Origin of the sequence: Mycobacterium sp. 852014-52450_SCH5900713, from assembly GCF_001667075.1 — a bacterium.
Taxonomy (GTDB): Bacteria; Actinomycetota; Actinomycetes; order Mycobacteriales; family Mycobacteriaceae; genus Mycobacterium.
Genome location: NZ_LZIL01000034.1, coordinates 1 through 115,343 on the forward strand (window position 1 = coordinate 1; position 115,343 = coordinate 115,343).

A 115,343-nucleotide genomic window follows, 5' to 3' on the forward strand; every position below is an offset into this window, starting at 1 on the left:
GTTCGCGGTCGTATAACCCCTTGACCGGCCGTCAAAACGGCGGTGGTTCGTCGTCTGGGGGTGCGGGGCCGGTTTGGGTGGCTTGGGTGGTTAAGCGGGTTTGGCGGTTGTGGTGGCGTTCGGTGGCGATGCGCTGGGCCCGGTTGTGGGCGCGGGTGCGGGTGCGCAGCGGCATCATCGCGGTGCGCTCGCCGCAGCGCTGGGGGCCGGCCGCAGGGGCCGGGAGGTCGCCGGTGGGCGCGCACAGGCTGGGGAACAGCAGCGCGCTGCCCGGGGTGGTGACGTAGGTGTGCCCGTCGGGTAGACGCCAGAGGAGGGTGCCATCGGGCAACTGTTCATCGCGCCAGCCCCAGAACGTTTTCAGCAAATGATGCTGGCGGCACAAACATTTCAGGTTCGACGGATGCGTCGGGCCGCCATCGGCGTACGGGATCGTGTGGTCGATATCGCAGTCCACGGCCGGGCGATCACACCCGGGCGCCCGACACGTCAAATCCCGACACCGCACGAAATCGGCCAGCCTGGCCGAGGGCGTGTAGCGCGGTTCGGCTTCGGTCGGGACACTCACCGGCACCAGCGTCGCCGAACCGGCCAACTCGGCCACCACCTCGGCGGGCACCAGCCCCTCCACGCCGGGCACCACCCCGGGGGCCGCGCCGCCCCCGGCGACCGTGGCCGCCTCGGCCACCACATGAATCACCACCGCGCTCGCGGCCGGTGTCCCCGCGGCGCACTCCGACCCCACACACTGACACCCCAACCGATCCGCACCGGCGGCCAGCGCACCCAGCGCATCGGCCCGGCGCTGCCGTGGGGTGCGCGGATCGGCCCCACACACGCTGGCCGCCAACTCATCCAGGCGCCGATCCAGCACCTGCCCGTCGGCGCCGAACACGCTGCCGCTCAGCCACGCCATCCCCGACTCGTTGGCCTGCACATCGACAAACCGATCATCGATGGCCTTTTTGGCCCGGCGCACCGCATCGGCATCCACCACGGCCACAATGCGGTCCACCGCCGCAGCCAGTCCCGCGCGGGTCAGCGACGGGCGCCGTGAGATCAACACCGCCAGCCGCGCATCCACCCGCGCCATCACCTCGGCGTCGGTGATCAAATCGGTGCGAAACACGATCGTCTGAAACGCCCGATAGTCGATACCCCCGGCCTGAAACACCTTGCCCACCTGCGGCAGCCGCTCACGCATCGCCATCGCATACCGCAGATAGCTATGGGCCAACCCCACACTGCAGCCCAACGCCGCACCCACCTGAGCGGCCACCGCATCCCACGCATCAGCCGCCCACTCGGCCCGCTCCCCCGAATCACGGCACCGCAACACCAACAAATCCCCCACCGCCACCAACCGTGTGGCGGCCGCCCGCGCCTCCGCACGCCCCGCCCCGCGCACCCGCGCCAGCAACACCGCCGACTCCGGGGTAGACCGCGACGCCAACGCATACTCGAACATACATTCGATGCTATGCCGGGGGTCCGACAACTTCGGGACGGACGCGAGGCGCCCCGGAGGCAGCCGTCCACCTGGACGGTTTGCGCCGACCCAAACCGGGTACGCACCCCATGCGCTTCGGTCACGACGCGCCGTCGAGACCACCTCGGTTGAAACACACAGCTGGGCGCTTACCAGTTCTCTGGGCAGTCATCGCGAGTCTTCATCGCGCGATGACTGCCTGAGCGTGTTTCGTTTCAGAAGTGAGGTGACGCATGGGCAGGACGGCCCCAGAAGTTTTGTGCGCGCGGCTCCCATGGCCGAAATTCCGACAGTGCTTGCCTCGCAATGCCTCCCGTATGTCCGTGTCGTTCAGTGCGCGGCACCGATCGGCCTGCGCGGGCGAATCAACGAGCTAGGAAGGAAACCCAAATGTTGTTGTTAGGCAACGCAGGACGGCGCGGGGGCGAGGCCCAACAGCTCGCCGAGCGGGCACTGTACGACGTCGCGCACGGTCGCTTCGAGCGCTCGCTGTCCGGGCTGACGGCCATCGCTGCCCTCGTCACGACGGCGGAAATCTATTTCGAGCACTACAAGGCCAGCTTCGGTAACAAGTGGATGTGGAGCCCGATCGTGGTGACACCGCCGGTGGTGGTCGCCGGCATTGGCGGGGTGTTCTCGCGACGCTGGGCCAAGCTCTGGCTGCCGATCACCGCGGGCATCTACACCGCCAACGGCCTGATGGGCGAATACCTGCATGCCCGCGGCGTCGCGCGCAAGCCGGGCGGGTGGAAGAACGCGTCCTACAACGTGCCTATGGGTCCGCCGATCGCGGCGCCCGGGTTGATGTGCATGGTCGGTGGGATGGGGCTGCTGGCCTCGATCCTGCGACGCGAGCGGTTCCGGGGCTGAGCGCGATGGCCGACACCTCGCGCCCCGACCACCTGCCCAACCTGCGCGCGGATCGCAAACCGCCGCACCCGTCCTGGCTGCCCAAGCAACGCCGTGGTGTCACCCCCCAAATGATCGGCCGCTACCCGGATTACGACGTGCTGGAGACGACCGACACCTGGGACGAAGCCACCAGGAAGGTGGTGCTGGCCCGGCTGGAACCGCCCGGCCCGCTGCGGTTCTTCACCGCGGAGGAGGAACCGTGCCTGCGCGCGTTCTGCGACACGGTGCTGGCTCAGGACCGCGAGCCGCGAGTGCCCGTGCCCGAGTCCGTCGATTCCAAGCTCGCCGACGGCCGACTCGACGGCTACCAGTACGCCGACATGCCCGACGACCGCGACACGTGGCGCCTGGTGCTGCTCGGCCTCGACGAGACCGCGTCCAGCCGGTATGGGAAGGCATCGTTCGCCGACGCCGACCCCGACACCCGAGAGGCGATCATCGACCAGTTCTCGCAGGGAGCCTTGGAGGGCGGGACCTGGGAGCGCCTCAACGTCAAACGGGCGTGGTCGGTGTGCATGCGAATGACCTTGTCCGGGTTCTACTCCCACCCGTGGGCGTGGAACGAGATCGGGTTCGGCGGCCCCGCCTACCCGCGCGGGTTCATGCGCCTCGGCGGTGCCACCGGTCCCGCCGCCGCCCGCGAGCCGTTCGAGACCCCGGGCGCCACCGACGAGGACCCGGTCCGCGTAGTCCAACAGGGAGAGTTGTGATGGGCGATCGACTCCGCGGGCTCCTCAGGGGGGCGATCGGACCCAAGGACAACGAATCCCGGTTCCTGCTCGACGTACATTCGCGCGACCTGCCCGGCGAAAAGACCATGCAACGCTACGGCGACGACGACGAGGTCGACCTGGTGGTCGTCGGCGCGGGCGCCGGCGGATCCGTGCTCGCGCAACGGCTGGCCCGGGCCGGCTGGCGGGTGGTGATCCTCGAGGCGGGCCCGTTCTGGCACCCCGACGAGGACTGGGTCTCCGACGAGGCGGGTTCACACTCCCTGTACTGGACGCAGAAGCGCATCATCGGCGGCGACGACCCGATCGAGCTGGGCAAGAACAACTCCGGTCGAGGGGTCGGCGGGTCGATGGTGCACTACGCCGGCTACACCCCGCGGTTCCATCCCAGCGACTTCGACACCTACACCCTCGACGGGGTCGGGGCGGACTGGCCGATCGGCTACGAAGACATCCGCCACCACTACGAGCGGATCGAGCTCGAGTTGCCGGTGGCCGGGCAGAACTGGCCCTGGGGCTACCCGCATCGGTATTCCTTTTCCCCGCACCCGATTTCGGGTGCCGCGGCGAAACTCTGGCGGGGGGCGATGCAGCTCGGCATCGAGATGCGGGTCGGGCCCGTCGGCATCGTCAACGGCACCTTCGGTAACCGCCCGCACTGCATCTACCGCGGCTACTGCCTGCAGGGCTGCAAGGTCAACGCCAAGGCCAGCCCGTACGTGACGCACCTGCCCGACGCTCTGGCCCACGCCGTGGAGATCCGAGCCAACTGCATGGCCGTCCGCGTCGAGCTCGACGAGGCCGGCTCCGCGCGCGGGGTGGTCTACTACGACGAGGCCGGCGGCAGCGAGCGGCTGCAGCGGGCCAAGGTCGTCGCGATCGCCGGGTATTCCATCGAAACGCCGCGCCTACTGCTGAACTCGGCCAGCGAACGCTTTCCGAACGGGCTGGGCAACAACGACGACCAGGTCGGTCGTTACGTGATGGTGCAGGGCGCCACGCAGTCCGCCGGCCGGTGGTCGGAAGAGGTCCGGATGTACAAAGCCCCGCCACCGGAGGTGACCTCGGAGCAGTTCTACGAGACCGACTCCTCGCGCGGGTTCGCCCGCGGCTTCTCCATCCAAACGGTTTCGCCGCTTCCCATCGGCTGGGCCGAACACGTGCTCGCCGACGGGCATTGGGGCCGGGCGTTGCGCGAATACATGCGCGACTACAACCACTGGGCGACCATCGGCGTGCTCAACGAGCTGCTGCCGTGTCCTGACAATCGGGTCACCCTCGCCCAGGAGACGGACGCGTACGGCATCCCGGTGGCCCGGTTCGACTACACGCTGTGCGACAACGACAAGGCCAACATGGCCTACTCCACCAAAGTGATCGGCGACATCCTGCACGCCGCCGGCGCCCAGGACGTGCTCACCATCGAGCGCTTCGCCCACCTGATCGGCGGCGCCCGGATGGGGACCCGCCCGGACAACTCGGTGGTCGACTCCGATCACCGGGTGTGGGGCGTGCCGAACCTGTTTCTGGCCGACGGCTCGGTGTGCCCGACGCAGGGCTCGGCGAACCCGGCGTTGACGATCATGGCGCTCGCCTCGCGGCTCGCCGAACGGATGGCGACCGGAAAGATCGACAGCACCGCCCCGGCGAGGCGGCCATCGGAGGCGGGGGTCCGTGGCTGACCGCACGATCGACATCGAGGCGACCTTCTCGCCGCGGGTGTTGCGCGAATACGCCCTGCTCGCCGATGGTGAGCGGGGTGCCCTGATCGGACCGCAGGGCGACGTCGCGTGGATGTGTGCGCCGCGCTGGGATTCCGACGGCGTGTTCTCGAATCTCATCGGGGGCGGCGGCGTCTACGCGATCACACCGACCGACGTGCGGCACGTGTGGGGCGGCTATTACGAGCCGGGCAGCATGATCTGGCGCAATCGCTGGATCACCCGCGACGGCATCGTGGAATGCCGTGAGGCGCTGGCCTTCCCGGGCGATCCCGACCGGGTGGTGCTGCTGCGTCGTCTCATCGGCTGCCGCGGGACCGCGCGGGTGCGAGTGGTGCTGGCGCCGAGTGCGGAGTTCGGCCGGCACGGACCCGGCGACATGACCGTCGACGGCGGGGCATGGAGCGGAAAGTCGGGACGGCTGCGCTGGCGCTGGCTGGGCGGCTGCGACGTGCGATCGGTGAAGGCGGCCCGCGGCCGCGGCGAACTGCTCACTTGCGAGATCACCGTCGACGAGGGCGATCAGCACGATTTCGTGCTGGAGCTCTCCGAGCGCACTCTCCCCGACCAACCACCCGACGCCGACATTGCTTGGGACGCAACGGAAGCCGCCTGGCGTCGCAGCATTCCCGAGCTGAACTGCACCATCGCGCCCCGCGACGGGCGTCACTCCTACGCGGTGCTGCGCGGGCTGACCAGTAGCGGGGGGGGCATGGTGGCCGCCGCCACGATGAGTCTGCCCGAGCGCGCGCACACCAACCAGAACTACGACTACCGGTACGCGTGGATCCGGGATCAGGTCTACGCCGGCATCGCCGCGGCGACCGTCGGGGCGACCGAGTTGCTCGACCGCGCGGTCGAATTCGTCGGGGCCCGGTTGCTCGAACACGGCCCCGACCTCAAGCCGGCCTACACCGTCACGGGTGACAGTGTGCCCGGCGAGGAGACGCTCGACCTGCCCGGCTACCCCGGGGGTGCCGACAAGGTGGGCAACTGGGTCAACCAGCAGTTCCAGCTCGATGTCTTCGGCGAGGCGCTGCAGCTGCTGGCCTGGGCGGGCAACGCCGACCGGCTCGACGCCGAGGGCTGGCGCGCCGCGCAGACCGCCATCGGCGCGATCGAAAAGCGCTGGCGCGACGCGGATGCGGGCATCTGGGAGATCGATGAAGAGCACTGGACGCAGTCGCGCCTGGCGTGCGTGGCCGGGCTACGCGCCATCGCGAAGGTTTCCGGCGGCGGCCACGAGGTGGCGGCCTGCGCCTCGCTGGCCGACGCGATCCTGGCCGACACCGCGGCCAGCAGCCTGCACCCGCACGGCGGCTACTGGCAACGCAGCCCGCGGCTGCCCGGGGTCGACGCGTCGCTGCTGCTGCCACCCGTGCGCGGCGCCGTGCCCGCCGACGACCCACGCACCCGGGCCACGCTGGACGCCGTCCGCACGCAGCTCAGCCACGACGGGTTCGTGTACCGGTTCCGGCACGACGAGCGCGACCTCGGCGACGCCGAGGGCGCCTTCCTGCTCTGCGGATTCATGATGGCGCTCGCCGAACATCAACTGGGACATGCCCATTGCGCGATGCGCTGGTTCGAACGCAATCGCGCCGCCTGCGGGCCCCCCGGCCTGTTCTGCGAGGAATACGACGTCCGGCAGCGCCAGCTCCGCGGCAACCTCCCCCAGGCGTTCGCGCACGCGCTGATGCTGGAATGCACGGCCACCCTCGCCGACGACGCCGTCCACCATGACTGATTCGACGCAGAAGGAGATTTTGGCGATGACACAGACAGTCGTAGTCACCGGGGCCAGCGCCGGCATCGGCCGGGCCACCGCCCAACTGTTCGGGCAGCGCGGGGCGAACGTCGCCCTGCTCGCCCGTGGGTCCGCCGGGCTGGACGGCGCGGCTCGCGACGTCGAATCCGGTGGGGGCAAGGCGCTGACCATTCCCACCGACGTCGCCGACCACGCGGCCGTCGCCGCCGCCGCCGACGAGACCGAGGCGACCTTCGGCCCGATCGACGTCTGGGTGAACGTCGCGTTCACCTCCGTGTTCGCGCCGTTCAGCGAGATCAGTGCCGAGGAGTTCAAACGCGTGACCGAGGTGTCCTACCTCGGATACGTGCACGGCACCATGGCGGCGCTGGCGAAGATGCGCCCGCGCGACCGCGGCACCATCGTGCAGGTCGGCTCCGCGCTCAGCCAGCGATCCATCCCGCTGCAATCGGCCTACTGCGGCGCCAAGCACGCCATCAACGGTTTCACCGAGTCGGTGCGCTGCGAACTGCTGCACGAGCACTCCAAGGTGCGCATCACGGTGGCCCAGATGCCCGCGGTCAACACCCCGCAGTTCTCCTGGGTGCTGTCGCGGCTGCCGCGCCATCCCCAACCCGTCCCGCCGATCTATCAGCCGGAGGTCGCCGCTCGCGGCGTCGTGTATGCCGCCGATCATCCGGAGCGCAAACAATATTGGGTCGGCGACAGCACCATGGTGACGCTGCTGGCGCAGAAGTTCGTCGCACCGCTGCTGGACCGCTACCTGGGCCGCACCGGTTATGACTCGCAGCAGACCGAGCAGCACGTCGGCCCTGGCCGCCCGCACAACTTGTGGCACCCGCTGGACGAGGAACCCGGCAGCGACCACGGCGCCCACGGCGGGTTCGACGACAAGTCCCACGCGCTGAGCCCGCAGCTGTGGGCGTCGCAGCACCCGGTCGTCAGCGGTACGAGCGCGCTCGGCGCGGCCGGACTGGGCGCGTGGCTCGCCGCACGCCGGTGGACGCGATGAGTCTCGACGCACGCATCGACGAGGTCACCGCACGGGTCTACGAAATCCCCACCGACGCACCGGAAGCCGACGGCACCCTGTCCTGGTCGTCGACCACCCTGGTGCTGGCCGAGGTTGCGGCGGGCGGCCGGCGCGGGATCGGCTACACGTACGCCGACGGCGCGTGCGGCACCCTGATCAACGGGCCGCTCGCCGGCACGATCACCGGACACAGTGCGCTCGACATCGCCGGTCGGTGGCAGGCGACGGTCCGGGCGATGCGCAACAACGGCCGGCCGGGCTTGGTGTCGTGCGCAATCTCGGCGGTCGACACCGCGCTGTGGGACCTCAAGGGCAAACTCCTGGGCCTGCCGGTATGCCGACTGCTCGGCATGGCGCACGACCGGGTGCCGATCTACGGCAGCGGCGGCTTCACCACCTATGACGAGCGCGCCACCCGCGCCCAACTCGAACGCTGGGTGGACGAGTGGAAGATCCCGCGCGTCAAGATCAAGATCGGCGAGTCGTGGGGCTCCGACGAGCGCCGCGACCTTGACCGAATCGCGCTCTCGCGCAAGGTGATCGGCCCGGACGTCGAACTGTATGTGGACGCCAACGGCGCCTATCGCCGCAAGCAGGCCATCCGGATGGCCCACGCGATGGCCGACCACGACGTCACATGGTTCGAGGAACCCGTCTCCTCCGACGACCTGGCCGGGCTGCGGGAGGTGCGCGATCAGGTCGCCCCGGACGTCACCGCCGGCGAGTACGGCTACGACCTGGCGTACTTCAACCGGATGCTCGCCGCGGACGCGGTCGACTGCCTGCAAATCGACGTCACCCGCTGCGGCGGCATCACCGACTGGCTGCGGGCCGCCGCCGTGGCCGCCGCCTACAACGTCGACGTGTCCGGTCACTGCGCCCCCAACCTGCACGCCCACGTGGCCAGCGCGATCCCGAATTTGCGGCACCTGGAGTACTTCCACGATCACCACCGCATCGAACACATGCTGTTCGACGGCGCCCTGCCACCCGACGGTGGGGCGTTGCGGCCGGACCAACAACGGCCCGGGCTGGGCCTCGAGTTCAAGCCCGCTGACGCCGAGCCCTATCGAAAAGCCTGATCCATGAATGGACCCGCCGGAAAGTGGGCATTGATATACGGAGGACATAGTTACGGATCTGAAGGGCAATGCGCGATGACCGTTGACTTTGAAGACGAGGCCGTACGGAGGCGCAATCGGGGGCCCGCCCATGATGGTTCGGCCGACTCGGCGTGTGAGGCGTTCATGTCCGATGCCGTCGACGAACACGACCTCAACGCGGTCGACCTGGTCCTGGGCCTCGGCGAGCCGCAGAGCGTCGGCCGGTTTCGATTCTTCCTGGACGGGCACCGCTGGGAGTGGTCGGACGCCGTCGCCCGGATGCATGGGTACAAGCCGGGACGGGTGCAACCGACCACCGAACTGCTGCTCAAGCACAAGCACCCCGAGGAACGCGAGCGGGTCGCCGCCGTCCTGGAACGCGTGCGGCAGGGCAGGCCGTTCAGCAGTCGCCACCGCATCATCGACACCGGCGGGCGCACGCACTGTGTCGTCGTTGCGGGCGACCGGATGCTCGACGACCACGGCACCCCGATCGGGACGTCCGGCTTCTACATCGACGTCACCGACTCGCTGCAGACCGACATCAACAACGTGCTGTCGGCGGTGGCCGACGCCCGCGCCCGCATCGAGCAGGCGAAGGGCGTGCTCATGGCCGCCTATGGCATCTCCGCGGAGCGGGCGTTCGACATCCTGGTCTGGCGATCCCAGGAGACCAACCTGAAACTGCGCGACCTCGCCAGCCGCTTCCTGGACGCGGTGGCCAGCAAGGCGTCGGCGGAGACCCAGAGCGAAGTCGACCGGGCGCTGCTGACCCTCGAATAGCCGCAGTAGGGTCGGGCCGGTGGCACACCTATTGGGCGCCGAGGCCATCCACCTCGAATACCCGACCCAGTTGGTATTCGGATCGGTCACGCTGGGCGTGAACGACGGCGCGCGCATCGGCATCGTCGGACGCAACGGGGACGGCAAATCCAGCTTGCTGCGGTTGCTGACCGGCCAGTTGCAGCCCGACTCCGGCCGCGTCACCCGCCGCAGCGGATTGCGGGTCGGCGCGCTGAGCCAGGCGGACACCCTGGAACCGCACCACACGGTGGGCTGGACGCTGGTCGGCGATGTGGCCGAACACCACTGGGCCGGTGACGCGCGGGTGCGCGACGTGGTCAGCGGCCTGGTCTCCGACATCGGCTGGGACGCCGCGATATCGACGCTGAGCGGCGGCCAGCGCAGGCGCGTCCAGCTGGCCAGGTTGCTGGTCGGCGAGTGGGACGTCATCGCGCTCGACGAACCCACCAACCACCTCGACATCGAGGGCATCGCCTGGCTCGCGGAACATCTGCGGCAGCGCTGGGCGCGCAATACCGGCGGGCTGCTGCTGGTGACGCACGACCGCTGGTTCCTCGACGAGGTCGCCACCACGACGTGGGAGGTGCACGACGGCATCGTGGAGCCGTTCGAGGGCGGTTACGCGGCCTACGTGCTGCAGCGCGTCGAGCGCGACCGGATGGCCGCCGCCACCGAAGCCAAGCGGCAGAACCTGATGCGCAAGGAGCTGGCCTGGCTGCGTCGCGGCGCGCCGGCCCGCACGTCGAAGCCCAAGTTCCGCATCGAGGCCGCCAACCAGCTGATCGCCGACGTGCCGCCGCTGCGGAACAACGTCGAACTGGCCAAGCTGGCGACCGCCCGGCTCGGCAAGGACGTCATCGACCTGCTCGACGTGTCGGTCGCGTTTGATGGCCACCCGGTGCTGCGCGACGTCGAGTGGCGGATCGCCCCCGGCGAACGCACCGGGATTGTCGGCGCCAACGGCGCCGGGAAATCGACGCTGCTCGGACTGATCGCCGGGAGCATCAAGCCGGACACCGGGCGCGTCAAGCGCGGCAAGACCGTCCAGCTCGCCGTGCTCGACCAGCAGGGTGACGCCCTGGCCGGGCTCGACGACGACCGCATCGCCGATGTGCTGGGCCGGCTGCCCGGCGGATACCAGGTCGAGGGCCGTGAGGTGACGCCCGCTCAACTGCTGGAGCGGCTCGGCTTCGGTAAGGGCCAGCTCTCGGCTCGGATCGGCGAACTCTCGGGCGGGCAGCGGCGCCGGTTGCAGCTGATGCTCACTCTGCTGTCCGAGCCCAACGTGTTGCTCCTCGACGAGCCGACCAACGACGTCGACACCGACATGCTCACCGCCATGGAAGACCTGCTCGACTCCTGGCCGGGCACGCTGATCGTCGTCTCCCACGACCGCTACCTGCTCGAGCGGATCACCGACCAGCAGTACGCCGTTCTCGACGGCCGGTTGCGGCACCTGCCCGGCGGCATCGACGAGTACCTGCGGCTGGCCGCCCACCGGACCGCCCCGCTGGCGGCCGAGCCGCCGCCCGCCGCACCGGAACAGACCATGTCGGGAGCCGAGCGGCGGGCGGCCGAGAAGGAGCTGGCCGGCGTCGACCGCCAACTGGCGCGGCTGGCCGACCGGATCGCGGACAAACACCACGAGCTGGCCGAGCACGACCAGTCGGACCACATCGGCATCGCGCGGCTCACCCGGGAGTTGCGGGCGCTGGAAGACGAGGTGGCGGCGACGGAGAGCCGCTGGCTGAATCTGTCCGAGGCGCTGGAGTGAGTTGCTAGATCCGACCGGGTCGCACCGCGCCGGCATGCCCGCCAGACGCGTATCGCTTTGCGTCAGAGAGTCCGGTGACGGTTCTCCCCGCCGTTAGATATGACGAGCCGTCCAAGGCTTGCAGCCGCGGCGAATGATCCACCGAGATAGGCCTTGGCCATATCCCGAATCGAGACGTCGGCGCGACCCGGGAGCGAGGTCAGCCAGGCGACCGCGTCATCGCGCTCGTCGCCGTCATACACCCGCACCGGGCACGGCATAAACCCGCCGATGCCGCGAGCCGGTGCGCGAATCCAATCGACGTCGCTCAGGACAGCGCAGCCATCGAGCAGCCGCACGTAACGCGACCCAAGTCGAGCGTCCGCCCATAGCGCACCGGGCGTGATGGACTCGAAGTCCGGACCGAATTGGTAGAGCAGCCGCATCCGATGTCCCGCTGCCCGCGCCCGATCGATCAGCGGCGCAAAGACCCGCTCGTAGTCGTCCGTTGTCACTCGCCCGGCCGCCTCCAGGGCTTGAACGCCAGCGGGCATGTCCGAAAGTTCTTTCAGCACAATGGCCCCTCTCAGGCATCGACGGTGAGATCAACGCGCCGTACCGGTTGCCGGAGCTGCCTCCTTAGCCCCTTAGCTAGATGACACGCTAATCTTTCTTAGTGCAACTATTGCATAGTGCAATATTAGCCCTTTCTCGGCAAACGGGAAAGGTGCGCGCATGAGAGCTGGCATCGCGCGCGCGATCACCGGGGGCCCGATCCAGTGGCGCGCCTGATTCGCACCTGGTAGCCGAACGACTCAACTCAGGTGCCGGGGCCGGCTTGAGCGCTCCGGGGGCTGAGCTTGGAGGCGTCTACTCAGCGCCAGCGCAGGAGCACGAAGTCGGAGCTGAATCCCGGGCCCATCGCGAGCATCAGCCCGGGGCTGCCGCCGGGCGGCGGCTTGGCGATGGTGTCACGCAGGATATGCAGCACCGAGGCCGACGACAGGTTTGCGATCTCGCCCAGCGAGCGCCAGGTCAGCTCGAGGGCGTCGGGCGCCAACCCGAGGCTGTTGCCGATCGCGTTGATGACCTTCGGACCGCCGGGGTGCGCCACCCAAGCGCCGACGTCTTCCGTCGTCAGCCCGTGCGCGCCCAGAAACCGGCCAACGTCGCCGGCCAGGTTGCGGTCGATGAGGGTCGTCAGCTCGGGTGACATCGCCAGGTGCAACCCGGTCGAGCTGATGTTCCAGGCCATGATGTGCAGCGATTCGGGATAGAGGCGACTGCGGGAGTCGACAATGTCGGGCCCGTTGGGGCTCAGCCCGTCGGCGCGACGGTCGCCGACGGCGACCACCGCGGCGGCCCCATCGCCGAACATGGCGGTCCCCACCAGGCCCGAGACGGTCGGCTTGACCGCGGGGAAGGTGAGCGAGCACAGCTCGACCGACACCAGGACCGCGACGCCGTCCGGCGCGCCACGCAGGTAGTCGTGCAGTTGGCCCACCCCCGCCGCGCCGGCCGCGCAGCCCAGCCCGAACAGCGGCACCCGGCGCACATCCGGGCGCAGCCCGAGCCGTCCGGCGATCCGCGCGTCGAGCGACGGCACGGCAACGCCGGTGACCGTGGTGGTGGCGATCATGTCGATGTCCTGCGGCCGCAGGCCCGCCTCGTCCAGCGCGCCCAGCAACGCCTCGCAGCCGAGTTCGACGGCGTGTTCGATGAAGACCTCGTTGGCCTCGCCGAAATCGGTCAGTGACGGGTACCGCTCCAGCGGCAGGACCAAGTGGCGGCTGTTGACCTTGGCCGCGGCGTGCAACCGCCTAACGACGTCCTCGTGCTCCTTCAATGCGGGGAATTCGACGATTTGGTCGGTGATTTCGGCCTGACTGTAACGATGCGGCGGCAACGCTCCGAACACGCCCGCGATGACGCTCATGCCCAACCCTCTTGCTTTCGTCCCAGCTCAAAAGGGACTGTCATCAATTCCCGAAGTCTAAGCCGTTCTGAGTAGCCCGGCAAAGATTCCGCGTATTCGACATGTGTTGTATTGCTTGTGGATTCCGTCATTCGGCGTCCTCGTCGTCGCCGGAGTGCAGCGCCATCGCGATCAGCGCGTCGGGGCTCAACGAGTCGATCATGTCGATGACCGGTTCGGCGACAACGCTTTCCGGTTCCCCGGCGAGCAGCAGAAGCTTGTCGAGCAATCCGGTTCTGCGAAGCTCGGCGAGCGGGATGCCGCGCAGCTTTGACCACACCTTCTCCTCGTCCGGTTCATCGTCATCGCCGCGGAACAACTGTCGCCGCAGATGATCGGCCAGCGCAGCGGGGGTGGGATAGTCGAAGATCAGGGTCCGTGACAGCGCCAGCCCGGTGGCCGTCGTCAGCCGGTTACGCAGTTCGACGCCGGTCAGCGAGTCGAACCCGAGGTCGGCGAAGGCACGATGGCGGTCGATGGCGCGGCCGTCCGGATGCCCCGACACGGCGGCCGTGTGCTCGCAGACCAGTTCGGCAAGCCGGCTGTGCTGCTCCGCGGGGCCCAGGGCGTGCAATTGTTCGGCCAGGCCCGGCGACCGGGTTGCCTTGGCGGGCAACGCATTATGCTCCCCACCGAGCCAGAATCGTTGGCGGGCAAAGCCATACGTCGGCAGGTCGACCCGGCGCGCGTGCGAGCCGACGAACACGGCCGGCCAGCTCACGCCCACTCCGGCGGCGAAGAGCCGGCCGGCCGCGTTGAGCAACGATTCGATCTCGGGGGCGTCCTTGGGCACGGTGACCACCGAGAGCGGCCGCTCGGTGGTCAGCGACTGGTCGACCGCCGCGCTCAACCCGCCGCCCGGACCCACCTCGACGAACGCCGTCACTCCCAGGGCCTCGGCGGTGCGCACGCCGTCGAGGAAACGCACCGGCCGGCGCACGTGCTCGACCCAGTACCGCGCCGACCCGTAGCCGGATCCGGCCGGCTCGCCGGAGACGTTGGACACCAAGCGGATTCGTGGCTGTCGCGGCTGGATGTCGGCCACCCGATGCGCGAATTCCTCGAGCATCGGCTCCATCAACGCCGAATGAAACGCGTGCGAGACCGCCAGCCGGTGCGTCCGCCGTCCGCTGCCCGCCAGCCGGTCGGCCACGGCGCCCACCGCGGCCCGCTCACCGGACAGGACCACCGAATTGGGGCCGTTGACCGCCGCGATGCTCACGCCGTCGTTCAGCAGCGGCGCGACCTCGGCCTCGCCGGCGCTCACCGCCACCATCGCCCCGCCGACCGGCAGTGCCGCCATCAATTCGCCGCGGACCGCCACGATGCGCGCCGCGTCATCCAGCGACAACACGTCCGCCACGCACGCCGCGGCGATCTCCCCCACCGAATGACCCAGCACCACATCGGGTGTCACGCCCCAGGACCGCCACAAGGCGGCCAGGGCGACCTCGAGCACGAACAACGCGGGCTGCGCGAACTCCGTGCCCTGCAACAGCTCGGCGTCGGCTCCCCACATCACGTCGCGCACCGGCGACGGCAGGTGGGCGTCCATCGCCGCTGCGGCCTCGTCGAAAGCCCGGGCGAAGGCCGGAAACCGTTGATGGAGTTGGCGGCCCATTCCCGGCCATTGCGAGCCTTGGCCGGGGAACACGAAGGCCGTCTGGCCCGTCGGTCCGGCCCTGCCCACCGCCACACCGGGGGCCGGTCCCCCGGCCGCCAGCCCGGCCAGGCCGCGCGCAAGCGCGTCGCGATCGTGGCCCACCAACACCGCCCGATGCTCGAACACCGAACGCGTCGTCGCCAACGACCAGCCCACGTCCGCCGCCGTCACCCCCGAGTGGACCACCCGCTCCGCCAGCCGGCTCGCCTGGTTGGCCAGGGCCTGCTCCGAGCGGGCCGACAGCACCCACGCAACTGACCCGTCACGCACCTCATCGGGCGGATCCGGTTGCGCGGGAGCCTGTTCCACGATGACGTGCGCGTTGGTGCCGCCCATGCCGAACGACGACACCCCGGCGCGGCGCGGACGGGCCGCCGCCGGCCAGCGCAGCGCGTCGACGTTGACCCGCAGGTGTTCGAGGTCGGGATTCGCTTCGGCGTAGTTGAGGCTCGGCGGCAGCACCGAATGCCGCACGGCCAGCACGGTCTTGAGCAGGCCAGCGATTCCCGCGGCGCCCCCGACGTGGCCGATGTTGGTCTTGACCGACCCCACCTGCACCGGATGCTCGCGCGCACCGAACACCTCACCCAGTGCCCGGGCCTCGACCGCGTCGCCGACCTTGGTGCCGGTGCCGTGGGCCTCGACGTAGTCGATGTCGGCGCTGCCCAGACCGGCGGCGGCAAGCGCCCGCCGGATCACGTCGGCCTCACCGGAAACAGAGGGCACCGTCTGGCCGGCGGCGCTGTGCCCGGAGTTGGTCACCGCGCTGCCACGGATGACCGCGTGAATGCGGTCGCCGTCCCGCAGGGCGTTCGGCAGCGGCTTCAGCAGCACCAGTCCCCCGCCCTCGCCGCGGACGTAGCCGTCCGCGCGGCGATCGAACGCGTAGGTGTGTCCCGACGTCGACAGTGCGCCGAATTCTCGTTCCAGCATTGCCGTTTCGTTGGCCAGGTTGAGATGAACCCCGCCGGCTATCGCCAGCGCCGACTCGCCCGCGCGCAGGCTTTCGCAGGCCAGGTGCACGGCGACCAACGAGGACGACTGACCGGAGTCGACGGTCATGCTGGCCCCCTGCAACCCGAAGGCATACGAGACCCGGTTGGCGATCATCCCGCGGCTGATGCCGGCGAACGAGTGGTGGTCGAGGTTGTCGGCGATATCGCGCAGGGTGAGGACGGCGTAATCGTCGGCCATCGCCCCGAAGTACACCGAAATCGCGGTTCCGCGCACCGTTTCGGGCACCACGAACGCGTCCTCGAAGGCTTCCCACGTCAGTTCGAGCGCCAATCGTTGCCGGGGGTCCATCGCGGACGCCTCGCGCGGCGAGAGGTTGAAGAAGTCGGCGTCGAACTCCGCGACGTCCCCGGGCAGTTGCGTCGCCTCGCGGCCCTCGCGGATGAGATCCCAGAACTCACGCGGGCTTGCCGCGCCGGGGAATCGGCAGGCGAGTCCGATGACCGCGACGTCCGTCATGCTAGGGGCCCATCTCTTCGTCGAGGATGGCGAATAGCTGGCTTTCGGTGGCGGTGGCGATGTCGTCGTCGAACGGGTCGTCGGGGTGCTGCAGGTAGGGGACTTCCGCCGGGCCGGTGAGGGTGTTCAGCAGGCTCTCCAGCCGGCTGGCGAGCTGCGCCTTGTCGCCGGGGCTCCAGTCGGACCGGCCGAGCAGTGTCTGCAATTCGCGGGCCACGTCGTTGAAACGGGCCATGCGGTCGGGCGGCTCGCCGCTTGCCCCGGTGGTCAGCTGGCCGTCGAGGTGCTCGGCCAGGGCCGCCGGGGTGGGGTAATCGAAGATGAGCGTGGGCGAAAGGGTAAGTCCGGTCGCGATTTTGAGCCGGTTGCGCAGCTCCACCGCGGTCAGCGAGTCGAAGCCGAGGTCTTGAAAGGCCTGCTCGCCGCTGACGTCCGCGGTGCTGTGGCCCAACACCGTGGCGGCGTTGGCGCAGACGAGCTCCACCAGCTCGCGCCGCCGCTGGTCGGGGGCCAGGCCTTCGAGCCGCGCCCGCAGGCCCGTCAGCGACACCATGTCGGTGGGGTCGAGGACCCGCCGCGCCCGCCGGGTGGCCAGCTGGCTCAACAGCGGCGGCAGCGCGGCGCCGGCGTGCGCCAGCGCGGCGGTATCGAGGCGGGTGGCCACGACGACGGGCGGCTCGGCCAGCAGCGCGGCGTCGAGCAGGTCGAGCGCCTGGCGCGTGGACAGCGGGACCAGCCCGGCGCGGCTCATCCGCGCCTTGTCGCGGTCGCCGAGGTTGCGGGTCATGGCCGACTCCTGTTCCCACATCCCCCAGGCGATCGACAGGCCGGGCAGCCGGTGGGCGTGGCGGTACGCCGCCAGGGCGTCGAGGAAGCTGTTGGCGGCCGCGTAGTTGCCCTGACCCGGGGCGCCCACGATCCCCGCCATCGACGAAAACATCACGAACGCCGACAGATCCAACTCCCGGGTCAGCTCGTGCAGGTGCCACGCCCCGTCGACCTTGGACCGCAGCACCGTGTCGATGCGCTGCGGCGTCAGCGACGCGATCACCGCGTCGTCGAGCACCCCGGCGGCATGGAACACGCCGCGCAGCGGGAAACGCGCCGGTATCTGTGCCAGCAGGCGCGCCACGGCGTCGCGGTCGCCGACATCGCAGCCGATCACCGACACCTCGGCCCCCGCCTCGCGCAGCTCGGCGACCAGCCCGGACAGCCCTTCGGTTCGCTCACCGCCGCGGCTGACCAACATGACGTGCGGCACGCGATAGCGTTCGACCAGGTGACGGGCCACCGCCGAGCCGGCCATGCCGGTCCCTCCGGTGATCAATGCGGTGCCGCCGGCCAGCCCGTCGGGGCCGTCGGGCATCGTGAGCACGACCTTGCCGATGTGGCGGGCCTGGCTGACGAACCGATAGGCGTCGGCGGCGCAACGCACATCGAAGGCCTTGACGGGCAATGGCTTCAGAGCCCCGGCCGCGAACAACCGCAGCAATTCCGCGGACATCTCCGCGATGCGGTCCGGGCCCGCCTCCATCAGATCGAACGCGCGGTAGGTTTGCGCGATCGCGCCCGAGTCGCGCAGGTCGGTCTTGCCCATCTCGATGAAGCGCCCGCCGCGACTCAACAACCGCAACGAGGCGTCGGTGAACTCACCGGCCAGCGAGTTGAGCACGACGTCCATACCGGCGCCGCCCGTTGCGGCGGAGAACTTTTCCTCGAAGTCCAGCGTTCGCGAGTCCGCGATGTGGTCGTCGTCAAAGCCCATGGCGCGCAGGGTGTCCCACTTGCCGCGGCTGGCCGTCGCGAAGACCTCCGCGCCCCAATGCCGGGCCAGCTGCACCGCCGCCATGCCCACCCCGCCCGTGGCGGCGTGCACCAGTACCCGCTCGCCCGCCCGCAGGCCGCCGAGGTCCGACAGCCCGTAAAACGCCGTCAGGAACACCACCGGCACGCCGGCCGCCTCGGCGAACGACCAGCCCGGCGGCACCCGGGTCACCAGCCGCCGATCGACGGCCGCCTCCGACCCCGTCAGACCCAGGATGCCCATCACCGCGTCACCGACGGCCAAATCGGTGACACCGGGGCCGATCTCGGTCACCAGTCCGGCGCCCTCGGCGCCCAGCTGCGCGAGACCCGGATACATGCCCAGGGCCACCAGCACGTCGCGGAAGTTCACCCCGGCCGCGGCCACCGCCACCCGCACCTGGCCGGCGGCCAGTTGCGCCGGCGGCCCGGATACCACCGCCAGGTCCTCCAGCGTCCCGGCGTCACCGGCGGCAAGCCGCCAGACCGACGGCGCTTCGGGCAACCGCAACACCGGGTGCGCCTTGATCGGCTTCAGCCGGGCACCGTAGGCGACGCCCTCCCGCACGATCAATTGCGTTTCACCGCAGCCGATTACGGATCCCAGTTCGACGGACCCATCGGAGTCGACCAGCACCGCCCGGCCGGGATGCTCGGCCTGCGCCGACCGCACCAGCCCCCACACCGCCGCACCGGCCAGGTCCGACACGTCCTCACCGGGCAGCGCGACCGCCCCGCGGGTCAGCACCACCAACGGTCCGGACCCGTCGCCCCGGGACTGCAACACGCCCAACGCCTCATGCGTGGCGGCGTGGACCGAGCCGACCACGCCCGGGCCGTTCGCGGGCGGCTGCCAAACCTCGGGGGCCGCGTCGCTGCCGTTGTCCGACAACGGAACCGGTGACCACACCGCCTCCAGCAGTTCGCCGCCACCGGCGCGCGCCGCGGCGGCCGCCGACAGCTGCGCGGCCGAGACAGGACGCGTCACCAGCTCGCGGACCGACAGCACGGGCAAACCCGACGAGTCGGCCACCTCGACCGACACGGCGCCCTTGCCCACCGGCGCCAGCCGCACCCGGACCCGCGACGCCCCGGCCGCGTGCAGACACACCCCTTGCCAGGAGAACGGCAGGACGGTCTCGGCCCGCTCGTCGGCGACCCCCAATGCGTGCAGGGCCGCGTCCAGCACCACCGGATGAATCCCGAAGCCGCCCACCGTCACACCGGCGTGCTGCGGGGCCTCGACCTCGGCGTAGGTCTCTTCGCCGCGGCGCCACACCTTCCGCAGGCCGCGGAAGGCCGGGCCGTACCCGTAGCCGCGCGCCGCCAAATCGTCGTAGGCGCCGGACACGTCGACGGCCGTGGCACCGACCGGCGGCCACACCGACAGATCGGCGTCCGGCTTGGGCGAGGCTTGGCTCAACACACCCTGGGCATGCAGCGTCCACTCCGGGCCGGCCTGCGAGTACACCGCGGCCGCCCGGGATCCGACCTCGCCGGCGGTGTCCACCACCACCTGCACGCGCACCGAGCCGCTGCTCGGCAGCGGCAACGGGGCCGACAGCGTCAGCTCCTCGATCACCGGGCAGCCGACCTCGTCGCCGGCCCGCAGCATCAGCTCCACGAACCCCGCGCCCGGGAACAACACCGTCCCGGTCACGGCGTGATCGGCCAGCCACGGCTGAGCCGCCGTCGACAGCCGGCCCGTGAGCACCACGCCGCCCGAATCGGGCCGCTCGACCACCGCCCCCAACAGCGCATGCTCGGCGGCGACCAAACCCAGGCTCGCGGTATCCCGGGCGCCCACCGAATCGGCGGACAGCCAAAACCTGCGCCGCTGAAAGGCGTACGTCGGCAAACCGACCCGGTGCGCGTCCAGGCCATCGAACACCGCGGTCCAGTCCACGTCGGCGCCGGAGGCGAACAGCCGCCCGGCCGCCAGCAGCAGCGACGCGACTTCGGGGCGGTCCTTGGCCATCGACACCGCCGAAACGGCCGGCTCGGCCGCCAGGCACTGTTCCACCGCGGCCGTCAACGCCGCGCCAGGCCCCACCTCCACAAACGCACCGGCGCCCAGCGATTCGGCCGACCGCACCCCGTCGACGAACCGCACCGCCCGGCGCACATGCTCGACCCAGTAGTCGGCGGACCCGTATCCGGGTCCGGCCAATTGCCCGGTCACGTTGGAAATCAAGTCGATTCGCGGCGCACCGGGCGACACCCCGGCCAGCAACGCGGAGAACTCCTCGATCATGGGCTCGATCAGCGGCGAGTGGAACGCGTGCGAGACCGCCAGTCGCCGCACCCGCCTCCCGCAGTCGGCCAGCCGATCGGCCGCGGCCGTCACGGCGGCCCGCTCGCCCGACAGCACGACCGCGTCGGGACCGTTGACCGCCGCGACGCTCACGTTGTCGTTCAGCAACGGTGCGACCTCGGCCTCGGTGGCCGTCACCGCCACCATGACCCCGCCCGCCGGCAGCGCCGCCATCAACCGTCCGCGGGCCGCAACCACCCGCGCGGCGTCTGCCAGCGACAGCACCCCGGCCACGCAGGCCGCGGCGATCTCCCCCACCGAATGGCCGATCACCACATCGGGGGTCACCCCCCAGGACTGCCACAGTGCCGCCAGGGCGACCTCGAGCACGAACAACGCCGGCTGGGCAAATTCCGTGCTCTCCAACAACTCCGGGTCGGTGCCCCACATCACGTCGCGCAGCGGCAGCCGCGCATGGGCATCCACCGCAGCCACGGCCTCGTCGAAGGCCTCGGCGAACACCGGCAAGCGCCGATACAGTTCCCGTCCCATCCCGAGCCGCTGCGACCCCTGACCGGGAAACACGAACGCGCGCTTGCCGACCGGGCGGCTGCGCCCGATCACCACGCCGGGGCCCGGTTCCCCGGACGCCACCCCGGCCAGCCCGGCCGTCAGGGTGTCGCGATCGCTGCCCACCAGCACCGCGCGGTGCTCCAGGGCCGCCCGCGTGGTGGCCAGCGACCAGCCCACGTCCACGGCACGCAGGTCCGGCTCGGCCTCGACGTGGGCCAGCAACCGCCCCGCCTGGGCGGCCAACGCGTCGGCCGACCGGGCCGACACCAGCCACGGGATCACCGCATCCTGGCGATCGCCATGCGGCGCAACATGTTCCGGCTCCGCCGGCGGCTGCTCGACGATCACGTGGGCATTGGTCCCGCTGATCCCGAACGACGACACCCCCGCGCGGCGATGCCCGTCCCGCGCCGGCCACGGCTGGGGTTCGGTCAACACCGACACCGCACCCGCCGACCAATCCACGTGCGGCGACGGCACATCCACGTGCAGCGTCTGGGGCATCACCCCGTGCCGCATCGCCTGCACCATCTTGATCACCCCGGCCACTCCGGCCGCGGCCGACGTGTGACCGATGTTGGATTTGATCGATCCCAGCCATAGCGGCCGGTCCGCGGGCCGGTCCTGCCCATAGGTCGCCAGCAGGGCCTGGGCCTCGATGGGGTCGCCCAAAACCGTTCCCGTGCCGTGGCCTTCGACCACGTCGACGTCCGCCGCGGTCAACCCGGCGTTGGCCAGTGCGGCGCGGATCACCCGCTGCTGCGACGGCCCGTTGGGCGCGGTCAGTCCGTTCGAGGCGCCGTCCTGGTTCACCGCCGAACCGCGCAGCACCGCGACCACCGGATGGCCCAGCCGCCGCGCGTCGGCCAGCCGCTCGAGCACCAGGACCCCCGCGCCCTCCGACCACGACGTCCCGTCCGCGGCGCCGGCGTACACCTTGCACCGGCCGTCCGGGGCCAGTGCCCGCTGCCGGCTGAACTCGACGAACGCGGCGGGCGTCGCCATCACCGTCACACCACCGGCCAGCGCCAGGTCGCACTCCCCGGAACGCAACGACTGCGCCGCCAAATGCATGGCCACCAACGACGACGAACACGCCGTATCCACCGACACCGCGGGGCCTTCCAGGCCCAACACGTAGGACACCCGGCCCGAGGCGACGCTCAGGGTGGAGCCGGTCAGTCCGTAACCCTCCAGCTCGCCCTTCACCTCGCCGCCGTAGCCGGCGTGGATGACACCGGCGAACACTCCAGTCGCCGAGCCGCGCAGCCCCAGCGGGTCAATACCGGCCCGCTCCAACGCTTCCCACGAGATCTCCAGCATCAGCCGCTGCTGGGGATCCATCGCCAGGGCCTCGCTGGGCCCGACCCCGAAGAATCCGGCATCGAAGTCCGCCGCGTCGCGCAGGAAGCTGCCTTGGCGGGTGTACATCTTGCCGGCCGCGTCCGGGTCCGGGTCGTACAGTCCCTCGACATCCCACCCGCGGTCCGCCGGGAAGTCCGACACCGCGTCGCGCCCCTCGTTCACCATTTCCCACATTGCCTCCGGCGAATCGACCCCACCCGCGTAGCGGCACGCCATGCCCACCACCGCGATCGGTTCGGACAGCCGGCCTTCCAGCTCCGAGACGCGTCGCCGCGCCCGCCTGAGATCCGCCGTCAGGCGCTTCAGGTAATCGACGTGCTGCGTGGTATCCGGCATCGTGGTCTCAGTTGCCGAGTTCTTCGTCGAGGATGGCAAAGAGTTCGCTTTCGGTGGCGGCATCGAGGTCGGCGTCGAGGCCCTCGGGGGCGGGGTGGTCGGCGGGCCCCAGGGCCGCGAGGAGGCTGTGCAGGCGGGCACGCAGCGCCGATTTGTCGCCTGCGGCCCAGTCGGGCTGGCTGAGTAGCGCCTGCAATTCCCGGGTGATGTCGGTGAAGCGGGCCATCAGGTCCGGCTGGTCGCTCGCCCCCGCGCCGGCCAGCTGGGTGCCCAGGTGCGCGGCCAGCGCCGCCGGCGTCGGGTAGTCGAAGATCAGCGTGGGCGAAAGCGTCAGTCCGGTGGCCGTTTTCAGCCGGTTGCGCAGTTCGACGGCGGTGAGCGAATCGAAGCCCAGGTCACCGAATGCGCGCCCGGGGTTGATGTCGGCGGGGTTGGGCAAGCCCAGCACGGTCGCCGCGTTGCCGCAGACGAGGTCGATCAGCTCGCGCTGGCGCGCGTCGGGGGTCAGGCCGTGCAGGCGCGCGGTGAGACCCGTCATCAGGGCGGTCGCATCGGCGTCGTCGATGACGCGCCGGGTGGTGCGGGCGGCCAGCTCGCTCAGCAGCGGGGGCAGCGCGGCGGCGTTGTCGGACAAGGCAACCCGATCCACCCGGGCGGCCATCAGCACCGGCGCGTCGACCAGCATGGCGGCGTCGAACGACTCCAGCGCCTGCTCGGTGGACAGTGGTGCGATGCCGAGCCTGCTCATCCGGGCCTTGTCGCGCTCGCCGAGGTGTGCCGTCATCGCCGAGGCCTGCTCCCACAGGCCCCACGCCAGCGACAGGCCCGAAAGCCCGTGCGATCGCCGATACGCGACCAGCCCGTCGAGGAAACTGTTGGCCGCCGCGTAATTGGCCTGGCCCGGGGTGCCGACGATGCCGGCCATCGACGAAAACACCACGAACGCTGACAGATCCAGCTCCCGAGTCAGCTCGTGCAGGTGCCAGGCCCCGTCCACCTTCGCCCGCAGCACCGCGTCCACCCGGTCCGGGGTCAGTGACAAGACCAGCCCGTCGTCGAGGATGCCGGCAGCGTGCACCACACCGCGCAGCGGATACTGCGCCGGTATCTGCGCCAGCATCGCCGCGACCGCGTCGCGGTCGGAGACGTCGCACGCCACCACCGACACCCGGGCGCCGGCCTCCTGCAGGCCATCCACCAGCTCTGCCACCCCGGCGGCCTCAGCGCCGGCGCGGCTGGCCAGGACTACATGGGCGACGCGATAGCGGTGGACGAGGTGATGGGCGAGAGCCGAGCCGGCCATCCCGGTGCCACCGGTGATCACGACGCTGCCCCCGGCCAGCCCGCCACACCCGCTCAGCACCGCGCCGGGCCCCGACGGAATGGTCAGCGCGACCTTGCCGACGTGGCGGGCCTGGCTGACGAACCGATACGCCGCCGAGGCGCATCGCACATCAAAGGTCTTGAGCGGCAACGGCGTCAAGGCGCCATCCCGCAGCAGCCCGACGATCTGCGTCAGCATCGCCGCGGTGCGGTCGGCGCCGGCCTCCAACAAGTCGAAGGCGCAATACCGCGCGCCCCGATATCGCTCGGCGATGACGTCCGGATCGCGGACGTCGGTCTTGCCCATCTCGATGAACCGCCCACCGGGGGCCAGCAGCCGCAGCGACGCGTCGGTGAACTCACCGGCCAGGGAGTTGAGCACCACGTCGACCCCGGCGCCGCCGGTGGCCGACGAAAACTTCTCCTCGAAATCCAGCGTCCGCGAATCGCCGATGTGGTCCTCGTCGAATCCCATCGCGCGCAGGGTGTCCCACTTGCCGCGGCTCGCGGTGGCGAAGACTTCGGCGCCCCAGTGCCGCGCCAGCTGGACCGCGGCCATGCCCACGCCCCCGGTGGCGGCGTGCACGAGCACCCGCTCGCCGGCGCGCAGCCCGGCCAATACCGACAACCCGTAGAGCGCGGTGAGGAACACCACCGGCACTCCCGCGGCCGTGACCAGCGACCAGCCCTCGGGTACCCGCGTGACCAACCGCTGATCCACCACCGCCTCGGAACCGACCACCCTCAGCAGCCCCATCACCGCATCGCCGACCGTCAGCCCCGTCACGCCGGGGCCGACCTCGACGACCACGCCTGCGCCCTCGGCCCCCAACCGTCCGCCGCCGGGATACATGCCCAAGGCCACCAACACATCCCGGAAGTTCACCCCGACCGCGGCCACCGCCACGCGGACCTGCCCGGCCTCCAGTTCCACCCGTGGGCACGGGCTGACCACCAGGTCCTCCAGCGTGCCCCCGCCGCCGGCGTCGAGGCGCCAGCCGCCCGACGGCAGCCGAAGCACCGCTCCCCGCCGCGCCGGCCGCATCCGGGCGGCGTAGGCCACACCCGCGCGGATCGCCAATTGCGGTTCGCCGCAGCCGATCACCGCGCGGGTGTCCAACGATCCGTCGGAGTCGATGAGCACCACCCGGCCCGGATGCTCGGCCTGGGCCGACCGCACCAGCCCCCACACCGCCGCACCGGCCAGGTCCGCGACGTCCTCACCGGCGAGCGCGACCGCCCCGTGGGTCTGCACCGCCAGCGTCCCGGACCCCTCGTCCCGCAACCACGATTGCAGCTCGCCCAACGCCTCGGTGGTGGCCGCGTGCACCGACCGCACCATATCGCCGCCGTGGGTGCCCGACTCCCACAGCGTGGCGTCGTGATCGATGTCGTTGCCGGTCAACGCTATCGGTGACCACGCCACCTCGAACAACCCCTCGGCGGGCGCGGTCGCGAGCGACAGCTGCTCGGCCGAGACGGGGCGCATCGCCAACGAGCGCACCGACAACACCGGCCGCCCGGCGCCGTCGGCCAATTCCACCGACACCGCTCCGGCGCCGGTGGGCGCCAGCCGGACCCGCGCCCGCGATGCGCCCGACGCGTGCAACGACACCCCTTGCCAGGAGAACGGCAACACGGTCTGGCCCTGCCCGGCGGCGACACCGAGCGCGTGCAGCGCGGAGTCCAACAACACCGGGTGGATGCCGAAGCCACCGTCTTGCGCGCCTGCGTCGTCCGGCAGCGCGACGTCGGCGAAGATCTCGTCGCCCCGACGCCACGCCGCCCGCAGCCCGCGGAAGGCCCGGCCATACTCGTAGCCCCGCTCCGCGAGCCGCGCGTACGCGTCGGCCACGTCCAGCGGCGTCGCCCCCACCGGCGGCCACATCGACAGATCCCCGGCCGGTGGCACCGCCGCGGGGCGCACCAGGCCCTGGGCGTGCAGCACCCAGTCCGACTGGGCGCCGGCCGAATACACCGACAGCTCGCGCTGCCCCGATTCGGCGGCGGCGCCGACAACCACCTGCACCTGCACGCCGTCCGCCGCCGGCAACACCAGCGGGGCCGACAACGTCAGCTCCTCGAGCGCCGCACAACCGACCTCGTCGGCGGCGCGGATGGCCAGTTCCACGAATCCCGCACCGGGGAACAACACCGTGCCGCCCACCGCGTGGTCGGCCAGCCACGGCTGCGCGGCCGTCGACAGCCGGCCCGTCAGGACCACCCCACCGGAATCGGGCCGCTGCACCACCGCGCCCAGCAGGGCGTGCCGCGCGCCGGCCAGCCCCAGGGTGGCCACGTCGCCCGAACCCGTCGATCCCCCCGGTAGCCAAAATCGCTGCCGCACAAACCCGTACGTCGGCAAGTCCACGCGCCGTCCGCCGAGACCGGCAATGTCGGCCCGCCAGTCCACCGGCACTCCGGCCACGTGGGCCTGGCCCGCAGAGAGCCAAAACCGTTGCAGCGAACCGTCGTCGCGGCCCAGTGACGGGACCACGAACGCGTCGCTGCCGCAATCGGCCACCGTCTCCTCGACGGCGGCGAGCAGCACGGGGTGTGGGCTGCATTCGACGAACACGCCATACCCGGCGTCGCACGCATTGCGCACCGCCCGTTCGAACTGGACCGGTTGCCGGATGCTCCGGTACCAGTAGTCCGCGTCCAGGCCCGCGGTGTCCAGCGGGTCACCGGTCACGGTGGAGAACAGGGTGACCGGGGACGACCGCGGCGCGATGCCGGCCAGCGCCCCGGCCAACTCCGCGCGGATCGCGTCGACGTGCCGGGAGTGGGAGGCGTAGTCGACGTCGATCCTGCGGGCGCGCACGCCGCCGGCCTCGCAGTGCCGCATCAACTCGTCGAGCGCGTCCACCTCGCCGGACACCACCACCGCGGAAACACCGTTGACGGCAGCGACATTCAGCCGATCGCCCCACTCGGCGATCAATTCCTCGGCGCGGGCCAGGCCGCAGGCCAGCGACACCATGCCGCCCGCACCCGACAACCCCACCAGGAGCCGGCTCCGCAGCGCCACCACCCGGGCTGCGTCCTCCAGCGAAAGCGCACCCGCCACGTAGGCCGCCGCGATCTCGCCCTGCGAATGACCGATCACCGCGTCGGGGACCACACCCACCGAGCGCCACAGCTCGGCCAGCGACACCATCACCGCCCACAGCGCCGGCTGCACCACGTCCACCCGGTCCAACCCGGGCGCACCCGGCGCCCCGCGGAGAACGTCGACCAACGACCACTCAACGTGTTCGGCGAGCGCCTTCTCGCAGCGCTGCAGGTGTTCGGCGAAAACCGGTGAACTGTCCAGCAATTCGGCTCCCATGCCGAGCCATTGCGAGCCCTGCCCGGGAAACACGAACACCGCCTTGCCCACCGGCTGCGCCCGGCCCACGACCGCGCCCGCGCCCGGTGCGCCGGCGGCCACCCCGGCCAGCTCCGCCAGCAGGCGCTCGCGGTCCGCGCCCACCAGCACGGCCCGGTGCTCGAACAACGACCGCGTCGAAACCAGCGACCACGCCACATCGACCGTCCGCAGATCCGGGTCGCCGCTCACCCGCGCCAGGAGCCGGGCCGCCTGGTTGGCCAGGGCGTCGGCCGACCGGGCCGACAGCACCCACGGCGCCGGCGCGTCATCACCCGCGGGTGCGGGGGACTCCAGCGGCGGCTGCTCCACGATGACGTGGGCGTTGGTGCCGCTGATCCCGAACGACGACACCCCCGCGCGGCGCGGCCGGTCCTGCGCCGGCCACTCCCGCGCCTCGGTCAGCAGCGACACCGCCCCCGCCGACCAATCCACATGCGGCGTGGGCACATCCACGTGCAACGTCTTGGGCATCACGCCGTGTCGGATCGCCTGCACCATCTTGATCACGCCGCCCGCGCCCGCGGCCGCCGAGGTGTGGCCCATGTTGGACTTGATCGACCCCAGCCACAGCGGCCGGTCCGCCGGCCGGTCCTGCCCATACGTCGCCAGAACCGCTTGCGCCTCAATCGGATCCCCGAGGGTGGTGCCCGTGCCGTGCCCCTCCACCAGATCCACATCGGCCGTGCGCAGCCGCGCATCGGCCAGCGCGGCGCGGATCACCCGCTGCTGCGACGGCCCGTTGGGCGTCGCCAGCCCGTTCGAGGCGCCGTCCTGATTGACCGCCGACCCGCGCAGCAGCGCCAGCACCGGATGCCCCGAACGACGCGCGTCGGAAAGCCTTTCCAGCACCAGCACGCCGACGCCTTCGGAGAAACCCGTCCCGTCGGCGGCGCCCGCGTAGGCCTTGCACCGCCCGTCGGGGGCCAGCGCCCGCTGCCGGCTGAACTCGATGAACATCGCCGGCGTCGCCATCACCGTCACGCCGCCGGCCAGCGCCAGGTCACATTCGCCGGCGCGCAGCGACCGGGCCGCCAGATGCATGGCCACCAACGACGACGAACAGGCCGTGTCGACCGAAACGGCCGGACCTTCCAAACCCAGCGCGTAGGCCACCCGGCCCGAGGCCACGCTCAGCGTCGACCCGCGTAGGCCGTAGCGCTCCAGGTGTCCCGGCACCCGCCCCTGGCCGCCGTACGAGCCGTGGAAGATGCCGGCGAACACGCCCGTCGCCGAGCCCCGCAGGTCGGCGGGGTCAATCCCGGCCCGCTCCAACGCCTCCCAGGACACCTCCAACAACAAGCGTTGCTGAGGGTCCATCGCCAGCGCCTCGCTGGGCGCGATGCCGAAGAACGCGGCGTCGAAGTCGGCCACGTCGGCCAGAAAGCCGCCGCACCGGGCGTAGGACTTCCCCACCGTGTCGGGGTCGGGATCGAACAGGCCCGACAGGTTCCAGCCGCGGTCCGCGGGGAAATCGGAGACCACATCGCGGCCCTCGACAACCATCTGCCACAGGGCCTCCGGGGAATCCACACCCCCGGGATACCGGCAACCCATCCCGACCACCGCCACGGGTTCGGTTGCCGCGGCAAGGTATTCGCGGGCCTCGCGCTTCAGCCGCTCGTTTTCCTTCAGCGATGCGCGGAGTGCCCGGACGAGGTCCTCGGGGTTGCTGCTCACGGGACACGGCCTAAGCGAGAAAACACGGGGTACAAGAGGCGATGCCTTAGCTCAGTGCCAGCGCAACAACACGAGTTCGGAACAGAATCCCGGACCCATCGCGATCATCAAGCCGGGGCTCCCGCTGGGTGGCGGCTTGGCCCGGGTGTCCCGCAACACGTGCAGCACCGACGCCGACGAGAGATTGCCGATCTCACCCAGCGAACGCCACGTCAGTTCCAGGGCGTCCGGCGGCAGGCTCAGGCTCGCGTTGATCGCGTCGATGATCTTCGGACCGCCGGGATGGCTCACCCAGGCCCCGATGTCGGTCGTCGTCAGCCCGTGCGCACCGAGGAACCCCGTGACGTCCCGCTCGATGTGCTCCTCGACCACCTGCGCCAGGTCCTTGGCCAGCACGAGCTCGAACCCGGCGGCGCCGACGTCGTAGCCCATGGTCCGCAGGGAATCGGGATAGAGCGTGCTGCGCGAGTCGAGGATGGCGGGCCCGGCGGCGCCCACCTGTTCGGCGCGCCGCTCGCCGACGGCGACCGCGGCGCCGGCCCCGTCGGCGAACAGCGCGCTGCCGACCATGCCCTGCAGCGTCGGCTTGTAGCCGGGATAGGTGAGCGAGCAGAGCTCGACCGAGATGAGGGCCGCGGCGGCGTCGGGCGCCCCCCGCAGGTAGTCGTTCAGCCGGGCCACGCCCGCGGCCCCGGCCACACAGCCCAGGCCGAACAGCGGCACCCGGCGCACGTCCTCGCGCAGCCCCAGGCGCCCGGCGATCCGGGCGTCCAGGGAGGGTACGGCGAGGCCGGTGACCGTCGTGGTGATCAGCACGTCCAGGTCCTGCGGCCGCAGGCCGGCCTCGTCGAGCGCGCCCGAGAGGGCCTCGCAGCCCAGGTTCACCGCGTTTTCGATGAAGATCCGGTTGGCCAGGCCGAAGTCGGTCAGGCTGGGATATCGCTCCAGCGGCAATACCAGGTGCCGGCTGTTGACCTTCGCGCTGGCGTGCAACTGCCGGACGATGTCCTCGTAGCCCTCGAACTCCGGGACGCTGACGAAGAAGTCGGTGAGCTCGCGCTGGGAGTAGCGATACGGCGGCAGAGCGCCGGAGACGCCCGCGACGACGCTCAATGGACCCACCCCTTGACAACGAAGATCAGGGCCGAAATGTTCACCCGGATCACTTCCTGCGGGCAGTTTAGTCGGCATGCCACCGCCCGGCACAGAAACCAAAGTCCTTCATTCCCTGCCGCCGAGCCGCGCTTTGAGCTCCTCGGACTCGGCCAGGACGGCTTCGAGCTGCTCGGCGACCCGAACCGGCGCGGTGCCGCCCCGCCGGTCGCGCGACGACACCGAGCCCTCGATCGTCAATACCTCACGGACCTGCGGTGTCAGCTCGGGGCTGATCGCGGCCAGCTCGTCGTCGGTCAGCTCGTCGAGCCCGACGGAGCGGCCCTCGGCGGCGCGCACGGCGGCCCCGGCGGCCTCGTGCGCGGCCCGGAACGGCACGCCCCGCCGCACCAGCCATTCGGCGATGTCGGTGGCCAGCGTGTAGCCCGCCGGGGCCAGGGCCGCCATCCGCTCGACGTCGAACGACAGGCTGGCCACCAAGCCGGCCATCGCCGGCAGCACCAGCTCCAGCTGGGCGACCGAGTCGAACACCGGCTCCTTGTCCTCCTGCAGGTCGCGGTTGTAGGCCAGCGGCTGGGCCTTCAGGGTCGCCAGCAGCCCGGCCAGGTTGCCGATCAGCCGCCCGGACTTGCCGCGGGCCAGCTCGGCGATGTCCGGGTTCTTCTTCTGCGGCATGATCGAGCTGCCGGTGGACCAGGAATCGTGCAACCTGACGTAGCCGAACTCCGTCGAACTCCACAGGATGATGTCCTCGGCCAGCCGCGAGGTGTCCACGGCGATCATCGCGAAGATGAACGCGGCCTCGGCGGCGAAATCCCGGGCGGCGGTCGCATCGATGGAATTGTCGGCGGCCGCCGCGAAACCCAGCTTGGCGGCGATGGCGTCCGGGTCCAGTCCCAGCGACGAGCCGGCCAGCGCCCCCGAGCCGTACGGGGACACCGCGGCGCGCCGGTCGAAGTCGACGATGCGGTCGACGTCGCGCAGCAGCGGGTGCGCGTGCGCGAGCAGGTGGTGGGCCAGCAGGACCGGCTGCGCGGACTGCAGGTGCGTCTTGCCCGGCATGATCGCGCTCGGGTGCTCGGCGGCCTGGCCCGCCAGCGCGGCCACGAGCTCCAGCGCCCCGGCCGCGACCCGGCGCACCGCGTCGCGCAGCCACATCCGGAACAGGGTGGCCACCTGGTCGTTACGCGAGCGCCCGGCCCGCAGTCGGCCGCCCAGGTCGGGGCCGACCCGGTCGATCAGCCCGCGCTCCAGCGCGGCATGCACGTCCTCGTCGGTCACCAGCGGGGTGAAACTGCCGTCGGCCACGTCCTCGGCGAGGCTGTCCAGGCCGGCCAGCAGCCCGTCGCGCTGCTCCTCATCAAGCAGTCCGGCGTGAAACAGGATCACGGTGTGGGCCCGTGAGGCGACGATGTCGTAGGGGGCCAGCACCCAGTCGAAGTGGGTGGACTTGCTCAGGGCGGCCAGCGCGTCCGACGGGCCGTCGGCGAACCGCCCGCCCCACAGCGAGCCCTCGCGCGTGCTCACGTTTCAGTGGCCCCTTGGTTGGCCGCCAGGTCCCGGCGGGACGCGATCTTGGACGACAGCCCGTGCACATAGACGAAGCCCTTGGCGGCCGACTGGTCGAAGCTGTCGCCCTCGTCGTAGGTGGCCAGGTTGAAGTCGTAGAGCGACTGCGCGCTGCGCCTGCCGTTGACGGCGATGTGGCCGCCGTGCAACACCATTCGGATCTCGCCCGTGACGTGCTCCTGGGTCTTGGCGACGAACGCTTCCAGCGCGGTCTTCAGCGGCGAGTACCAGAGCCCGTCGTAGACCAGCTCGGCCCAGCGCTGGTCGGTTTGCCGCTTGAACCGGCCCAATTCGCGCTCCAGCGTGACGTGCTCGAGTTCGGTATGGGCGGTGATGAGCACCATCGCGCCGGGGGCCTCGTAGATCTCACGGCTCTTGATGCCCACCAGCCGGTCCTCCACCACGTCGAGCCGCCCCACCCCCTGGCTACCGGCGCGGCGGTTGAGCTCCTCGATGGCGGCCAGCACGGACACGCCCTTGCCGTCGATGGACACCGGGACCCCGCGCTCGAACCCGACGATCACCTCGTCGGGGGTGTTCCAGTTGATGGTGGGGTCTTCGGTGTAGGCGTAGATGTCTTTGGTGGGCGCGTTCCAAAGGTGTTCCAGGAAACCGGTTTCCACCGCGCGGCCCCACACGTTCTGGTCGATGGAGAACGGCGAGCGTTTGGACACGTTGATCGGGATCGCGTTCTCCTCGGCGAACGCGATCGCCTTCTCCCGCGTCCACGCGTAGTCGCGGACCGGCGCCAGCACCTCCAAATCCGGTGCCAGCGAAGCGAATCCGACCTCGAACCGGACCTGGTCGTTGCCCTTGCCGGTGCAACCGTGCGCGACGATGCTGCCGCCGTGCTCGCGGGCGGCAGCCACCAGGTGCTTGGCGATCAGCGGCCGGCTGATGGCCGACACCAGCGGGTAGCGGTCCATGTACAGCGCGTTGTTCATGATGGTGGGCAGGCAGAATCCCTCGGCGAACTCGTCGCGGGCGTCGACGACGACAGCCTCCACCGCGCCGCAGTCCAGGGCCCGCTGGCGGACGACCTCCATGTCCTCGCCGCCCTGGCCGAGGTCAATCGCCACCGCCACCACCTCGCGGCCGGTCTCCTTGCCGATCCAGCTGATCGCGACCGAGGTGTCCAGACCGCCGGAATACGCCAGAATGACGCGATCTGACATGAACCAATCTCCTTTTTTAGGTGAGCTCTTCCAGGGTGCGGGCCAGCTCGGCGCCGGTCATCGGCTCTCGGGCGGCCACGAAGACCGTGTCGTCGCCGGCGATGGTGCCGACGACGTACGGTAACGCCGCGCGGTCGATCGCGCTGGCCAAATAGTTGGCGCCGCCAGGCGGGGTGCGCAGCACCGCGAGATTGGCGCTGGCGTCGGCGGAGACCAGGAGTTCACTCAGCAACCGGGACAGCCGAGCGGTGCCGCCGGAGACGCCGCGCACCGGGCTGCCGTCCTCGGGAACGATGTAGACGCCCACGCCGCCGTCGGCGCCGCGCAGCTTCACCGCGCCCAGCTCCTCCAGGTCGCGCGACAGCGTGGCCTGGGTGACCTCGATGCCCTCGTCGGCCAGCCGGGCCGCCAGTTCGCTCTGGCTGCTGATCGACGCCGACGACAGGATCGCCACGATGCGGTCCTGCCGGCCGGCCCGGGTGGTCTCGGGGGTGGTCTTGCTACGGGTCATGAGCGCCGCTCCAGCAGCCACACCAGCAGCGCCTTCTGGGCGTGCAGCCGGTTCTCGGCCTCGTCCCACACCACGCTGGCCGGCCCGTCCATCACCTCGTCGGTGATCTCGGCACCGCGGTGCGCCGGAAGGCAGTGCAGCACAATGGCTTCCGGGTCGGCCAGGCCCAGCAGCCGCTGGTTGACCTGGAAGGGCCGGAACGGGGTTAGGCGGTCCAGGCCGTCGTCTTCCTGCCCCATCGACGTCCACGTGTCGGTCACCAGGACGTCGGCACCGGCCGCGGCCGCGTCGGCGTCCGTGGTGAGGGTGACCGAGCCGCCGGTGGTTTCGGCGCGCTCGCGCGCCGCCGCCGTGAACGAGGGGGCGGGGGCGAAGCCGTCCGGCGCGGCGATGGTGACGTGCATACCGGCGGTCACGCCGCCGAGCAGGAGCGAGTGGGCCATGTTGTTGGCGCCGTCGCCGAAGTAGGACATCCGCAGTCCGGCAAGCGATCCCTTGCGTTCGGCGATGGTCTGCAGGTCGGCGAGCACCTGGCAGGGGTGGAACTCGTCGGAGAGCGCGTTGATCACCGGCACGGTGGCCGCCTCGGCCATGGCCTCGAGCCGGTCCTGCTCGAACGTCCGCCACACGATGGCCTCGACGTAACGGGACAGCACCCGCGCGGTGTCGCCCAGCGTCTCGTCGCGGCCCAGCTGCGTGCTGCGGGCGTCGACGACGACGGCGTGCCCGCCGAGCTGGGCGATGCCCACCTCGAAGGAGAACCGGGTGCGGGTGGAGTTCTTGTCGAAGAGCACCGCGACGCCGCGGGGCCCCTCCAGTGGCCGGCAGCTGAACGGGTCCTTCTTCAGGTCGGCGGCCAGCTGCAGCACCTCGGCCTGCTCCTGGGGCGACAGGTCGTCGTCGCGCAGAAAGTGCCGGATCATTCAGCGAGCCTGTCCAGGATGCCCGGCAGCGCAGCGACGAAACTGTCGAGCTGGGCTTCGGTGACGATCAGCGGTGGTGCCAGCCGGATGACGTCGGGTGCGGCGGCGTTGACCAGGAAACCGGCTGCCCGCGCGGCATTTTCGGCTTCCTTGGCGCGTGGCGCGGTCAGCACCATGCCTTGCAGCAGGCCACGTCCGCGCACGTGGTCGATCATCGGGTGGTTCAGGGATTCGATGCCGTGGCGCACCGACTTGCCCAGCACGTCGGCGTGCCGGACCAGGTCCTCGTCGGCGATCACCCGCAGCACCGCCCGCGCCGCCGCCGCGCAGACCGGGTTGCCGCCGAATGTGCTGCCATGCAGGCCGGGCGCCATCAGGTCCGCGGCCCGCCCGACGGCCAGGCACGCGCCGATGGGCAGCCCGCCGCCCAGCCCCTTGGCCATGGTCACGACGTCCGGGGTGATGCCGTCGTGCTGATGAGCGAAAAACGCTCCGGTGCGGCCCATCCCGGTCTGCACCTCGTCCAGGACCAGCAGCGCGCCGTGCCGCGCGGTGATCTCGCGCGCGGCGGTCAGATAGCCCTCGGGCGGGACGACGACGCCGCCCTCCCCCATGATCGGTTCGAGGAACACCGCGGCGGTGGCGTCGTCGACCGCGGCCGCCAGCGCCTCCGCGTCGCCGTAGGGCACGTGCGTGACGTAACCCGGCAGCGGCTCGAACGGCGCCCGCTTGCTCGGCTGACCGGTCAGCGCCAGCGCGCCCATGGTGCGGCCGTGGAAACCGCCCTGCGCGGCAACGAGTTTGGTGCGTCCGGTCAGCCGCGACAGCTTGAACGCCACCTCGTTGGCCTCGGTTCCCGAGTTGCAGAAGAACACCCGCGTCGGCGCGTCGGTCTTGTCGGAGCCCAGCAGCGCCGCCAGCTCCTCGGCCAGCGCGATGCCCGGTTCGCTCGCATACAGGTTGGAGGTGTGACCCAGCGTCGCCATCTGCCGCGTGACGGCCTCGATGACCGCGGGATGGCGATGGCCGAGGACGTTGACCGCGATGCCGCCGAGCAGGTCCAGGTATGTGTTGCCGTCCACGTCGGTGACCACGACGCCGTCCCCGCTGGCCAGCGCCAGCGGCGGGGTGCCGTAGTTGTTCATCATCACGGCTTCCCAGCGCTGCTTTATCGCTTCGGATTCACTCATTGGCTCACCACCTTGGTGCCGGTGCCCGCATCGGTGAAAAGCTCCACCAGCACGCAGTGTTCGACCCTGCCGTCGATCACGTGCGCGCTCGGCACGCCCGCTGTCACGGCCCGCAGGCACGCTTCGACCTTGGGAATCATGCCCGCCTCCAGCGTGGGTAGCAGTTGCGCGAGTGTGGCGGTGTCGATTTCGCTGACCAGCGATTCGCGGTCCGGCCAGCTGGTGTAGAGACCCTCGACATCGGTGAGCATCAACAGCTTTTGGGCCCGCAGGGCCTCGGCGAGTGCAGCCGCGGCGGTGTCGGCGTTGATGTTGTGCACCACACCCCCGGCGTCCGGGGCAAGGGTCGACACCACCGGAATACGGCCCGCCGCAATGAGATCCAGCACGGCGGCGGTGTTGACCCGCTCGACGTCCCCGACCAGGCCGATGTCGGTCACCACGCCGTCCACGGTGACGCTGCGCCGCACGGCCGTGAACAGTTGCGCATCCTCGCCGGTGATGCCGACGGCGTAGGGGCCATGCGCGTTGATCAGGTTGACCAGTTCGCGGCCCACCTGGCCGAACAGCACCATCCGCGCCACGTCGAGCACTTCGGGTGTGGTGACCCGGAACCCGCCCTTGAAGTCGCCCGCGATGCCGAGGCGCCGCAGCATGGCGGTGATCTGCGGGCCGCCGCCGTGCACGACGACGGGGTGGACGCCGCAGTTGCGCAGGAAGGCCATGTCGGCGGCGAAGGCGTGCCGCAACGTGTCGTCGGTCATGGCGTTGCCGCCGTACTTGATGACGACGATCTTGCCGTACAGCTGCTTGAGCCAGGGCAGCGCTTCGGCCAGCACCTGCGCTTTGACCGCGGTCGGCAGCTGTTGCGTGTTGATGGTCATGAGCTGTATGCCGAGTTCTCTTCGACGTAGGCGTGCGACAGGTCGGTGGTGCGCACGGCCGCGGAGCCGTCACCCACGCCCAGGTCGACGGTGATGTCGATGTCCGCGCCGGACAGGTCCACCTCGCGCGCGCCCGGCGCCCCGACCCCGTCGACGCACACGGCAAAGCCGTTGAACGACACCCGGATCCGATCCGGATCGAGCGTGACCGGCGCCATGCCGACGGCGGCCAGCACGCGGCCCCAGTTCGGGTCGGACCCGAACACCGCGGTCTTGACCAGGCTGTCGCGGGCGATCACCCGGGCGGCGGTCAGCGCCTCATCCTCGGAGGAGGCCCCGGTGATGGTGACGGTGACGCGCTTGGTGACCCCCTCGGCGTCGGCCTGCAGCTGCGCGCACAGGTCGTCGCACACCCGCAGCACGGCGTCGTCGAGATCGGCCTGCGCGGGGGCGATCCCGCTCGCCCCGGAGGCCAGCAATAGCACCGTGTCGTTGGTCGAACAGCTGCCGTCGATGTCGAGCCGGTCGAAGGTGCGCGCGGCGGCGCGGCGCAGCGCGCGGTCGAGCGCGGCCGGTTCGGCGGCCGCGTCGGTGGTGAGCACGCAGAGCATGGTGGCCAGCGACGGCGCCAGCATCCCCGCACCCTTGGCCATCCCGCCGACCGTCCAGTTGCCCGGGTGGTGCAGCGCAACCTGTTTCGGCACCGTGTCGGTCGTCATGATCGCGCGGGCCGCCTCGTCGCCCCCGCTGAGCCCGCCGGCCATGTCCTGCACGATGGTCCGCACCCCAGCGAACACCTTGTCCATCGGGAGCCGGTCGCCGATCAGCCCGGTGGAGCAGACCGCGACCTCAACGGCGCCGGTCTCGGTGCCCCAGTCGGACAACGCGGCCGCGACCGCCTCGGCGGTGGCGTGGGCGTCCTGGAAGCCGCCCGGGCCGGTGCAGGCGTTGGCACCGCCGGAGTTGAGAATCACCGCGCGCAGCGCCCCGGTGGTCAGCACCTGCTGGGTCCACAGCACCGGCGCGGCCTTGACCTTGTTGCGGGTGAACACGCCGGCCGCCGCGTAGTCGGGCCCCTCGCTGAAAACCAGGGCCAGGTCGCGGTTGCCCGACGCCTTGATGCCGGCGGCGATACCGGCGGCCCGGAACCCGGCCGGCGCGGTGACGCCCTGTTCGCGCACCAGGCGCGCCTCGATGCGGGTCACGGTGCGACCCCGACCACCGAAAGGCCTTGCGTCTCCGGCCATCCCAGCGCCAGATTCATCGACTGCACCGCCGCGCCGCCCGTGCCCTTGACCAGGTTGTCGATGGCGGCGATTGCCACGAACGTCCCCGCGGCCTCGTCTACCGCCACGGCCAGGTGCGCCGCGTTGCTGCCGATCACCGATCCGGTGCGGGGCAGCTGGCCCTCGGGCAGAAGGTGAATGAAAGGTTCAGCGTCGTAAGCCTTTTCGTAGGCGGCCCGCAACTGCGACAGCGGGGTACGGGTACGCGCGGTGCAGGTGGCCAGGATGCCGCGCGAGGTCGGGATCAGCACCGGGGTGAACGACACCGTGACGTCGCGGTCGGTGACGGCGCGCAGGCCTTGGGCGATCTCGGGGGTGTGCCGGTGGGCACCCGCGATGTTGTAGGCCCGCGCGGATCCGATGACCTCGGAGCCGAGCAGATCGGTCTTGGCGGCGCGGCCGGCCCCGGAGGTGCCGCTGACGGCGACCACCGTGACCGCGGGCTCGATCAGGTCCTCGGCCATCGCGGGCAGCAACGCCAGCAGCGCCGCGGTCGGGTAGCAACCCGGGACGGCGATGCGGCGCGCCCCGCACAACCGCTCCCGCGCGCCGGGCAGTTCGGGCAGCCCGTACGGCCAGCTGCCGGCGTGCGGGGAGCCGTAGAACCGTTCCCAGGCGCCGGCGTCGGTGAGCCGGAAGTCGGCGCCGCAGTCGATGATCAGGGTGTCGGGACCGAGTTGATCGGCCAGCGCCGCCGAATGCCCGTGCGGCAGAGCCAGGAACACCACGTCGTGGCCGGCCAGCACGGTGAGTTCGGTGGGCTCGACCACCCGCTGGGCCAACGGCGTCAGGTGCGGATGGTGCTCGCCGAGCGTGCTGCCGGCGCTGGTCGCGGCGGTCAGCGAACCGATGGCGAGGCGCCCGTCGGCGTAGGCCGGATGCCCGAGCAACAGCCGCAGGATCTCACCGCCCGCATAACCGCTGGCCCCGGCGATCGCCACCCTCAATACGTCGGCCATTCAGCCGATTCTGCATGGTTATGCATTGCTTTGCAAATCCATTCCAACGCGGGTCGCTAGCCGCGCAGTTCGGCGCCGACGGCCTCGGCGGCGCGTCGCACCGCGGCATCGCGGGCCGCGCTGGCGTCGTCCTCGGTCAGCGTGCGGTCCGGGGCACGGAAACGCAGGGCGAAGGTCAGCGATTTGCGGTCATCCCCGAGCTGCGGGCCGGTGAAGACGTCGAAAAGTTGCAGGTCTTCCAGCAGCTCGCCGGCGCCGTCCCGGACGGCGTCGGCCACGGCCTGGGCGGGCACGTGCGCGGGCACCACCAGGCTGAGGTCCTGGAAGACGGCCGGGAACGGCGACACCCTGGGCGCCGGCAGCGCCTGGACGATGGGGATCGCGTCGAGGTTCAGTTCGACGGCGCAGGTGCCCTTCGGCAGGTTGGACCGCTCGATCACGGCAGGGTGCAGTTGCCCGGCGTGACCGACGACGGTCTCCCCGACGAGCACCTCGGCGCACCGGCCCGGGTGCCAGGGCAGGCACTGGGCCGCCCGCAGGCTCACCTCGACGCCGCTGGCGCGGGCGATGATGCGCGCCGCGTCGAACGCGTCGGCGGCTTCCGCCCGGCGGCCGGGCCCCCAGGGGCCGCGGCGTTCGCGCAGGCCCGCCAGCACCACCGCGACATGCTGCGGCTGTCGGGGCAGCGAGGCGTCCAGCAGGGCGATCTCATGGTCGGTCGGCCGGCGGTGCACGGGAATGGGCTGCACGCCGCGGGTCTGCTCGGTCGGTTGCACCACCTGCGCCAGGGCATACAGCCCGACGTCCACCAGCCCGCGGGATACGTTGCGCACCAACGCTTCCAGCAGCGCGGGCAGCAGCGTGGTGGCCAGGTGCGGACGGTCGGCCTCCAGCGGGTTGAGCACCTGCGTGGTGGCGCGTCGCGGGTCGTCCTCCGGCAGGCCCCACAGGTCGAACACGCCGGCGGGCAGGAACGGCGTCGGCAGGATCTCGACGTATCCCGATTCCGCGAGCGATCTGCCGATGGCGCGGCGACGCTTCTGCCCCGCGGTGAGGCCCGGGCCCGCCGGGGCCGCGGGCAGCACCGACGGGATGGCCTCCAGCCCCTCCAGCCGCAGCACCTCCTCGACGAGGTCGGCGGGCTGCAACAGGTCGGGTCGCCAGCTCGGCGGCGTCACCGTCAAGGCCCCGCCGGCCCCACCTTCCGGGGCCACGTGACACCCGATCTGCGTCAGGCGTCGCGCGGTCGCGCCGGGCGGGTAGGCCACGCCGGCGACGCGGTCGGGCAGGTCGGCGGGGATCCGGATCGGGGGGAGCGACCAGTCGTCGGTCGGGGGGTCGCCCCGCCAATCGGTCAGCTTCTCCGCCACCGCTCCCCCGGCGATCTCGACGAGCAGCGCCGCGCAGCGGTCCAGTGCGGCCACCGAGATGGCCGGGTCCACCCCGCGCTCGTAGCGCCGGGCGGCCTCGCTGGGCAGGTGCAACCGGCGCTGGGTCCGCGATACCGCCGCCGGGTCCCACACGGCGGCCTCCAGCAGTACGTCGGTGGAGTCGGCGCGCACCTCGGTGCTCGCCGCGCCCATCACGCCGCCGATCGCCGCGGTCGCCCGGTCGTCGACGATCAGGACGTCGGCCGGATCGAGCCGGCGCTCGACGTCGTCCAGGGTGATTACCGTCTCGCCGGGCCGGGCGAACCGTACGACCAGGCCTCCGGAGATGCGGTCGCAGTCATGCGCGTGCATGGGGTGACCGAGTTCGAGCATCACGTAGTTGGTGACGTCCACCGCCGGCGACGTCGCGCGGATACCGGCCAGCAGCAGCCGCCGTTGCAACCACCACGGCGACACCGCCGCGGGGTCGATGCCGGTGACGGGCCGCAGGGCGAACCGGCGCACGCCGGTCTCGGCGTCCACCGTGAGCGCCCACGCCTCCCCTTCGGCCGGCAACGGCTTGACGTCGGCCGGGTCGACGAAGTTCAGGTCGTAGGCGCAGGCGATCTCGCGGGCCAGCCCGCGCACCGACATGCCGTAGCCCCGGTCGGGGGTGATCGCCAGGTGAAAGACCACATCGTCCAATCCCAGCACCGCGGCGCCGTCGGCGCCCGGTTCGGCCGTGCCGGCCGGCAGCACCAGGATCCCGGAATGGTCGGCACCCAAACCGAGTTCGGCCGCCGAGCAGATCATGCCGTCCGAGTCGCGGCCATAGGTCTTGCGCGCCGTGATGGCGAACCCGCCCGGCAGCGTGGTGCCGGGCAACGCCACGACCACCAGATCACCGACAACGAAATTCGTTGCCCCGCAGACGATGTCGCGCTCCACGCCGTCGCCGACCGCTACCCGGCAGGCACGGATCGGCTTCTTGAAGCCGGTGAGCTCCTCGATGCTGGTCACCCGCCCCACGGTCAGCGGTCCGTCGACCGGGCCGAGGGTGACGACCTCCTCGACCTCGTGGCCGATGCGCACCAGCGTCTGCTCGAGATCGCCGGGGGCGACGTCCCAGCCCGGCGAGCCCGCCGCTACCACTTCCCGCAGCCAGCTGTAGGGGATGCGCATCAGGCACCCACCCCGAACGGCAGCGAGAACCGGACATCGCCCTCGACCATGTCGCGCATGTCGGGTATGCCGTTGCGGAACTGCAGGGTGCGTTCCAGGCCCATGCCGAACGCGAACCCGGAGTAGACGTCCGGGTCGATCCCCGCGGCCCGCAACACGTTTGGGTGCACCATGCCGCAGCCGCCCCACTCCACCCAGCCGGCGCCGCCCTTCTTGCCGACGAACCACACGTCGACCTCGGCGGAGGGCTCGGTGAACGGGAAGAAGTGCGGGCGGATCCGGGTGCGCGCCTCCGGGCCGAACTCGGCCCGGGCGAACGCGTCGAGGGTGCCCCGCAGATGCGCCATGGACAGACCGCGGTCCACCGCCAGCCCCTCGACCTGGTGGAAGACCGGAGTGTGGGTGGCGTCGAGCTCGTCGGTGCGGAAGGTGCGGCCGATCGAGATGATGTAGACGGGCAGCTCGTGGGCCAGCAGGGTGCGCACCTGCACCGGCGACGTGTGGGTGCGCAGCAGCTGCCGGGAGTCGTCCGGCGCGATGTAGAAGGTGTCCTGCTCGCTGCGCGCCGGGTGGTCCGCGGGGAAATTGAGGGCGTCGAAGTTGAACTGCTCGGTCTCGACTTCCGGCCCCTCCGCCAGCTCCCACCCCATCGCGACGAAGGTGTCGGCGATGTGGTCGGCGAGCTGGGTGATCGGGTGCCGGGCGCCGATCGGCTGCCGGCTCGACGGCAGCGTGACGTCGATGCCCTCGGCGGCCAGCACCGCCGCGTCGCGTTCGGCGCGCAGTGCCGCCAGGCGATCGTCGTAGCTGCGCTGCACTTCGGTTCGCGCGGAATTGACCCGCTTGCCGGCGTCGGCCCGCTCGTCCTTGGGGACGCTGCCCAGCGCCTGGCGGGCCAGCGCCAGCGGTGAGCGGTCACCGAGGTGCTCGGTCTTCACGCGCGCCAGCGCGTCCAGATCGCCGGCGCGCGCGATCGCCTCCCGGGCGGCGCCGACCGCCGCGGCCAAGGCGTCCGGTGACAGGTCGACGGGCTGAGCACCCACGCGGCGACACTCTCCTTGCTGATGAGGGGCTGGGAAAGAAGCTTGCCCAGCGGCAAGTGCCGATCATAGTGATGCGGTGCGTGCACCCCGGCGGGCGCTTCGGACTAACGGCGGACGGCTGGCCTAGCCGGTTGTGACGGGCTGCGGACCGGTCAGCGCGTGCTCGGCCAGCACCGCGCTGCGCCCGGTGACGAACCGCACGAGCTTGTGCGCGGCCAGCGCGCCCAGCACGCCGAACGCGGGCGCCGCGGCCATCGTTCCCCAGTGGTGGGCCAGCAGCAGAAAGCCGAAGCCCGAAGAAGCGGCCAGCATCATGATGCGCACCGGCGTCCAGTGGATGGGCTGGCGGAGCCGGGCGGAGACCAGCACGCCCAACACCACGGCGACGGTGTGACCGGCATCGGTGAAATCGCCGCCGATGATCGCCGAGGCCATCCCGGCCGCCACCCACCAGCCGACCCAGGCGGCCCGCCAGCGCTGCGGGATCACCGCCGTCATCGCCCCGAGCACCGCCAGGGCGCCGTAGCTCATCCCGACATCGCTGGCCCGGGTGATCGACAGGGGCATCCACTCGAACTCGACCGCGGCGGCCAGGGCGGCGGCCACGAGCAGCGTCGCGCCGATGTGCCCGACGAGGAACGCCACCGCCAGCCGGATGGTGCGCAGGTGCAACTCGCCAAGCGCGAGCAGGCAGGTGAGGAACGGCAACCAGAAGTAGAGCGGACCGGCGTCGACGACCAGGGCGCTGCCCAGCAGCGTGCCCACGTGGCCATGGGCCAGGTTGTGCAGGTTGGTGCTGGCCCGCTCGACCAGCACGTCGTGCGCGTGCGGCCCGAGCGCCAGGATGGCACCGCTGACGGCAAGCAGCACCGCCACGTATCCCACCGTGAACTGGACCCGGGCGAGCCGGGCGAAGATGCCCCCAAACATTGCATCCATTATGTCGGCTAATTTGTTTCGGAAGTGTGATCGGGCGCTGTCAACTCCCTATGAGTCCTCAAACGATATATCGCCAAGTCGGCCGGGACGCCCGGGGTCTTGCCCGCAAACACGGGTTTACGTGCACGTTTGGCGACGACGCCCATCGCGTCCAGTTCGCTCTGGGCGATCAGGTCGAGTGTCGAACCTGACACCATGACCCCGCCCTTGGTGGCCCGTTCCATCACCCGAGCGGCGATGTTGACGTCGACGCCGAGCCAGTCCGCGGCCAACCGCTGGGGCCGACCGGTGTGGATCCCGACCCGCATCCGCGGCGTGTAGCCCGCCACCTCGACCGACTTCAGCGCCCCCTTGGCGGCCAGGACGGCCCGCACGGCGACCGTGGGATCGCCGAAGACGGCCATCAGGCCGTCGCCCATCCGTTTGACGATGTGGCCACCGGCGTCCAGCAGCGGCGGCTCGAGGGCCCGCGCCACCTGTCGCAGCAGGGTGAGCGCCGCTTCGTCACCGGCCTGCAAGGACCACGACGAGAAGCCGACCAGGTCGGTAAACACCAACGTCACCTCGGGATTCGCGGGACGTCGGGCGACCGACTCGGTCAGCGCCTGCCACATCTGCAACAGCCCGAGGCTGACCTCACGCGACACCGCGTCGCGGTCCCCCAGCAGCCGGTCGGCGGCTCGCGCCGCGGCGCGCGGTCCACCCTCGCCGGCCGTGGACAGCGGGTCGCCGAACTCGGGATCGCCGGGTAGCAGACGCCGCGCCCGGCGGATGAACGCCACCGCGCCGGGACTGTGATTCCGGTTGTGCAACCACTGCGAGGCGCCGTGCGCCGAGACCGCGGAAGGCGGTGGCGAATCGGGCTCGCCCGAGTCCGAGTCGCGACGCGCGAGTTCCACCTGGCCAGGTTATTTGGTTCCGGCGGAGCCGGGCAACGAAGGCCCCACGGTTTGTGTCACAGCTCGCAACGTATCGCCTGATCACAGCGATGCCACACCGCTATGGACGCCGCATAACACCCGCCGGCGCGCGCGGCCGAAATCGTAGACAACGCGCGTTGTCAAAGTTATCGTGAGCCGAGGAGGCCGAGATGACTGCCATTCCAACGACATCCGACGATCCGCTCGGACCCGATTCCCTCACCTGGAAGTACTTCGGCGACCTTCGCACGGGAATGATGGGCGTCTGGATCGGCGCGATCCAGAACATGTATCCGGAGCTGGGCGCCGGCGTCGAGGAGCATTCGATCCTGCTGCGCGAGCCCCTGCAGCGCGTGGCCCGCTCGGTGTACCCGATCATGGGCGTCGTCTACGACGGCGACCGGGCTGCCCAGACGGGGCGGCAGATCAAGAGCTACCACCACACCATCAAGGGCGTCGACGCGTACGGCCGCCGGTATCACGCGCTGAACCCCGAAACCTTCTACTGGGCCCACGCCACCTTCTTCATGCTGGTGATCAAGGTGGCCGAGTACTTCTGCGGGGGCTTGACGGAGGCGGAGAAGCGCCAGCTGTTCGACGAGCACGTGCGGTGGTATCGGATGTACGGGATGAGCATGCGACCGGTGCCCACCTCGTGGGAGGAGTTCCAGGAGTACTGGGATCGGGTCTGCCGCGAGGAATTGGAAATCAACCGGGCGACGCTGGACATCTTCCAAATCCGGATCCCCAAGCCGAAATTCGTGCTGATGCCGACACCGATCTGGGACCAGATGTTCAGGCCGCTGGTCGCGGGCCAGCGCTGGATCGCGGCGGGCCTGTTCGAGCCAGCGGTTCGCGAAAAGGCCGGCATGCGCTGGACGCCCGGCGACGAGGTGCTGCTGCGCCTGTTCGGCAAGTTCGTCGAACTGGCCTTCCTGGCGGTTCCCGACGAGATTCGGCTGCACCCCCGGGCGCTGGCCGCGTACCGCCGGGCCGAGGGGCGGCTACCCGGCAACGCGCCGTTGGTGGAGGCTCCGCCGTTCATGGCGCCGCCCCGCGACCGCCGCGGCCTGCCCATGCATTACTTCCCTCCCCGTCCGCGGTCGCCGCTCGACCCCGCGAAGGCCCTCATTGAGCGCGCCGGCTCGCTGGTGCACGGGACGCTGTCGCTGGCGGGTCTGCGGCCCGCCCGGGGTCGCGTCAGGGCCGCTTGAACATGCCCAGCGCCTGCGCGCTCTGGTAGAGGCAGATTGCCGCGGCGGAGGCCACGTTCAGGCTCTCGGCACCGCCGGCCATCGGGATGCGCATGCGGTGATCGGCCGCCGCCGCGATTTCGGTTGGCAGACCCTGCGCTTCGGGGCCGAACAACCACGCGGTCGGCCTGGCGAGCAGCGCCGCGGCATCGTCGAGGCGCGTCTCGCCGTCGACCGTGGTCGCCAGCACCTGCAGCCCCGCGGCGCGCACGGCGCCCAGCGCGGCGGCCACGTCAGGCGCGGCGACCACCGGAATCGAGAAGATGCTGCCGGTCGAGGCGCGTAGACACTTGCCGTTGTACGGGTCGACGCTGTGCCCGCCGAGGATCACACCCTGTGCGCCCATGGCGTCGGCGATGCGAATGACCGTGCCGGCGTTGCCTGGCTCGCTGATCTCGACGGCGACCGCGATCAGCCGCGGCGAACCGGACAGCACGTCCGCCAGGCCGGTCGCCGGCGTTTCGCAGACGGCGACCAGTCCGGCGGGGGTGACGGTGTCGGACAGCGCCTTTGCGGCCCGCTCGCTGACCAGATGGACCGGACAGCGCTGCGCGCCAAGCAAAGCCGCATACCGCTGCGACGCGGCTTCGGTGACGAAGACGTCGCGGACCAGACCGCGGGCGGCCGCCGCCTCCACCAGATTGGGGCCTTCGGCCAGGAATCGCCCCGCCCGCCGCCGGCCGACGTGGCGATTCAGTTTGACCGCCGCGGCGACCCGGGCCGAACGTTCGGTCAGCACCTGCACCCGGAAGCCGGTTTAGGCGGCCTCTCCGGAATCCGAGGGTGCGTTGACGTCCTCGGGCAGTGCCGCCCGGGCGACGTCGACCAGCGCGGTGAACGCCGCGGGATCGGTGATCGCGATGTCGGCGAGGTTCTTGCGGTCCACTTCCACGCCGGCGGCCTTCAAACCCTGGATCAGCCGGTTGTAGGTGATGTCGTTGGCGCGCGCCGCCGCGTTGATCCGCGAGATCCACAGTTTCCGGAACTCGCCCTTGCGCGCGCGGCGGTCGCGGTAGGCGTAGTTCAACGAATGCAGCTGCTGCTCTTTGGCTTTGCGGTAGAGCCGCGAGCGCTGGCCGCGATAGCCCTTCGAGGCCTTGAGAATGCTGCGCCTCTTCTTGTGGGCGTTGACCGCCCGCTTCACGCGTGCCATGGGGTTCCTGCTCTCTGAAAAGTAACTTGCAAAGTAAATGGGTCGGGTGCCGGCACCGACGGGCCGGCGCACGGCTTGTTGAAGGTCAGCCGTTCAGCAGCTTGTTGATCCGCTTGGTGTCGTTGGCCGCCACGGTCGTGCGGCCTTCCAGCCGGCGAGTCCGGGTGGACGGCTTGTGCTCCAACAGGTGCCGACGGTTCGCCTTTTCGCGCAGGATCTTGCCGGTTCCGGTGCGCCGGAACCGCTTCGAAGCCCCGCTGTGGGTCTTGGCCTTGGGCATGTTTCCTCTACTTCTCGAATCTCGCTATTTGGTCTGAAGGTCAGTTGGGTGAAGGGGTGTCGGCGTCCGATGCCTCGCCGTCCCCCGGGCCTTCGGGGTGCCGCGCCCTGGCCCGAGTCTTCGCGCCGCGGTGCGGGGCCAGCACCATCGTCATGTTGCGGCCGTCCTGCTTGGCGGACGTCTCGACGAAGCCGTATTCGGCGACGTCCGCGCCCAGCCGCTGCAGCAGGCGGTAACCCAACTCGGGGCGCGACTGCTCACGTCCGCGGAACATGATGGTGACCTTCACCTTCGAACCCGCCTCCAGGAAGCGGATTACGTGACCCTTTTTGGTCTCGTAATCGTGATCGTCGATCTTTGGTCGCAGTTTCTGCTCTTTGACGACGGTCTGCTGCTGGTTGCGGCGGGATTCGCGCGCCTTTTGCGCCGCCTCGTATTTGAACTTGCCGTAGTCCATGATCTTGCAGACCGGGGGTCTGGCGTTCGGGGCGACTTCGACAAGGTCGAGATCGGCGTCCGCGGCGACGCGAAGTGCGTCTTCGATGCGCACTATGCCTACCTGTTCTCCCCCGGGGCCGATCAATCTGACTTCAGGTACGCGGATGCGCTCGTTGACGCGGGTCTCAGTGCTGATGGGGCCTCCCTTGTTGGGCTTATAGATATCCTGCGCTCACGGCCAAGGCCTCGGTCGGGAGTCAGCGGCGGAAACACCACACCACCAGCAGAAAAGCCCTGCAATAGCAGGGCCCAATGCCGACCGATCACGGCTTGCAACTGGTCAAGCCGCCCGCGTTTGCTCGCGGAACAGACATGCGCGATGCCTGTGACCGGACCGCCAAGCGTTGAAAGAAACTTCGTGGCACGCGGTGGGAGTGGGACTCCACTTGCTGTTCCTGGCCTTCGCCGGGATGGTCGCGGACGCCAGTTTAGCAGCCACGGGGCGGCTTTTTGCACTTCGCCCCCGACCCCCGTCCGGCGCGCACGAGCACGCTTGCGCGACCGGACCGATTATTGCCAGCCCCTCTTCGCGCTTCGCCAAGCTTTTCACGGATTGAGGGCATATCCTCGCGGTCTGTGACACTCGCTTCATCTCGCTCGGGGTCCCGTTCGGGGGCTCGCGGCCGGTCGCAATCCCGGTATCGCTGGGTACCGGCGGCGGCCGGGTGGATCGTGGGCGTCATCGCCACCGTGTCCCTGCTGGCCAGCGTGTCCCCGGCGATCCGGTGGATGATCAAGGTCCCGCGCGAGTTCATCAACAACTACCTGTTCAACTTCCCCGACACCAGCATCGCGTGGTCGTTCGTGCTCGCACTGCTGGCCGCGGCCCTGACCGCCCGGAAACGGATCGCCTGGCTGGTGTTGCTCGGCCAGATGATCCTTTCCGCCGGCCTGAACGTCGCCGACATGGCCGCGGGCGACAACACCGCGGCCGAAACCTTCGGGGAGAACCTCGGGTTCGCGGTGCACATCGTGGCGATCGTGCTGCTGGTGCTGGCGTACCGGGAGTTCTGGGCCAAGGTCCGCAAGGGCGCCATGGTCAAGGCGGCCGCGGTGCTGGTCGCGGGGGACGTGGTCGGCATCCTGGTCTCCTGGGGCCTGGTGGAGTTGTGGCCCGGAACGCTGGCGCGCCCGGACCGCCTGCCCTACGTGGCCAACCGGGTGGTCGGATTCGCCCTGGCCGATCCGGACCTGTTCACCGGCAAGCCGCACGTGTTCCTCAACGCGATCTTCGGCCTGTTCGGGGCGCTGGCGCTGATCCTGGCGACCATCGTGCTCTTCCAATCCCAGCGCGCCGAGAACGCGCTCACCGGTGAGGACGAGTCGGCAATCCGCGGGCTCCTCGAGCTCTACGGCAAGCACGACTCGCTCGGATACTTTGCGACCCGCCGCGACAAGTCGGTGGTGTTCGCGCAGAGCGGCCGCGCCGCCATCACCTATCGCGTCGAGGTCGGCGTCTGCCTGGCCAGTGGCGACCCGATCGGCGACCCGCGGGCGTGGCCGCAGGCCATCGACGCGTGGCTGGGCCTGTGCCAGGCGTACGGCTGGGCGCCGGGCGTCATGGGCGCCAGCACGCAGGGGGCGCGCGTCTATCGGGAAGCGGGGCTGAACGCGCTCGAGTTGGGCGACGAGGCGATCTTGCGAACCGCAGATTTCCGGCTGTCCGGTCCGGACATGCGCGGGGTGCGCCAGGCCGTGACCCGGGCGCGCCGGGCAGGGCTGACCCTGCGCATCCGCCGGCACCGCGACATCTCGGCCGAGGAGATGGCCCAGACGATCACCCGCGCCGACGCCTGGCGCGACACCCAGACCGAGCGCGGATTCTCCATGGCGCTGGGCCGGCTGGGCGATCCGGCGGATGGGGACTGCCTGTTGGTCGAAGCGCTGGACCGCGACGGCGCCGTCGTGGCGATGCTGTCGTTGGTCCCCTGGGGAACCACCGGGGTCTCCCTGGACTTGATGCGCCGCTCGCCGCAATCCCCCAACGGCACCATCGAGCTCATGGTCAGCGAGCTCGCGCTGACCGCCGAAACCCTTGGCATCAGCCGCATTTCATTGAACTTCGCGATGTTCCGCTCGGCGTTCGAACAGGGCGCGCAACTCGGCGCAGGCCCGGTCGCCCGGCTGTGGCGGGGGCTGCTCCTGTTCTTCTCGCGATGGTGGCAGCTGGAGACCCTGTACCGGTCGAACATGAAATACCAACCGGAATGGGTTCCGCGCTACGCCTGTTACGAGGACGCGCGCCTGATCCCCCGGGTGGGCGTCGCCTCGGTTATCGCCGAGGGCTTCCTGGTGCTGCCGTTCACCCGGCGCGACAAGGTGCACACCGGCCATCACCCCGCCGTGCCGCCCAGGCTGGCGGAGTCGGGCCTGCTGCACCACGACGGCTCGGCGCCCGACGTCAGCGAGTTACAACAACGGCGCGACGACGCGGAACTCGAGGAGTCGAGGGCCCGCCTGCCCGAGCAGGTGCGGGTCCGCCTGGCCAAACTGAAGATATTGCGGCGCAACGGCATTGACGCCTATCCCGTGGGATCCCCGCCCAGCCACACCATCGCCCGGGCGCTGGACGCCGACGATCAGGAAACGGTCTCCGTGGCGGGCCGGATATTGCGGATACGCGACTACGGCGGGGTGCTGTTCGCCCAGCTGCGGGACTGGTCGGGCGAATTGCAGGTGCTGCTGGACAATTCACGCCTGGAGCAGGGCCGCACCGCGGACTTCACCGCGGCCATCGACCTTGGCGACCTGGTCGAGATGGCCGGGCACATGGGCTTTTCCAAGAACGGAACCCGCTCGTTGATCGTGCGAGACTGGCGGATGATCGGTAAGTGCCTGCGGCCGCTGCCGAACAAGTGGAAGGGGCTGACCGACCCCGAGGCGCGGGTGCGGACCCGCTACGTCGACCTGGCGGTCAATCCCGAGTCGCGCGAGCTGGTCACGGCCCGCAGCAGCGTCCTGCGTTCCGTCCGGGAAACGTTGTTCGCCAAGGGGTTCATCGAGGTCGAGACGCCGATCCTGCAACAGATCCACGGTGGAGCCACCGCCCGGCCGTTCGTCACCCACATCAACACCTACGACATGGACCTGTTCCTGCGGATCGCGCCGGAGCTGTACCTGAAGCGGTTGTGCGTCGGCGGCGTGGAGCGGGTGTTCGAGCTGGGCCGGGCCTTCCGCAACGAGGGGGTCGACTTCAGCCACAACCCGGAGTTCACGTTGCTCGAGGCCTACCAGGCGCACGCCGACTACATGGCGTGGGTCGACGGCAGCCGGGAGCTCATTCAAAACGCCGCGCAGGCCGCCAACGGCGAGCAGACCGTGCTGCGGCCCGGCGCCGAGGGCCGCCTCCAACCGGTCGACATCTCCGGGCCCTGGCCGGTGAAGACCGTGCACGACGCGGTGTCCGAGGCGCTCGGGGAACACATCGATCCCGACACCCCGTTGTCCGTTCTGCGCAAACTGTCCGACGCCGCCCACATTCCGTATCGGGCGCAGTGGGACGCCGGCGCGGTGGTGCTGGAGCTCTACGAGCACCTGGTCGAGGACCGGACCGAGCGGCCGACCTTCTACATCGACTTCCCGACGTCCGTCTCGCCGTTGACCCGGCCGCACCGCAGCCGGCGCGGCGTCGCCGAGCGGTGGGACCTGGTGGCCTGGGGGGTCGAGCTGGGGACCGCGTACAGCGAGCTCACCGACCCGGTGGAGCAGCGCCGTCGCCTGCAGGAGCAGTCGTTGCTGGCCGCCGGCGGCGACCCCGAGGCCATGGAGCTCGACGAGGACTTCCTGCAGGCCATGGAGTACGCGATGCCGCCCACCGGGGGGCTCGGCATGGGCATCGATCGGCTCGTCATGCTCATAACCGGCCGCAGCATCCGCGAAACCCTGCCATTTCCGCTGGCCAAGCCCCATTAGGCAGCCCGCGACGCGCGGGCGGGCCGATGGCGAACATTCGGTGAATATGTTCCAGGCCGGTTAACAATGGATCACAATGAATGCCGTGACCGCGTCGACGATCAATGCCACGACGCAGTTGCTGGCAAGTAGTCACACCTCGCTGATGCACGGCTGGGTGCCCACCACGATCCAGGTGGTCACCGCGGTCGTGCTGACCCTGGCCGTCGGCTGGCGGTCGCGTCGCTGGCGGACGGTGTGGTTGCCGGCGGCTGCGCTGGCCGGCGCTGCCGTGGCCTACCTGACGCACTGGTACATCGTCGACCGCGGCCTGTCCGACGAACCCGCGCCGGCGGCACTGTGGCTCTGGATCACGTTGACCGGCACGGCGGCGGCGGTGCTGGTCCTGGGGTGGCGCGGCGCTCGCCGCTGGCGGCGCGGGGCAGGCCTGCTGGCCGTGCCGTTGTGCGCGCTGTGTGCCGCGCTGGTGCTCAACTTATGGGTCGGCTACTTCCCGACGGTGCAGGCCGCGTGGAACCAGATCACCTCCGGTCCCCTGCCCGACCAGACCGACCCGGCCACCGTCACCGCGATGGCCGCCAAACGGGCGCGGCCACCGCACGGCAGCGTGGTTCCGGTGGTGATCCCGTCTGACGGCTCTCATTTCAAGCACCGCGGCGAGCTGGTTTATCTGCCGCCCGAGTGGTTCACCAGCAGCCCGCCGCCGGCGCTGCCGACGGTCATGATGATCGGCGGCCAGTTCAACACGCCGGCCGACTGGACCCGCGCGGGCAACGCGGTCAAGACGATCGACGACTTCGCGGCCGCCCACAACGGCAAGGCCCCGGTGCTGGTCTTCGTCGACTCCGGCGGGGCCTTCAACAACGACACCGAATGCGTCAACGGTGTCCGCGGTAACGCCGCCGACCATTTGACCAAAGACGTTGTACCGTACATGGTTTCCAAGTTCGGCGTCAGTGGCGACCGGTCGCACTGGGGCGTCGCGGGCTGGTCGATGGGCGGCACCTGCGCGGTCGACCTGACCGTCATGCACCCCGACATGTTCAGCGCGTTCGTCGACGTCGCCGGCGACTTCTTCCCCAACGCCGGAAACAAGACCCAAACCATCGCGCGGCTCTTCGGCGGAAACGCCGACGCGTGGGCGGCATTCGACCCGACCACGGTGATCAGCCGGCACGGGCCCTATAGCGACGTCGCCGGCTGGTTCGCCATCTCCTCCGACGGCCCGCCCGCACCGCGCCACGACCCGATGATGACCGACAGCGGCGCGATCCGTCTCGCCGGCCGGGAAGCGGCCGCCGACCCCGGCAACCAGACGGCGGCCGCCTACTCGCTGTGCGCGCTCGGGCGCGCCAACGGGATCGACTGCGCGGTGCTGGCGCAGCCGGGTAAGCACGATTGGCCGTTCGCCGACCGGGTCTTCGCCGCCGCGCTGCCGTGGCTGGCCGGCCGGCTGGGCATGCCGGGAATCCCGCGGACCGCGTTGCCCGGCGCTGCCCCGCCCGCACCCACCGCCCCGGTCATCGTCCCGGCCGACCATTCGCCCGCCAGGCGGTAGCCCGCCGGTGTTTTCCGTTGCGCGGGTCCGGCGCGCGATCTTTGCGCGGCACTGCAATCCGTGGAGCGCCTGGACCCGCTGGGCGAGCACCCCGCTGATCCTGGTGCCACCGTGGACGCGGCGCTGGAGCCATGCGGCGTGGATCGGGCTGTGGCTGGCCGTCAACCCGTTCGTTTTCGGCAGGCCGGCGCACGAGCGGGCGTGGTCGACGCGGGCGATGCTGGGCGAGGAGTTGTGGATCGGCCGGCGCCCCCGGGACGCCGCCATGGTGGTCAGCGCCCTGACATCGGTGGCCGCGCTGGCTGCCGTCGTCGCCGCGCGCCGCCGTCGCCTGCTGCCCGCGGCGGCGGCTATCGCCGTTCAGATGGCGTTGACGCTGGTGTACTGGGAGCAGATGGTGCGTTATCTGGAGCGCGAGCGGCGGGCGGGCCTTTAGTAGCGTGGCCTCCATGCCCGACGAACCAACCCCACCCGATCCTGGGTACGACAACGCCGGTGTGCCGACCTTCGAATCCGTCCGCGAGAAGATCGAAAACCGCTACGCGACATCCTTGGGCGACGCGGAGCTGGACGCCGAATCGCCCGAAGGCCGCACTGTCGCCGAGCAATACGACGAGCGCGAGCGCGCCGCGGCCGAACGATTGGCCGAGATCCGCGAGTCGATGCACACGGATGAGGACTAGGGCGGCTGGCTTAGCGTCGGGGGACGTCGATGAGTGAAACGCAGCCCGGTTCGAGGATCGGGAGCCGATTTGGGCCGTATCAACTGCGCCGCCTGCTGGGCCGCGGCGGGATGGGCGAGGTCTACGAGGCCTACGACACCGTCAAGGACCGCGTGGTGGCGCTCAAGCTGATGTCCGAGCAAGTGAGTTCGGATGACTCATTTCGGCGGCGCATGCAACGCGAGGCCCGGACCGCGGGCCGGCTACAGGAACCGCACATCGTGCCGATTCACGATTTCGGCGAGATAGACGGTCAAGTGTTCATCGACATGCGCCTCATCGAGGGGCGCGACGTGGGGACGGTGCTGAGCCGCAGCGGGCCGCTCCCGCCACCGCGCGCGGTCGCGATTGTCGAACAAGTCGCCGCCGCCCTCGATGCCGCGCACCGCACCGGGGTCATTCATCGCGACATCAAACCCGAGAACATCCTGCTCGCCGAGGGCGACTTTGCCTACCTGGTCGACTTCGGCATCGCCGCCGCGGCCACCGACGAGCGGGTGACCAAAACCGGTGCCGCCATAGGCAGCTGGAGCTACATGGCGCCCGAGCGATTCGGCAACGACGACCCCACTTACCGCGTCGACATCTACTCCCTGGCCTGCCTGCTTTTCGAATGCCTCACGGGCACAAGACCTTTCCAGACGACCAGCCTCAGCAGCCTGATGGCCGCACACCTAGTGGAGCCGGTCCCGCGCCCGAGCCAGCGCAATGCCGCCGTCCCGGCGGCGTTCGACGAGGTCATCGCCCGCGGGATGGCCAAGGATCCGAACGACCGCTACACGACCGCAGGCGATCTCGCGAAAGCGGCCCTGCACGCGCTGAGCGCCCCGGACCAACGCGAGGCGACCGAGCTGATCCAGCACAGTCAACATTTCGCGCCGCCGCCGAGCGCGCAGCAGTTTCGGGCCCAGCCCGCACCGCCGCATCCGGCGTGGTTCGCGACTCCACCCGTCGCGCCATGGGCGCCGCCCGCACCACCGCGGCGCCGGCTGGGGCTGGTCATCGGTGCCCTCGCGCTCGTCGTCGCGGTGATCGCGGGCACCGGGGTGTGGTTGGCGGTCGGAAAGTCCGGTGATCCCCCGCCCGACGCCTCCCCAACGACGACCACCGCCGCTCCCTCCACCACGAGCGCAGCGACCAGCGGCGCCGCCCCGACAGTGGCTCCCGCACAACTGGATTCGCTCCTGCTTCCGGTCGACCAGATCAACGTCCTGGTCGGCACCACCGGGATCATCCTCGACCACAACGTCACCGAGATGACGGACCCGGGCCCCGGCAACACGCTGTCGGACGACAAGTGCCTCGGGGCGCTCATCGGTTTCCAAACCCGGACGTACAAGAGCAGCGGCTACACCGCGATGCTCGCCCAGCTGCTGAAGAAGCCGAACAGCAACCCCGCCTACGTCGTGGCGCAGGGGGCGGTGATCTTCGCGTCCGCCGACCAGGCCCGGGGATTCGTGACCGACCAGTGGACCCAATGGCGGGACTGTGGGGGGAAGACCGTGACCCAGCCCAGCGACAAAGCCCCGTTCGAATGGACCTTCGGGCAGATCAGCGGCAACCCGCCCAACATCGCCATTCAGCGCACACTGGCCAACACCGCGGTGGTGTGCCAGCACGTCATGGAGGCGGTGTCCAACGTGGTCCTTGACGTCAACGTCTGCGCACCGGGAACCATCAACCAGGCCAGGTTGATCGCCAACCAGATGGCGACCAAGATCCCCGGCTGACGGCGGATCAGGCGGTGGCTTTGCGCCGCCGCTTCAACCGCCGCGGCGGGGCGGCGCGGCCGATGACCTCGGCCAGGAACTTCCCGGTGTAGCTTTCCGGCACCGCGGCGATATCCTCCGGAGTGCCTTCGGCGACAACGGTTCCGCCCTCGGCACCACCCTCTGGCCCCATGTCGACGATCCAGTCCGACGTCTTGATCACGTCCAGGTTGTGCTCGATGACGATGACCGTGTTGCCCTTGTCCACCAGCCCGTTGATGACGGTGAGCAGCTTGCGGATGTCGTCGAAATGCAGTCCGGTGGTGGGCTCGTCGAGGATGTAGACCGTCCGCCCCGTCGAGCGCTTCTGCAGTTCGGCGGCCAGTTTGACGCGCTGCGCCTCGCCACCGGACAACGTCGGGGCGGGCTGGCCCAGCCGGACGTAGCCCAGGCCGACGTCGACGAGCGTGCGCAGGTAGCGGTGGATGCCGGTGATCGGCTCGAAGAACTCCGCCGCCTCCTCGATCGACATGTCCAGCACCTCGGAGATGGTCTTGCCCTTGTAGTGCACTTCCAGGGTTTCGCGGTTGTAGCGCGCACCGTGGCAGACCTCGCAGGGGACGTACACGTCGGGCAGGAAGTTCATCTCGATCTTGATGGTGCCGTCGCCGGTGCACGCCTCGCAGCGGCCGCCCTTGACGTTGAACGAGAACCGGCCCGGTTGGTAGCCACGGACTTTGGCCTCCGTGGTGGCCGCGAACAGGGTCCGGATCTTGTCGAACACGCCGGTGTAGGTGGCCGGGTTGGACCGCGGCGTGCGACCGATCGGCGACTGGTCGACCCGCACCAGCTTGTCCAGGTGGTCCAGGCCCGTCACCCGGGTATGCCGCCCCGGTACCAGCCGGGCACCGTTGAGCCGGTTGGCCAGCACCGTGGCGAGGATGTCGTTGACCAGCGTCGACTTGCCCGAGCCGGACACGCCGGTGACCGAGGTGAGCACGCCGAGTGGGAACGAGACGTCGATGCCGCGCAGGTTGTGCTCGCGCGCGCCGACGACGGTGAGCTGACGCTTGCGGTCGACCGGACGCCGGATCGCCGGCATCTCGATGGCCTCCTTGCCCGACAGGAAGGCACCGGTGATCGACTCCTCGTTGGCCAGCAGCTCGGCGTACGTCCCGCTGTGCACGATCTCGCCGCCGTGCTCACCGGCCCGCGGACCGATGTCGACGATCCAGTCGGCGTGCGCGATGGTGTCCTCGTCGTGCTCGACGACGATCAGGGTGTTGCCCAAATCCCTGAGCCGAGTGAGGGTTTCGATAAGGCGACGGTTGTCACGCTGGTGCAGCCCGATCGACGGCTCGTCGAGCACATAGAGCACGCCCACCAGGCCGGACCCGATCTGGGTGGCCAACCGGATGCGTTGCGCCTCACCGCCGGACAGCGTGGCCGCCGCGCGCGACAACGACAGGTAGTCCAGCCCCACGTCGAGCAGGAAGCCGAGCCGCGACTGGATTTCCTTGAGCACCTGCCCGGCGATCGCCTGCTCCCGGTGCCCCAGGGTGAGCGCGTTGAGGAAGTCCGAGCAGTCCGAGATCGACAGCTCGGACACCTCGGCGATGGACTTGGCACCGCGGTCCCCAGCGCGCAGCGTCACCGCCAGGATCTCCGGCTTGAGCCGGGTGCCCTCGCACTCCGGGCAGGGCACGTCACGCATGAAACCCTCGTAGCGTTCCTTCATCTGCTCGGATTCGGTCTGGGCCATCTTGCGCTGCAGGAATGCCAGCACGCCCTCGAAATCGGCGTAGTACGAACGGGTTCGGCCGTACCGGTTGCGGTAGCGCACATGCACCTGATGGTCGGACCCCTCGAGGATCGCCCTGCGCGCCTTGGCCGGCAGCTTGCGCCACGGCGTGTCGACGTCGAAGCCCATCTCGTCGCCGAGCCCGGCCATCATCCGGGTGAAGTACTCCGCGGTGTGGCCCGTCGACCACGGGGCGACCGCACCTTCGGCCAGCGTGCGTTCGGGATCGGGCACCACCAGGTCGGGGTCGACCTCCTTGCGGATCCCCAGGCCGGTGCACTCGGGGCAGGCGCCGTAGGGCGAGTTGAACGAGAACGATCGCGGCTCGAGGTCGTCGACCGCCAGCGCGTGCCCGTTGGGACACGCCAGCTTCTCGGAGAAGCGCTGCTCGCGGTTGTGGGCGTCGTGCTCGTGGTCGACGAACTCCAGCACCACGATTCCGTCGGCCAGGTTCAGCGCGGTCTCCACGGAATCGGTGAGCCGCTGCTTGGCGCTGGCCTTGACGGTGAGGCGGTCCACCACCACCTCGATGTCGTGCTTCTCCTGCTTCTTCAGCTTGGGCGGATCGGTCAGCGAGTGCACCACGCCGTCCACCCGAACCCGGCTGTAGCCCTGCGCGTTGAGCTTCTCGAACAGGTCGGCGAACTCGCCCTTGCGGGTGCGCACCACCGGGGCGAGCACCAGGAAGCGGGTACCTTCCGGCATCACCAGCACCTGGTCGACGATTTGCTGGGGCGTCTGGCGGGCGATCCGCTCGCCGCAGACCGGGCAGTGCGGCGTGCCGGCGCGCGCGTAGAGCAGCCGCAGGTAGTCGTACACCTCGGTGATCGTCCCGACCGTCGACCGCGGGTTGCGGTTGGTCGACTTCTGGTCGATGGACACCGCCGGGGATAGGCCCTCGATGAAGTCGACGTCCGGCTTGTCCATCTGGCCCAGGAACTGGCGCGCATAGGCGGACAGCGACTCGACGTATCGGCGCTGGCCCTCGGCGAAAATCGTGTCGAACGCGAGCGACGATTTGCCCGACCCCGACAGCCCGGTGAAGACGATCAGCGCGTCGCGCGGTAGGTCGAGGTCGACGCCCCGCAGGTTGTGTTCGCGGGCGCCCTTGACGATCAGGCGGTCAGCCACGCTGCCCTCTTTCAGTGGATCTTTTACGTACTGCAGCCGGTAATGCGCACGGCGCATTCCATGCTATGTGCCCGTACCGACAACAAACGTTTGACCAGTAACGTGGCCGCTATGACTGCCCCCGACAAGGTAAGCGACAACTACACCGGACACGTCGACCCTGGCACTGCGGCCCGCCGGACCCTACCCGGCGCCACGATCCTAAAGGCGTCGGTGGGCCCTATGGACAACAATGCGTATCTGGTGACATGTTCCGCGACCGGGGAGACGTTGTTGATCGACGCCGCCAACGACGCGGACGTCCTGATCGGGCTGATCCGGCAGAACGTACCCAAGGTGTCGCTGATCGTGACCAGCCATCAGCACTTCGACCACTGGCAGGCGCTGGAGGCCGTGGCCGCGGCCACCGGGGCGCCGACCGCCGCCAACCAGATCGACGCCGAGGCACTGCCGGTCAAACCAGACCGTTTGCTGGCGGGCGGCGACACGGTGCAGATCGGCGAGCTGCGATTCAAGGTCATCCACCTGCGCGGGCACACGCCCGGCTCGATCGCGCTCGCCCTCGACGGGCCCGCCACGGGCGGGGTCACTCAGCTGTTCACCGGCGACTGCCTGTTCCCGGGCGGCGTCGGCAAGACATGGCAGCCGGGCGATTTCGCGCAGCTCCTGGACGACGTCACCACCCGGGTGTTCGACGTGTACGACGACGCCACCGTCATCTATCCCGGTCACGGCGACGACACGGTGCTCGGCGCCGAACGCCCTCACCTCGGCGAATGGCGCGAACGAGGCTGGTAGGCGAGCTACGAAGTGGTGTGGACGATCAGCACGTCCACCTTGGCGCGCCGCGACACGTTGGCGGGCACCGATCCGAGCAACCGGCCCGCGATGGTGCTCAGTCCGACGTTTCCGACGACCAGCAGGTCGGCCTTCTCGTCCTCGGCCAGCTTGACCAGCGCGTCGACCGGGGCGCCTTCGATCGGGCGCTCTTCGACGTTCTTGGCCCCGGCCTTGTGCGCCCGCTCCTTGGCGTCCTGCAGGATCGCATAGATCGGCGCGGTGCCGGACACCTTGTAGCTCTCGTTGCGCAGCGCGTCGGCGGCCCGGCTGTCCTCATGCTGGGGCAGGTATGCCGAAGCGACAATCAGCCTGGCGTCCGGCCCGGCGATCTGCGCCGCCTTGTCCACCGCACGCATTGACGAGTCCGAGCCATCGGTTCCCACCACCACAGTCTGATAGGCGCCCATTAACCCTCCCAGTTTCGGTTGGTCAGCCAACCCAAGACACTATCGCGTTTGCCCGGCGTAAAGGGAACTGATTAGCGACACCGCGTGGCGCGGCGTGTCGACAATTTGCGGGGCCGCGCCGCGCCAGCGGACAATATCGCCGATGGCGAAACAATCAAATGCTCAGGTCCGACGCGGAAAGCGTTGCATAACGCAGCTTTTCGCCGAATGCGGACGCGTGGCGCGAATGGCCGGGGCGCGATTTGTGAGCCGGCCCCACGACTCGGCTTTACAGTGACAAGCATCATGTCCATGCCCACCATCGAGCAGCGCGCCGCGGACGGAGTCGAGGAGCCCGCGCCCGCGCGTTCGTCCGGGCGGTTGCTCGATCCGTGGGCGATCGCCGTGTTCGCGGCCGTGGTCAGCGGCGCGTGGGCCTGTAGGCCCTCCCTGTGGTTCGACGAGGGGGCGACCATCTCGGCCGCCGGGAGCCGGACGCTGGCGGAGCTGTGGCGGCTGCTGGGCCACATCGACGCCGTGCACGGGCTGTACTACCTGCTGATGCACGGTTGGTTCGCCCTGTTCCCGCCGACGGAGTTCTGGTCGCGAGCGCCCAGCGCCCTGGCGGTGGGCGCTGCCGCCGCGGGCGTCACGGTGTTCACCAGGCAGTTCTCGACCCGGCCGGCCGCGGTTTGCGCGGGTGTCGTGTTCGCCATCCTGCCGCGCACCACCTGGGCGGGCATGGAGGCGCGGCCCTACGCCTTCGCGGCCGCCGCGGCGGTCTGGTTGACCGTATTGCTCGTCGTCGCCGCCCGGCGCAACAGACCGCGACTGTGGGTTTGCTACGCGCTGGCGTTGATGCTCTCGATTCTGCTCAATCTGAACATGGTGCTGTTGGTGCCGGTCTACGCCGTAATGGTGCCGCTATTGGCGCCCGAAAAGGCGCGCAAATCCGCGGTTATTCGGTGGGCGATCAGCTCGTCCGTCGCGGTCGCGGCCATGACGCCGTTCCTCGTGTTCGCCCACGCGCAGGTATGGCAGGTCAACTGGATTTACCCGGTCAGCTGGCATTACGCGTTCGACATCATCCTGCGCCAGTATTTCGACCACAGCGTCCCGTTCGCCATCCTGTCCGCCGTCCTCATCGTGGCGGCGGTCGCGGCCCGGCTGGCCGGCGTTCGGCCCCCCGCCGGCGACACGCGTCGGCTCTTGATCGTCTGCTCGGCGTGGCTGGTCATCCCCACCGCGCTCGTGGTCATCTATTCGGCGGTCAGCGAGCCGATCTACTACCCGCGCTACCTGATCTTCACCGCGCCCGCGATGGCCGTGGTCCTGGCCGTCTGCATCGTGACGGTCGCCCGCAAACCCTGGCCCATCGCCGGAGTGGTGCTGGCCTGCGCCGTCGCCGCGGTGCCGAACTACCTGTTCGTCCAGCGCTGGCCGTACGCCAAGGAGGGCTGGGACTACAGCCAGGTGGCCGATCTGATCAGCTCCCATGCCGCGCCGGGTGACTGCCTGCTGGTCGACAACACGGTGCCGTGGCGGCCCGGGCCGATCCGCGCCCTGCTGGCCACCCGGCCCGCGGCCTTCCGGTCACTCATCGACGTCGAACGCGGCGCCTACGGGCCGAAGGTGGGGTCGCTGTGGGACGGCCACGTCGCCGTGTGGCTGACCACGGCCAAAATCAACAAATGTCCCGCAATCTGGACAATTACCAATAAAGAACCATCGCTGCCCGACCATCAATCCGGACCGTCATTGCCGCCGGGACCTGCATTCGGGCGCGCCCCGGCTTATCGGTTCCCGAGTTATCTCGGTTTCCGCATTGTCGAACGTTGGCAGTTCCATTACTCCCAAGTGGTGAAGTCCACGCGCTGATTGCCGCTTTGCCGACGGCGTGAACCGCCAATTGTCGGGTAGTTGACGGGGCAAGAGCTCAGCGCGGACTAGCCGACCGGCAGCGCCTCGCGCACGCCGCGGGTCGCGCGGTAGGAAACCGCCACACCCGCGGCGCTCAGCGCGGTGAACACCGTGAACAGCCAGTGCGCCGCCATCCCGTCGCCGCCCTTGGCGGTGTTGACCACCACCCCCGCCAGACCGGCGGCGATCGCCGCGGAAATCAGCTGGACGGTGTTGATGGCCGCCGAGGCGGCGCTGCCCTCGGCGGGGTCGTCGACCGAGGCCATCGCGCGCGCCGACAGATGCGGCCAGGCCATTCCGATCCCGGTCCCGGCCACCAGCAGCGCCGTGGCCCACAGCGCGGCCGTCCAGGGGGACGTGTCGCCGCGTTGTGCGACCGCGGCCAGGGCCAGGCCGGACGCCGCGACAATCGGCGCCGCCACGATCACCCGCCCGATCGTGCGGGGGCTCTCCAGCGATGCGCTGACGATCTCGCTGACCGTCCAGCCGAGCGCCAGCGCGGCTCCCAAGAAACCGGCCGCGATCGGGGTCAGGTGCGCCAACCGCTGGCCGAACAGCGGCACGTAGGTGTTCACCATCGCGGCGCCCATCAGCGCGCCCATGGTCAGGTAGATCCACTTCAACGGCCCGGGGCCGAACACGCTCGGTGGCAATATCGCCGCGTGCGTCCGCCAATCGACGACCACGAACACGCCCACCAGCGCGATGCCGGCGGCGAGCAACGCGAACGTCGCCAGCGTGTTGCGCGGAATCTGGGCGACGCTGACCGCCAGCGCGGCGGCACCGATCAGCAGCAGCGACCGCACCGGCACCTTCTTCGACGGTATGGCGGTGCTCGGTTCGACGCGGGCCAGCGCGACCGGCACCAACATGGCCATCAGGCCGGTAAGCACCGCCATCGCCACGAAGGCCCAGCGCCACAAGCCGAGCTGGGCGAAAAGACCACCCGTGGTGGGGCCGACCACCGTCGCCACTCCCCACATCGCGGACACCAGCGCCGAGCCACGCGTCCACAACACCCGCGGCAGGGCGGAATTGATCACGGCGTATCCGAGGCCGGCCAGCAGCCCGCCGGCCACGCCCTGCAGGGCACGCCCGGCGATCAAAACGTGCATGTTCGGCGCCGCCGCGCAAACCAGGCTGGAGACACCGAACACGGCGAGTCCGGTCAGGTAGGACGAGCGCGCCCCCGCGCGCAGCAGCATCGGATTGACCATCGCCGCCGCGACCACGGACCCCACCAGGTACAGGGTGGTCACCCAGGCATAGAGCCGGCTGCCGCCGATTTCGGCGATGGTGTTGGGCAACAAACTGGTGGTCAGGAACTCGTTGGTGGCGTACAGGGCCACTCCGCCGGCCAGCAGGATGGAAGTCCTCAGATACCTGGCTCCCAGCAGCTGATCCCAGCCGCCGGTGACGGTCGCGGTGTCGGTCACCCTTCTACCGTATGGGGTGTCGCGAGAGTGACGATCCGAGATGCGCTGCCAGCAAACTCATTTCAGGCCGGCGGCGTCCATCCCCCGCAGTTCCTTCTTCAGGTCGGCGATCTCGTCGCGGAAGCGCGCGGCCAGCTCGAACTGCAAGTCACGCGCGGCGGCCATCATCTGCGCGGTGAGGTCTTTGATCAGGTCGGCCAGTTCGGCGCGCGGCATGCTGGTCGTGTCGCGGCCCTCGAACACGCCCGCGCTGACGGCGCGGCCCGGCTCGCCCTGGGCGCGCCGACCCCGGGAGGAGTTGCGTCCGGAGCCGCCGATCCCCACCGTTTCGGTATCGTCGGCCTCGCGATAGACCTGGTCGAGGATGTCGGCGATCTTCTTGCGCAGCGGCTGCGGGTCGATGCCGTGGGCCTCGTTGTAGGCGACCTGCTTGGCCCGACGGCGCTCGGTCTCGTCGATCGCCTCCTTCATCGAGTCCGTGATGGAGTCGGCGTACATGTGCACTTCGCCGGAGACGTTGCGGGCGGCCCGGCCGATCGTCTGGATCAGGCTGCGCGAGGACCGCAGGAAGCCCTCCTTGTCGGCGTCCAGGATCGCCACCAACGACACCTCGGGAAGGTCCAGACCCTCCCGGAGCAGGTTGATGCCGACGAGCACGTCGTACTCGCCCAGCCGCAGCTGGCGCAGCAGCTCCACCCGGCGCAGGGTGTCCACCTCGGAGTGCAGATAGCGCACCCGGATGCCCATCTCCAGCAGGTAGTCGGTGAGGTCTTCGGCCATCTTCTTGGTCAGCGTCGTGACCAGCACCCGCTCGTCGGCGGCGGTGCGCTTGCGGATCTCCCCAATCAGGTCGTCGATCTGCCCCTTGGTCGGCTTGACCACCACCTTCGGGTCCACCAGTCCGGTCGGCCGGATCACCTGCTCGACGAATTCGCCGCCGGCCTGGCTGAGTTCGTACGGGCCGGGGGTGGCCGACAGGTACACCGTCTGCCCGATCCGGTCGGCGAATTCCTCCCACGTCAGCGGGCGGTTATCGCATGCGGAGGGCAGGCGGAACCCGTATTCGACCAGGTTGCGCTTGCGGGACATGTCGCCCTCGTACATGCCGCCGATCTGGGGCACCGTGACGTGTGACTCGTCGATGACGAGCAGAAAGTCGTCCGGGAAGTAGTCGAGCAGGGTCGCCGGCGGCGAGCCCGGTCCGCGGCCATCGATGTGCCGCGAGTAGTTCTCGATGCCCGAGCAGAAGCCGACCTGGCGCATCATCTCGATGTCGTAGTTGGTGCGCATCCGCAGCCGCTGCGCCTCCAGCAGCTTGCCCTGGCCCTCCAGCTCGGCCAGCCGTGCCGCCAGCTCCTCCTCGATCGTCGAGATCGCGTGGGCCATCCGCTCCGGGCCGGCGACGTAGTGGGTGGCCGGGAAGATCCGCAGCGAGTCGACCTGGCGGATCACGTCGCCGGTCAGCGGGTGCAGGTAGTACAGCGCCTCGACCTCGTCGCCGAAGAACTCGATGCGCACCGCCAGTTCCTCGTAGGAGGGGATGATCTCGACGGTGTCGCCGCGCACCCGGAAGGAGCCGCGGGTGAAGGACAGGTCGTTGCGGGTGTACTGCACGTCGACCAGCAGCCGCAGCAGGGCGTCGCGGGGCACCTCGGTGCCGACGCTGAGTTCCACGGAGCGGTCCAGATACGACTGCGGCGTGCCCAGGCCGTAGATGCACGACACCGAGGCCACCACGACGACGTCGCGCCGCGACAGCAGTGACGACGTCGCGGAATGCCTCAGCCGCTCCACGTCGTCATTGATCGAGCTGTCCTTCTCTATGTAGGTGTCGGTCTGGGCGATGTACGCCTCTGGCTGGTAATAGTCGTAGTACGACACGAAGTACTCAACGGCGTTGTGCGGCAACATCTCTCGCAGTTCGTTGGCCAGCTGGGCGGCCAGCGTCTTGTTCGGCGCCATGACCAGCGTGGGCCGCTGCAGCCGCTCGATGAGCCAGGCGGTGGTGGCCGACTTGCCCGTGCCGGTGGCACCGAGCAGCACCACGTCACGCTCCCCCGCCCTGATGCGCCGTTCCAGCTCGTCGATGGCGGCCGGCTGGTCGCCGGCGGGCGCGTGCGGGCTGACCACCTCGAAGTGGCCGCCGACGCGCACGACCTCGTCGACCGCGCGGTATTCCGAATGGGCGAGTACCGGATGTTCCGTGGCGAAAGCCATGCCAACAGGTTAGAACCGCGCACCGACAAGTGTCGCGTGCCCGGCGAGCACAGCCACATCCGTCACAGGAGTACCGGGGCGAATGGACAAGACGATCCGCGAACTTGCTAGCGCCGGTGATATCAGATTCGAAAGGCGGCTATTGGTGCGGACAGCCGCTATCCCGCGGGACGGGTCCACGTCCGCGTGACCGGGTCACACTGCAGCAGGTAGCCGTCGTTCGAGGTGGTCATGGCGAACACCGAGGTGCCCGGCCGGTCGCACGAGCTGCCGGAAGCGTGCACGCCCATCGTGATCGGGGCCTTGGCCCAGCTGTTGCCCTCGCAGACGATCTGCTCGCTGTTGGTGGGGTCGTAGGCCAGCTTGCCGACGTCGCCGCACACCGCGCCGAGCACGGGCGGCGCCGGGGCCGAGGCGGCCGTCGACGTGGCGACGGCCTGGGCGGGGTCGCCCAGGTTCACGCCGGCCGGCACGTCGCCGACCCGGGTCGCCACCACGGGCACCCGCACCACCGCGCCCTGCGCACCACACTCGTTGTTCAGCACGGTCTCGGTCACGGTGCCGCGCAACGTGCCGTCGGCCTGGGGCGCCAGCGACCACACCAGCGTCTCCTGCTGGGTCGCAGTGGCCTGGCCGTTGGGCGGCGTGCAGTCCATCCGCTCCTGTTGAGGCGCGCCCTGCCAGTAGCCGCCGACGAAGTGCAGCGTGTCAGTCTTGCCTCCGTCGGCCGTTTGGTGGGTGGCGTTGTCCAGCCGGGTCCCGGTGGCCGCGCATCCGTTGGTGGTGCACGCCGAGCTGAAAGCCCACCAGCCGGTGGCGGGGCCGTCGTGACGGATCGCGACGCCGTTGGTGGTCCGCTTGCTCTGGTCGTAGTCCAGCTTGTAGCTCCCGTTGAGTACCGGTCCGCCGGATCTTGCCGGCGCGGCACTCGGCGTGGGGACGGACGGCTTCGACGCGAGCGCCGGGTTGGCCGGCGGGGTGTCCGGCTCGAAGGAGTACAGCACCGACCAGGTGGCCGCCACGGCGATCAGCATCGCGCACACCAACCCGACCGCCCACCGCGTCCGCGCCGAGAGCCGGTGGTTCATCGCCGCAGCGACGGTGCGGGGCCGGGCGCGTGGGCCGGCTTGCGCGGCGCCGTCGGATCGCTCACTGACGGCGGCGGCGAACGCGCGGCACCGCTCGAACCTGTCCCCGGGTTGCTTGGCCAAGGCCTGGTGGAACACCTCATCGAGATGCGCCAACTCCGGGCGGTAATCGCTGAGCCGGGGCGGATCCTCGTGCAGGTGCTGGCTGATCACCGCGATCGGATTCGAGTGCTGAAACGGCGGCGCACCGGTGAGCAGATGGAAAGCCGTTGCGGCCAAGGCATATTGGTCTGCCCGCCCGTCGATGTTGGACCCGGTCAGCTGTTCCGGCGCGGCGTAGGCCACCGTCCCCACGGCGACGTTGGTCTCGGTGATCCCGCTGATGTCGCCCAGGTGACGTGCGACCCCGAAGTCCGCCAACAGAATTCGGCGTTCGCCGTCTTCCGGGTGGGTGAGCAGGATGTTGGCCGGTTTGACGTCGCGGTGCAGCAGCCCGCGGTCGTGCGCGTAGTCGAGCGCGCCCGCGACGGCGTGGACAATGGCGCACACCTCCTGGATCGGCATTCCGTCCTGGTAGCGCTCTTTGACCAGCCGGGAGGCGTCGGTGCCCTCGACGTAGTCCATGGAAATCCAAAGGTGGCCGTTGAATTCGCCGCGGTCGTGCACGCCGACGACGTGGGGATGCCACAGCGTTGCGGCGAGATCGGCCTCGCGGTTGAACCTTTCGCGGAATTCGGGATCGGCCGTGACCGCCTCCGCCAGCACCTTGATCACGTCGCGGCGCGGCAACCGGGGATGCAGGGCCAGATACACCTCGGCCATGCCGCCGGCGCCCAGCTGCCGCAGAATCGTGTAGCCCGCGAACGGCGCCCCGCCGGTTATCGACGGGCGGGACCCGTCGGCCTGCCGCGCGGCCTCGGGCTCCACGCTCGGGCGCGAGCTGACCGGGGGAACGCGGCGGAACAGATGGGAGATCGTCACCGCGGGCAGCGAGTGAAAGCCCGCACGCATCGCCGCACCGGCCTGACGTCGGCTGCTCAGCAGCCGCCGCCCGGCGCCGATGCGCCGGGTAGTCCCCCGGTGTTCATCCATCTATCCCCTCGTCCCTGTCCGCTGCCCCAGCCTTCGACGCGGCCCGCCTCCCTGGGCACCTGCATCACGACTGGGGCCGTGCGTCGCCTCGGCGCTGCGGGCCGGCACCACGGTGTGCCCGGCGCGCCCCGAAACTCCCCCTCCGTTCAGATCATGCCGGATCCCGGTGGGGGGTTCGCCTCAGCAAGCTATGAAACGGTTATGAGTGGCCGAACCGAAACATAGCGAAATCACAGGCGATCCCAATAGAGACCACTCACCGAACGCACCGATACTTGAGTAGTGACTCGACCCGCCCCGCCCATCCTGACGATTCGGCACGACGGGTCCCAACGATCCTTCGCGGCCGGCCACGAGGTGGTCATCGGCCGCGACACCCAGGCCGACGTGCGCATCGCCGATCCACGGATCTCGCGGGCCCACCTGATCCTGCGTTTCGATCAAGGCCGATGGCTGGCAATAGACAACGGGTCGCTGAACGGCACCTATCTCAACGGCTACCGGATGCCGGTCATCGATATCCACGACGGCCAGAGCATTCACGTCGGCAATCCGCGGGGACCGCGGCTGACCTTCGCGATCGGACCGCAGCAGGGCTACACCGATCGGCCCGGCAGGTCGCGGCCGAGCCCGGAGGCCGGACCGCCGACGCTGGCCTGGTCGGCGCTTCCCGAGCAAACGAATCCCGTCAGGAATCCCGGCCGCGGCGGCGCCAACGCGGCGCCGGCCCGGCCGGTGCCCCCCAGGCCGTCGGGCGGGCCACCGAATTCACCGCCCCGCCAGCCGGTTTCGCCGCCGCGTCAGATGCCGAACAGGCCCGTGCCCGCGCCGGGCGTCCGCGGCACACCGCTCGACGAGCGCACCGTCGTGCACGCCGCGCCGCCCCAGCCGGTCGCGACGCCACCCGCCGAACTCACCGTGGTCGACGCCAAGACGGCCGACGTGTCGAACCTGGCAACGCGGTTTGTGAAGCTGCTCTCACCGCGCGCGTCGGCCGCCGCGGGAACCCCGGGCGCCAAGACGATCGGCCGGGCCGCGGAGAACGACATCGTGGTCTCCGACGTGTTGGCCTCACGCCAGCATGCGACGCTGGTGCAGACGCCGCTCGGCAGCGAAATCCGGGACAACAGCATCAACGGAACCTTCGTCAACGGCACCCGGGTCGGGTCGGCGATCCTGTCCGATGACGACGTCGTCACCATCGGCAACGTCGACCTCGTTTTTCGCGACGGCACCCTGACCCCACGCAGCGAGGCCGCGACGCGCACCGGCGGTCTGGAGGTGCGCAACGTCAAGTACGTCGTCGACAACGGCAAACAACTGCTGGACGACATCTCGCTGATCGCGCGCCCCGGCACCCTGACCGCCGTCATCGGCGGGTCGGGCGCCGGCAAGAGCACCCTGGCCAGGCTCATCGCCGGCTACACCACCCCCAGCTCCGGCTCGGTTACATTCGAGGGTCACGACATTCACACCGAGTACGCGTCGTTGCGCAGCCGCATCGGCATGGTCCCGCAGGACGACGTGGTGCACCGGCAGCTGACGATCAACCAAGCCCTCGGCTACGCCGCCGAACTGCGCCTGCCGCCCGACACCAGCAAATCCGACCGGGCCAAGATCGTCGCTCAGGTCCTCGAAGAGCTCGACCTGACCAAACACGCCGACACCCGGGTGGACAAGCTGTCCGGCGGTCAGCGCAAGCGCGCCTCGGTGGCGCTCGAGTTGCTCACCGGCCCGTCGCTGTTGATCCTCGACGAGCCGACTTCCGGCCTCGACCCGGCGCTGGACCACCAGGTCATGATGATGCTGCGGCAGCTGGCCGACGCCGGTCGGGTGGTGATCGTGGTGACGCACATGCTGTCCTACCTGGAGACCTGCGATCAGCTGCTGTTGGTGGCCCCGGGCGGCAAGACGGCCTATTGCGGCCCGCCGGACCAGATCGGCGAAGCCATGGGAACCACCAACTGGGCGAAGATCTTCACGAAGGTGGGTGCCGATCCCGACGAGGCCAACCGGCGCTTCGTGGAGCAACGTGACGCCGAGAAGCGGCCGCAGAAACTGTTGCCGGACAAGGCCGATGCGCCTGGGGTTCTGGGCGAACCGGTGCATACCAGTGTGCGACGCCAGATTTCGACGGTCGCCCGGCGGCAGATCCGCCTGGTGGTGGCCGACCGGGCGTACTTCGTCTTCCTGGCCCTGTTGCCGTTCATCCTGGGCTCGCTGTCCCTGACCGTTCCCGGCAGCAACGGATTCCATCTGCCCGGCGCGAACGCCGGGACGCCCGACGAAGCGGCGCAGATCCTGGCCCTGCTGATGCCGGCCGCGGCATTCATGGGCACCGCGCTGACCATCCGCGACCTGGTCGGCGAACGCCCGATCTTCCAGCGCGAGCAAGCGGTCGGGCTGTCGACCACGGCGTATCTGCTCGCGAAGACCGCCGTGTACTGCGGGTTCGCGGTCCTGCAGTCGGCGATCATCACCGCGATCGTGGTGATCGGCAAGAGCGCACCGACCCGCGGCGGCGTCCTGCTCGGCCATTCGACCATCGGGGCGACCGTCGAACTGTTCGCCACCGTCGCGGCGACCTGTCTGGCTTCGGCGATTCTCGGCCTGGCGATCTCGTCGCTGGTCCGCTCCAGCGAGCAGATCATGCCGCTGTTCGTGGTGACGGTGATGGCCCAGCTGGTGCTGTGCGGCGGCATGGTCCCCGTGACCGGACGGATCGGGCTTGACCAGCTGTCCTTCGGGATGCCCGCGCGGTGGGGCTACGCCGCGGCGGCGTCGACGGTCGACCTGCGGCACCTGGTGCCCGATTCGCTGCTGTCCCAGGACCGGTTCTGGCAGCACACGTCGAAGGTCTGGCTGCTCGACATGGCCATGCTCGCGGCGTTGTCGCTGTTCTATGCCGGTTTCGTGCGGTGGAGAATCCGGCTTCGACGTTAGAGTTGCATGATCCATCCGCCGAAGCACGAGACGTTCGACCTCGTCGCCCGCACCAACACCGATCCCAAAGGCATCGTGCGGGCCGTGGACGACTATGCGGTGCATCCGTGGGGCCTCTACGTGGCCCGGCCCACTCCCGGCCGCGCCCAGTTCCACTACCTCGAGTCGTGGCTGCTGCCTTCGCTCGGCTTGCGCGCCACGGTCTTTCACTTCAACCCGGGCCATGAACGCGACCACGACTACTACCTCGATGTCGGTGAGTACACGCCCGGCCCCGACGTCTGGCGTTCCGAAGATCACTACCTCGACATCGAGGTCCGCACCGGCGACGGCGCTGACCTGGCCGACGTCGACGAGTTGCTGGATGCCGTCCGGCTCGGCTTGTTGACCCCGGACGACGCCGAGCGGGCGGTGCGGCGCGCCGTGGACGCCGTGGCCGGGTTGGCCCGCAACGGTTATGACCTGTCCCGCTGGCTGGCCGGCCACGGGATGGAACTCACCTGGCGCGAGAGGTAAGCCGCGGCAAGGCTGAACCAAGGTCTAACGGCCCTATCCTCGGCGCGCCCGCGGCCCTAATTTCGGCAGTGCCAAGCCGACAAACGCCGACGTCCGGCGAACGGATCTGAGGAAGCCGTGGCGTTTTTCCAAGTGATAGCAGTCGATCTCGACGGCACATTGACCTTGGACGGTCAGCTGTCGCCCCAAACGCTGGACGCCATCTACGGTGCTCGGCACAAAGGATTGACCGCCGTCCTGGTCACCGGCCGCATCCGAACTGAACTGCAGGCGGAATTCCCCCACATCGCGGACCACTTCGACGCGCTGGTGCTGGAAAACGGTGCCGTGATGGTGATCAAGGGACGCACGTCGAGGTTGGCCGACCCGGTGGACAGCAGCCTTGACGACGCGCTCGGTGAACGAGGGGTGCCGTCCCGCCGGGGCGAGGTCATGGTCGCCACCGACGGTGAGCATGCCTCGAGCGTCGTGGACGTGATCGGCGAACTGGAACTGGATTGCCAGGTCATCCGGAACCGGTCCGCACTCATGGTGCTGCCGGCGGGTGTCACGAAAGGCAGCGGGCTGCGCGCGGTCCTGACCGAGCTGAACATGTCACCGCACAACACCGTCGCTATCGGCGATGCGGAGAACGACTTGTCGCTGTTCGGCATCGCCGAGATCGGCGCCGCGGTGGCCAATGCCATTTCGTCCGTGCGCCGGCGGGCCGATCTCGTCCTTACCGAACCGGACGGCGCCGGCGTCGCGGAGCTGCTGACCGGGCCGTACCTGAGTGGGGCACAACGCTGGTGCCCGCCGCGACGATGGGTCGACATCGGCACCTTCGACGACCACACCCCCACCCGGGTGCCGGGGAGCCAGGGCCGCATCCTCGTGACCGGCCCTGCCGGCTCGGGGAAAAGCTACCTTGTCGGCCTGCTGGCAGAGCGATGGATTTCGGCCGGCTACTGCGTCCTGGTCATCGATCCCGAGGGTGACCACACACAACTACGGGAACTCAGCGGGGTCGAGGTGATCGATGGCCGCAACTACCTTCCCGAACCCACCGAATTGGTCAACAGCCTCAACCCGCATTCCAGTGTGGTGGTGGACATGTCCGGGATCGTCGAGCCAGATAAGGCCGAGTACTTGCACCTGCTGCGATCGACCGCGGAGGCGCATCGTGAAGAACACGGATTCCCGCACTGGGTGATTTACGACGAGGCGCACCTCCTCGGCACCAACGAGGAAGCACGCTGGGCACGACGCGGCGGCTATGTGTTGTCGTCGTTCGCGCCCGCCGCACTGCCCGCCCAGGAGATCGACAACAGTGACGTGGTGCTGACCCTCACCACCAGTGGCGACGCCGCAGCCCTGACCGCGGTGCGACGGGCCACCGTCAGCCTCGGCGGCGGGCCGTCTCGCGCGTTCACCATCGCTGAGCGCCAGACCGGCCACGTGCGGCACCGCCACAAATATGCCGATGTCCGCCTTCCGGATGACCGCCGGTTCTACTTCCACACCATCAATGACCGATCCGTCCGGCCGGCCGCGACGATGCACGAATTCCGTTCCGCGATAAGCCATATCGATTACCAGGCGCTGCAGTACCATCTCGAACGCGGGGATTTCTCCCGCTGGCTGGCCTCGACCATCACCGACAGGGACCTGGCGAAGCAGGTCGCGGCCTGGGAGGACGAGGTAGTGGCCCGCCGCGCCGCCGATGTGGAACACATCCGGCACGAACTGATCCGCGCGGTGGAAGAACGGTACCTGCTGCACGGCGCCGCCGAGGGGCACCAGCCACCCGCTCGAGGGAGCGACTGGTCCGGCGGGACCGGGAGGCCGGGGCAGACCGCGATGTAGGGGACATCCGGTGAGACCCAGTCGTTCCACTGCCGGTGGCTCATGTTCGCAGAAAGCTTGTCGCAGAGCAGCGCCGGCCAGTCCGCCTTGGGTGGCGCGGGCCACGGGCCTGACCGCTTGGTCCATGGATAACCTTGAGCGTAATGTCGGCAACTATGAGCTGCACCGGCCGCAGGCTGCTGCCCATCACCGCGGTAACGATCATCGCCGTTGGCTCCCAACTGAGTCCGGCGACCGCGCGGGCGGACCTGCACAACATCACCTACCGCGCCCGCATCGACGCGCTCACCACCGGCAGTCAGGCCACCTTCATCATCAACGGCGGCCAGACGAACACCACCAACCTTCCGTCCATGCCCGGCAACGCATTCGAGGCAAACACGGTGCTGCCCGACCCGCAGCAGGCCGGCATGCGGATAGTGCTTCGTTTTCCGTATTCGGCGAACGTGCACTGCGAGATCGACGTCGACGACAACGTTTTCACCCAGGCCGACCAGGTGGTGAAACCGGCGCCCGGAAATGCCGAGCCCAACAACGGCGCGCTGCAGTGCGGTGCACCGCTGCCCGGCTGATCCGGGCTAGGGTCGCCAGCCCGTCGAATCCGCCCACTCCCAGGCGCGCCGGTAGGCGTCAGGGAACCATTGCTCCTTGGCGTCGGCGTAGGACGCGGCGTCGCCGCCGGCCTGAGCTTCGGCCGACCGCTTGGCGGACAGGTAGTCGGCCCGCGCCTCGGGGCTGGCCGACAGCCAGGCGACGAACAGCAGCGCGAACTGCTGGTTGGGCCAGCCATCGACCCGGATATGCACGTTGGTCGGGCGACCCGGGTCGGCCGAGGCGTGAATCCGCTTGTCCCACAGCGCCGCATCGTCACTGTGGTTGTAGCGCTCGACGGCGCTGCGCGCACCGGGCTTGGCGACATCGGAGGTGATGCGCTCGATGCGGGGGTAGCCGGCGGCCAGCAGGGGCTCGACGAGTTCGTCGGCGGCCGCCAAGGATTCCACGGTGATCTGCACGTCGATCACGTCCTTCGCCGGAAAGTCCGGCACGGCGGTCGAACCGACGTGGTCCACGCGAATCGCCCGGTGGCCGCAGGCGGTCCGCAACCGGTTCACGATCCGCCGCGCCTGATCCGGCCAACTCGGGTCGGGCGACACTAACCGCGCCGGCGCCGGGACGACCCGATGCTGAGTCAGGTTGTGCGCGAAGGGCAGTATCCGGTGGTCCCACACGTCATGGGCCCGCTGCACCAACTCCTCCGGACTGCCGGAGTTATCCACGCAGATGTCGGCGACTGCGCGGCGCTGCTCGTCGCTGGCCTGCGCGGCGATCCGGGCGCGGGCGTCGGATTCGGGCATGCCGCGCTGATCGACCAGCCGTCGCAGCCGGACCTCGACGTCGGCGTACACGATGACGACGAGCGGGAACAGCGGCGCCATGCCGGACTCCACCAGCAGCGGGATGTCTTCGACGACAACCGAATCCTCGGGCACCGAGGCGATGATCTCGGCGCGGCGCTTGCCAACCAGCGGGTGGACGATGCCGTTCAGCCGCTGGCGCGCCTCGTCGTCCCGGAAGGCCTTGGCGGCCAACGCGGGACGATCCAGCGATCCGTCGGGAAGCAGGATGTCGTCACCGAACGCCTCGACCAGCGCCGCCAATCCCTCGGTGCCCGGCTGGACCACCTCGCGCGAGATGACGTCGCCGTCGACGATCACCGCACCGCATTTCGCGAAGGTGGCCGACAGCGCCGACTTGCCGGCGCCGATGCCACCGGTCAACCCGATGCGCAGCATTCGTGCAGCGAATTACGCGTTGCCGGCGAGCTTTTCCCGCAGGGCGGCCAATTGGGCGTCGCTGGCCAGCGACCCGCCGGCCGCCTTCTCCTGCGGCGCGCCGTTGCCCGACGACTGCTCGGCGTGACCGGCCGCCTCGGCCGCGGCGAACTTCTCCATCTGCGCGGTGTGCATCTTGTGCCGGCGCTCGGCCTCGGCGTAGCGGGCCTCCCACTCGGTGCGCTGCGTGTCGAAGCCCTCGAGCCATTCGTTGGTCTCGGCGTCGAAGCCTTCGGGGAAGATGTAGTTGCCCTGATCGTCGTAGCTGTCGGCCATGCCGTACTTCGCCGGGTCGAACTCGTCGGTGTAGTCCTCGTTGGCTTGCTTGAGCGACAACGAGATCCGGCGACGCTCCAGGTCGATGTCGATGACCTTGACCATGGCGTCGTCGCCGACGGCCACCACCTGGTCGGGCACCTCGACGTGGCGCTCGGCCAGCTCGGAGATGTGCACCAGGCCCTCGATGCCCTCCTCGACGCGGACGAACGCGCCGAACGGCACCAGCTTGGTGACCTTTCCGGGCACGATCTGGCCGATGGCGTGCGTGCGGGCGAAGTGGCGCCAGGGGTCTTCCTGGGTTGCCTTGAGCGACAACGAAACCCGCTCGCGGTCCATGTCGACGTCGAGCACCTCGACGGTGACCTCGTCACCGACCTGGACCACCTCGGACGGGTGGTCGATGTGCTTCCAGGACAGCTCGGAGACGTGCACCAGACCGTCCACACCACCAAGGTCGACGAACGCGCCGAAGTTGACGATGGACGAGACGACACCCTTGCGGATGGCGCCCTTCTGCAGCTGGTTGAGGAACTCGCTGCGCACCTCGGACTGGGTCTGCTCCAGCCAGGCCCGGCGCGACAGCACGACGTTGTTGCGATTCTTGTCCAGCTCGATGATCTTGGCCTCGATCTCCTTGCCGATGTACGGCTGCAGATCGCGGACCCGACGCATCTCGACCAGCGACGCGGGCAGGAAGCCACGCAGGCCGATGTCGAGGATCAGGCCACCCTTGACCACCTCGATGACGGTGCCCTTGACGGCCTCGTCCTTCTCCTTGAGCTCCTCGATGGTGCCCCAGGCGCGCTCGTACTGCGCGCGCTTCTTGGACAGGATCAGGCGGCCCTCTTTGTCCTCCTTGGTGAGAACAAGGGCTTCGACCTCATCACCGACGGAAACGACCTCGCTGGGGTCGACATCGTGCTTGATGGAGAGCTCGCGGGCGGGGATGACGCCCTCGGTCTTGTAGCCGATGTCGAGGAGCACCTCGTCCCGGTCCACTTTGACGATCGTCCCCTCGACGATGTCGCCATCGTTGAAGTACTTGATCGTTTTGTCTATTGCGGCAAGAAAGTCCTCGCTGGAGCCAATGTCGTTGACGGCTACTTGGGGCGAGGTGACGGTGGGACTCGGCATGTGGTGGGTTGCTCCGGACAGGTTGGGTCGTAGGGACAAAACTGGGATTTATCTATTGAGGTTACTCGACTGCGTACACGCTGGCCAAACCCGGGCGGCCCGCCACTTGCGCGACACCGGGCATTTGCCCACGGCGAAAGTGACGGCAACGCGAATTTCGCGGCAATTTTCTCTCCGCCAGATCATCCTCGTCCACTGACGCCGCCGTCAATGCGCTGCCGCGTCCCATGAACGGCCGTAGCCCACCGAGACCTCCAGCGGGACATCGAGCGGATAGGCGCCGCCCATCTTCTCGCGGGCCAGCGCCTCGAGCTGGTCCCGCTCGCCCGGGGCGATTTCGAACAGGAGTTCGTCATGCACCTGCAGCAACATGCGGGACTTCAGTCCGGCGTCTTTGATCGCCTTGTCGACCTCGATCATCGCGACCTTGATGATGTCGGCGGCGCTGCCCTGGATGGGCGCGTTGAGCGCCGCCCGCTCGGCGGCCTCCCGCACCTGGCGATTGCTGCTGTCCAGCTCGGGAAGGTAGCGGCGGCGGCCCAGCACCGTCGAGGTGTAGCCGTCCTTGCGGGCCTGCTCCACGATGTTCATCAGGTAGTCGCGCACCCCGCCGAACCGGGCGAAGTAGGCGTCCATCTGTTCCTTCGCCTCTTCGGTGGAGATCTTCAGCTGCTGCGACAGGCCGTAGGCGCTCAATCCGTAGGCCAGCCCATACGACATCGCCTTGACCCGGCGGCGCAGCTCGGCGGTGACCTCGTCGATCGGCACGCCGAATGCGCGGGACGCGACGAACGAGTGCAGGTCCTCCCCCGTGTTGAACGCCTCGATCAGGCCCTCGTCCCGGGACAGGTGCGCCATGATCCGCATCTCGATCTGGCTGTAGTCGGCGGTCATCAGCTCGCTGTAGCCGTCGCCGACCACGAATGCGTCGCGGATCCTCCGGCCGGCCTCGGTACGGATCGGAATGTTCTGCAGGTTCGGCTCGGTCGACGACAGCCGGCCCGTCGCCGCGATGGTCTGGTTGAACGTGGTGTGGATACGCCCGTCCGAGGCCACCGAATTCAGCAAACCATCGACGGTCACCTTGAGCCGGGTGGCGTCGCGGTGGGTCAGCAGGTGCTGCAGGAACGGATGGCCCGTCTTGTCGAACAGTGACTGCAGGGCGTCGGCGTCGGTGGTGTAGCCGGTCTTGGTGCGCTTGGTCTTCGGCATCTCCAGCTCGTCGAAGAGCACCGCCTGCAGCTGTTTCGGCGAGCCCAGGTTGATCTGTTTGCCGATGACCGCGTAGGCCGCTTCGGCCGCGTCGCGGATCTGGTGGGCGAAATCGCTCTGCAGCTCGCCGAGCAGATCCAAATCGACTGCGATACCGGTGTGTTCCATCCCGGCCAGCACCCGCTGCACCGGCAGCTCCATGCCGCCGAGCAGCGACGTGGAGTTGATGCGGGCGAGCTCTTCGTCGAGCGCGTCCGCCAGATCCAGCACCGCCACGGCCCGCAGGATCAGCGTCTGCACCGCCTGGTCGTCCGTACCTTCAGAATCGTCCAGCAGCGAAAGCTGTTGCTGCTCAGGGGTTTCCGCGCGCAGCTCCCTGCGCAGGTAGCGCAGCGACAGGTCCTCGAGGGAAAAGCTGCGCTGCCCGGGCCGCACCAGGTAGGCGGCCAGCGCGGTATCGGAGGTGACGCCGGCCAGCGTCCAGCCCCGGCCGGCGAGGTCGTGCATCGCCAGCTTGGCCTCGTGCAGCGCCTTGGGCGGACCCGGGTCGGCCAGCCAGGACGCCAGCGCCGCCTCGTCGTCGGGATCCAGCGTCGAGGTGTCGATGTAGCGGCCCTCACCGTCGGCGGAGACGATGGCCACCGCGGTGGCGTCGGCGTCGTAGGCCAAATGCGTGCCGACGACGGCCAGCCCGAACCGCTTGCCCGAGCTGTGCTCCGCCAGCCACACCGCCAGCTCGCCGGGCTGCAGCGCGCCCCCGCGGACGTCGAAACCGGCGTCGACCTCGGGCTCTGCCGCCGCCAGGGTGTCGAACAACCTGTCGCGCAACACCCGGAACTCCAGGTCGTCGAAGAGCCGGTGAATGTGGTCGCGGTCCCAGGGCTGCATGCGCAGCGTGTCCGGGGTCTGCGCCAGCGGCACGTCCTTGACGAGATCGGTCAGCTCGCGGTTGCGGATCACGCTGGCCAGGTTGGCCCGCAGCGCGTCGCCGACCTTGCCGCGCACTGAGTCGACGTTGTCCACCAGCCCCTGCAGCGAGCCGTATTCGACGATCCATTTGGACGCGGTCTTCTCCCCGACCCCTGGGATGCCGGGCAGGTTGTCGCTCGGATCGCCACGCAGGGCCGCGAAGTCCGGGTATTGCGTGGGGGTCAGCCCGTACTTCTCGACGACCGCGTCCGGCGTGAACCGGGTGAGTTCGCTGACGCCCTTGCGCGGGTAGAGGACGGTGACGTCGTCGCTGACGAGCTGCAGGGAGTCGCGGTCCCCCGTGACCACCAGGACGCGGAAGCCCTCGTTCTCGGCCTGGGTGGCCAGCGTCGCGATGAGGTCGTCGGCCTCGAAGCCCGGCTCGGCCAGCACCGTGATGCCCAGCGCGTTAAGCACCTCTTTGGTGATGTCGATCTGGCCGTGAAACTCGTCCGGCGTCGACGAGCGGTTCGCCTTGTACTCGGGGTAGCGCTCGGAGCGGAAGGTCTGCCGGGACACGTCGAACGCGGCGGCGACGTGGGTCGGGCCCTCGTCGCGCAACAGGTTGATCAGCATTGCGGTGAAGCCGTACACCGCGTTGGTGGTCAGGCCGCCGCGGGTCTTGAAGTTCTCGGCGGGCAGCGCGTAGAAGGCGCGGAAGGCCAGCGAATTGCCGTCCAGCAGCATCAGCGTCGGCTTGGTCTGCTCCTCGCTGGCGATACTCACGGCTCACACTCTAGGCATCCGGTACGACGAGGCATGCGCCCCAACCACCCGGGGCCAGAACTGCAACACGTTTCAGTTTTGTATCGGGGCTGGGTAGTCTGGCCGAGTGCCAGAGGTCACCAGCCAAGAGCCCGCTATCGACGGATGGTTCGCCATCGACGCCACCAGAAGCGCCCACTTGATCGGCGGTAAGTGCCCCGAGTGCGGCACCTATGTCTTCCCGCCGCGCGAGAACAACTGCCCCAACCCGGGCTGCGCCAGCGACACACTGGAGCCCGTCGCGTTGTCCACCCGGGGAACGTTGTGGAGCTACACCGAGAACCGGTATCCGCCGCCACCGCCCTACCCGGCCCCGGATCCCTTCGAGCCGTTCGCCATCGCCGCGGTCGAGCTGGCCGACGAGGGAATCATCGTGCTGGGCAAGGTGGTTGAGGGCACGCTGGCCGCCGATTTGAAGGTCGGCATGGAGATGGAGCTGACCACCATGCCGCTGTTCACCGACGACGACGGCGTACAGCGCCTCGTCTATGCGTGGAGGATTGCCTGATGCCCGAACCGCTGTACATTCTCGGCGCCGGCATGCACCCCTGGGGCAAGTGGGGCCGCGACTTCACTGAGTACGGGGTGGTCGCCGCGCGCGCCGCGCTGGCCGAGGCCGGCCTGGACTGGACACAGATCCAGTTGGTCGCCGGCGCGGACACCATCCGTAACGGCTACCCGGGCTTCATCGCCGGGTCGACGTTCGCCCAGAAGCTGGGCTGGAACGGCGTCCCGGTCAGCTCGAGCTACGCCGCGTGTGCGAGCGGTTCCCAGGCGCTGCAGAGCGCGCGGGCCCAAATCCTGGCCGGTTTTTGCGACGTCGCGCTGGTGATCGGCGCCGACACCACCCCGAAGGGCGCGTTCGCTCCCGTCGGCGGAGAACGCAAGAACGACCCAGACTGGCAGCGGTTCCACCTGATCGGCGCGATGAACCCGGTGTACTTCGCGCTGCTGGCGCGTCGCCGGATGGACCTCTACGGCGCGACGGCCGAGGACTTCGCCCAGGTGAAGGTGAAGAACTCGCGGCACGGCCTGCAGAACCCGAATGCCCGCTACCGCAAGGAAGCTTCGGCCGACGACGTGTTCGCCAGCCCCGTGGTGGCCGACCCGTTGCGACAGCTCGACATCTGCGCCACCTCCGACGGTGCGGCGGCCCTGATCGTCGCCAGCGCCGAGTTCGCCCGCAAGCACCTCGGCTCGCTCGACGGCGTCCCATCGGTGCGCGCGGTCAGCACGGTCACCCCCCGCTACCCGCAGCACCTGCCCGAATTACCAGACATCGCAACGGATTCCACCGCCACGGTGCCCGCACCGGAGCGGGTGTTCAAGGATCAGATCCTGGATGCGGCCTACGCCGAGGCGGGCATCGGGCCCGAGGATGTCAGCCTGGCCGAGGTCTACGACCTGTCGACCGCGCTCGAGCTCGACTGGTACGAGCACCTCGGGCTGTGCCCCAAGGGCGAGGCCGAGGCGCTGTTGCGCAGCGGCGCGACCACCATCGGCGGCAAGGTCCCGGTCAACCCGTCGGGCGGTCTGGCCTGCTTCGGCGAGGCCATCCCCGCCCAGGCCATCGCGCAGGTCTGCGAGCTGACCTGGCAGCTGCGCGGTCAGGCGACCGGCCGGCAGGTGGAGAACGCCACCGTCGGCGTCACCGCCAACCAGGGCCTGTTCGGACACGGCTCGTCGGTGATCGTGGCGCGCTGAACGACGCGCAGGGCTACTCGTCGGGGGTGTCGAGGGTTTCCAGGACGACTTCGGCGACCCGCTTCATCGTGGTGCGCCGGTCCATGGCGGCGCGCTGAATCCACTTGAACGCCTCGGGCTCGGTCATGCCCTGCTTCGTCTGCAGCAGGCCCTTGGCGCGTTCGACGAGCTTGCGGGTCTCCAGCCGCTCGGACAACGTCGCCACTTCGCGTTCCAGCTCGGTGACCTCACTGAAGCGGCTGACCGCCAACTCGATCGCCGGAATCAGGTCGCTGATCGTGAAGGGCTTCACCAGGTAGGCCATCGCCCCGGCATCGCGGGCGCGCTCGACCAAATCGCGCTGGCTGAACGCGGTCAGCACCACGATTGGTGCGATGCGCTTGCTGGCGATCTCGGACGCCGCGTCGATCCCGTCGCGGCGAGGCATCTTCACGTCCATGATCACGAGGTCGGGCCGATGTCGTTCGGCCAACTCGACGGCCTCCTGTCCGTCGCCGGCCTCCCCGACGATGTCGTAACCCTCCTCCCGCAGCATCTCGGCGAGGTCCATTCGGATCAGCGCTTCGTCTTCCGCGATCAGGACCCGGCGCGGCACAGCGGCGTCGGTGGTGTCGGTCGTGGGGCCTGTCATGACGGACATTCTCTCGTGAACGTGCGAGGCCAGCGACCTCGGGGCGGTGAGAAGGGTGTCTACGCCGAATCCTCTATGGTGGGAGGCTGCCTCTAAGGTAGGAGGCCGAGTAAGCCCTCGTATCCCAACTGGCAGAGGAAACGGACTCAAAACCCGTCCAGTGTGGGTTCGAATCCCACCGAGGGCACCACAGGCGGGACAGACAAGCAACGGCCCGTCAGGGCGTACCGGTGGCCCGGATCGAGTTGCCTCGCCTACCGATGCCAGCTGAGGTGACCCCGGCCCGGCATCCCCGCGAAACCGGTGCCTCCAAGCCCCAGGTTTGTTAAATGCGGAAAATCCGTGCCAAAGGTATGAACTCGCCCGAATTTAAATACCGCGCGCAATAAAGGGCACAGTTGCATTCAAATAGAATCGCGCCGGTTACACGATGAATTCATGCCATTTTCGGGGCCCCGCCGAGGCGCCAATCAGCGACCTATGACGCGCCAAGCGCGGCCGGGTTGCGACTGCCGCGTTAGCGGCTAATGCACACTTGTTCTTCCGAGTGCACCACGTTGACCTGCATCGGATCGTTCTGCATCGAGTCGGTGGCCACCCGCAACAACGAGCCCGCCCCGCCGCATCCGACCCCACAGGCGGGGGTTGCCGCCGCGGTGCACGCCAGCATTAGCGCGATCCCGATCCTGCTGCTGAGACTTGCCACACCGCACCCCCGCATTAGAGGAACACATGACCCACATCACAGCCCGACATATGTTTAATAACACGTCGGATAATTTTGTAAACCCCTTCAGCGGAAAATCTTTTTTTAATTTTCCGATGCCCCGAAGCGCCAGCCTGTCGACGGGCATCCGGCGCGTCGTCGGGACCCATTGACTGGCCCACGAACCGAGCTCAGCGGTTACGCTTTTGAATGTGGCGGCTAAGAAGTGCGGCGCCCCACCCGTGTCAGCCGGCTCGGCGAGACGCCCGGACTGCGTAGCCGCAGTGCGGGCGCAGACCCGCGACCGCAATCAGCACTACGCCGCCAGCGCCGCCCGCCGGGCCCGGATCCTGACTATCACCTCGTGGCTGGCCGTCATGGTGAGCGTGAGCTTCGTGCTCGTGCAGATCCTGGGCGGCACCTGGCTGTGGCAGGTCAGCTCGATCAACATCCTCGGCGCGATGATCTTTGCGATGGTCCCGTGGCTGCAGCGATTCGGCGAACTGGTTGCCCCGCTTACCTTTATGGGCGCGGCGTACGTGTCCGTCGTTGCCAGCTGCGTGGACGTCGGCACCGGGTCGGGCGCCCAGTTCTTCTTCCTGGTGGGCGCCTGCATCGTCGTGTTGTTACTGGGGATCGAACACATCGTGCTGGCGTCCGCGCTGGCCGCCATCGCCGCCGGCCTCATCGTCGCCGTCGAGTTCCTGGTCCCCCGCGACACCGGGCTGCAGCCGGCCTGGGCCCAATCGACCGGTTTCATCGTCACGGCGATTTCCAGCGTCGTGATGGTGGTCGTGACGGTGTGGTTCGCCCTGCGTGACACCGCGCGCGCCGAGGCCATGATGGAAACGCAGTACGAGCGTTCGGAGGCGTTGCTGGCCAACATGTTGCCGGCCAGCATCGCCGAGCGGCTCAAGGAGCCAGACCGCAGCGTCATCGCCGACAAGTTCGACGACGCCTCCGTCCTGTTCGCCGATATCGTCGGATTCACCGAGCGGGCCAGCGGCACGGCCCCGGCCGACCTGGTGCGGTTCCTGGACCGGTTGTACAGCGCCTTCGACGCACTGGTGGACAGGCACGGACTCGAGAAGATCAAAGTCAGCGGCGACTCCTACATGGTGGTCAGCGGCGTTCCGCGCGCCCGGTCCGACCACGCGCAGGCCCTCGCGGACTTCGCGCTCGACATGGCCAATGTTGCGGCCGGACTGCAGGATCCGCACGGCAACGCGGTTCCGCTGCGGGTGGGCATGGCATGCGGACCGGTGGTCGCCGGCGTGGTTGGTTCCCGGCGCTTCTTCTATGACGTGTGGGGTGACGCGGTCAATGTCGCGTCCCGGATGGAATCCACCGACTCGGTCGGCCGAATTCAGGTGCCCGAAGCCATGTACGAGCGCCTCAAGGACGACTTCGTGCTGCAGGAGCGCGGCCACATCGACGTCAAGGGCAAAGGCCTCATGCGCACCTGGTATCTGATCGGGCGCAAGGCGGCCGGCGAAACCACCGAGGAAACCACCGATCTGCTGGCAGGGGATTCGCGCACGGCCCACGTGTAGCCCAAAGTGCCCTATACCCAAGGCAGCGTTTGTGTCACACTGCGGCCATGCAAACCACACCTGGATCTCCCCCTGCTCCAAGTTTGTTGCCGCATCTGTGGAAATCGACCCTGTTGTCGGGAATTCTGTCGCTGGCCCTCGGTGTACTGATCTTGGCTTGGCCCGGAAGAACCATCGTCGTTGCCGCCATCTTCTTCGGCGCCTACCTTCTGATCACCGGTGTTGCGCAGGTGATCTTCGCGTTCAGCCTGCACGTCTCGGCGGGCAGCCGGATCTTATTGTTCATCAGCGGCGCGGCGTCGCTGATCCTGGCAATCTTGGCATTCCGCCATTTCGGCAACGCAATCCTGTTGTTAGCCATCTGGATTGGCATCGGGTTCATCTTCCGCGGCGTCGCCACGACGGTCTCGGCCATTCAGGACCCGCACCTGCCGGGGCGGGGATGGGCGATCTTCATCGGCCTCATCAGTCTGCTCGCCGGCATCGTCGTCCTGGCGTCACCGCTCGAATCGATTGTCACGCTGGCGCTGGTGGTCGGGGTCTGGTTCGTGGTCCTCGGCATCTTCGAGATCGTGTCGTCCTTCGGCATCCGCAAGGCCTCGAAGACACTGACCCCCTGAGGCGGCTCTGAAGTAGCGCCGCCCCTGGCTCTTCTACTACACTTCGTAGTAGCCGTGTCGTACGGCTCTGCAGTCTCGGGAGATGACAGATGAATGTCGTCGATATTTCGCGGTGGCAGTTCGGTATCACTACCGTCTACCACTTCATCTTCGTGCCGCTCACCATCGGTTTGGCGCCCCTGCTTGCGGTCATGCAGACGGTATGGGTGGTCACGGATAACACCGCGTGGTACCGGCTCACCAAGTTCTTCGGCAAGTTGTTCCTGATCAACTTCGCCATCGGCGTGGCGACGGGGATCGTCCAGGAATTCCAGTTCGGCATGAACTGGAGCGAGTATTCGCGGTTCGTCGGCGACATCTTCGGCGCGCCGCTGGCCATGGAGGGCCTGTTCGCCTTCTTCTTCGAGTCCACCTTTATCGGGTTGTGGATTTTCGGTTGGGGACGGCTGCCGAAGCTGATCCATCTGGCCTGCATCTGGATCGTCGCGATCGGCGTCAATGTGTCCGCGTTCTTCATCATCGTCGCGAACTCGTTCATGCAGCATCCAGTTGGCGCGCACTACAACCCGGCAACACATCGTGCCGAGCTGGACAGCATCACCGCGCTGCTCGGCAATAACACTGCGCGGTGGGCGTTTACCCACACGGTCACCGGTGCATTGCTGACCGCTGCGACGTTCGTCGCGGCCATCAGCGCGTGGTTCCTGGTCCGTTCGCGCCGCCCGGCGACCGCCACCCCCGCCGCGGAATCGGACGCGCGCTCCATGTTTCGGCCGGCGGCCGTCCTGGGGTGCTGGGTGGTGTTGCTCGCGGCCGTCGGCCTGTTCTTCACCGGTGACCGCCAGGGCAAGCTGATGTTCGTCCAGCAACCGATGAAGATGGCGTCGGCGGAGTCGTTGTGTGGCACCGAGACCGACCCCGACTTCTCGATTCTCACCGTCGGCACGCACAACAACTGCGACAGCATCACCCGCGTCATCGAGGTCCCCTACGTGCTGCCGTTCCTCGCGGAGGGACGGACCAGCGACGTGACGTTGCAGGGCGTGCGCAATATCCAGCAGGACTTCGAGCAACGATTCGGCCCAAACGACTACCGGCCCAACCTGTTTGTCACCTACTGGTCGTTCCGCGCGATGATCGGGTTCCTGGCCGTTCCGATATTGTTCGCGCTGGCCGCGCTCTGGCTCACCCGCGGTGGCCGAGTGCCCAACCAGCGGTGGTTCTCCTGGCTGGCGCTGCTGACCATTCCCACGCCGTTCCTGGCGAACATTTCCGGGTGGGTGTTCACCGAAATGGGACGGCAACCCTGGATCGTCGCACCGAATCCGACCGGCGACCAACAGGTTCGGTTCACCGTCCGTGAGGCCGTCTCACACCATGCGCCCGGCATGGTCGTCACCTCCCTGGTGACGTTCACCCTCGTCTACGCGGTGCTCGCGGTCATCTGGTTCTGGCTGCTCAAGCGGTACGTCACCGAAGGGCCGCGGGAACACGACGCCGAACCGGCTCCCCCGCCGGCACCCCATGACGACGAGGTGGCGCCGCTCTCGTTCGCCTACTAGGCCGGGACCGACAAACTCAGAAAGGGGCTGACCGATGGGACTCCAGCAGTTGTGGTTCGGCATCATCGGGTTGCTGTTCCTCGGTTTCTTCGTTCTGGAGGGCTTCGATTTCGGCGTAGGCATGCTGATGGAACCGCTCGCCCGCGTGGGAATCGGCGAGGCCGAACCCATTCGGCGCACGGCGCTCAACACCATCGGCCCGGTCTGGGACGGCAACGAAGTGTGGCTGATCGTGGGTGGCGCGGGCATGTTCGCCGCGTTTCCCGGCTGGTATGCCACCGTGTTCTCCACCCTGTACCTGCCGCTGCTGGCCATCCTGTTCGGGATGATCCTGCGCGCCGTGGCGATCGAGTGGCGCGGCAAGGTCGATGACACAAAGTGGCGCGGCTGGGCCGATTTCGGCATCGCCGCCGGTTCCTGGCTGCCCGCCGTTTTGTGGGGCGTCGCCTTCGCCATCCTCGTCCGCGGCCTGCCGGTGGACGCCGACGGGCAGGTCAACCTGTCGATCACCGACGTCCTCAACGCTTACACGCTGCTGGGCGGCTTGGCCACGGCCGGACTGTTTCTGCTCTACGGAGCGGTGTTCATCTCGCTGAAGACCTCCGGGGCCATCCGCGAAGACGCCCACCGGCTGGCGGTCTGGCTGTCGCTGCCGGTGACCGGACTGGTTGCGGGCTTTGGCATCTGGACACAACTGGCCTACGGCAAGGGCTGGACCTGGCTGGTACTCGCCGCCGCCGTGGTGGCGCAGCTGGCGGCGGTGTTGCTGGTGTGGCGGCGCATCTCCGACGGCTGGGCGTTCGCCTGCACCGCGGCCGTCGTTGTTGCGGTGGTAATCCTGTTGTTCGGCGCGCTGTACCCGAACCTGGTGCCGTCCACGCTGAACAAGCAGTGGAGCCTGACGATTTACAACGCCTCGTCGACGCCGTACACCCTCAAGGTCATGACGTGGGTGACCGCGTTCATGGCTCCGCTGACGGTGGTATACCAAGCGTGGTCGTACTGGGTGTTCCGGCAACGGATCTCGGCGGACCGGATACCGCCGTCCATCGGCCTGGCGAGGCGGGTGCCCTGAGCGCGACCGATTCGCCGCCCGGCTCGAGAGCGCGGGGCCCACTGGACCCGCGACTGTGGCAGGCATCTAGCGCCCTGCGCCGCTACCTGACCGCGACGGTGTGCTGCGGGGCGGTGATCTCCGGCTGCGCGGTCGGCTCGGCGATCGTGCTGGCGGGTGTGGTTGCCCGAGCCGTCAGCGATCGCTCGGCGCACGGCCTGCGCGTCTGGCTCGTGCCGCTGTCGGTCCTGTTGCTGCTGTGGACCCTTCGCACGTTGGCGCACTGGTTGCAGGCCCGGTTGGGTCAACGCGGCGCCAGCGCGGTCATCGCCGATCTGTCCGGTCAGGTGCTCACGGCGGTGACCGCCCGCCAGCCCGGTGAGCTCGCCGGCCAGCGGGATGCCGCCGCGGTGGTGGTCACGCGAGGCCTCGACGGCCTACGCCCCTACTTCACCGGATACCTGCCCACGTTGCTGCTCGCCGGGATCCTCACCCCGGCCACCGTCGCCGTCATCGCTCTCTACGACCTGAAATCGGCGGCGATCGTGGCGATCACCTTGCCGCTCATACCGATTTTCATGGTCCTGATCGGGCTGGCAACCGCCGACCGGTCGGCGGCGGCCCTGGCCGCGATGACGACACTGCAGGGGCGCTTGCTCGATCTCATCGCCGGCATCCCCACCCTGCGGGCGCTGGGACGCGGTCGGGGCCCGGAGCGCCGCATCGCCGAACTGGCTGCCGCCCATCGCCGCTCGGCCATGGCGACGCTCCGGATCGCGTTCCTGTCAGCACTGGTGCTGGAACTGCTGGCGACGCTGGGCGTGGCTCTGATCGCGGTGGGGATCGGATTCCGCCTGGTGTTCGGCGAGATGACGCTCGCGACCGGCCTCACTGTGCTGTTGCTGGCGCCCGATGTCTACTGGCCGCTGCGCCGCATCGGCGTGGAATTCCATGCCGCACAGGACGGAAGAACCGCCGCAGACAAGGCCTTTGCCCTCATCGGCGAGCCAGCCCCAGCAAAGGCCCGAGGTGAGACGGTCACCGCCCGCGGGGCGGAAATCCGCCTCGACAGGCTCAGCGTCGCCGGTCGCGACGGCAACGCGCCGCACGACCTCGCCGGGCTCATCGAACCGGGCGCGGTGACGGTGCTGACCGGGCGCAACGGTGCCGGCAAAAGCACGACCCTGCAGGCGATCACCGGGGTCACCGTCCCGTCCTCGGGCCGGGTCACCGTGGCCGGCGTCGACGTCGCCGATCTGGAGCCGGGCGCCTGGTGGCGGCAGTTGTCGTGGCTTCCGCAGCGCCCGGCGCTCGTCCCGGGCACGGTGCGGGACAACCTGGTCCTGTTCGGCGAGCTGGACCACCTCGAAACGGCTTGTGCAGCATCCGATTTCGATACGGTGCTGGCCGAACTGCCCGATGGGCTGGACACGGTGCTCGGCCGTGGCGGCGTCGGCCTGTCACTGGGGCAGCGGCAACGGCTCGGCCTCGCCCGAGCGCTCGGATCGTCCGCGCCCGTGCTGCTGCTCGACGAGCCCACCGCGCACCTCGACGCGAACGCCGAGGAACGCGTGTTGCGGGCCATCGTGGAGCGCGCCCGTTCGGGTGCGACCGTCGTCGTTGTCGGGCACCGCGCACCGGTTCTGGCGATCGGTGACCGGGTGGTCGAGGTGGTCGCCGACAGTGGGGTGCGTTATGTCCCGGCCTGATCCGCTGTTGGCGGCCGCGCCCCTGCTGCGGCCCCGACTTCCCCGGCTATTTGCGGCGATCGCGCTGGGTGTGCTTTCGCTGGGCAGCGCGCTCGCACTGGCCGGTGTCTCGGCCTGGCTCATCACGCGGGCCTGGCAGATGCCGCCGGTGCTGGACCTGTCGGTCGCGGCCGTCGCGGTGCGCGCTTTCGCGATTTCGCGGGGGGTGTTGCACTACTGCGAGCGGCTGGTCACCCACGACGCCGCGCTGCGCGCGGCCGGCACCGCCCGGGCGGGGATCTATCACCGGCTGGCCCACGGGCCGGCGGCGGCCGCCGTCCGGCTGCACAGCGGCGAGCTCGTCACCCGCGTGGGCTCCGATGTCGAAGAACTGGCCAACGTGCTGGTGCGTGCCGTGGTGCCGATCGGGGTCGCGGCGGTGCTGGGGCTGGCGGCGACCGTGGTGGTCGCGGCCATCTCGCTGCCGGCGGCGGCGGTACTGGCGATCTGCCTGCTGGTCGCGGGCCTCGTCGCACCGCGGTCGGCGGCGAGGGCCGCGGCCAGCCAGGAAAGCCTCGCCCGGCAGCATCATTCCGACCGCGATACATCTGCGATGATCGCTCTGGAACACGCACCCGAGCTCCGTGTCGCCGGCCTGCTCCCCCGCATCATCGCCGAATCGCAACGCCGCCAACGCGCGTGGGGCGCGGCGCTCGACGCGGCCGCCAGGCCTGCCGCCCTCGCCGAGGCCGCGCCGACGGCCGCAATCGGGGCCAGCGTGCTCGGCTCGGTGGTGGCCGGTATCTGGCTGGCCCCTTCGGTCGCGCCCACGACGCTCGCCGTCCTGATGTTGTTGCCGCTGTCCGCCTTCGAGGCGATGACATCCTTGCCCGCCGCCGCGGTCCAGCTGACGCGATCGCGCATCGCCGCCCGCCGCCTGCTGGACCTGACGGTGAGCGACCGCCCGCATCAGCCCGAATCGCCTGCGGCCCAACCGCGCCCCGGCGCCGCGCTGTCCGCCAACATTCGGGCCGGGCACGCCGGAGCCGCCCGCTCGAACCGCATCACGCTGGAGCTGCCCCAGGGTGCCCGGCTGGCGGTCACCGGCGCCAGCGGGTGCGGCAAGACCACGCTGCTGATGACGCTCGCCGGGCTGCTTCCGCCGCTCGAGGGGCGGGTGCGGCTCGGCGGCACCGATCTGACCGCCTTCCACGAAGACGACTTGCGCGGCGCCGTCAGCTTTTTCGCCGAGGACGCGCATATCTTCGCCACCACGGTTCGAGACAACCTGCTGGTGGCCCGCGGCGACTGCCGGGACGCCGAACTGGAGGTCGCGCTGGGCGCGGTCGGGCTGGGCGCCTGGCTCGCCGGTCTGCCCGAGAACCTGTCGACGGTGTTGACCGGTGGCGCGCAGGCGCTTTCGGGCGGTCAGCGCAGGAGGTTGCTACTGGCGCGGGCGATGCTCTCGCCCGCCCGGATCGTGCTGCTCGACGAGCCGACCGAACACCTGGATGCCGCCGACGCCGAACCGATACTCCGCGACCTGCTGGGGCCGAATTCCCCGCTGATGTCGGCCGATCGGACCGTGGTGGTGGCCACCCACCACCTGCCCGAAAGCATCGGGTGTCGCGAACTGCACCTCGGTGCGCTCAGAGGTGACGCCGGCGCGGCATGAACTCCAGCGACAGCAACACGATCAACAACTGAACGATCTGAGTCATGGAGACCAGCGCGTAGCGCTGGGAGTCCAGCGCGTGGAACTTGCGCACATAGCGGTACAGCGACTCGAGCGCGATCAGCGGGTCGAGGACATGGATCAACCGATAGAAGACGCGCTGGATGCGGCTGCGATTCTTCTCGTCGAAGATTTCCGGGAACGCGGCGAACGCGAGGGAAAGCCGTTGGGCGCCATTCTCTTTGCCGGCCATGATCATGTCCACGCTGAGGCGTTCGTCGATGCCATTGGGGGCTCCGCGCCGGCGCCACGGCACGTCGAGCGTGATGTCGCTGCCGCCACCGGCGGTCGCGTAGCGGTGGAATCCCTGCACCTTGCCCGAGGCGTCCCGGGCGAGGATCAGCTGGATGCCGGGGAACCGGCCCTCCAGCACGCCGTCGAGGTTCATGTGGAATCCGCGCTCGGTGTGGGCCGCCTTACTCGACGCGCGGACCACCTCGGTCAGCTCGGCCAGTTGCTCATCGCTGAGTTCCTGCTCCCCGACGATCTCGGTCGTGATGCCGCAGTTGTGGGAGCGCTTCACCGCCTGGCGCAGGTTGCGGAACTTGCGTCCCACCATGTCGAAACCGGTGACGTCGACGACGACGTCACGCCCTATCGGCACCGCCCGCAGCGACTGTCCGAGCACCGCGGCGTCGTTCCACAATTCGAGCCGTCGCTCGCCGCAACCGACCACCGCGATTCGCCAGCCGTGGGTATGGCACATGGCGGCGAAGTCGGCGACCAGCTCAGGGAATCGAGACTCGTCACCGATCGGGTCACCGCCGACCACGGCGATACCCAGGCGCGTCCGGTAGGCCAGCGCGGCGGTGCCGTCCGCGGTGAAGTGGTAACTCTTACCGGTCTGCATCGCGAAGGGCGCGAGCGGATCATCCCGGGTGGCCTGGATCAATTGCCACACCCGGGGCAGATCCTCCGGACGCGGATGCGACGACGTCGGCCACATCAACACCATGCCGGAGCTGGCGATCACCAGGTCGCCGAGAAGATCGAAGGACAGCACGTACAGGCCCAGCCCGGCCAGCACGAACAACAACGCCGCGACGGCGTGCATGGCCGTCACGGGACGCCCCAGGAAGATGCCGCGTGCGATCCACGTCACCGCGACCAGGACGGTCAGCGACCAGGCCAACCGATCGGTGTAGTGCCACGCCGGCTGGTGATGGTGGCGGACAAGGATTTCGGCCAGCCAGCAGGTGGCGCTCAACAGCGCCAGCGCACCGATCAGCCGGGCCGCCCGCGAATGGACCGAGACGACCACGCGTTCCCGCGCGCGCGCCTTCGCAGAGACGTCGACCAACGGCCCGCTCACACTCACCTCCCGATGCGCTGAAATCCCAGCTGGGCGGCTGTTTGCCGCCTCTGCACCGAATACCCGGCAGCTAAAAACTTACGCGCGATACCGGCCCTGACGGGCCGATTTCACCGCGATGTCCTGCGGGTACTCCGCCCTGTCTATCGGCGGGCGGGCGGAAAGTATTTCAGCACTCCTTCTTGGACCACCGTGGCGAGGAGCTGCCCGGAGCGATCGAAGAAGTGGCCGGTGCCGAGCCCGCGCGAATCGGCGGCCACCGGCGACGACGTCGAATACAAGACCCAGTCGTCGAAGTCGACCTGCCGGTGAAACCACACCGAGTGGTTGGCGGAGGCGGCGAAGATGCGGTCGAAACCCCACGACAGTCCATGGGTGGTGATCACCGAGTCCAGCACCGTGGTGTCCGAGGAGTACACCATGGTCGCGGTGTGCAGCACCGGGTCGTCGGGCATGGTGCCGCCGGCCTTCATCCACACCCGGTTGTGCGGAAGCCGGTCGCCCTTCTCGCGCATCACCCAGGCCGGGTCGTTGGTGTAGCGCCACTCGATCGGCTGCAGCGCGTTGACGAAGTGCGGGACGGTCTCCTCGTAGCCGCGAAGCAGCTCGCTGATCGGCGGCTGCGTCTCGGGCTCGCCCACCTGCGGCGGGTCGACGGCGTGTTCGAGGCCGCGGCCGCCGGACATGTAAGAGATCATCGCCGAGGACAACAGAACGCCGTCCTGCACCGCGTCCACGCGCCGGTTGGCGAAGCGCCGCTCGTCACGCAGCCGGGTGACGTGGAATTCGATGTCCCTGGCGGTGTCACCGCCGTTGATGAAGTGCACCGACAGCGCGCTTGGCGGCAGGTCGTCGCGGGCCAGCGAGCGGCTGCTCGCGACGAACGACTGGGCCATCAGCTGCCCGCCGAACGTCCGCAGCGGGTTCTTGCTGGGATGAGACCCGATGAAACGGTCGTCGTCGACCCGATTGAGGTCGAGGGTCGCAAGCAGTTCCTTGAAGTCGGAATCGGTGCTGATTGCGGCCTCTCCTTGGCTCAATTGCTTAGACGTCGTCCTCACCGATCCGGTGCACATGGATGAGGTTGGTCGACCCTACAGTGCCAGGTGGCGCGCCGGCCACGATCACCACCAGATCACCGCGCTTGTAGCGACCGAGTTCCAGCAGCGACTTGTCGACCTGGCGGATCATGCCGTCGGTGGAGGTCATCATCGGGACGATGAACGTCTCGGTGCCCCACGTCATGGCAAGTTGGCTGCGGACCTCGGGCCACGCGGTGAAGGCCAGCAGCGGCAGCGGGGTGTGCAGGCGCGCCAGCCGCTTGACGGTGTCGCCGGACTGGGTGAAGGCGACCAGCGCCTTGGCGTCCAGGCGCTCGCCGATGTCGCGGGCGGCGTAGGAGATCACCCCGCGCTTGGTGCGCGGCACGTGCGTCAGCGGCGGAGCGGCGGTGGAATTGTCTTCGACGGCGCAGATGATCCGCGACATGGTCCGCACGGCCGCCAGCGGGTACTTCCCGACCGACGTCTCGCCGGACAGCATCACCGCGTCGGCGCCGTCGAGCACGGCGTTGGCCACGTCGGACGCCTCGGCGCGCGTCGGCCGGGAGTTCTCGATCATGGAGTCGAGCATCTGGGTCGCCACGATGACGGGTTTGGCGTTCTCCCGGGCCATCTGGATGGCCCGCTTCTGCACCAGCGGCACCTCTTCCAGCGGCAGCTCGACGCCGAGGTCGCCGCGGGCCACCATGATGGCGTCGAAGGCCAGCACGATCGCTTCCAGATTGTCCACGGCTTCCGGCTTTTCCAGCTTGGCGATCACCGGCACCCGCCGCCCGACCCGGTCCATCACTTCGTGCACCAGCTCGACGTCGGACGGCGAGCGCACGAAGGACAGTGCGACCAGGTCGACACCGAGGTCCAGCGCGAACGTGAGATCCTCGATGTCCTTCTCCGACAAGGCCGGAGCGGTCACATTCATCCCCGGCAGTGACATGCCCTTGTTGTTGCTGACCGGGCCACCTTCGGTGACGGTGCAGATCACGTCGTCGCCATCGATGCCTGAAACGACCAGCCCGATGTTGCCGTCGTCGACCAGCACCCGGTCACCGACCGCGGCGTCCGTCGCCAGCCTCTTGTAAGTGGTCGACACGCGGTCGTGGCTGCCTTCGCAGTCGGCGACGGTGATGCACACGGTTTCGCCGTCGGCCCAGTACGTGGCCCCGGTGGCGAACCGGCCCAGCCTGATCTTCGGGCCCTGCAGGTCGGCGAGTACACCGACCGCGCGGCCGGTGGTGTCGGAAGCGGCCCGTACCCGCTCATAGGCGGCCTTGTGGTCGGAGTAGTCGCCGTGACTGAAGTTCAACCGGGCGACGTCCATTCCCGCCTCGACCAGCGCCAGGATCAGCTCGTCCGAATTTGTCGCAGGGCCAAGGGTGCAGACGATCTTCCCGCGTCTACTCACGCCGACCCAGCATAGTCGCGTGGGTCCGCCACGGTCCGACCGAACGGGGTGTCGCGCTGTGCGTGGTTAACCACTATTAATCGCCGGAAACAGGGGGAAGCCCGGCAGGTTACGCAGCACGGTCCAAGCGATGATCGCCACCACCATCGTCAGCCACGCCGGCGTCGAGAGCGCCGGTCTGCCACGGCCCCGGCGGATCAGCAGCCATCCGGCCAGCATCGGGATGCCGACCAAGAGGAAAACGTTGTCGTTGACGGCGGCGAACAGGTCGCCGTGCAGCAGATCGTGCGTCATCCGCAGGCCACCGCAGAACGGGCAATTCCAGCCGGTGAGCAATTTGAAGGGGCACTGGGGATACAACGAATTGGTGTTGTGCGGGTCGACCAGGCCGACGTAGCCGAGCGCGCCGCCGAGCACGACGGCGGTGCCGGCCGCGACGTACCGACGTGGGCGGTGACACTGATCCGCCGCGGTCCCGGCGGAATTGGGTTGCGTCACGTGTTCAGCATGCCAGACCGCGCGGCGGCTAGGGGTTCGACGACCGATTCCTTCGCAGCCGCCACCGGCTGCGTGGTGTCTTGTACGGCTCGGCGGCCGAAGCCGGTTCGGCCGAGTCCTGTGACCGCTCTGGCTCGGGTTCTGCTGTTTCGGCTTCGGCCTCTTCGGGTTCTTCCTCGTCGGCCTCTTCGGCTTCGGGCTCTTCGGCTTCGGCTTCTTCGGCTTCGGCGTCTTCCGCTTCGGCTTCGGCCTCGGGCTCTTCGGCTTCGGCTTCGGGCTCTTCGGCTTCGGCTTCGGCGTCGGGCTCTTCGGCTTCGGGCTCTTCGGCTTCGGCGTCTTCCGCCTCGGGCTCCTCGGCCCCGCCTTCGTCGGGCTCCGCCGCCTCCGCACTGACCGTCTCGGCCTCCGCGGTTTCCGGCTCGTCGGCTTCGTCGGCGTTATCCGTTTCGGCTGCGTCGGCGGATTCGGTGCCGGCCGCGCCCGCCGCGATCGATGCCCCGGCGGCGGCGACGGTCGCGAGCTCTTCCGCGGGCTCCGCTTCCGCGGATTCCTCGGCCTCCTTGCCGCGCAGGCTTTCGGGGGCCTCGCGTCCCTTCGGGGCCACCATGAGGTACACCACGGCCCCGATGAACACGAACGTCGAAGTGAACGAATTGATCCGGATGCCCGCGATGTGAGTGGCGGTGTCGTCGCGCAGCAACTCGACACCGAAGCGCCCGACGCAGTAGCTGGCCACGTATAACGCAAAGAGTCGCCCGTGGCCCAGCGTGAATCGTCGGTCCGCGTAGATCAATACGGCGAACACCAGGACGTTCCAGATCAATTCGTACAGGAACGTCGGTTGCACGACGAGTGCCACCTGGCCCGTCGACACACCGTCCAGCGAATGGGGGTCGACGTATCCCGACGGGTCACGGCGGTAGAAGATCTCCAGACCCCACGGCAGGGTGGTCTCCCGGCCATAGAGCTCCTGGTTGAAATAGTTGCCGAGCCGGCCGATGGCCTGCGCCAAGATGATTCCCGGCGCAATCGCGTCGGCGAATGCCGGCAGCGGAATCCCGTGACGCCGGCAGGCGATCCACGCGCCGACGCCGCCCAGGGCCACCGCGCCCCAGATGCCCAGGCCGCCGTCCCAAATGCGTACGGCCCCGGCCAATCCGGCGCCGCCCGGCCCCCAATAGGTCCGCCAGTCGGTGGCCAGGTGATAAAGGCGGCCGCCCACCAACCCGAATGGCACCACCCACAACGCGATGTCGTAGATCACCCCGCGCTGCCCACCGCGGGCCTCCCAGCGGCGGTCGCCGATCAGCAGCGCCGCCACGATGCCGGTGATGATGAACAGCGCGTAGGCGCGAATGGGCAGCGGCCCGAGGTGCCAAACACCCTGGGGCGGGCTGGGAAAATACGTCGGCAGCATCGTCATCAGGCGGATGCCTTCTGCCGAACGCCTGCGGCCAGCTCCTCGGTCAACGCCCGCAACGCGGGCAACCCGCCCTCACCGAGCGCCGACACCAGCGCGGAGCCGACGATGACGCCGTCGGCGTAGCTGCCGATCTGCGCCGCCTGCTCTCGCGACCGCACGCCCAGGCCGACACCGACGGGTATGTCCGACACCGCCTTTACCCGTTGCACCAGTTCGGGCGCGGCGTTCGACACCGCGTCACGTGCCCCGGTGACCCCCATCGTGGAAGCAGCGTAGACGAACCCGCGCGACGCCTCGACCGTCATCGCCAGCCGTTGCGGCGTCGACGAGGGCGCCACCAGGAAAATGCGATCCAACCGATGCTCCTCAGCTGCGGCCAGCCACTGGCCGGCTTCGTCGGGGATGAGGTCTGGGGTGATCATGCCCTCCCCACCGGCCGACGCGAGATCCCGCGCGAACGCGTCGACCCCATACCGCAGCACCGGATTCCAATAGGTCATCACCACAGCGCGGCCGCCGGCCGCACTGATCGCCTCGACCGCGGCCAGCGTGTCCCGCACCCGCACTCCCCCGTGCAGCGCGACCTCGGTCGCCCGGGCGATGGTCGGCCCGTCCATGCCGGGATCCGAATACGGCACCCCGACTTCGATGATGTCGCAGCCGGATTCGACCAGGGCGAGCATTCCGTCGACCGAACCCGGCACGTCGGGGTAACCGGTGGGCAGATAACCGATCAGGGCCGCGCGATTGTCTTTGCGGCACATCTCGAAAACCGGCCCGAGCCGGCTGGCTTGCTTTTGTTCCACGGTCATCGCTCGCCGGGCCCCATCAGGCCGAACCATTTCGCGGCCGTCTCGACGTCCTTGTCCCCCCGGCCTGACAGGTTCACCACGATGATGGTGCCCTGCCCCAATTCGAGGCCGAGCTTGACCGCACCGGCGACCGCGTGCGCAGATTCGATGGCCGGGATGATTCCCTCGGTGCGGCACAGCAGCGCGAACGCATCCATCGCCTCGGAGTCGGTGATCGGCCGGTATTCGGCACGCCCGATCTCCTTGAGATACGCGTGTTCGGGGCCCACCCCCGGATAATCGAGACCCGCTGAGATCGAATGGGATTCGATGGTCTGGCCGTCCTCGTCCTGCAGCAGGTAAGAGAACGACCCCTGGAAAGCCCCCGGCGAGCCGCCGGCGAATGTCGCGGCGTGCCTTCCCGTTTCGACGCCGTCGCCGGCCGCCTCGAAGCCGAACAGGCGCACGCCCGGGTCGTCGATGAACGGGTGGAAGATACCGATGGCGTTGGATCCGCCCCCGACACAGGCCACGACCGCGTCGGGCAACCGGCCCGCCTGGGCCTGAATCTGCACGCGCGCCTCTAAGCCGATGATGCGCTGAAAATCGCGCACCATCGCCGGAAAGGGGTGCGGCCCCGCCGCGGTACCGAAACAGTAGTAGGTGTTGTGGGCGTTGGTCACCCAGTCTCGAAACGCCTCGTTGATGGCATCTTTGAGCGTTTTCGAGCCGCTCTGGACCGACACGACCTCGGCGCCCAGCAGCCGCATCCGCGCCACGTTGAGCGCCTGACGTGCGGTGTCCACGGCGCCCATGTAGATAACGCATTCCAGGCCGAGCAGCGCGCACGCGGTGGCCGTGGCGACGCCGTGCTGGCCGGCGCCGGTCTCGGCGATGACCCGGTTCTTGCCCATTCTCTTGGCCAGCAATGCCTGACCGAGGACATTGTTGATCTTGTGAGAACCGGTGTGGTTCAGGTCTTCTCGCTTGAGGAAGATGCGCGCCGAGCCGGCATGCTCGGACAGCCGCCTGGCCTCGTACAGCGGCGACGGCCGGCCGGCGTAGTTGACTTGCAGGTCGTCCAGGGTGTCCAGGAAATCGGGGTTGATGCGTTCCTTCTCGTAAGCGGCGGTGACCTCTTCGATCACCGCCATCAACGCCTCCGCGACGTAGCGTCCGCCGTAGAGACCGAAATGACCACCGGCGTCGGGTTCGTGACGGGTGGGTTCGGCGACGGCTGCACTCGGAAGGGGAAGGTCCGGGCGGGACAGGTTGACCATCACCAAGGCTCTACGCGGGGACGGCTCATGGGGTTCAACGTTTCAGCGCCGGGGCTCTTCAACTGACTTAACGATTAGCGAGACGGTTTCGGGCAGGACGGGTGGGTACCCGCGGTGACCAGGTCGGCGACCGCGGCGCGCGGGTCACCGCTTTTCACCAGACCCTCGCCGACCAAGACGGCGTCCGCACCGGCGCCGGCATAGGCCAAGAGATCCCCGGTGCCACGGACGCCGGACTCGGCGATCCTGATCACGTTGCTGGGCAGCCCGGGCGCGATCCGCGCGAAGCAATCCCGGTCGACCTCCAGCGTGGCGAGATCGCGCGCGTTGACACCGATTACGTTGGCCCCGGCCTTCAGCGCGCGGTCGGCCTCCTCCTCGGTGTGCACCTCGACAAGGGCTGTCATGCCCAGTGATTCGGTGCGGTCGAGCATCGACACCAAAGCCGACTGGTCCAGTGCGGCCACGATGAGCAACAGCATGTCGGCGCCGTGGGCACGGGCCTCGTGGATCTGATATGGCTGCACGACAAAGTCTTTGCGCAACACCGGTATCGAGACCGCGGCCCGAACGGCGTCGAGGTCGTCGAGGGAGCCGTGGAAACGGCGCTCCTCGGTGAGCACGCTGATGATCCGCGCTCCGCCGTCCTCGTACGCCCGGGCCAGTTTTGCCGGATCGGCAATGGTCGCCAGGGATCCCGCGGACGGACTGGCGCGCTTCACTTCGGCGATGACGCCGATGCCGGGCTCGCGCAGGGCGGCCATCACGTCACGCGGCGGCGCGGCGGCGGCAGCGGCGGCCTTGATTTCGGACAGGCTGATGAGGGCTTCGCGCGCGGCAACGTCGGCCCGGACTCCCTCGAGGATGGAGTCAAGCACGGTAGCCGGACTCATGCCTGTTGCTTCCCTTCGTGCCGTTACCCATCGCGACCCCACGGCCTGCCTGACAAACTCCAGCCGAACGCGACGACGTGAATGAAGGGTAGCGGCCCTCGGCTGACGGCCCGTCACCGACCCTCGGTGTCCGAGCCGTGCGGCCGATCGGTTGGGTCCCGGCCCTCGTCAAGCGCGTCCCAGATCATCCGCTCCGACATTTCCGGCGTCTCCGGCTTCTCCAGCATCGCCCCATCGGTGCCCTCGCGTAGCGCATTTGAGCGGCGCGTCGCCGGCGCCGCATACTTTTCCGCGCTCAACCGGGCCGACTTGGAATCTGCCGCGGACCGCAGCAACAGGACGGCCGCGACCAGGGTGCACGCCGCCGCGGCCACCGCGATGCCCGCTCCCCAATAGCGTCGCTCGCTGCCCACCAGCGACATCAGTGCGACGTGCCCCAGATCGGCCCCGCGCACGGCGACGTCCGGCAGCACCCACAGGCTGACCCCCAGATATCCGACCGCCAGGCTGGCCACCGCCAGCAGCCCCGCCAGCACGCGCAACGGCCAGCCGCGCACCGCGATCGCCGCCACGGCCGTCGCCAGCATGAGCACCGCCAACGGCAACAACGCCGTCGACCATGAGGCGCCGGACAGCGTCACCTCGCGCGGCGGACCCAGCCCGTCGAACGACCGGATCACCACCCACGGCAGCCGGGACGCCGCCCACAGCGCCGCCGCGGCCAGCACCAGCAACACCTGGGCCACCCCGACGAACAGCCGGGCCCGCCGACTCGGCCGGGCCTCAGTCATGGCCACCGGTCTCCGGGGCGGTCAGTGTCTCGGCGGCGGCGATCGCGTTGAGCACCGCGCGCGCCTTGTTGGCGGCCTCGGTGTACTCATAGGGCCCGTTCGAGTCGGCCACCACACCGCCGCCGGCCTGCACATAGGCGGTGCCGTCGCGCATCAGCGCGGTGCGGATGGCGATCGCGAAGTCGGCGTTGCCGGCGAAGTCGAGGTAGCCGACGACGCCGCCGTAGAGGCCACGACGCGTCTTCTCCACCTCCTCGATCAGCTCCATCGCCCGCACCTTCGGTGCGCCCGACAGCGTCCCCGCCGGGAAGCAGGCCGTCACCGCATCCAGGGCGGTCCGACCCTCGGCGAGCATCCCGGTCACGGTCGACACCAGGTGCATGACGTGGCTGTAGCGCTCGATGTGGCTGTAATCCTCGACGCGTACGGTGCCCGGCGCGCAGACCCGGCCGAGGTCGTTGCGGCCCAGGTCCACCAGCATCAGGTGCTCGGCGCGCTCCTTCTCGTCGGCCAGCAGTTCCTTTTCCAGCAGCTGATCCTCTTCCTCGGTCTGCCCGCGCCACCGCGTGCCGGCGATCGGGTGCGTCGTCGCCCAGCCCTCGGTGACGGTGACCAGTGCCTCCGGGCTGGACCCGACGACCGAAAAGTCGGTCCCGCCAGTGCCATTCGGCACATGCAGCAGGTACATGTACGGGCTCGGGTTGGTGACCCGCAACATCCGGTACACGTCGATCGGGTCGACAGCGGTATCCATCTCGAAGCGCTGGGAGGGGACGACCTGGAACGCCTCGCCTGCGGCGATCTGCTCGACGAGGTAGTCGACGATCTTCCCGTACTCCTCGACGGTGCGCTGCGAGCGGTACCGCGGCTCGGGCCGGTCGAACGTGGCGACCGTCGACGGCAGCGGCTGGCCGAGCGCCGAGGTCATCACGTCCAGGCGCGCGAGCGCGTCGTCGTAGGCCTCGTCGACCCGTTCGTCGGTGCCGTTCCAGTTCACCGCGTTGGCGATCAGCGTGATGGTGCCCTCGTGGTGATCGACCGCCGCCACGTCGGTGGCCAGCAGCAGCAACATGTCGGGCAACTGCAGGTCGTCGACGGCCAGCTCGGGCAGGCGTTCCAGGCGTCGCACCATGTCGTAGGCGAACAAACCGACCATGCCGCCGGACAGCGGCGGCAGTCCGGGCAGGGTGCCGGTGGCCAGCAGCTCCAGGGTGGCCCGCAGCGCGTGCAACGGGTCGCCGCCGGTGGGCGCGTCCTGCGGCACGGCGCCCAGCCAAACCGCTTCCCCGTCGCGGACGGTCAGGGCCGACGGCGCCCCGGCGCCGATGAACGACCACCGCGACCAGGATCGGCCGTGCTCGGCGGATTCCAGCAGGAACGTGCCCGGGCGATTGGCGGCCAGCTTGCGGTAGGCCGACAGCGGCGTCTCGCTGTCGGCCAGCACCTTGCGGGTCACCGGAACCACGCGGTGCTCGGCTGCGAGCTGGCGGAAGTCCTCTCGGGAGGTCGTCGCGGCGAGGTGGGCGTGCACCGAACCATCCTCCCAGACGGGTTGCCGGGGCTCGCGGGCGTAGCGTGGCGCCCATGAAACCTGGTGACACCGTCGAGGACTTCGAACTTCCCGATCAGACGGGGACGCCGCGCAAGCTCAGCGAGTTGCTCTGCGGCGGACCGGTGGTGCTGTTCTTCTACCCCGCCGCGATGACGCCCGGCTGCACCAAGGAAGCCTGTCATTTCCGCGACCTGGCCGCGGAATTCGCCGCCGTGGGCGCCAACCGGGTCGGCATCAGCGCCGATCCCGTGCAGAAGCAGGCCAAGTTCGCCGAGCTGCAGAAGTTCGATTACCCCCTGCTGTCGGACACCGAGGGCACCGTCGCCGCGCAGTTCGGCGTCAAGCGTGGCCTGCTCGCCAAGCTGCTGCCGGTCAAGCGCACCACCTTCGTCATCGACACCGATCGCACCGTGCTCAACGTCATTTCCAGCGAGTTCAGCATGGACACCCACGCCGATAAGGCGCTGGAGACCCTGCACGGCCGGTCAGCGCCTACGGGCTGATCGCCAGGAACACGTAGGCGGCGAGCAGCACCAGGTGCAACTCGCCCTGCAGCCGGGTGGCCCGCCCGGGGACGACCGTCAGCATGCTGATCACGACGGTCAGCGCCAGCAGCACCAGCTGAATGGGGCCCAGGCCGAGCACCAGCGGTCCCCTGAGCCAGATGGACGCCAGGGCGATCGCCGGGATGGTGAGTCCGATGCTGGCCATCGCCGAGCCGTACGCCAGGTTGAGGCTGGTCTGGATGCGGCCCTGCCGCGCGGTGCGCGCGGCCGCCAGGGTCTCCGGCAGCAGCACCAGCGTGGCGATCACCACGCCGACGAATGACTGCGGGAACCCGACCGCGGTCACCGCGCGCTCGACGGCCGGCGATTCCTCCTCGGCCAGTCCGACGACCGCGACGAGGGCGACCAGCAGCAGCCCGAGGCTGCCGAGCGCGGCGCCGCGGCTCGGCGGCTCGGCGTGGCTTTCATCCTCGAACAGCCGCTTCTTCTGGCCTTTCTGCGCGACCGGCAGGAAGAAGTCGCGGTGGCGCACCGTCTGCGTGAATACGAAGACCAGATAGACCAGCAATGACGCGACCGCCGCGAACGTCAGTTGGCCCCGGGAGAACTCCCGGCCCACTTGGCTGGTGGTGAACGCGGGCAGCACCAGGCTCAGCGTCGCCAGCGTGGTGACGGTGGCCAGCGCGGCGCCGCTGCCCTCGGCATTGAACAGCGTCACGCCGTAGCGCCGCGAGCCGAGCAGCAGCGACAGCCCTGCGATGCCGTTGGTGGTGATCATCGCCGCCGCGAACACGGTGTCCCTGGCCAGGGTCGCGGCCTCGTTGCCGCCGGATGCCATAAGCGAGACGATGAGCGCCACCTCGATCACCGTCACCGCGGCCGCGAGCACCAGCGAGCCGAATGGCTCACCGACCCGGGCCGCGACCACCTCCGCGTGGTGCACCGCGGCCAGCACGGCTCCGATGAGCAACGCCGCGGCCAACGCGACCAATGCCGGGCCCAGCTTCTCGCCCCAGATCACGGCCAGCACGGCGACGGCGAGCAGCGGCACGACCGCGGTCCACGACACCCGTCTCAACATCGCCCGCCATTCTCATCCACGGCTCGCGATCGGGCGACTTCGGCCTCGGTCCTGGTTTTCTCGGCCCGCACGACGGCGATGCCGCGACGTCCTTGAGCCGAAAGTCCTCGGACGTCCGCGACCAAAGTCCCTACGTTTGGCCGGCGGCGTTTCGTACGGTCCCAACATTCGCCTCGGCTTTACACGGGCTCGGCCGGAGGGAAGTCAGGACAGGCATATGTCCGGACGCTGAACTCTCAGCGCGGCCGGAGCAAAGGGGGAAGCAGTGTCAGCTACCCGAACCACCGCACAAAGCGGCACCAACGGTCCGATTCGAAACCATCTCCGCAGTGTGCAGACCCGGGATCGCGACGCCTGGGTTTCCAAAGCGCTCTGTCGCACCGGCGACCCGGATGAATTGTTCGTTCGCGGCGCCGCCCAGAGAAGGGCCGCGACGATCTGCCGGCACTGTCCGGTGGTCCTGGAGTGCGGCGCCGACGCGCTGCAAAACCGGGTCGAGTGGGGAGTCTGGGGCGGCATGACGGAACGCCAGCGACGCGCGCTGCTCAGGCAGCACTCCGACGTGGTGTCATGGGTCGACTTCCTGGCCGCCGCCCGGCGGCAGCGTCGCACCGCGATTTAGCGCCGGGGCGCTCGCTCGGACCGCAGCAGCCTACGACTCCGGTGCCAGCAGCAGGTCGGCGTCGAAGCAGCTGTGGTCGCCGGTGTGGCAGGCGGCGCCCACCTGGTCGACCGTCAGCAGCACGGTGTCGCCGTCGCAATCCAGGCGCACCGAGTGCACGTGTTGGGTGTGGCCGGACGTCGCGCCCTTGACCCACTGCTCGCCGCGGGACCGCGAATAATAGGTCGCCTCACGGGTTGCCAGGGTGCGGGCCAGCGCCGCGTCGTCCATCCAGGCGACCATCAGCACGTCGCCGGTGCCACGCTCCTGCACGACGGCGGTGAACAGGCCGTCGGCGTTGCGCTTCAGCCGCGCGGCAATCTGCGGGTCGAGCGTCATCGGACCGTGATCCCCTCCGCGGCCATGGCGGCCTTCACCTGGCCGATGGTCAGCTCCCGGAAGTGAAACACGCTGGCCGCCAACACCGCATCGGCGCCGGCGGCGACCGCGGGCGCGAAGTGTTCGGCCGCGCCGGCACCACCGCTGGCGATCACCGGCACCGTGACCGCCGACCGCACCGCTTGCAGCATCGGCAGGTCGAACCCGGCCTTGGTGCCGTCGGCGTCCATCGAGTTCAGCAGGATCTCCCCCACGCCCAGATCGGCGCCGCGGGAAGCCCATTCAACGGCATCGATTCCCGTCCCACGCCGTCCGCCGTGGGTGGTGACCTCCCAACCGGACGGTGTGGGCACCGACTCCGGGGGGACCGTGCGGGCGTCGACCGACAGCACGATGCATTGCGAGCCGAACTGCCGCGCCATTTCTTCCAGCAGGTCGGGGCGGGCGATCGCGGCCGTGTTGATCGAAACCTTGTCGGCGCCCGCGCGCAGCAAGACGTCGACGTCGGCCACCGTGCGAACCCCGCCACCGACGGTCAGCGGAATGAAAACCTGCTCGGCCGTGCGGCGCACCACGTCCAGCATGGTGGCCCGGCCCGACGACGAGGCGGTGACGTCGAGAAAGGTGAGCTCGTCGGCGCCTTCGGCGTCGTAGGCGGCCGCGAGCTCGACGGGATCGCCCGCGTCGCGGAGGTTTTCGAAGTTGACCCCCTTGACGACCCGTCCGGCGTCGACGTCCAGGCACGGAATCACCCGCACCGCAAGGCCATTCGCGGAGGACATCTCAGAAGTCCTCCGGTCGGCCCGTTTTGCGCAGGATCTCGAGTATCTCGGCGTGTGCGCGGGGGCCCGCGGCCAGTGCGGAATCCGACGCGGGGCTCCACGGCTGCCCGTGGGTGTCGGTCACGACACCGCCCGCCGCCTGCACCAGCGCGACGCCGGCGGCGTGGTCCCACACATGACCGCCGAAACTGATCGAGCCACCGAGGACCCCGTCGGCGACGTAGGCCAGGTCGAGCCCGGTGGACCCGTGCATCCGCAACCGCGACGAGACCCGACTCAGACTCTCCAGCACCGCGATCCGGTAGCGCCCCGGGAACCGGCCCCGCGCGTCGGCGCTGAACGAGCCGGCGCCGATCAGGGCGTCGGCCAGGTCGATGTCGGCCAGGGGCGGTTGCGCGACACCGTTTTTCATCAGTGGGCCGTCCACCACAGCGGTGTAGCGCTGGTCGACGAAGGGCAGCCAGGTCAGCCCGGCCACCGGGTCGCCGCGATGCAGCAGGCCCAGCAGGATCCCCGCCATCGGCGAGCCCGCCGCGTAGTTGAACGTGCCGTCGACGGGGTCGAGCACCCACACCCACTCCGAGTCGACTTCGGCACCGCCGAACTCCTCACCGTGCACACCGATGCCGGTCGCCTCTTCCAGCGCGCCGACCACCTGCCGCTCGATCGCGAGGTCGACGTCGGTGGCGAAGTCGTTGCCCTTCTTCTGGACCGCCGAATCGGCGCGATGGCCGGCGAGGAACGGCTCGGTGGCGTCGTCCAGAATCGCCGAGGCCTTCTCCACCAATGCGTCCAGATCCGCCACGGCCCTACCCCGCAACCGCGGCCAGCGCCTGTGGCAGGGTGAACCGCCCGGCGTAGAGGGCTTTGCCCACGATGGCGCCCTCGACCCCGCGGTCGGTGAGAGTGGCGATCGCGCGCAGGTCGTCCAGGCTCGACACGCCACCGGAGGCGATCACCGGGGCGTCGGTGCGCTCGGCGACGGCGGCCAGCAGGTCGAGGTTGGGGCCGCCCAGCGTGCCGTCCTTGGTGACGTCGGTGACGACGAACCGCGAACACCCTTCTCCGTCAAGGCGTTCCAGCACTTCCCACAGGTCGCCGCCGTCGGTTTCCCAGCCGCGTCCGCGCAGTCGGTGCTGCCCCGCCGGCCTGGTTTTGTCGATCTGGACGTCCAGTCCCACGGCCACCTTGTCGCCGTGTTCGCTGATCGCGCGGGCACACCACTGGGGGTTCTCCAAGGCCGCCGTACCCAGGTTGACCCGGGCGCAGCCGGTGGCCAGCGCCGCGGCCAGCGAGCCGTCGTCACGGATCCCCCCGGAGAGCTCGACCTGCACGTCGAGCTTGCCGACCACCTCGGCCAGCAGTTCGCGGTTCGAGCCGCGCCCGAACGCCGCGTCCAGGTCGACCAGGTGGATCCATTCCGCCCCGTCGCGCTGCCAGTTCAGCGCCGCGTCCAGTGCCGAGCCGTATTCGGTTTCGCTACCCGCCTTGCCCTGGACCAGCCGCACGGCACGGCCGTCGACCACGTCGACCGCGGGCAACAAGATCAACACATTCCCTCCCAAGCCGCTCGTCACAGTGCCTCAATCCAGTTGCGCAGCACGGCCGCGCCCGCATCCCCGCTCTTTTCGGGGTGAAACTGGGTGGCCGACAGCGCACCCTGCTCGACGGCGGCCAGAAAGGGCACCCGGTGGGTGGCCCAGGTGAGCACGGCCTCGGGCGGACCCTCCCAGCGCTGCGCGGCATAGGAGTGCACGAAATAGAAGCGGGTATCGGAGTCCAGCCCCTTGAACAGGGTGGTGCCTCCCCCGGCGTCGACGACGTTCCAGCCCATGTGCGGGATCACCGGAGCATCCAGCCGGGTGACCTCTCCCGGCCACTGGCCGCAACCCGTTGTCTGCACACCGAATTCGACGCCGCTGGCGAACAGGATCTGCATGCCCACGCAGACGCCCAGCACCGGGTGCCCGGCGGCGACCCGGTCGGCGATGATGCGGTCCCCCTTGACTCTGCGCAGGCCCGTCATGCAGGCCTCGAAGGCCCCGACGCCGGGCACCACCAGCCCGTCGGCGGCGGCCGCCGCATCGGCGTCGGCGGTCACCTCGACCGATGCACCCGCCCGCTCGAGCGCGCGCTGGGCCGACCGTAGGTTGCCCGAGCCGTAATCCAGGACCACAACGGATGGTTTTGTCACAGAACACCTTTGGTGGACGGCACGTCCGAAACCCGGGGATCGGGCTCGACGGCCTGACGCAACGCTCGCGCCACCGCCTTGTACTGCGCCTCGGTGACGTGGTGCGGGTCGCGCCCGTACAGGACGCGCACGTGCAGCGCGATGCGGGCGTTCATGGCCAGCGACTCGAACACGTGCCGGTTGATCACGGTGTGGTAGGGCACCGAGCTGCCGGCAATGGTGGTGTGTCGCAGGTGATCCGGCTCCCCGGTGTGCACGCAGTAGGGCCGGCCGGACACGTCGACGACGGCGTGGGCCAGCGTTTCGTCCATCGGGATGAAAGCGTCGCCGAACCGGCGGATTCCCCGCTTGTCGCCCAGGGCCTGGCCGAGCGCCTGCCCCAGCACGATGGCCGTGTCCTCGATGGTGTGGTGGCCCTCGATCTCGACGTCGCCCTTGGTGCGGACATTCAGGTCGAAGCTGGCGTGGGTGCCCAGCGCCGTCAGCATGTGGTCGTAGAACGGCACGCCGGTGTCGACGTGGACCTGCCCGGTGCCGTCGAGGTCTAGCTCGATGACGATGTCGGATTCCTTGGTGCGACGCTCGATATGCGCGCGCCGAGTCGCAATAGTGGTCACGGGGCTCCTACTGGGGTGGCTGGGGTCAGTTCGGTGGCGGCGATTTGGGCGCTGGCCCGCAGGAACGCGTCGTTCTCCTGGGCCAGTCCGGTCGTGGCCCGCAGGTAGCCGGCAATCCCGACGTCGCGGATCAAGACGCCGGCGTCCAAGTAGCGCTGCCACGCGGCCGGAGCGTCGGCGAACTGTCCGAACAGCACGAAGTTCGCATCGCTGGGGATCACGCGAAAACCCATGCCGGTCAGGGCGGTTGTGACCCGTTCCCGTTCGGCGATCAGCGCCGCAACGCTACTCAGGGTGTCGTCGGCGTGTCGCAGCGCGGCCCGGGCCGCGGCCTGCGTGATCGACGACAGGTGATACGGCAGCCGGACCAGCAGCATCGCGTCGATCACCGCGGGCGTGGCGATCAGGTAGCCGAGCCGCCCGCCGGCGAAGGCGAACGCCTTGCTCATTGTGCGGGTGACGATGAGCTTGGTCGGATACTCCCGCACCAGCCCGACGGCACTCGGCTCGGAGGAGAACTCGCCGTAGGCCTCGTCCACGATCAAGATTCCCGGCACCGCGTCGAGCAGCCGCCGCAGAGCCGGCAGCGAAACGCTCTGCCCGGACGGGTTGTTCGGGCTGGCGATAAAGACCACATCGGGTTGATGTTCGGCGACGGCGGCGACCGCCCTGTCCACGTCGAGGTTGAAGTCGTCGGCGCGGACACCCTCCAGCCATTCCGTGCGCGTGGCGCCGGCGATGATCGGGTGCATCGAGTAGGACGGGGCGAACCCGATCGCGGTGCGCCCGGGCCCACCGAATGCCTGCAGCAGCTGTTGCAGGATCTCGTTGGATCCGTTTGCGGCCCAAATGTTTTCCAGCCCGAGCTGCACGCCGGTCTGCGCCGTGAGGTAGCCGGCGAGATCGCGGCGCAGGTCCACCGCGTCGCGATCGGGATAGCGGTGCAGGTCGGCGGCCGCCTCGGCCACCGACCGCACCACATCGTCCACCAGCGCCCGGCTGGGCGGGTGCGGGTTCTCGTTGGTGTTCAGCCGCACCGGGACGGCCAGTTGCGGTGCGCCGTAAGGTGATTTGCCGCGCAGGTCCTCGCGCAGGGGCAGGTCGTCCAGCGTGGGGTGTTCGGTCATCGCTCGAACCTCCGCCGGATCGCCTCGCCGTGCGCCGGCAGGTCTTCGGCCTTGGCCAGCGTGACCACGTGTCCCGAGACGTCCTTGAGGGCGGCCTCGGTGTAGTCGACGACGTGGATGCCGCGCAGGAAGGTCTGCACCGACAGGCCGCTGGAATGGCGCGCCGAGCCCGCCGTGGGCAGCACGTGATTGGATCCGGCGCAGTAGTCGCCGAGGCTCACCGGCGAGTACGGGCCGACGAAAATGGCTCCGGCCGAACGTATTCGGCCGGCGACCTCCGGCGCGTCGGCGGTCTGGATCTCCAGGTGCTCGGCGGCGTAGGCGTTGACCACCTGGATGCCGGCGTCGAGATCGTCGACCAGGATGATCGCCGACTGGCGGCCGCCGAGCGCCGCGGTCACCCGGTCGCGATGCACCGTGGTCCGTAGCTGGGCGGCCACCTCGGCTTCGGTCGCGGTGGCCAGGCCCTCGCTAGCGGTGACCAGAACGCTGCCCGCCATCTCGTCGTGTTCGGCCTGGCTGATCAGGTCGGCGGCCACATGCGCCGGGTCGGCGGTGTGGTCGGCGAGGATGGCGATCTCGGTGGGCCCGGCCTCGGCGTCGATGCCGACGCGCGAGCGGCACAGCCGCTTCGCGGCGGTGACGTAGATGTTGCCGGGCCCGGTGATCAGGTCGACCGGCGCCAGCTCGGAGCCGTCCGTGTCGGTGCCGCCGTGGGCCAGCAGCGCCACCGCCTGGGCGCCGCCGACCGCCCACACCTCGTCGACCCCGAGCAGCCGGGCGGCGGCCAGGATCGTCGGATGGGGCAGGCCGTCAAAGCGGGCCTGCGGCGGGCTGGCCACCACCAGCGAGTCGACGCCGGCGGCCTGCGCGGGCACCACGTTCATCACCACGCTGGACGGGTACACCGCGTTGCCGCCGGGCACGTACAGGCCCACCCGCTCGACCGGCACCCACCGCTCGGTGACCGTCGCGCCCGGGCCGAGCGTGGTGGTGACGTCGGCGCGCCGCTGGTCGGCGTGCACTTTGCGGGTGCGTTCGATCATCATCCGCAGGGCGTCCACAACGTCGGGTTCCAGGCCGGCCAGCGCCGCCTCCAGAGCCTCCTCGGGCACCCGGACGGCCGAGGGCCGCACGCCGTCGAACGACGCCCCGAACTCCAGCGCCGCCTCGGCGCCGCGCTCGGCCACGGCCTGCACGATCGGCCGCACCTTGGGCAGCACGCTCTCCACGTCGGCGCCGCCGCGCGGGAGCGCGGTCCGCAATCGGGCAGCCGTCAGCTCGACGCCCCGCAGGTCTATGCGGGCCATCACGGGTGCTGAAGCGGTAGTCATTGCCTCCATTGTCCCAGAGCAACTCAAGTCGATATCCGCCCGGTACAGTGCCCTTGAAAAGCCGGGTTAGGCCCACAAAAGTCAGGGAGTTGTCATGTCCGCGAAGGATCACCCCAATAACGCCCCGGGCGTCCCGATGGTGTTCCCGCCCTGGTTCGAGCGCTTCCAGATCAAGTATTTCAACCCGGCGGTCAAGCCGATCGCCCGCTTTCTGCCCGGCACGGCGACCATCAAGCACCGCGGCCGCACCTCCGGCACGCCGTACGAGACGATCATCACCCCCTACCGCAAGGGAAACGTGCTGGCGATCGCGCTGGGCCACGGCAAGACGAACTGGGCCAAGAACGTCCTGGCGGCCGGCGAGGCCGACGTGCAGTTCAGCCGCAACCGCGTGGTGCACATCACCAACCCGCGCATCCTGCCGGCCGGCACCGAGGGTCCCGACGCCGAACGCCTGCCGCGGATGGCCCGCATGCAGCTGCGGCGAATCGGCGTGTTCGTCGGCGACATCGCCTAAAGGTCGGGCGCCCTTTCGCGCGTGCGCTCACGGCGGCGACGCGCCGTTTGGGCGCGCACTCGCCGCCCGGAACGCATACTCCGGCGGACTACGCCCTGGTGAAGACCGTCTTACCGGTCATCGTCGGCCAGGCCGAGGGGGCGTCCTCCCACGCGACGACGCGGTCGACGGCCGGCGACACGTCCAGGCCGCCCGCGAGCAGCTCGAGTACCCGCGGGATGACCGTGCGCGCGCTGACGCGTCCGGTGATGAACCGCACGCCGCGCGAGTACATCGGCAGCAACGGCATCTCGACCCGATATTCGGGGTAGATCCCGGTGTCGGTGCACACGCCGTCCGGCCAGGTGGCACGCAGCGTCGCCGCTAGCAACGCGGGATCGCTGGTGGTGTGCACGGTGACCGGGTAAGGGCCCCAAGACTTGTCGGGTTTGGCCACGTCGTGGACCGCCGCGCCGAGCTTCTCGGCTGCGGCCAGCCGCTGCGGGTCGGTGTCGACGTAGTCGACGTGGGCGCCCAGCGCCGCGGCGATCGCGGCCGAGTAGAGGCCGATCGACAGCCGCCCGAGCACCAGGACGCGGCGATCGACGGGATCGAGCGCATCCAGTTCCGCACCGAACGGCCCGACGGTGCGCCAGCCGTCGGGGATGTTGTCCGACAGCGAGGCCATAGCGACTGGGTCGACGGCGTCGGGAAAAGGGACGAGCATCGCGTCGGCGTACGGGACCAGCACCAGGTCCGACATGAAGCCGCCGCCGTCCAGGCCGGCGATCGGAGCCATCCCGTAGGCCGCCATCAGCGGCACCGCGCTGCACGAGCCGGTCACGCCACGGCGGCATTCGCGGCAGTCCCCGCAGTTGATCTGAAACGGCACCACGACCCGGTCGCCGACCCGGGCGCCCCTGACGTCGTCGCCGACGGCGACGACCTCGGCCAATCCTTCGTGGCCCACCGCGTACCCCGGCGGCAGCGGCAGCCGCCCGTTGCACACAGCGACGTCCAGGTCGCAACACGCCACCGCCAGCGGCCGCACGAGCGCCTGCCCGGGCTCGGTGAGCTGCGGCTCGGGCACCTCGCGCCACGCGTATCGCCCGGCTTCTTCGTAGGTCAGCTGCCTCATCTCTGCATTCTTGAGTGATCACTCAAGTAAAGTCAAGAGCGTGCCGAGACCCGACCGCAGTCGCCCCGCGTTGATCGATACGGCCGCCACGCTGTTTCGCCGCCAGGGCTACGCGGCGACCGGCCTGAACCAGATCCTCGACGAGGCCGGCGTCAAGCCCGGTTCGCTGTATCACCACTTTCCGCAGGGCAAGCAACAACTGGCCGCGGCGGTCGTCGAGACCGAAGGCGCCGGCATCGAGCAACTGCTGCGCCGCTTCCTGGCGACGGGCCGGCCGGCGGCCGACATCGTCGACCGCTGGATCGACCTGCTGGCGGCGGGGCTGGCCGGCGACCGGCGCGACGGCTGCCCGATCGAGCCGATCGCCACCGAGTCGGTGCACGCGAGCCCGCTGGTGCGCGAGGCGTCGGCCCGCGCCTTCGGTGGCTGGTGTGCGGCCCTCGAGGAGCGGCTGCGCTCCGACGGCTGGCCCGCAGCCGAGGCCAAAGACGTTGCGCTGGCGGTGATCTCGTTGATCGAGGGGGCGCTGATCCTGTCCCGGATCTCCGGGAACGCGGGCGCGCTGGACGCCGCCAAGCCCGCCGCACGCACGCTGCTGCGCGGCTGAGGGCCCTACATGTCCAGGCCGATGTCGAGCGCGCGCACGGAATGCGTCAGCGCGCCGACGGCCAGGTAATCGACCCCGGTGGCGGCGTAGGTGGCGGCGTTCTCCAAGCTGAGCCCGCCGGACGACTCGAGCAGCACCGCCGGCGCGCGCGCCTCGCGCCGCTGCACGGCCATCTGCGTCTGCCACACCGGGAAGTTGTCCAGCAGCACCAGTTCCGGCTTTTCGCCCAGCACCTCGTCGAGCTGCTCGAGGGAGTCCACCTCCACCTCGCACGGTAGATCCGGCGCCGCGTCGCGCACCGCCCGCAGCGCGTCGACCACCGAGCCCGCGGCCACCACGTGGTTGTCCTTGATCAGCGCCGCATCGCCGAGCCCCATCCGGTGGTTGACGCCGCCGCCGACCCGCACCGCGTACTTCTGCAGCGCGCGCAGCCCGGGCAGGGTTTTGCGGGTGTCGCGGACCTTGGCCTTGGTGCCGTCCACGGCCTCGACCCAGGCCGCCGTTGTGGTGGCGATGCCCGAAAGGTGACAGACCAGGTTAAGCATGGTCCGCTCTGCGGTCAGCAGGCCGCGGGCGTCCGCGCGCACGGTCAGGGCCGGCTCGCCCGGTTGCAGCCGGGCGCCGTCCTCGACGCTGTGCACCACTTCGTAGCCCCCGGCGAGGACCGCGTCGAGGACCAGCAGCGCGACCTCGACGCCGGCGATCACGCCCGGCTCCCGGGGCACCATCGACGCCGTCGCCATCGCACCGGCGGGCACCGTCGCGAGGGTGGTGATGTCGGGGCCGTAGCGCAGGTCCTCTTCCAGACCGCGCCGGATGATGTCCTGAGCGGCGCTTCGTTCGTCGGGCAGCATCATCAGCCCACTGCCTCCAGCGCCTCCACCAGCACCGAGTTCTGGTCCTCGGCCAGCCGCAGCATGCTGCTGCGCGCCTGTTCCGGTGCGGGGTCCGGGTATTCGGCGCGATGGTGGCAGCCCCGGCTCTCGTTGCGGGCCAGGGCGGCGGCCGTCACCGCGCGGGCGGCGACGGCCAGCGCGACGTCCTCGAAGTCGCGGCGGCCGGAGATGGGGCGCACCCGCGCCCCCGACAGCGTGTCGGACAAACGATGCAGCCCGGCGGCGTCGCGCACCACCGAGGCGTCGCGGCTCATCGCGGCCTGCAATGCGCCGCGCTCCGGGGCGGTGTGGGCGATGGGCTCGGGCTCGACAGCCCTGACGCGCCCGGCCGCCATCGCGTGCGCGGCCGCGGCTTTCCCGGCGCGGCCACCGACCACCAGGCCCTCCAGCAGGCTGTTGGACGCCAGCCGGTTGGCACCGTGCAGTCCGGTGCGCGCCACCTCGCCGGCGGCGAACAGGCCGGGCAATTCAGTCTGGCCGTGCACATCGGTGACGACGCCGCCGCAGCTGTAGTGCGCCCCCGGCACGACCGGGATGGGTTCGCGGACGGGGTCGATGCCGGCTGCGCGGCACGCGGCGGTCACGGTAGGGAACCGGGCCGCGAAACCGTCGATGCCGCGCGCGTCGAGGAAAACGCATGGGTCGCCGGTGGCCTTCAGCCGGGTGTCGATGGCCGCGGCGACGACGTCACGCGGTGCCAGGTCGCCCATCGGGTGAACACCGGCCGTCACCGAATTACCTTGCCGATCAAGGAGTATCGCGCCCTCACCGCGGATCGCCTCGGTGACCAGCGGGCGCCGCCCGCCGCTCCCGCCGAACAGCATCGTCGGGTGGAACTGGATGAACTCCAGGTCGCTGACCGCGACGCCGGCCCACAGTGCCAGCGCGATTCCGTCACCGGTGGAGCCCTCCGGATTGGTGGTCGCACCGTAGAGGTGCCCGAGACCTCCGGAGGCCAGGATCACCGCGGGCGCGTTGATGATTCCGTAGCCGTCCACGCTGCCCAGCAGGACCCCGGTGACTGCGGCATCGTTGTGCAGCACCCGCAGGGCCACGTGGCCGGCGCGGATGTCCAGCCTGGCCGCGGCGTGGTCGAGCGCCCGCTGCACCTCGGCTCCGGTGGCGTCACCGCCGGCGTGCACGATCCGCCGCCGCGAGTGCCCGCCCTCGCGCGTCACGTCCCAGCGGCCCGGGTATGCCTCGTCGAATCGCGCTCCGGCACCGACCAATTCGGACACCGCCCGGTAGCCGTCGGCGACGATGGAATACACCGCGTCGGGGTCGCAGAGGCCGGCGCCGGCCGTCAAGGTGTCAGCGACGTGGGCCTCCACCGAGTCATCGTTGTCGGGCAAGACCACCGCGATGCCGCCCTGCGCGTAGTGGGTCGCGGTCCCCCCCTTCGCCTGGTCGGCCTTGCTGAGCACGACGACGCTGCGGCCGGCGCGATGGGCGGCCAGCGCCGCGGCCAATCCCGCGACACCGGTACCGATGACGACGACGTCGGCGCTGTGGGTCCAGGCGGGGCGGACGGTCATTCGCCGCCGCCCGGCTGACCGATTTCGATCATTCGCTGCACGCTGCGGCGGCCCGCCGCCGCGATCTCCGGGTCGACATCGACTTCGTCGGCCCCGTCCACCAGGCAGCGCAGCAGGGCCGCGGGCGTGATCATCTTCATGTACTTGCAGGACGCCCGGTCGTTGACCGCGCGGAAGTCGACCTGCGGGGCGGCCCTACGCAGCTGATGCAGCATGCCGACCTCGGTCGCGACCAGCACCTTGCGGGCCCGGGTTTGGTGCGCCGCGTCGAGCATGCCGCCGGTGGACAGGATCTTCACCCGATCCGCCGGGAAGGCGCCCTCGCCGGCGAGGTACAACGCCGAAGTGGCACAACCGCATTCGGGATGGACATAGAGGTCGGCGTCGGGGTTCGCCCGCGCCTGCTCGGACAGCTCGTCGCCGTTGATCCCGGCGTGCACGTGGCATTCACCGGCCCACACGTGCATGTTCGTGCGGCCGGTCACCCGGCGCACGTGGGCGCCGAGAAACTGGTCCGGGCAGAACAGCACCTCGCGGTCGGGGTCGATGGACTCGACCACGTCGACCGCGTTGGACGACGTGCAGCAGATGTCGGTGAGCGCCTTCACGGCGGCGGTGGTGTTGACGTAGGAGACGACGACGGCGCCGGGGTGCTCGTCGCGCCAGGCGCGCAGCTCGTCGGGGGTGATGGAGTCGGCCAGTGAGCAGCCGGCCCGCTGGTCCGGGATGAGGACCGTCTTGTCGGGACTGAGGATCTTGGCGGTCTCGGCCATGAAGTGCACCCCGCAGAACACGATGGTGTCCTCGGGCGCCTCGGCGGCGATCCGCGACAGCGCCAGTGAGTCGCCGACGTGGTCGGCGACGTCCTGTATCGCGGGCAGCTGGTAGTTGTGCGCGAGCACGGTGGCGCCGCGCAGCTTCGCCAGTCGGCGAATCTCGGCGGCCCACTGCTCGTTGCCCTCCACACCGGCGTAACCGGCCGGTGAATCCGTGACGTCGGCCATCATGTCTTCGGCGAGCGTGTCCATGCGATTTATAACCGTCACGGCGGCTCCTTTCAGCCCAGGAGGTTTTCGACTTATAATCGAAA

The 115,343-nt window shown here is 69.4% G+C and carries 85 protein-coding genes, 1 tRNA gene and 3 pseudogenes; 33 read left to right on the top strand and 56 right to left on the bottom strand.

Annotated features, from left to right (window positions below; all coding sequences use genetic code 11):
* Positions 1-31 precede the first annotated feature (31 nt).
* Positions 32-1,468, bottom strand: a complete 1,437-nt coding sequence (locus A5773_RS08910; RefSeq protein ID WP_067790562.1) for an HNH endonuclease signature motif containing protein — start codon at positions 1,466-1,468, stop codon at positions 32-34.
* Positions 1,469-1,879: 411 nt separating this feature from the next.
* Between A5773_RS08910 and A5773_RS08915 the strand changes: the two genes are divergently transcribed.
* The 8 genes from A5773_RS08915 to A5773_RS08950 all read left to right on the top strand — a co-directional run bounded on the left by A5773_RS08915 (position 1,880) and on the right by A5773_RS08950 (position 11,335).
* Positions 1,880-2,359 (top strand): hypothetical protein, encoded by a 480-nt coding sequence (locus tag A5773_RS08915; RefSeq protein WP_066953071.1) that lies wholly within the window; start codon positions 1,880-1,882, stop codon positions 2,357-2,359.
* A gap of 5 nt (positions 2,360-2,364) precedes the next feature.
* Complete coding sequence (locus A5773_RS08920) at positions 2,365-3,111, top strand: gluconate 2-dehydrogenase subunit 3 family protein (protein WP_066953073.1); 747 nt, start codon at positions 2,365-2,367, stop codon at positions 3,109-3,111.
* Positions 3,111-4,814 (top strand): GMC family oxidoreductase, encoded by a 1,704-nt coding sequence (locus A5773_RS08925; RefSeq protein WP_066953075.1) that lies wholly within the window; start codon positions 3,111-3,113, stop codon positions 4,812-4,814. Before A5773_RS08920 ends, A5773_RS08925 begins: the two co-directional genes overlap by 1 nt.
* The gene (locus A5773_RS08930) at positions 4,807-6,600 is read left to right on the top strand and encodes a glycoside hydrolase family 15 protein (RefSeq protein ID WP_067265049.1); all 1,794 of its coding nucleotides are present in this window, start codon (positions 4,807-4,809) and stop codon (positions 6,598-6,600) included. The genes A5773_RS08925 and A5773_RS08930 overlap by 8 nt, the downstream gene beginning before the upstream one ends.
* Before the next feature lie 25 nt (positions 6,601-6,625).
* Complete coding sequence (locus A5773_RS08935; protein ID WP_066953080.1) at positions 6,626-7,633, top strand: SDR family oxidoreductase; 1,008 nt, start codon at positions 6,626-6,628, stop codon at positions 7,631-7,633.
* Positions 7,630-8,736, top strand: a complete 1,107-nt coding sequence (locus A5773_RS08940; RefSeq protein WP_066953321.1) for an enolase C-terminal domain-like protein — start codon at positions 7,630-7,632, stop codon at positions 8,734-8,736. Before A5773_RS08935 ends, A5773_RS08940 begins: the two co-directional genes overlap by 4 nt.
* Positions 8,737-8,811: 75 nt before the next feature.
* Positions 8,812-9,540: a PAS and ANTAR domain-containing protein gene (locus A5773_RS08945; protein WP_066953082.1), complete on the top strand. Its 729-nt coding sequence runs from the start codon at positions 8,812-8,814 to the stop codon at positions 9,538-9,540.
* A 19-nt stretch (positions 9,541-9,559) separates the two neighbouring features.
* On the top strand, positions 9,560-11,335 hold the full coding sequence (locus A5773_RS08950; protein WP_066953084.1) for an ABC-F family ATP-binding cassette domain-containing protein: 1,776 nt from the start codon (positions 9,560-9,562) through the stop codon (positions 11,333-11,335).
* 62 nt (positions 11,336-11,397) lie between these two features.
* Here A5773_RS08950 and A5773_RS08955 read toward each other — a convergent pair whose 3' ends face one another.
* The 18 genes and pseudogenes from A5773_RS08955 to A5773_RS09040 all read right to left on the bottom strand — a co-directional run bounded on the left by A5773_RS08955 (position 11,398) and on the right by A5773_RS09040 (position 44,172).
* Entirely contained in the window at positions 11,398-11,868 is a 471-nt protein-coding gene (locus A5773_RS08955) for an STAS/SEC14 domain-containing protein (protein WP_231989256.1), read from the bottom strand.
* Between the two features lie 320 nt (positions 11,869-12,188).
* Positions 12,189-13,250 carry a type III polyketide synthase gene (locus tag A5773_RS08960; RefSeq protein WP_066953088.1) on the bottom strand — a complete coding sequence of 354 codons (1,062 nt, stop codon included), beginning with the start codon at positions 13,248-13,250 and terminating at the stop codon, positions 12,189-12,191.
* A gap of 127 nt (positions 13,251-13,377) precedes the next feature.
* On the bottom strand, positions 13,378-16,425 hold the full coding sequence (locus tag A5773_RS08965; protein WP_067265047.1) for a type I polyketide synthase: 3,048 nt from the start codon (positions 16,423-16,425) through the stop codon (positions 13,378-13,380).
* A 1-nt stretch (position 16,426) separates the two neighbouring features.
* Positions 16,427-22,756, bottom strand: a complete 6,330-nt coding sequence (locus A5773_RS08970; protein WP_067790565.1) for a type I polyketide synthase — start codon at positions 22,754-22,756, stop codon at positions 16,427-16,429.
* Between the two features lie 7 nt (positions 22,757-22,763).
* Positions 22,764-29,129, bottom strand: a complete 6,366-nt coding sequence (locus tag A5773_RS08975; RefSeq protein WP_066953094.1) for a type I polyketide synthase — start codon at positions 29,127-29,129, stop codon at positions 22,764-22,766.
* Between the two features lie 51 nt (positions 29,130-29,180).
* Positions 29,181-30,242, bottom strand: coding sequence for a type III polyketide synthase (locus A5773_RS08980; protein WP_067790568.1), 1,062 nt, complete (start codon positions 30,240-30,242; stop codon positions 29,181-29,183).
* Between the two features lie 108 nt (positions 30,243-30,350).
* Positions 30,351-31,769 carry an argininosuccinate lyase gene (gene argH / locus A5773_RS08985; protein WP_067790571.1) on the bottom strand — a complete coding sequence of 473 codons (1,419 nt, stop codon included), beginning with the start codon at positions 31,767-31,769 and terminating at the stop codon, positions 30,351-30,353.
* Complete coding sequence (locus A5773_RS08990; RefSeq protein ID WP_067790572.1) at positions 31,766-32,986, bottom strand: argininosuccinate synthase; 1,221 nt, start codon at positions 32,984-32,986, stop codon at positions 31,766-31,768. Before A5773_RS08990 ends, argH begins: the two co-directional genes overlap by 4 nt.
* Before the next feature lie 16 nt (positions 32,987-33,002).
* Positions 33,003-33,497 carry an arginine repressor gene (locus tag A5773_RS08995; protein ID WP_066953103.1) on the bottom strand — a complete coding sequence of 165 codons (495 nt, stop codon included), beginning with the start codon at positions 33,495-33,497 and terminating at the stop codon, positions 33,003-33,005.
* Complete coding sequence (gene argF / locus A5773_RS09000) at positions 33,494-34,420, bottom strand: ornithine carbamoyltransferase (protein WP_067790575.1); 927 nt, start codon at positions 34,418-34,420, stop codon at positions 33,494-33,496. Before argF ends, A5773_RS08995 begins: the two co-directional genes overlap by 4 nt.
* Positions 34,417-35,610, bottom strand: a complete 1,194-nt coding sequence (locus A5773_RS09005) for an acetylornithine transaminase (protein WP_067790576.1) — start codon at positions 35,608-35,610, stop codon at positions 34,417-34,419. The genes argF and A5773_RS09005 overlap by 4 nt, the downstream gene beginning before the upstream one ends.
* Complete coding sequence (argB, locus tag A5773_RS09010; RefSeq protein WP_067790579.1) at positions 35,607-36,494, bottom strand: acetylglutamate kinase; 888 nt, start codon at positions 36,492-36,494, stop codon at positions 35,607-35,609. The genes A5773_RS09005 and argB overlap by 4 nt, the downstream gene beginning before the upstream one ends.
* Entirely contained in the window at positions 36,491-37,741 is a 1,251-nt protein-coding gene (gene argJ / locus A5773_RS09015; protein ID WP_067265036.1) for a bifunctional glutamate N-acetyltransferase/amino-acid acetyltransferase ArgJ, read from the bottom strand. Before argJ ends, argB begins: the two co-directional genes overlap by 4 nt.
* A pseudogene (gene argC, locus A5773_RS09020) lies at positions 37,696-38,755 on the bottom strand (N-acetyl-gamma-glutamyl-phosphate reductase). Before argC ends, argJ begins: the two are co-directional and overlap by 46 nt.
* Before the next feature lie 40 nt (positions 38,756-38,795).
* A complete protein-coding gene (gene pheT, locus A5773_RS09025) occupies positions 38,796-41,291 on the bottom strand; it encodes a phenylalanine--tRNA ligase subunit beta (RefSeq protein ID WP_066953115.1) in 2,496 nt (831 codons plus the stop codon).
* Positions 41,291-42,334, bottom strand: coding sequence for a phenylalanine--tRNA ligase subunit alpha (pheS, locus tag A5773_RS09030; protein ID WP_066953117.1), 1,044 nt, complete (start codon positions 42,332-42,334; stop codon positions 41,291-41,293). Before pheS ends, pheT begins: the two co-directional genes overlap by 1 nt.
* A 123-nt stretch (positions 42,335-42,457) precedes the next feature.
* Positions 42,458-43,264 (bottom strand): rhomboid-like protein, encoded by an 807-nt coding sequence (locus A5773_RS09035; protein WP_066953119.1) that lies wholly within the window; start codon positions 43,262-43,264, stop codon positions 42,458-42,460.
* 17 nt (positions 43,265-43,281) lie between these two features.
* Entirely contained in the window at positions 43,282-44,172 is an 891-nt protein-coding gene (locus A5773_RS09040) for an adenylate/guanylate cyclase domain-containing protein (protein ID WP_066953121.1), read from the bottom strand.
* Between the two features lie 191 nt (positions 44,173-44,363).
* Here A5773_RS09040 and A5773_RS09045 point away from each other — a divergent pair, with 191 nt between their 5' ends.
* Positions 44,364-45,407, top strand: a complete 1,044-nt coding sequence (locus A5773_RS09045; protein WP_066953123.1) for an oxygenase MpaB family protein — start codon at positions 44,364-44,366, stop codon at positions 45,405-45,407.
* On the opposite strand, the gene A5773_RS09050 is transcribed toward A5773_RS09045, so the two are convergent.
* From A5773_RS09050 to infC, 4 genes are all read right to left on the bottom strand, one after another.
* Positions 45,394-46,185: an RNA methyltransferase gene (locus A5773_RS09050; RefSeq protein WP_067790652.1), complete on the bottom strand. Its 792-nt coding sequence runs from the start codon at positions 46,183-46,185 to the stop codon at positions 45,394-45,396. The genes A5773_RS09045 and A5773_RS09050 overlap by 14 nt on opposite strands.
* 18 nt (positions 46,186-46,203) lie before the next feature.
* Complete coding sequence (rplT, locus tag A5773_RS09055; RefSeq protein ID WP_046184507.1) at positions 46,204-46,599, bottom strand: 50S ribosomal protein L20; 396 nt, start codon at positions 46,597-46,599, stop codon at positions 46,204-46,206.
* Positions 46,600-46,684: 85 nt separating this feature from the next.
* Entirely contained in the window at positions 46,685-46,879 is a 195-nt protein-coding gene (rpmI, locus tag A5773_RS09060; protein ID WP_066953125.1) for a 50S ribosomal protein L35, read from the bottom strand.
* 40 nt (positions 46,880-46,919) lie between these two features.
* A complete protein-coding gene (gene infC, locus A5773_RS09065; RefSeq protein WP_082948161.1) occupies positions 46,920-47,513 on the bottom strand; it encodes a translation initiation factor IF-3 in 594 nt (197 codons plus the stop codon).
* A gap of 440 nt (positions 47,514-47,953) precedes the next feature.
* Between infC and lysX the strand changes: the two genes are divergently transcribed.
* The 5 genes from lysX (at position 47,954) to A5773_RS09090 (ending at position 55,299) form a co-directional block, all read left to right on the top strand.
* Positions 47,954-51,289, top strand: a complete 3,336-nt coding sequence (lysX, locus tag A5773_RS09070; RefSeq protein ID WP_082948162.1) for a bifunctional lysylphosphatidylglycerol synthetase/lysine--tRNA ligase LysX — start codon at positions 47,954-47,956, stop codon at positions 51,287-51,289.
* Positions 51,290-51,365: 76 nt separating this feature from the next.
* Entirely contained in the window at positions 51,366-52,847 is a 1,482-nt protein-coding gene (locus A5773_RS09075) for an alpha/beta hydrolase family protein (RefSeq protein ID WP_197507862.1), read from the top strand.
* Positions 52,848-52,854: 7 nt separating this feature from the next.
* Positions 52,855-53,283: a DUF6653 family protein gene (locus A5773_RS09080; protein WP_232001823.1), complete on the top strand. Its 429-nt coding sequence runs from the start codon at positions 52,855-52,857 to the stop codon at positions 53,281-53,283.
* Positions 53,284-53,296: 13 nt separating this feature from the next.
* On the top strand, positions 53,297-53,530 hold the full coding sequence (locus tag A5773_RS09085) for a hypothetical protein (RefSeq protein ID WP_066953132.1): 234 nt from the start codon (positions 53,297-53,299) through the stop codon (positions 53,528-53,530).
* Between the two features lie 29 nt (positions 53,531-53,559).
* Positions 53,560-55,299, top strand: a complete 1,740-nt coding sequence (locus A5773_RS09090) for a serine/threonine-protein kinase PknH/PknJ (protein ID WP_067790585.1) — start codon at positions 53,560-53,562, stop codon at positions 55,297-55,299.
* A 7-nt stretch (positions 55,300-55,306) separates the two neighbouring features.
* Here A5773_RS09090 and uvrA read toward each other — a convergent pair whose 3' ends face one another.
* Positions 55,307-58,210, bottom strand: coding sequence for an excinuclease ABC subunit UvrA (gene uvrA, locus A5773_RS09095; protein ID WP_066953330.1), 2,904 nt, complete (start codon positions 58,208-58,210; stop codon positions 55,307-55,309).
* A gap of 111 nt (positions 58,211-58,321) precedes the next feature.
* Here uvrA and A5773_RS09100 point away from each other — a divergent pair, with 111 nt between their 5' ends.
* Positions 58,322-59,008, top strand: coding sequence for an MBL fold metallo-hydrolase (locus A5773_RS09100; RefSeq protein WP_067790588.1), 687 nt, complete (start codon positions 58,322-58,324; stop codon positions 59,006-59,008).
* Positions 59,009-59,013: 5 nt separating this feature from the next.
* On the opposite strand, the gene A5773_RS09105 is transcribed toward A5773_RS09100, so the two are convergent.
* Positions 59,014-59,457, bottom strand: coding sequence for a universal stress protein (locus tag A5773_RS09105; protein ID WP_066953138.1), 444 nt, complete (start codon positions 59,455-59,457; stop codon positions 59,014-59,016).
* A gap of 285 nt (positions 59,458-59,742) precedes the next feature.
* Between A5773_RS09105 and A5773_RS09110 the strand changes: the two genes are divergently transcribed.
* Positions 59,743-61,314, top strand: a complete 1,572-nt coding sequence (locus A5773_RS09110; protein WP_066953140.1) for a glycosyltransferase family 39 protein — start codon at positions 59,743-59,745, stop codon at positions 61,312-61,314.
* A gap of 68 nt (positions 61,315-61,382) precedes the next feature.
* Here A5773_RS09110 and A5773_RS09115 read toward each other — a convergent pair whose 3' ends face one another.
* The 3 genes from A5773_RS09115 to A5773_RS09125 form a co-directional block, all read right to left on the bottom strand.
* A complete protein-coding gene (locus A5773_RS09115) occupies positions 61,383-62,792 on the bottom strand; it encodes an MFS transporter (protein ID WP_067790591.1) in 1,410 nt (469 codons plus the stop codon).
* Between the two features lie 57 nt (positions 62,793-62,849).
* Entirely contained in the window at positions 62,850-65,009 is a 2,160-nt protein-coding gene (gene uvrB, locus A5773_RS09120) for an excinuclease ABC subunit UvrB (RefSeq protein ID WP_067265003.1), read from the bottom strand.
* 158 nt (positions 65,010-65,167) lie between these two features.
* Entirely contained in the window at positions 65,168-67,189 is a 2,022-nt protein-coding gene (locus A5773_RS09125) for a serine/threonine-protein kinase (protein ID WP_066953146.1), read from the bottom strand.
* A gap of 282 nt (positions 67,190-67,471) precedes the next feature.
* Here A5773_RS09125 and A5773_RS09130 point away from each other — a divergent pair, with 282 nt between their 5' ends.
* From A5773_RS09130 to A5773_RS09145, 4 genes are all read left to right on the top strand, one after another.
* Positions 67,472-70,132, top strand: a complete 2,661-nt coding sequence (locus A5773_RS09130) for an FHA domain-containing protein (protein ID WP_197507863.1) — start codon at positions 67,472-67,474, stop codon at positions 70,130-70,132.
* Positions 70,133-70,207: 75 nt separating this feature from the next.
* The gene (locus A5773_RS09135; RefSeq protein WP_066953334.1) at positions 70,208-70,648 is read left to right on the top strand and encodes a DUF402 domain-containing protein; all 441 of its coding nucleotides are present in this window, start codon (positions 70,208-70,210) and stop codon (positions 70,646-70,648) included.
* Between the two features lie 117 nt (positions 70,649-70,765).
* Positions 70,766-72,493 carry an HAD hydrolase family protein gene (locus A5773_RS09140; RefSeq protein WP_067790593.1) on the top strand — a complete coding sequence of 576 codons (1,728 nt, stop codon included), beginning with the start codon at positions 70,766-70,768 and terminating at the stop codon, positions 72,491-72,493.
* A 155-nt stretch (positions 72,494-72,648) separates the two neighbouring features.
* Entirely contained in the window at positions 72,649-73,065 is a 417-nt protein-coding gene (locus tag A5773_RS09145) for a hypothetical protein (RefSeq protein ID WP_066953150.1), read from the top strand.
* Positions 73,066-73,071: 6 nt separating this feature from the next.
* Here the strand turns inward: A5773_RS09145 and coaE are convergent, their stop codons facing one another.
* From coaE to polA, 3 genes are all read right to left on the bottom strand, one after another.
* Positions 73,072-74,286 (bottom strand): dephospho-CoA kinase, encoded by a 1,215-nt coding sequence (gene coaE / locus A5773_RS09150; RefSeq protein WP_067790596.1) that lies wholly within the window; start codon positions 74,284-74,286, stop codon positions 73,072-73,074.
* 12 nt (positions 74,287-74,298) lie between these two features.
* A complete protein-coding gene (gene rpsA, locus A5773_RS09155; protein WP_067790599.1) occupies positions 74,299-75,738 on the bottom strand; it encodes a 30S ribosomal protein S1 in 1,440 nt (479 codons plus the stop codon).
* A 207-nt stretch (positions 75,739-75,945) separates the two neighbouring features.
* The gene (gene polA, locus A5773_RS09160) at positions 75,946-78,606 is read right to left on the bottom strand and encodes a DNA polymerase I (RefSeq protein WP_197507866.1); all 2,661 of its coding nucleotides are present in this window, start codon (positions 78,604-78,606) and stop codon (positions 75,946-75,948) included.
* A gap of 145 nt (positions 78,607-78,751) precedes the next feature.
* Here polA and A5773_RS09165 point away from each other — a divergent pair, with 145 nt between their 5' ends.
* Positions 78,752-79,192, top strand: a complete 441-nt coding sequence (locus A5773_RS09165; RefSeq protein ID WP_066953157.1) for a Zn-ribbon domain-containing OB-fold protein — start codon at positions 78,752-78,754, stop codon at positions 79,190-79,192.
* The gene (locus tag A5773_RS09170) at positions 79,192-80,388 is read left to right on the top strand and encodes a lipid-transfer protein (protein WP_067264986.1); all 1,197 of its coding nucleotides are present in this window, start codon (positions 79,192-79,194) and stop codon (positions 80,386-80,388) included. The genes A5773_RS09165 and A5773_RS09170 overlap by 1 nt, the downstream gene beginning before the upstream one ends.
* Positions 80,389-80,401: 13 nt before the next feature.
* On the opposite strand, the gene A5773_RS09175 is transcribed toward A5773_RS09170, so the two are convergent.
* Positions 80,402-81,019 (bottom strand): ANTAR domain-containing response regulator, encoded by a 618-nt coding sequence (locus tag A5773_RS09175; protein ID WP_197505468.1) that lies wholly within the window; start codon positions 81,017-81,019, stop codon positions 80,402-80,404.
* Between the two features lie 113 nt (positions 81,020-81,132).
* Here A5773_RS09175 and A5773_RS09180 point away from each other — a divergent pair.
* Positions 81,133-81,209, top strand: a tRNA-Leu gene (locus tag A5773_RS09180).
* Positions 81,210-81,536: 327 nt separating this feature from the next.
* On the opposite strand, the gene A5773_RS25965 is transcribed toward A5773_RS09180, so the two are convergent.
* Complete coding sequence (locus A5773_RS25965; protein WP_156659506.1) at positions 81,537-81,725, bottom strand: hypothetical protein; 189 nt, start codon at positions 81,723-81,725, stop codon at positions 81,537-81,539.
* 212 nt (positions 81,726-81,937) lie between these two features.
* Between A5773_RS25965 and A5773_RS09185 the strand changes: the two genes are divergently transcribed.
* From A5773_RS09185 to cydC, 6 genes and pseudogenes are all read left to right on the top strand, one after another.
* Complete coding sequence (locus A5773_RS09185) at positions 81,938-83,278, top strand: adenylate/guanylate cyclase domain-containing protein (protein ID WP_066953336.1); 1,341 nt, start codon at positions 81,938-81,940, stop codon at positions 83,276-83,278.
* A 29-nt stretch (positions 83,279-83,307) separates the two neighbouring features.
* Positions 83,308-83,898: an HdeD family acid-resistance protein gene (locus A5773_RS09190; RefSeq protein ID WP_156659508.1), complete on the top strand. Its 591-nt coding sequence runs from the start codon at positions 83,308-83,310 to the stop codon at positions 83,896-83,898.
* A gap of 89 nt (positions 83,899-83,987) precedes the next feature.
* Complete coding sequence (locus tag A5773_RS09195) at positions 83,988-85,460, top strand: cytochrome ubiquinol oxidase subunit I (RefSeq protein ID WP_066953165.1); 1,473 nt, start codon at positions 83,988-83,990, stop codon at positions 85,458-85,460.
* Between the two features lie 34 nt (positions 85,461-85,494).
* On the top strand, positions 85,495-86,535 hold the full coding sequence (gene cydB, locus A5773_RS09200; protein WP_066953167.1) for a cytochrome d ubiquinol oxidase subunit II: 1,041 nt from the start codon (positions 85,495-85,497) through the stop codon (positions 86,533-86,535).
* Between the two features lie 98 nt (positions 86,536-86,633).
* Positions 86,634-88,223: a thiol reductant ABC exporter subunit CydD gene (cydD, locus tag A5773_RS09205; protein WP_067264980.1), complete on the top strand. Its 1,590-nt coding sequence runs from the start codon at positions 86,634-86,636 to the stop codon at positions 88,221-88,223.
* Positions 88,210-89,909: pseudogene (cydC, locus tag A5773_RS09210) on the top strand (thiol reductant ABC exporter subunit CydC). The gene cydD and the pseudogene cydC overlap by 14 nt, the downstream one beginning before the upstream one ends.
* Before the next feature lie 83 nt (positions 89,910-89,992).
* Here cydC and A5773_RS09215 read toward each other — a convergent pair.
* The 10 genes and pseudogenes from A5773_RS09215 to A5773_RS09260 form a co-directional block, all read right to left on the bottom strand.
* Positions 89,993-90,991 (bottom strand): annotated as a pseudogene (locus A5773_RS09215) (bifunctional lysylphosphatidylglycerol flippase/synthetase MprF); the annotation flags it as partial.
* Positions 90,992-91,392: 401 nt separating this feature from the next.
* Positions 91,393-92,268 (bottom strand): acyl-CoA thioesterase II, encoded by an 876-nt coding sequence (locus A5773_RS09220; protein ID WP_156664367.1) that lies wholly within the window; start codon positions 92,266-92,268, stop codon positions 91,393-91,395.
* 25 nt (positions 92,269-92,293) lie between these two features.
* Complete coding sequence (gene pyk, locus A5773_RS09225; protein ID WP_066953177.1) at positions 92,294-93,712, bottom strand: pyruvate kinase; 1,419 nt, start codon at positions 93,710-93,712, stop codon at positions 92,294-92,296.
* 66 nt (positions 93,713-93,778) lie between these two features.
* Positions 93,779-94,210, bottom strand: coding sequence for a DUF2752 domain-containing protein (locus tag A5773_RS09230; protein WP_066953179.1), 432 nt, complete (start codon positions 94,208-94,210; stop codon positions 93,779-93,781).
* A gap of 28 nt (positions 94,211-94,238) precedes the next feature.
* Positions 94,239-95,633, bottom strand: a complete 1,395-nt coding sequence (locus A5773_RS09235; protein ID WP_067790605.1) for a prolipoprotein diacylglyceryl transferase — start codon at positions 95,631-95,633, stop codon at positions 94,239-94,241.
* Complete coding sequence (trpA, locus tag A5773_RS09240) at positions 95,633-96,445, bottom strand: tryptophan synthase subunit alpha (RefSeq protein WP_066953183.1); 813 nt, start codon at positions 96,443-96,445, stop codon at positions 95,633-95,635. The genes A5773_RS09235 and trpA overlap by 1 nt, the downstream gene beginning before the upstream one ends.
* Positions 96,442-97,704: a tryptophan synthase subunit beta gene (trpB, locus tag A5773_RS09245; protein WP_067262489.1), complete on the bottom strand. Its 1,263-nt coding sequence runs from the start codon at positions 97,702-97,704 to the stop codon at positions 96,442-96,444. Before trpB ends, trpA begins: the two co-directional genes overlap by 4 nt.
* Before the next feature lie 74 nt (positions 97,705-97,778).
* Complete coding sequence (gene trpC / locus A5773_RS09250; protein WP_066953187.1) at positions 97,779-98,597, bottom strand: indole-3-glycerol phosphate synthase TrpC; 819 nt, start codon at positions 98,595-98,597, stop codon at positions 97,779-97,781.
* Positions 98,598-98,710: 113 nt separating this feature from the next.
* Positions 98,711-99,388 (bottom strand): TIGR02234 family membrane protein, encoded by a 678-nt coding sequence (locus A5773_RS09255; protein WP_067262616.1) that lies wholly within the window; start codon positions 99,386-99,388, stop codon positions 98,711-98,713.
* The gene (locus tag A5773_RS09260) at positions 99,381-100,919 is read right to left on the bottom strand and encodes an anthranilate synthase component I (RefSeq protein WP_067262492.1); all 1,539 of its coding nucleotides are present in this window, start codon (positions 100,917-100,919) and stop codon (positions 99,381-99,383) included. Before A5773_RS09260 ends, A5773_RS09255 begins: the two co-directional genes overlap by 8 nt.
* Before the next feature lie 53 nt (positions 100,920-100,972).
* Here A5773_RS09260 and A5773_RS09265 point away from each other — a divergent pair, with 53 nt between their 5' ends.
* Positions 100,973-101,443 (top strand): peroxiredoxin, encoded by a 471-nt coding sequence (locus A5773_RS09265; RefSeq protein ID WP_067790608.1) that lies wholly within the window; start codon positions 100,973-100,975, stop codon positions 101,441-101,443.
* On the opposite strand, the gene A5773_RS09270 is transcribed toward A5773_RS09265, so the two are convergent.
* The gene (locus A5773_RS09270; RefSeq protein WP_066953195.1) at positions 101,433-102,527 is read right to left on the bottom strand and encodes a calcium:proton antiporter; all 1,095 of its coding nucleotides are present in this window, start codon (positions 102,525-102,527) and stop codon (positions 101,433-101,435) included. The genes A5773_RS09265 and A5773_RS09270 overlap by 11 nt on opposite strands.
* A 265-nt stretch (positions 102,528-102,792) precedes the next feature.
* On the opposite strand from A5773_RS09270, the gene A5773_RS09275 reads away from it, so the two are divergent.
* Complete coding sequence (locus tag A5773_RS09275; protein WP_067262497.1) at positions 102,793-103,149, top strand: WhiB family transcriptional regulator; 357 nt, start codon at positions 102,793-102,795, stop codon at positions 103,147-103,149.
* 30 nt (positions 103,150-103,179) lie between these two features.
* Here A5773_RS09275 and hisI read toward each other — a convergent pair whose 3' ends face one another.
* From hisI to hisD, 8 genes are read right to left on the bottom strand one after another with little or no spacing between them, the layout of a single operon-like run.
* Positions 103,180-103,527, bottom strand: a complete 348-nt coding sequence (gene hisI / locus A5773_RS09280; protein WP_066953197.1) for a phosphoribosyl-AMP cyclohydrolase — start codon at positions 103,525-103,527, stop codon at positions 103,180-103,182.
* Positions 103,524-104,309, bottom strand: a complete 786-nt coding sequence (gene hisF / locus A5773_RS09285; protein ID WP_066953198.1) for an imidazole glycerol phosphate synthase subunit HisF — start codon at positions 104,307-104,309, stop codon at positions 103,524-103,526. The genes hisI and hisF overlap by 4 nt, the downstream gene beginning before the upstream one ends.
* Before the next feature lies 1 nt (position 104,310).
* Positions 104,311-105,114, bottom strand: coding sequence for an inositol monophosphatase (locus tag A5773_RS09290; RefSeq protein ID WP_067790611.1), 804 nt, complete (start codon positions 105,112-105,114; stop codon positions 104,311-104,313).
* 4 nt (positions 105,115-105,118) lie between these two features.
* The gene (gene priA / locus A5773_RS09295; protein WP_066953202.1) at positions 105,119-105,862 is read right to left on the bottom strand and encodes a bifunctional 1-(5-phosphoribosyl)-5-((5-phosphoribosylamino)methylideneamino)imidazole-4-carboxamide isomerase/phosphoribosylanthranilate isomerase PriA; all 744 of its coding nucleotides are present in this window, start codon (positions 105,860-105,862) and stop codon (positions 105,119-105,121) included.
* A 20-nt stretch (positions 105,863-105,882) separates the two neighbouring features.
* On the bottom strand, positions 105,883-106,503 hold the full coding sequence (gene hisH, locus A5773_RS09300; protein ID WP_067262502.1) for an imidazole glycerol phosphate synthase subunit HisH: 621 nt from the start codon (positions 106,501-106,503) through the stop codon (positions 105,883-105,885).
* Complete coding sequence (hisB, locus tag A5773_RS09305; protein WP_067262512.1) at positions 106,500-107,120, bottom strand: imidazoleglycerol-phosphate dehydratase HisB; 621 nt, start codon at positions 107,118-107,120, stop codon at positions 106,500-106,502. The genes hisH and hisB overlap by 4 nt, the downstream gene beginning before the upstream one ends.
* Positions 107,117-108,247 (bottom strand): histidinol-phosphate transaminase, encoded by a 1,131-nt coding sequence (locus A5773_RS09310; RefSeq protein ID WP_067262514.1) that lies wholly within the window; start codon positions 108,245-108,247, stop codon positions 107,117-107,119. The genes hisB and A5773_RS09310 overlap by 4 nt, the downstream gene beginning before the upstream one ends.
* Positions 108,244-109,560: a histidinol dehydrogenase gene (hisD, locus tag A5773_RS09315; protein WP_156664308.1), complete on the bottom strand. Its 1,317-nt coding sequence runs from the start codon at positions 109,558-109,560 to the stop codon at positions 108,244-108,246. Before hisD ends, A5773_RS09310 begins: the two co-directional genes overlap by 4 nt.
* Before the next feature lie 115 nt (positions 109,561-109,675).
* On the opposite strand from hisD, the gene A5773_RS09320 reads away from it, so the two are divergent.
* On the top strand, positions 109,676-110,098 hold the full coding sequence (locus tag A5773_RS09320) for a nitroreductase family deazaflavin-dependent oxidoreductase (RefSeq protein WP_066953212.1): 423 nt from the start codon (positions 109,676-109,678) through the stop codon (positions 110,096-110,098).
* Positions 110,099-110,186: 88 nt separating this feature from the next.
* Here A5773_RS09320 and A5773_RS09325 read toward each other — a convergent pair whose 3' ends face one another.
* The gene (locus tag A5773_RS09325) at positions 110,187-111,215 is read right to left on the bottom strand and encodes a zinc-binding dehydrogenase (RefSeq protein WP_067262518.1); all 1,029 of its coding nucleotides are present in this window, start codon (positions 111,213-111,215) and stop codon (positions 110,187-110,189) included.
* 40 nt (positions 111,216-111,255) lie between these two features.
* Between A5773_RS09325 and A5773_RS09330 the strand changes: the two genes are divergently transcribed.
* Positions 111,256-111,822, top strand: a complete 567-nt coding sequence (locus A5773_RS09330; protein ID WP_066953216.1) for a TetR/AcrR family transcriptional regulator — start codon at positions 111,256-111,258, stop codon at positions 111,820-111,822.
* Between the two features lie 5 nt (positions 111,823-111,827).
* Here A5773_RS09330 and nadC read toward each other — a convergent pair whose 3' ends face one another.
* Genes nadC through nadA form a run of 3 tightly spaced genes read right to left on the bottom strand, consistent with a single transcriptional unit; the run spans position 111,828 to position 115,299 of the window.
* Positions 111,828-112,679 carry a carboxylating nicotinate-nucleotide diphosphorylase gene (nadC, locus tag A5773_RS09335; RefSeq protein WP_066953218.1) on the bottom strand — a complete coding sequence of 284 codons (852 nt, stop codon included), beginning with the start codon at positions 112,677-112,679 and terminating at the stop codon, positions 111,828-111,830.
* Positions 112,679-114,253 carry an L-aspartate oxidase gene (locus A5773_RS09340; RefSeq protein WP_066953220.1) on the bottom strand — a complete coding sequence of 525 codons (1,575 nt, stop codon included), beginning with the start codon at positions 114,251-114,253 and terminating at the stop codon, positions 112,679-112,681. Before A5773_RS09340 ends, nadC begins: the two co-directional genes overlap by 1 nt.
* Entirely contained in the window at positions 114,250-115,299 is a 1,050-nt protein-coding gene (gene nadA, locus A5773_RS09345; protein ID WP_067262521.1) for a quinolinate synthase NadA, read from the bottom strand. Before nadA ends, A5773_RS09340 begins: the two co-directional genes overlap by 4 nt.
* Positions 115,300-115,343: the final 44 nt, after the last annotated feature.

What these genes read in the sequence shown, in the direction of transcription:
- A5773_RS08910 (WP_067790562.1), bottom strand. Translation starts at nt 1,468, where the DNA reads ATGTTCGAGTATGCGTTGGCGTCGCGGTCTACCCCGGAGTCGGCGGTG.
- A5773_RS08915 (WP_066953071.1), top strand. Translation starts at nt 1,880, where the DNA reads ATGTTGTTGTTAGGCAACGCAGGACGGCGCGGGGGCGAGGCCCAACAG.
- A5773_RS08920 (WP_066953073.1), top strand. Translation starts at nt 2,365, where the DNA reads ATGGCCGACACCTCGCGCCCCGACCACCTGCCCAACCTGCGCGCGGAT.
- A5773_RS08925 (WP_066953075.1), top strand. Translation starts at nt 3,111, where the DNA reads ATGGGCGATCGACTCCGCGGGCTCCTCAGGGGGGCGATCGGACCCAAG.
- A5773_RS08935 (WP_066953080.1), top strand. Translation starts at nt 6,626, where the DNA reads ATGACACAGACAGTCGTAGTCACCGGGGCCAGCGCCGGCATCGGCCGG.
- A5773_RS08940 (WP_066953321.1), top strand. Translation starts at nt 7,630, where the DNA reads ATGAGTCTCGACGCACGCATCGACGAGGTCACCGCACGGGTCTACGAA.
- A5773_RS08945 (WP_066953082.1), top strand. Translation starts at nt 8,812, where the DNA reads ATGACCGTTGACTTTGAAGACGAGGCCGTACGGAGGCGCAATCGGGGG.
- A5773_RS08955 (WP_231989256.1), bottom strand. Translation starts at nt 11,868, where the DNA reads ATGCCCGCTGGCGTTCAAGCCCTGGAGGCGGCCGGGCGAGTGACAACG.
- A5773_RS08960 (WP_066953088.1), bottom strand. Translation starts at nt 13,250, where the DNA reads ATGAGCGTCATCGCGGGCGTGTTCGGAGCGTTGCCGCCGCATCGTTAC.
- A5773_RS08965 (WP_067265047.1), bottom strand. Translation starts at nt 16,425, where the DNA reads ATGACGGACGTCGCGGTCATCGGACTCGCCTGCCGATTCCCCGGCGCG.
- A5773_RS08970 (WP_067790565.1), bottom strand. Translation starts at nt 22,756, where the DNA reads ATGCCGGATACCACGCAGCACGTCGATTACCTGAAGCGCCTGACGGCG.
- A5773_RS08990 (WP_067790572.1), bottom strand. Translation starts at nt 32,986, where the DNA reads ATGTCAGATCGCGTCATTCTGGCGTATTCCGGCGGTCTGGACACCTCG.
- A5773_RS08995 (WP_066953103.1), bottom strand. Translation starts at nt 33,497, where the DNA reads ATGACCCGTAGCAAGACCACCCCCGAGACCACCCGGGCCGGCCGGCAG.
- argF (WP_067790575.1), bottom strand. Translation starts at nt 34,420, where the DNA reads ATGATCCGGCACTTTCTGCGCGACGACGACCTGTCGCCCCAGGAGCAG.
- A5773_RS09005 (WP_067790576.1), bottom strand. Translation starts at nt 35,610, where the DNA reads ATGAGTGAATCCGAAGCGATAAAGCAGCGCTGGGAAGCCGTGATGATG.
- argB (WP_067790579.1), bottom strand. Translation starts at nt 36,494, where the DNA reads ATGACCATCAACACGCAACAGCTGCCGACCGCGGTCAAAGCGCAGGTG.
- argJ (WP_067265036.1), bottom strand. Translation starts at nt 37,741, where the DNA reads ATGGCCGGAGACGCAAGGCCTTTCGGTGGTCGGGGTCGCACCGTGACC.
- pheT (WP_066953115.1), bottom strand. Translation starts at nt 41,291, where the DNA reads ATGCGCATCCCCTACAGCTGGCTGCGGGAAGTGGTAGCGGCGGGCTCG.
- A5773_RS09035 (WP_066953119.1), bottom strand. Translation starts at nt 43,264, where the DNA reads ATGTTTGGGGGCATCTTCGCCCGGCTCGCCCGGGTCCAGTTCACGGTG.
- A5773_RS09045 (WP_066953123.1), top strand. Translation starts at nt 44,364, where the DNA reads ATGACTGCCATTCCAACGACATCCGACGATCCGCTCGGACCCGATTCC.
- rplT (WP_046184507.1), bottom strand. Translation starts at nt 46,599, where the DNA reads ATGGCACGCGTGAAGCGGGCGGTCAACGCCCACAAGAAGAGGCGCAGC.
- rpmI (WP_066953125.1), bottom strand. Translation starts at nt 46,879, where the DNA reads ATGCCCAAGGCCAAGACCCACAGCGGGGCTTCGAAGCGGTTCCGGCGC.
- A5773_RS09075 (WP_197507862.1), top strand. Translation starts at nt 51,366, where the DNA reads ATGAATGCCGTGACCGCGTCGACGATCAATGCCACGACGCAGTTGCTG.
- A5773_RS09085 (WP_066953132.1), top strand. Translation starts at nt 53,297, where the DNA reads ATGCCCGACGAACCAACCCCACCCGATCCTGGGTACGACAACGCCGGT.
- A5773_RS09090 (WP_067790585.1), top strand. Translation starts at nt 53,560, where the DNA reads ATGAGTGAAACGCAGCCCGGTTCGAGGATCGGGAGCCGATTTGGGCCG.
- A5773_RS09100 (WP_067790588.1), top strand. Translation starts at nt 58,322, where the DNA reads ATGACTGCCCCCGACAAGGTAAGCGACAACTACACCGGACACGTCGAC.
- A5773_RS09105 (WP_066953138.1), bottom strand. Translation starts at nt 59,457, where the DNA reads ATGGGCGCCTATCAGACTGTGGTGGTGGGAACCGATGGCTCGGACTCG.
- A5773_RS09110 (WP_066953140.1), top strand. Translation starts at nt 59,743, where the DNA reads ATGTCCATGCCCACCATCGAGCAGCGCGCCGCGGACGGAGTCGAGGAG.
- uvrB (WP_067265003.1), bottom strand. Translation starts at nt 65,009, where the DNA reads ATGGCTTTCGCCACGGAACATCCGGTACTCGCCCATTCGGAATACCGC.
- A5773_RS09125 (WP_066953146.1), bottom strand. Translation starts at nt 67,189, where the DNA reads ATGGATGAACACCGGGGGACTACCCGGCGCATCGGCGCCGGGCGGCGG.
- A5773_RS09145 (WP_066953150.1), top strand. Translation starts at nt 72,649, where the DNA reads ATGAGCTGCACCGGCCGCAGGCTGCTGCCCATCACCGCGGTAACGATC.
- coaE (WP_067790596.1), bottom strand. Translation starts at nt 74,286, where the DNA reads ATGCTGCGCATCGGGTTGACCGGTGGCATCGGCGCCGGCAAGTCGGCG.
- rpsA (WP_067790599.1), bottom strand. Translation starts at nt 75,738, where the DNA reads ATGCCGAGTCCCACCGTCACCTCGCCCCAAGTAGCCGTCAACGACATT.
- polA (WP_197507866.1), bottom strand. Translation starts at nt 78,606, where the DNA reads ATGCTGCTGGACGGCAATTCGCTGGCCTTCCGCGCCTTCTACGCGCTG.
- A5773_RS09170 (WP_067264986.1), top strand. Translation starts at nt 79,192, where the DNA reads ATGCCCGAACCGCTGTACATTCTCGGCGCCGGCATGCACCCCTGGGGC.
- A5773_RS09175 (WP_197505468.1), bottom strand. Translation starts at nt 81,019, where the DNA reads ATGACAGGCCCCACGACCGACACCACCGACGCCGCTGTGCCGCGCCGG.
- A5773_RS09195 (WP_066953165.1), top strand. Translation starts at nt 83,988, where the DNA reads ATGAATGTCGTCGATATTTCGCGGTGGCAGTTCGGTATCACTACCGTC.
- cydB (WP_066953167.1), top strand. Translation starts at nt 85,495, where the DNA reads ATGGGACTCCAGCAGTTGTGGTTCGGCATCATCGGGTTGCTGTTCCTC.
- A5773_RS09235 (WP_067790605.1), bottom strand. Translation starts at nt 95,633, where the DNA reads ATGACGATGCTGCCGACGTATTTTCCCAGCCCGCCCCAGGGTGTTTGG.
- trpA (WP_066953183.1), bottom strand. Translation starts at nt 96,445, where the DNA reads ATGACCGTGGAACAAAAGCAAGCCAGCCGGCTCGGGCCGGTTTTCGAG.
- trpB (WP_067262489.1), bottom strand. Translation starts at nt 97,704, where the DNA reads ATGGTCAACCTGTCCCGCCCGGACCTTCCCCTTCCGAGTGCAGCCGTC.
- trpC (WP_066953187.1), bottom strand. Translation starts at nt 98,597, where the DNA reads ATGAGTCCGGCTACCGTGCTTGACTCCATCCTCGAGGGAGTCCGGGCC.
- A5773_RS09255 (WP_067262616.1), bottom strand. Translation starts at nt 99,388, where the DNA reads ATGACTGAGGCCCGGCCGAGTCGGCGGGCCCGGCTGTTCGTCGGGGTG.
- A5773_RS09265 (WP_067790608.1), top strand. Translation starts at nt 100,973, where the DNA reads ATGAAACCTGGTGACACCGTCGAGGACTTCGAACTTCCCGATCAGACG.
- A5773_RS09270 (WP_066953195.1), bottom strand. Translation starts at nt 102,527, where the DNA reads ATGTTGAGACGGGTGTCGTGGACCGCGGTCGTGCCGCTGCTCGCCGTC.
- hisI (WP_066953197.1), bottom strand. Translation starts at nt 103,527, where the DNA reads ATGACGCTCGACCCGCAGATTGCCGCGCGGCTGAAGCGCAACGCCGAC.
- hisF (WP_066953198.1), bottom strand. Translation starts at nt 104,309, where the DNA reads ATGTCCTCCGCGAATGGCCTTGCGGTGCGGGTGATTCCGTGCCTGGAC.
- A5773_RS09310 (WP_067262514.1), bottom strand. Translation starts at nt 108,247, where the DNA reads ATGACCGAACACCCCACGCTGGACGACCTGCCCCTGCGCGAGGACCTG.
- A5773_RS09320 (WP_066953212.1), top strand. Translation starts at nt 109,676, where the DNA reads ATGTCCGCGAAGGATCACCCCAATAACGCCCCGGGCGTCCCGATGGTG.
- A5773_RS09325 (WP_067262518.1), bottom strand. Translation starts at nt 111,215, where the DNA reads ATGAGGCAGCTGACCTACGAAGAAGCCGGGCGATACGCGTGGCGCGAG.
- nadC (WP_066953218.1), bottom strand. Translation starts at nt 112,679, where the DNA reads ATGATGCTGCCCGACGAACGAAGCGCCGCTCAGGACATCATCCGGCGC.
- A5773_RS09340 (WP_066953220.1), bottom strand. Translation starts at nt 114,253, where the DNA reads ATGACCGTCCGCCCCGCCTGGACCCACAGCGCCGACGTCGTCGTCATC.